The 115,343-nt window shown below is 39.9% G+C and carries 111 protein-coding genes, 2 tRNA genes and 1 pseudogene (2 of these 114 cut by a window edge); 94 read left to right on the top strand and 20 right to left on the bottom strand.

From position 1 onward, the window contains the following. On the top strand, positions 1–6,260 hold the 3' portion of the coding sequence (locus tag QM810_RS03085) for a SpGH101 family endo-alpha-N-acetylgalactosaminidase (protein WP_414253818.1). It extends 367 nt beyond the left edge of the window; only the last 6,260 of its 6,627 coding nucleotides appear in the window; its start codon lies off the left edge, out of view; the stop codon is at positions 6,258–6,260. A 153-nt stretch (positions 6,261–6,413) separates the two neighbouring features. Next, positions 6,414–14,966, top strand: coding sequence for an SIALI-17 repeat-containing surface protein (locus tag QM810_RS03080; protein ID WP_414253817.1), 8,553 nt, complete (start codon positions 6,414–6,416; stop codon positions 14,964–14,966). 140 nt (positions 14,967–15,106) lie between these two features. On the opposite strand, the gene QM810_RS03075 is transcribed toward QM810_RS03080, so the two are convergent. Beyond that, positions 15,107–15,508, bottom strand: coding sequence for a DUF6556 family protein (locus QM810_RS03075; protein WP_049494590.1), 402 nt, complete (start codon positions 15,506–15,508; stop codon positions 15,107–15,109). Positions 15,509–15,644: 136 nt separating this feature from the next. Between QM810_RS03075 and QM810_RS03070 the strand changes: the two genes are divergently transcribed. The 10 genes from QM810_RS03070 to QM810_RS03025 all read left to right on the top strand — a co-directional run bounded on the left by QM810_RS03070 (position 15,645) and on the right by QM810_RS03025 (position 25,797). Next, the gene (locus QM810_RS03070) at positions 15,645–16,787 is read left to right on the top strand and encodes a cysteine desulfurase family protein (RefSeq protein WP_414253816.1); all 1,143 of its coding nucleotides are present in this window, start codon (positions 15,645–15,647) and stop codon (positions 16,785–16,787) included. An 8-nt stretch (positions 16,788–16,795) separates the two neighbouring features. Further along, the gene (gene thiI, locus QM810_RS03065) at positions 16,796–18,010 is read left to right on the top strand and encodes a tRNA uracil 4-sulfurtransferase ThiI (RefSeq protein WP_414253815.1); all 1,215 of its coding nucleotides are present in this window, start codon (positions 16,796–16,798) and stop codon (positions 18,008–18,010) included. A 135-nt stretch (positions 18,011–18,145) separates the two neighbouring features. Next, positions 18,146–18,970, top strand: a complete 825-nt coding sequence (locus QM810_RS03060; protein ID WP_001076728.1) for an alpha/beta hydrolase — start codon at positions 18,146–18,148, stop codon at positions 18,968–18,970. 21 nt (positions 18,971–18,991) lie between these two features. Beyond that, the gene (locus tag QM810_RS03055) at positions 18,992–19,732 is read left to right on the top strand and encodes an esterase family protein (protein ID WP_414253814.1); all 741 of its coding nucleotides are present in this window, start codon (positions 18,992–18,994) and stop codon (positions 19,730–19,732) included. A 12-nt stretch (positions 19,733–19,744) separates the two neighbouring features. Next, positions 19,745–20,911 (top strand): ATP-grasp domain-containing protein, encoded by a 1,167-nt coding sequence (locus tag QM810_RS03050; protein WP_414253813.1) that lies wholly within the window; start codon positions 19,745–19,747, stop codon positions 20,909–20,911. 158 nt (positions 20,912–21,069) lie between these two features. Further along, complete coding sequence (gene gla / locus QM810_RS03045; RefSeq protein ID WP_414253812.1) at positions 21,070–21,975, top strand: aquaglyceroporin Gla; 906 nt, start codon at positions 21,070–21,072, stop codon at positions 21,973–21,975. A gap of 168 nt (positions 21,976–22,143) precedes the next feature. Further along, the gene (locus QM810_RS03040) at positions 22,144–22,677 is read left to right on the top strand and encodes a YutD family protein (protein WP_414253811.1); all 534 of its coding nucleotides are present in this window, start codon (positions 22,144–22,146) and stop codon (positions 22,675–22,677) included. Between the two features lie 16 nt (positions 22,678–22,693). Further along, on the top strand, positions 22,694–23,779 hold the full coding sequence (gene rlmN, locus QM810_RS03035) for a 23S rRNA (adenine(2503)-C(2))-methyltransferase RlmN (protein ID WP_414253810.1): 1,086 nt from the start codon (positions 22,694–22,696) through the stop codon (positions 23,777–23,779). Between the two features lies 1 nt (position 23,780). Continuing rightward, positions 23,781–24,254, top strand: a complete 474-nt coding sequence (locus QM810_RS03030; RefSeq protein WP_414253809.1) for a VanZ family protein — start codon at positions 23,781–23,783, stop codon at positions 24,252–24,254. A gap of 1 nt (position 24,255) precedes the next feature. Next, entirely contained in the window at positions 24,256–25,797 is a 1,542-nt protein-coding gene (locus tag QM810_RS03025) for an ABC-F family ATP-binding cassette domain-containing protein (RefSeq protein ID WP_414253808.1), read from the top strand. A gap of 101 nt (positions 25,798–25,898) precedes the next feature. On the opposite strand, the gene QM810_RS03020 is transcribed toward QM810_RS03025, so the two are convergent. From QM810_RS03020 to QM810_RS02985, 8 genes are all read right to left on the bottom strand, one after another. Then, positions 25,899–27,194, bottom strand: coding sequence for a hypothetical protein (locus QM810_RS03020; protein WP_004253049.1), 1,296 nt, complete (start codon positions 27,192–27,194; stop codon positions 25,899–25,901). A gap of 111 nt (positions 27,195–27,305) precedes the next feature. Beyond that, positions 27,306–27,545, bottom strand: a complete 240-nt coding sequence (locus QM810_RS03015) for a zinc-ribbon domain-containing protein (protein ID WP_004253050.1) — start codon at positions 27,543–27,545, stop codon at positions 27,306–27,308. Positions 27,546–27,571: 26 nt separating this feature from the next. Then, the gene (locus tag QM810_RS03010) at positions 27,572–28,378 is read right to left on the bottom strand and encodes a peptidylprolyl isomerase (protein ID WP_414253807.1); all 807 of its coding nucleotides are present in this window, start codon (positions 28,376–28,378) and stop codon (positions 27,572–27,574) included. Between the two features lie 65 nt (positions 28,379–28,443). Then, on the bottom strand, positions 28,444–29,262 hold the full coding sequence (locus QM810_RS03005; protein ID WP_004253054.1) for a Cof-type HAD-IIB family hydrolase: 819 nt from the start codon (positions 29,260–29,262) through the stop codon (positions 28,444–28,446). Between the two features lie 13 nt (positions 29,263–29,275). Then, the gene (locus QM810_RS03000; RefSeq protein ID WP_004253055.1) at positions 29,276–30,019 is read right to left on the bottom strand and encodes a DeoR/GlpR family DNA-binding transcription regulator; all 744 of its coding nucleotides are present in this window, start codon (positions 30,017–30,019) and stop codon (positions 29,276–29,278) included. 112 nt (positions 30,020–30,131) lie between these two features. Then, positions 30,132–30,341 (bottom strand): hypothetical protein, encoded by a 210-nt coding sequence (locus tag QM810_RS02995; protein ID WP_004253056.1) that lies wholly within the window; start codon positions 30,339–30,341, stop codon positions 30,132–30,134. A 199-nt stretch (positions 30,342–30,540) separates the two neighbouring features. After that, positions 30,541–30,765 (bottom strand): helix-turn-helix transcriptional regulator, encoded by a 225-nt coding sequence (locus tag QM810_RS02990; protein ID WP_049509150.1) that lies wholly within the window; start codon positions 30,763–30,765, stop codon positions 30,541–30,543. Positions 30,766–30,767: 2 nt separating this feature from the next. Further along, complete coding sequence (locus QM810_RS02985; RefSeq protein ID WP_371500728.1) at positions 30,768–31,364, bottom strand: DUF3796 domain-containing protein; 597 nt, start codon at positions 31,362–31,364, stop codon at positions 30,768–30,770. 479 nt (positions 31,365–31,843) lie between these two features. Here QM810_RS02985 and rpsP point away from each other — a divergent pair, with 479 nt between their 5' ends. From rpsP to QM810_RS02955, 6 genes are all read left to right on the top strand, one after another. Further along, a complete protein-coding gene (rpsP, locus tag QM810_RS02980) occupies positions 31,844–32,116 on the top strand; it encodes a 30S ribosomal protein S16 (RefSeq protein ID WP_004253064.1) in 273 nt (90 codons plus the stop codon). Positions 32,117–32,135: 19 nt separating this feature from the next. Then, a complete protein-coding gene (gene kphA / locus QM810_RS02975; protein ID WP_000379617.1) occupies positions 32,136–32,375 on the top strand; it encodes an RNA-binding protein KphA in 240 nt (79 codons plus the stop codon). A 42-nt stretch (positions 32,376–32,417) separates the two neighbouring features. Next, positions 32,418–32,750: a MazG nucleotide pyrophosphohydrolase domain-containing protein gene (locus QM810_RS02970; protein WP_006151253.1), complete on the top strand. Its 333-nt coding sequence runs from the start codon at positions 32,418–32,420 to the stop codon at positions 32,748–32,750. A gap of 74 nt (positions 32,751–32,824) precedes the next feature. After that, complete coding sequence (gene rimM, locus QM810_RS02965) at positions 32,825–33,343, top strand: ribosome maturation factor RimM (RefSeq protein WP_006151226.1); 519 nt, start codon at positions 32,825–32,827, stop codon at positions 33,341–33,343. Next, positions 33,333–34,052, top strand: a complete 720-nt coding sequence (gene trmD, locus QM810_RS02960) for a tRNA (guanosine(37)-N1)-methyltransferase TrmD (protein ID WP_414253806.1) — start codon at positions 33,333–33,335, stop codon at positions 34,050–34,052. The genes rimM and trmD overlap by 11 nt, the downstream gene beginning before the upstream one ends. 12 nt (positions 34,053–34,064) lie before the next feature. After that, complete coding sequence (locus tag QM810_RS02955; RefSeq protein ID WP_004253071.1) at positions 34,065–34,403, top strand: ATP cone domain-containing protein; 339 nt, start codon at positions 34,065–34,067, stop codon at positions 34,401–34,403. Positions 34,404–34,432: 29 nt separating this feature from the next. Here the strand turns inward: QM810_RS02955 and QM810_RS02950 are convergent, their stop codons facing one another. Then, positions 34,433–34,753 carry a hypothetical protein gene (locus QM810_RS02950; RefSeq protein ID WP_049494608.1) on the bottom strand — a complete coding sequence of 107 codons (321 nt, stop codon included), beginning with the start codon at positions 34,751–34,753 and terminating at the stop codon, positions 34,433–34,435. Between the two features lie 92 nt (positions 34,754–34,845). Between QM810_RS02950 and QM810_RS02945 the strand changes: the two genes are divergently transcribed. Then, the gene (locus tag QM810_RS02945; RefSeq protein ID WP_004253080.1) at positions 34,846–35,061 is read left to right on the top strand and encodes a YdbC family protein; all 216 of its coding nucleotides are present in this window, start codon (positions 34,846–34,848) and stop codon (positions 35,059–35,061) included. A 51-nt stretch (positions 35,062–35,112) separates the two neighbouring features. On the opposite strand, the gene QM810_RS02940 is transcribed toward QM810_RS02945, so the two are convergent. Further along, entirely contained in the window at positions 35,113–35,652 is a 540-nt protein-coding gene (locus tag QM810_RS02940; protein WP_004253081.1) for a biotin transporter BioY, read from the bottom strand. 140 nt (positions 35,653–35,792) lie between these two features. Then, positions 35,793–37,139, bottom strand: a complete 1,347-nt coding sequence (gene gor, locus QM810_RS02935) for a glutathione-disulfide reductase (protein WP_414253805.1) — start codon at positions 37,137–37,139, stop codon at positions 35,793–35,795. A gap of 239 nt (positions 37,140–37,378) precedes the next feature. Between gor and QM810_RS02930 the strand changes: the two genes are divergently transcribed. From QM810_RS02930 to QM810_RS02865, 14 genes are all read left to right on the top strand, one after another. After that, the gene (locus tag QM810_RS02930; RefSeq protein WP_414253804.1) at positions 37,379–38,566 is read left to right on the top strand and encodes an efflux RND transporter periplasmic adaptor subunit; all 1,188 of its coding nucleotides are present in this window, start codon (positions 37,379–37,381) and stop codon (positions 38,564–38,566) included. Beyond that, complete coding sequence (locus QM810_RS02925) at positions 38,550–39,251, top strand: ABC transporter ATP-binding protein (RefSeq protein ID WP_414253803.1); 702 nt, start codon at positions 38,550–38,552, stop codon at positions 39,249–39,251. The genes QM810_RS02930 and QM810_RS02925 overlap by 17 nt, the downstream gene beginning before the upstream one ends. 1 nt (position 39,252) lies before the next feature. Continuing rightward, positions 39,253–40,512 carry an ABC transporter permease gene (locus QM810_RS02920; protein ID WP_414253802.1) on the top strand — a complete coding sequence of 420 codons (1,260 nt, stop codon included), beginning with the start codon at positions 39,253–39,255 and terminating at the stop codon, positions 40,510–40,512. A gap of 133 nt (positions 40,513–40,645) precedes the next feature. After that, entirely contained in the window at positions 40,646–42,643 is a 1,998-nt protein-coding gene (metG, locus tag QM810_RS02915; RefSeq protein ID WP_414253801.1) for a methionine--tRNA ligase, read from the top strand. A 101-nt stretch (positions 42,644–42,744) separates the two neighbouring features. After that, complete coding sequence (locus QM810_RS02910) at positions 42,745–43,671, top strand: aldo/keto reductase (RefSeq protein ID WP_414253800.1); 927 nt, start codon at positions 42,745–42,747, stop codon at positions 43,669–43,671. A 92-nt stretch (positions 43,672–43,763) separates the two neighbouring features. Beyond that, the gene (locus QM810_RS02905) at positions 43,764–44,000 is read left to right on the top strand and encodes a DUF2829 domain-containing protein (protein ID WP_000141913.1); all 237 of its coding nucleotides are present in this window, start codon (positions 43,764–43,766) and stop codon (positions 43,998–44,000) included. Next, positions 43,993–44,691, top strand: a complete 699-nt coding sequence (locus QM810_RS02900) for a 3-oxoacyl-ACP reductase (protein ID WP_414253799.1) — start codon at positions 43,993–43,995, stop codon at positions 44,689–44,691. Before QM810_RS02905 ends, QM810_RS02900 begins: the two co-directional genes overlap by 8 nt. A gap of 36 nt (positions 44,692–44,727) precedes the next feature. Beyond that, on the top strand, positions 44,728–45,063 hold the full coding sequence (locus QM810_RS02895; RefSeq protein WP_414253798.1) for a hypothetical protein: 336 nt from the start codon (positions 44,728–44,730) through the stop codon (positions 45,061–45,063). 18 nt (positions 45,064–45,081) lie between these two features. After that, a complete protein-coding gene (locus QM810_RS02890; RefSeq protein WP_414253797.1) occupies positions 45,082–45,501 on the top strand; it encodes an SMI1/KNR4 family protein in 420 nt (139 codons plus the stop codon). An 18-nt stretch (positions 45,502–45,519) separates the two neighbouring features. Beyond that, positions 45,520–45,861 (top strand): hypothetical protein, encoded by a 342-nt coding sequence (locus tag QM810_RS02885; protein ID WP_414253796.1) that lies wholly within the window; start codon positions 45,520–45,522, stop codon positions 45,859–45,861. Between the two features lie 58 nt (positions 45,862–45,919). Beyond that, on the top strand, positions 45,920–46,291 hold the full coding sequence (locus QM810_RS02880; RefSeq protein WP_414253795.1) for an Imm51 family immunity protein: 372 nt from the start codon (positions 45,920–45,922) through the stop codon (positions 46,289–46,291). Positions 46,292–46,341: 50 nt separating this feature from the next. Next, positions 46,342–46,947, top strand: a complete 606-nt coding sequence (locus tag QM810_RS02875; RefSeq protein ID WP_414253794.1) for a DUF6707 family protein — start codon at positions 46,342–46,344, stop codon at positions 46,945–46,947. 39 nt (positions 46,948–46,986) lie between these two features. Beyond that, entirely contained in the window at positions 46,987–47,484 is a 498-nt protein-coding gene (locus QM810_RS02870; RefSeq protein ID WP_414253793.1) for an NUDIX hydrolase, read from the top strand. Further along, complete coding sequence (locus tag QM810_RS02865) at positions 47,481–47,921, top strand: ASCH domain-containing protein (RefSeq protein ID WP_414253792.1); 441 nt, start codon at positions 47,481–47,483, stop codon at positions 47,919–47,921. Before QM810_RS02870 ends, QM810_RS02865 begins: the two co-directional genes overlap by 4 nt. Positions 47,922–48,112: 191 nt before the next feature. Here QM810_RS02865 and QM810_RS02860 read toward each other — a convergent pair whose 3' ends face one another. Then, positions 48,113–49,660, bottom strand: coding sequence for an Ig-like domain-containing protein (locus QM810_RS02860; protein ID WP_414253791.1), 1,548 nt, complete (start codon positions 49,658–49,660; stop codon positions 48,113–48,115). Positions 49,661–49,885: 225 nt separating this feature from the next. On the opposite strand from QM810_RS02860, the gene QM810_RS02855 reads away from it, so the two are divergent. From QM810_RS02855 to QM810_RS02845, 3 genes are all read left to right on the top strand, one after another. Continuing rightward, positions 49,886–52,432 (top strand): M1 family metallopeptidase, encoded by a 2,547-nt coding sequence (locus tag QM810_RS02855; protein ID WP_414253790.1) that lies wholly within the window; start codon positions 49,886–49,888, stop codon positions 52,430–52,432. Positions 52,433–52,547: 115 nt separating this feature from the next. Continuing rightward, entirely contained in the window at positions 52,548–53,219 is a 672-nt protein-coding gene (locus QM810_RS02850) for a response regulator transcription factor (protein WP_263393434.1), read from the top strand. After that, positions 53,212–54,546 carry a sensor histidine kinase gene (locus QM810_RS02845; RefSeq protein WP_414253789.1) on the top strand — a complete coding sequence of 445 codons (1,335 nt, stop codon included), beginning with the start codon at positions 53,212–53,214 and terminating at the stop codon, positions 54,544–54,546. Before QM810_RS02850 ends, QM810_RS02845 begins: the two co-directional genes overlap by 8 nt. Positions 54,547–54,573: 27 nt before the next feature. Here QM810_RS02845 and QM810_RS02840 read toward each other — a convergent pair whose 3' ends face one another. Continuing rightward, positions 54,574–54,849, bottom strand: a complete 276-nt coding sequence (locus tag QM810_RS02840) for a DUF3270 family protein (RefSeq protein WP_414253788.1) — start codon at positions 54,847–54,849, stop codon at positions 54,574–54,576. A gap of 370 nt (positions 54,850–55,219) precedes the next feature. Between QM810_RS02840 and QM810_RS02835 the strand changes: the two genes are divergently transcribed. The 8 genes from QM810_RS02835 to deoD all read left to right on the top strand — a co-directional run bounded on the left by QM810_RS02835 (position 55,220) and on the right by deoD (position 62,376). Continuing rightward, positions 55,220–56,275 (top strand): ABC transporter permease, encoded by a 1,056-nt coding sequence (locus tag QM810_RS02835; RefSeq protein WP_414253979.1) that lies wholly within the window; start codon positions 55,220–55,222, stop codon positions 56,273–56,275. Positions 56,276–56,288: 13 nt separating this feature from the next. After that, positions 56,289–56,969 (top strand): ABC transporter ATP-binding protein, encoded by a 681-nt coding sequence (locus QM810_RS02830; protein WP_414253787.1) that lies wholly within the window; start codon positions 56,289–56,291, stop codon positions 56,967–56,969. 110 nt (positions 56,970–57,079) lie between these two features. Continuing rightward, complete coding sequence (locus QM810_RS02825) at positions 57,080–58,009, top strand: peptidase U32 family protein (protein ID WP_254729764.1); 930 nt, start codon at positions 57,080–57,082, stop codon at positions 58,007–58,009. Between the two features lie 103 nt (positions 58,010–58,112). Beyond that, on the top strand, positions 58,113–58,793 hold the full coding sequence (rpiA, locus tag QM810_RS02820; RefSeq protein WP_414253786.1) for a ribose-5-phosphate isomerase RpiA: 681 nt from the start codon (positions 58,113–58,115) through the stop codon (positions 58,791–58,793). 23 nt (positions 58,794–58,816) lie between these two features. After that, a complete protein-coding gene (locus QM810_RS02815) occupies positions 58,817–60,028 on the top strand; it encodes a phosphopentomutase (RefSeq protein ID WP_414253785.1) in 1,212 nt (403 codons plus the stop codon). Position 60,029: 1 nt separating this feature from the next. Next, positions 60,030–60,572 carry a DUF1697 domain-containing protein gene (locus QM810_RS02810; protein ID WP_414253784.1) on the top strand — a complete coding sequence of 181 codons (543 nt, stop codon included), beginning with the start codon at positions 60,030–60,032 and terminating at the stop codon, positions 60,570–60,572. Positions 60,573–60,586: 14 nt separating this feature from the next. Continuing rightward, positions 60,587–61,396 carry a purine-nucleoside phosphorylase gene (locus QM810_RS02805; protein WP_414253783.1) on the top strand — a complete coding sequence of 270 codons (810 nt, stop codon included), beginning with the start codon at positions 60,587–60,589 and terminating at the stop codon, positions 61,394–61,396. 269 nt (positions 61,397–61,665) lie between these two features. After that, positions 61,666–62,376 carry a purine-nucleoside phosphorylase gene (deoD, locus tag QM810_RS02800; protein ID WP_414253782.1) on the top strand — a complete coding sequence of 237 codons (711 nt, stop codon included), beginning with the start codon at positions 61,666–61,668 and terminating at the stop codon, positions 62,374–62,376. Positions 62,377–62,390: 14 nt separating this feature from the next. On the opposite strand, the gene QM810_RS02795 is transcribed toward deoD, so the two are convergent. The 3 genes from QM810_RS02795 to coaA form a co-directional block, all read right to left on the bottom strand. Continuing rightward, positions 62,391–62,909 (bottom strand): DNA topology modulation protein, encoded by a 519-nt coding sequence (locus QM810_RS02795; protein WP_414253781.1) that lies wholly within the window; start codon positions 62,907–62,909, stop codon positions 62,391–62,393. A gap of 65 nt (positions 62,910–62,974) precedes the next feature. Further along, positions 62,975–63,223: a 30S ribosomal protein S20 gene (gene rpsT, locus QM810_RS02790; protein ID WP_029689886.1), complete on the bottom strand. Its 249-nt coding sequence runs from the start codon at positions 63,221–63,223 to the stop codon at positions 62,975–62,977. 52 nt (positions 63,224–63,275) lie between these two features. Next, the gene (coaA, locus tag QM810_RS02785) at positions 63,276–64,196 is read right to left on the bottom strand and encodes a type I pantothenate kinase (RefSeq protein ID WP_414253780.1); all 921 of its coding nucleotides are present in this window, start codon (positions 64,194–64,196) and stop codon (positions 63,276–63,278) included. 123 nt (positions 64,197–64,319) lie between these two features. Here coaA and QM810_RS02780 point away from each other — a divergent pair, with 123 nt between their 5' ends. The 9 genes from QM810_RS02780 to QM810_RS02740 all read left to right on the top strand — a co-directional run bounded on the left by QM810_RS02780 (position 64,320) and on the right by QM810_RS02740 (position 72,464). Beyond that, positions 64,320–64,598 (top strand): 1,4-dihydroxy-2-naphthoate prenyltransferase, encoded by a 279-nt coding sequence (locus QM810_RS02780; protein WP_178894856.1) that lies wholly within the window; start codon positions 64,320–64,322, stop codon positions 64,596–64,598. Between the two features lie 107 nt (positions 64,599–64,705). Next, a complete protein-coding gene (locus QM810_RS02775) occupies positions 64,706–65,296 on the top strand; it encodes a class I SAM-dependent methyltransferase (protein WP_414253779.1) in 591 nt (196 codons plus the stop codon). Then, the gene (locus QM810_RS02770) at positions 65,293–66,576 is read left to right on the top strand and encodes a pyrimidine-nucleoside phosphorylase (protein WP_414253778.1); all 1,284 of its coding nucleotides are present in this window, start codon (positions 65,293–65,295) and stop codon (positions 66,574–66,576) included. The genes QM810_RS02775 and QM810_RS02770 overlap by 4 nt, the downstream gene beginning before the upstream one ends. Positions 66,577–66,593: 17 nt before the next feature. After that, a complete protein-coding gene (gene deoC / locus QM810_RS02765; protein ID WP_414253777.1) occupies positions 66,594–67,256 on the top strand; it encodes a deoxyribose-phosphate aldolase in 663 nt (220 codons plus the stop codon). Beyond that, positions 67,243–67,632, top strand: coding sequence for a cytidine deaminase (locus tag QM810_RS02760; RefSeq protein WP_414253776.1), 390 nt, complete (start codon positions 67,243–67,245; stop codon positions 67,630–67,632). Before deoC ends, QM810_RS02760 begins: the two co-directional genes overlap by 14 nt. 90 nt (positions 67,633–67,722) lie before the next feature. Next, positions 67,723–68,778 (top strand): BMP family lipoprotein, encoded by a 1,056-nt coding sequence (locus tag QM810_RS02755; RefSeq protein WP_214261754.1) that lies wholly within the window; start codon positions 67,723–67,725, stop codon positions 68,776–68,778. Positions 68,779–68,918: 140 nt separating this feature from the next. After that, positions 68,919–70,454 carry an ABC transporter ATP-binding protein gene (locus tag QM810_RS02750; protein ID WP_414253775.1) on the top strand — a complete coding sequence of 512 codons (1,536 nt, stop codon included), beginning with the start codon at positions 68,919–68,921 and terminating at the stop codon, positions 70,452–70,454. Continuing rightward, on the top strand, positions 70,447–71,505 hold the full coding sequence (locus tag QM810_RS02745) for an ABC transporter permease (RefSeq protein ID WP_214261756.1): 1,059 nt from the start codon (positions 70,447–70,449) through the stop codon (positions 71,503–71,505). Before QM810_RS02750 ends, QM810_RS02745 begins: the two co-directional genes overlap by 8 nt. 2 nt (positions 71,506–71,507) lie before the next feature. Further along, positions 71,508–72,464, top strand: coding sequence for an ABC transporter permease (locus QM810_RS02740; RefSeq protein ID WP_414253774.1), 957 nt, complete (start codon positions 71,508–71,510; stop codon positions 72,462–72,464). 30 nt (positions 72,465–72,494) lie between these two features. Here QM810_RS02740 and plsY read toward each other — a convergent pair whose 3' ends face one another. Next, the gene (plsY, locus tag QM810_RS02735) at positions 72,495–73,136 is read right to left on the bottom strand and encodes a glycerol-3-phosphate 1-O-acyltransferase PlsY (protein WP_414253773.1); all 642 of its coding nucleotides are present in this window, start codon (positions 73,134–73,136) and stop codon (positions 72,495–72,497) included. Between the two features lie 216 nt (positions 73,137–73,352). On the opposite strand from plsY, the gene QM810_RS02730 reads away from it, so the two are divergent. From QM810_RS02730 to QM810_RS02605, 26 genes and pseudogenes are all read left to right on the top strand, one after another. Beyond that, positions 73,353–73,994 (top strand): amino acid ABC transporter permease, encoded by a 642-nt coding sequence (locus QM810_RS02730; RefSeq protein WP_263393450.1) that lies wholly within the window; start codon positions 73,353–73,355, stop codon positions 73,992–73,994. A gap of 10 nt (positions 73,995–74,004) precedes the next feature. After that, positions 74,005–74,634 carry an amino acid ABC transporter ATP-binding protein gene (locus tag QM810_RS02725; protein WP_414253772.1) on the top strand — a complete coding sequence of 210 codons (630 nt, stop codon included), beginning with the start codon at positions 74,005–74,007 and terminating at the stop codon, positions 74,632–74,634. A gap of 9 nt (positions 74,635–74,643) precedes the next feature. Then, positions 74,644–75,486: an amino acid ABC transporter substrate-binding protein gene (locus tag QM810_RS02720; RefSeq protein ID WP_414253771.1), complete on the top strand. Its 843-nt coding sequence runs from the start codon at positions 74,644–74,646 to the stop codon at positions 75,484–75,486. Between the two features lie 147 nt (positions 75,487–75,633). After that, the gene (gene parE, locus QM810_RS02715; protein WP_414253770.1) at positions 75,634–77,577 is read left to right on the top strand and encodes a DNA topoisomerase IV subunit B; all 1,944 of its coding nucleotides are present in this window, start codon (positions 75,634–75,636) and stop codon (positions 77,575–77,577) included. Between the two features lie 273 nt (positions 77,578–77,850). Beyond that, positions 77,851–77,949: pseudogene (locus tag QM810_RS02710) on the top strand (YkvA family protein); the annotation flags it as partial. A 118-nt stretch (positions 77,950–78,067) separates the two neighbouring features. Further along, entirely contained in the window at positions 78,068–78,610 is a 543-nt protein-coding gene (locus QM810_RS02705; RefSeq protein WP_414253769.1) for a hypothetical protein, read from the top strand. After that, on the top strand, positions 78,600–79,418 hold the full coding sequence (locus QM810_RS02700; RefSeq protein ID WP_414253768.1) for an aminoglycoside 6-adenylyltransferase: 819 nt from the start codon (positions 78,600–78,602) through the stop codon (positions 79,416–79,418). The genes QM810_RS02705 and QM810_RS02700 overlap by 11 nt, the downstream gene beginning before the upstream one ends. A 352-nt stretch (positions 79,419–79,770) precedes the next feature. Then, positions 79,771–82,248: a DNA topoisomerase IV subunit A gene (gene parC, locus QM810_RS02695; protein WP_414253767.1), complete on the top strand. Its 2,478-nt coding sequence runs from the start codon at positions 79,771–79,773 to the stop codon at positions 82,246–82,248. A 130-nt stretch (positions 82,249–82,378) separates the two neighbouring features. Next, the gene (locus QM810_RS02690; RefSeq protein ID WP_414253766.1) at positions 82,379–83,401 is read left to right on the top strand and encodes a branched-chain amino acid aminotransferase; all 1,023 of its coding nucleotides are present in this window, start codon (positions 82,379–82,381) and stop codon (positions 83,399–83,401) included. A gap of 21 nt (positions 83,402–83,422) precedes the next feature. Further along, positions 83,423–85,390, top strand: a complete 1,968-nt coding sequence (locus QM810_RS02685; protein WP_414253765.1) for a peptide ABC transporter substrate-binding protein — start codon at positions 83,423–83,425, stop codon at positions 85,388–85,390. Positions 85,391–85,424: 34 nt separating this feature from the next. Beyond that, complete coding sequence (locus tag QM810_RS02680) at positions 85,425–86,114, top strand: 5-oxoproline transporter, DUF969 family subunit (RefSeq protein ID WP_414253764.1); 690 nt, start codon at positions 85,425–85,427, stop codon at positions 86,112–86,114. Beyond that, positions 86,111–87,034, top strand: a complete 924-nt coding sequence (locus QM810_RS02675; protein WP_414253763.1) for a DUF979 domain-containing protein — start codon at positions 86,111–86,113, stop codon at positions 87,032–87,034. The genes QM810_RS02680 and QM810_RS02675 overlap by 4 nt, the downstream gene beginning before the upstream one ends. Before the next feature lie 13 nt (positions 87,035–87,047). Further along, the gene (gene pcp, locus QM810_RS02670; RefSeq protein WP_414253762.1) at positions 87,048–87,692 is read left to right on the top strand and encodes a pyroglutamyl-peptidase I; all 645 of its coding nucleotides are present in this window, start codon (positions 87,048–87,050) and stop codon (positions 87,690–87,692) included. A 134-nt stretch (positions 87,693–87,826) separates the two neighbouring features. Then, positions 87,827–88,057, top strand: coding sequence for a DUF2969 domain-containing protein (locus tag QM810_RS02665; RefSeq protein WP_178894876.1), 231 nt, complete (start codon positions 87,827–87,829; stop codon positions 88,055–88,057). A 49-nt stretch (positions 88,058–88,106) separates the two neighbouring features. Further along, a tRNA-Tyr gene (locus tag QM810_RS02660) sits at positions 88,107–88,187 on the top strand. 9 nt (positions 88,188–88,196) lie between these two features. Beyond that, positions 88,197–88,268 (top strand) — tRNA-Gln (locus QM810_RS02655). Between the two features lie 158 nt (positions 88,269–88,426). Beyond that, positions 88,427–89,629: a 30S ribosomal protein S1 gene (rpsA, locus tag QM810_RS02650; RefSeq protein ID WP_004253232.1), complete on the top strand. Its 1,203-nt coding sequence runs from the start codon at positions 88,427–88,429 to the stop codon at positions 89,627–89,629. A gap of 85 nt (positions 89,630–89,714) precedes the next feature. Continuing rightward, positions 89,715–90,212: a GAF domain-containing protein gene (locus tag QM810_RS02645; RefSeq protein ID WP_414253761.1), complete on the top strand. Its 498-nt coding sequence runs from the start codon at positions 89,715–89,717 to the stop codon at positions 90,210–90,212. Then, a complete protein-coding gene (dnaX, locus tag QM810_RS02640; RefSeq protein ID WP_414253760.1) occupies positions 90,212–91,876 on the top strand; it encodes a DNA polymerase III subunit gamma/tau in 1,665 nt (554 codons plus the stop codon). Before QM810_RS02645 ends, dnaX begins: the two co-directional genes overlap by 1 nt. 22 nt (positions 91,877–91,898) lie before the next feature. Further along, positions 91,899–92,093, top strand: a complete 195-nt coding sequence (locus QM810_RS02635) for a DUF3272 family protein (RefSeq protein ID WP_004253242.1) — start codon at positions 91,899–91,901, stop codon at positions 92,091–92,093. Between the two features lie 154 nt (positions 92,094–92,247). Continuing rightward, positions 92,248–93,018 (top strand): Fe-S cluster assembly ATPase SufC, encoded by a 771-nt coding sequence (gene sufC, locus QM810_RS02630; RefSeq protein WP_000114489.1) that lies wholly within the window; start codon positions 92,248–92,250, stop codon positions 93,016–93,018. A 27-nt stretch (positions 93,019–93,045) separates the two neighbouring features. Continuing rightward, the gene (gene sufD, locus QM810_RS02625; protein WP_414253759.1) at positions 93,046–94,308 is read left to right on the top strand and encodes a Fe-S cluster assembly protein SufD; all 1,263 of its coding nucleotides are present in this window, start codon (positions 93,046–93,048) and stop codon (positions 94,306–94,308) included. Between the two features lie 10 nt (positions 94,309–94,318). Beyond that, positions 94,319–95,545, top strand: coding sequence for a cysteine desulfurase (locus tag QM810_RS02620; RefSeq protein ID WP_414253758.1), 1,227 nt, complete (start codon positions 94,319–94,321; stop codon positions 95,543–95,545). Next, positions 95,532–95,972 (top strand): Fe-S cluster assembly sulfur transfer protein SufU, encoded by a 441-nt coding sequence (gene sufU / locus QM810_RS02615; protein ID WP_414253757.1) that lies wholly within the window; start codon positions 95,532–95,534, stop codon positions 95,970–95,972. Before QM810_RS02620 ends, sufU begins: the two co-directional genes overlap by 14 nt. Before the next feature lie 57 nt (positions 95,973–96,029). Beyond that, positions 96,030–97,442 (top strand): Fe-S cluster assembly protein SufB, encoded by a 1,413-nt coding sequence (gene sufB, locus QM810_RS02610; RefSeq protein WP_414253756.1) that lies wholly within the window; start codon positions 96,030–96,032, stop codon positions 97,440–97,442. Between the two features lie 124 nt (positions 97,443–97,566). Then, on the top strand, positions 97,567–98,964 hold the full coding sequence (locus QM810_RS02605) for an APC family permease (RefSeq protein WP_414253755.1): 1,398 nt from the start codon (positions 97,567–97,569) through the stop codon (positions 98,962–98,964). A 29-nt stretch (positions 98,965–98,993) separates the two neighbouring features. Here the strand turns inward: QM810_RS02605 and pbp3 are convergent, their stop codons facing one another. After that, positions 98,994–100,235, bottom strand: a complete 1,242-nt coding sequence (gene pbp3, locus QM810_RS02600; protein WP_414253754.1) for a D-alanyl-D-alanine carboxypeptidase PBP3 — start codon at positions 100,233–100,235, stop codon at positions 98,994–98,996. 105 nt (positions 100,236–100,340) lie between these two features. Between pbp3 and QM810_RS02595 the strand changes: the two genes are divergently transcribed. From QM810_RS02595 to QM810_RS02540, 12 genes are all read left to right on the top strand, one after another. Then, positions 100,341–101,432, top strand: a complete 1,092-nt coding sequence (locus QM810_RS02595) for an AI-2E family transporter (protein ID WP_195183323.1) — start codon at positions 100,341–100,343, stop codon at positions 101,430–101,432. 207 nt (positions 101,433–101,639) lie between these two features. Then, positions 101,640–102,836, top strand: a complete 1,197-nt coding sequence (gene tuf / locus QM810_RS02590; protein WP_006154249.1) for an elongation factor Tu — start codon at positions 101,640–101,642, stop codon at positions 102,834–102,836. Between the two features lie 270 nt (positions 102,837–103,106). Next, positions 103,107–103,745 carry a dTMP kinase gene (gene tmk, locus QM810_RS02585; RefSeq protein WP_414253753.1) on the top strand — a complete coding sequence of 213 codons (639 nt, stop codon included), beginning with the start codon at positions 103,107–103,109 and terminating at the stop codon, positions 103,743–103,745. Beyond that, the gene (locus tag QM810_RS02580; protein WP_414253752.1) at positions 103,742–104,626 is read left to right on the top strand and encodes a DNA polymerase III subunit delta'; all 885 of its coding nucleotides are present in this window, start codon (positions 103,742–103,744) and stop codon (positions 104,624–104,626) included. Before tmk ends, QM810_RS02580 begins: the two co-directional genes overlap by 4 nt. Before the next feature lie 36 nt (positions 104,627–104,662). Further along, entirely contained in the window at positions 104,663–104,980 is a 318-nt protein-coding gene (yabA, locus tag QM810_RS02575) for a DNA replication initiation control protein YabA (protein WP_223332880.1), read from the top strand. A 2-nt stretch (positions 104,981–104,982) separates the two neighbouring features. Continuing rightward, positions 104,983–105,861 carry a 16S rRNA (cytidine(1402)-2'-O)-methyltransferase gene (gene rsmI / locus QM810_RS02570; RefSeq protein WP_178894891.1) on the top strand — a complete coding sequence of 293 codons (879 nt, stop codon included), beginning with the start codon at positions 104,983–104,985 and terminating at the stop codon, positions 105,859–105,861. A gap of 133 nt (positions 105,862–105,994) precedes the next feature. Continuing rightward, on the top strand, positions 105,995–107,329 hold the full coding sequence (gene trmFO, locus QM810_RS02565; protein ID WP_178894892.1) for a methylenetetrahydrofolate--tRNA-(uracil(54)-C(5))-methyltransferase (FADH(2)-oxidizing) TrmFO: 1,335 nt from the start codon (positions 105,995–105,997) through the stop codon (positions 107,327–107,329). An 83-nt stretch (positions 107,330–107,412) separates the two neighbouring features. After that, a complete protein-coding gene (pyrH, locus tag QM810_RS02560) occupies positions 107,413–108,150 on the top strand; it encodes a UMP kinase (protein ID WP_004253279.1) in 738 nt (245 codons plus the stop codon). 7 nt (positions 108,151–108,157) lie between these two features. After that, positions 108,158–108,715 carry a ribosome recycling factor gene (gene frr / locus QM810_RS02555; protein WP_178894893.1) on the top strand — a complete coding sequence of 186 codons (558 nt, stop codon included), beginning with the start codon at positions 108,158–108,160 and terminating at the stop codon, positions 108,713–108,715. 60 nt (positions 108,716–108,775) lie between these two features. Beyond that, positions 108,776–109,630 (top strand): RNA-binding virulence regulatory protein CvfB, encoded by an 855-nt coding sequence (cvfB, locus tag QM810_RS02550; RefSeq protein ID WP_414253751.1) that lies wholly within the window; start codon positions 108,776–108,778, stop codon positions 109,628–109,630. An 8-nt stretch (positions 109,631–109,638) separates the two neighbouring features. Next, positions 109,639–109,854, top strand: coding sequence for a YozE family protein (locus QM810_RS02545; protein ID WP_001232087.1), 216 nt, complete (start codon positions 109,639–109,641; stop codon positions 109,852–109,854). 84 nt (positions 109,855–109,938) lie between these two features. Further along, positions 109,939–110,925, top strand: coding sequence for a PhoH family protein (locus QM810_RS02540; RefSeq protein ID WP_414253978.1), 987 nt, complete (start codon positions 109,939–109,941; stop codon positions 110,923–110,925). A 47-nt stretch (positions 110,926–110,972) separates the two neighbouring features. Here the strand turns inward: QM810_RS02540 and ald are convergent, their stop codons facing one another. Further along, complete coding sequence (gene ald / locus QM810_RS02535; RefSeq protein WP_414253750.1) at positions 110,973–112,085, bottom strand: alanine dehydrogenase; 1,113 nt, start codon at positions 112,083–112,085, stop codon at positions 110,973–110,975. Between the two features lie 176 nt (positions 112,086–112,261). Here ald and QM810_RS02530 point away from each other — a divergent pair, with 176 nt between their 5' ends. The 3 genes from QM810_RS02530 to QM810_RS02520 form a co-directional block, all read left to right on the top strand. Next, a complete protein-coding gene (locus tag QM810_RS02530; protein ID WP_414253749.1) occupies positions 112,262–112,831 on the top strand; it encodes a GNAT family N-acetyltransferase in 570 nt (189 codons plus the stop codon). Between the two features lie 65 nt (positions 112,832–112,896). Further along, on the top strand, positions 112,897–113,538 hold the full coding sequence (locus QM810_RS02525; protein ID WP_414253748.1) for a helix-hairpin-helix domain-containing protein: 642 nt from the start codon (positions 112,897–112,899) through the stop codon (positions 113,536–113,538). Next, on the top strand, positions 113,522–115,343 hold the 5' portion of the coding sequence (locus QM810_RS02520) for a ComEC/Rec2 family competence protein (protein ID WP_414253747.1). Its footprint extends 386 nt past the window's final position; only the first 1,822 of its 2,208 coding nucleotides appear in the window; the start codon lies at positions 113,522–113,524; its stop codon lies beyond the right edge, outside the window. Before QM810_RS02525 ends, QM810_RS02520 begins: the two co-directional genes overlap by 17 nt.

Genomic DNA, 115,343 nt, shown 5'->3' with positions numbered 1-115,343 from the left:
CTGGCCATACTGCTTCAAAAGAAGATTTAGAAAAAGAAGATAAAAGTTTAGTTCCAGAGGATGTTGCTAAAACAAAAAATGGAATATTGAACTACGGCGCTACTGTTGAAATTAAGAGTGATGCCGGAACTGGTAGTGGGATTGTTATCGGAGAAAATCTTGTTTTATCAGTATCTCATAACTTTATCAAGGATGTTCCGGATGGCAACAATCGTAAGGTAGCAGACAATATCGAAAGCGATAAAGATGTTTATACTGTATCTTATGAAGGTGCACCAGACGTTAAGTTTAGTAAAAATGATGTAAAACACTGGGATCGTGAAGGCTTCCTAAAAGGTTATAAGAATGACTTAGCCATTGTCAAACTTCGCAAACCTCTTGCAAATGCTCCAGTTGAAGTTTTAGATAAACCATCTACCATTAAGGTAGGAGATAAGGTACACGTCTTTGGTTATCCAAAAGGAGAGCTTGATCCAATTCTGAATACAACTGTCGAAGCTATTAACAATCATGGCGAAGGCGTTCGTGGAATTAGCTACCAAGGAAGTGAACCTGGTGCCAGCGGTGGCGGAATCTTTGATGAGAATGGAAAATTAATTGGTATTCACCAAAATGGTGTATCTGGTAAACGTAGTGGTGGTATCCTCTTCTCACCTGCACAGTTAGAATGGATTCAAAACTATATCAAAGGTATTGAAACAACGAAACCAGCTGGTCTAGATGCTTTGGATAAGCAAGTAGAAGATAAAGAAGAAAAACCAAAAGAGGACAAACCTCAGGAAGAAAAACCAGTTGAAAACAAACCAGCTGAGAATAAACCAGCTGAGAACAAACCAGCTGAGAACAAACCAGCTGAGAACAAACCGGCGGAAAACAAACCGGCTGAAACAAAAGAAGTCAAACCAGAATGGAAAACTGTTGATAAGAAGGAACAACAAGGAACAGTAGCAATTCGTGAAGAAAAAGGTGTTCGATACAATCAACTAGCTTCAACAGCTCAAAATGATAACGGCAAAAATCCAGCCTTGTTTGAAAAAGAAGGTTTGACAGTTGACGCTAATGGGAATGCTACAGTTGATTTGACCTTCAAAGAAGAGTCTGAAACAGGCAAGTCTCGCTTTGGTGTCTTCATGAAATTTAAAGACACGGATAACAACGTTTTTGTAGGGTATGACCAAGGCGGATGGTTCTGGGAATACAAGACAAATGGTAGCGGACTTTGGTATCAAGGCGAACGTGTCGCAGCACCAGTAAATGGTTCTGTTAACCATTTGACGATCAGTCTCAAATCGGACGGACAACTTAACGCAACCAACAATGATGTCAAGTTATTCGATACTCTTACCTTACCTTCTGCAGTAAATGACAAATTAAAAGATGAGAAGAAGATTGTTCTTAAAGCTGGAACATACAATAGTAGCGAAAGAACAATTGTAAACATTAAAACAGATGATCAAGAAGGCGTTAAAGCAGACCAAGAAGTTGCTGAAAAAGAAAAAGGCGATGAAGTTGATGATCGTAATGTGAAATACGATACAATTGAGTCTACTGTTTTGAAAGCAGTCATTGACCAAGCCTTCCCTCGTATTAAAGAATATGTCCTTAATGGCAATAAGCTTCCAGGTCAACTTCAACCAATTAATCAAGTTGTTATCAATAAGCATGCCGTAACTCCTGAAGTTACCTATAAAAAAGTAAATGCAACAACTGCTGAGTATGAAATGAAACTCCGTGATGAGGAAAATCTCATTAATGCAGATATGACTGTTCGTTTACAAGTAGTGGGCAATCAACTTCACTTTGATGTGACTAAGATTGTCAACCATAACCAAGTAACACCAGGACAGAAGATTGATGATGAACGTAAATTACTTTCTTCTATCAGCTTCCTAGGCAATGCCTTGGTATCTGTTTCAAGTGACCAACCTGGAGCTAAGTTTGATGGGGCAACCATGTCAAACAATACTCACGTAAGTGGTGACGACCATATCGAAGTAACCAATCCAATGAAAGAATTGGCCAAAGGTTACATGTATGGATTTGTTTCAACAGATAAACTTGCTGCTGGTGTATGGAGCAACTCACAAAACAGTTACGGTGGTGGTTCTTATGACTGGACACGTTTGACAGCCTACAAGAACACTATTGGTAATGCTAACTACGTTGAAATCCATAGTTCTGAATGGCAATGGGAAAAAGCACACAATGGTATTGTCTTCCCAGCATATACTAAGGAACTTCCAAGTGCTAAAGTTGTCATCACAGAAGATGCCAATGCTGATAATAAAGTAGACTGGCAAGATGGTGCGATTGCATACCGTAGCATCATGAACAACCCTCAAGGTTGGGAAAAAGTAAAAAATATCACTGCATACCGTATCGCTATGAACTTTGGTTCACAAGCACAGAACCCATTCCTGATGACTTTGGATGGTATCAAGAAGATTAACCTCCATACAGATGGTCTTGGGCAAGGTGTCCTCCTTAAAGGTTACGGTAGTGAAGGACATGACTCAGGTCATTTAAACTACGCGGATATCGGTAAACGTATCGGTGGTACGGAAGACTTTAAAGCTCTTATTGAAAAAGCTAAGAAATATGGTGCCCACCTAGGTATCCACGTTAACGCTTCAGAAACCTATCCTGAATCAAAATACTTCAATGAAAATATCCTTCGTAAAAATGCTGACGGTAGCTATAGCTACGGTTGGAACTGGCTTGACCAAGGTATCAATATTGATGCAGCCTACGATTTAGCTCATGGACGTTTAGCTCGTTGGGAAGAATTGAAGAAAGAGTTGGGTGAAGGTCTAGACTTCATCTATGTCGACGTTTGGGGTAACGGTCAATCAGGAGACAACGGTGCTTGGGCAACTCACGTTCTTGCAAAAGAAATCAACCAACAGGGTTGGCGTTTTGCAATTGAGTGGGGCCATGGTGGTGAGTATGACTCTACCTTCCATCACTGGGCTGCAGACTTGACTTATGGCGGCTATACCAATAAAGGTATTAACAGTGCCATTACTCGCTTTATCCGTAACCACCAAAAAGATGCTTGGGTTGGTGATTACAGAAGCTATGGAGGTGCGGCTAACTACCCACTTCTAGGTGGATATAGCATGAAAGACTTCGAAGGCTGGCAAGGTCGTAGTGACTACAATGGTTATGTAACCAACTTGTTTGCCCACGATGTTATGACTAAGTACTTCCAACACTTCACTGTTAGCAAATGGGAAAATGGTAAACCAGTAACCATGACTGACAATGGTGGCACTTACAAGTGGACACCTGAGATGAAGGTTGAATTGGTCGATGAGGAAAACAACAAGGTAGTTGTTACTCGTAAATCTAATGATGTCAATAGCCCACAATACCGTGAACGAATTGTTACACTTAATGATCGTGTTATTCAGGATGGTTCAGCCTACTTGACTCCTTGGAACTGGGATGCCAATGGTAACAAGCTTACTGGTGACAAGGAAAAAATGTACTACTTCAATACTGAAAAAGGTGCAACAACTTGGACACTTCCTAGCGACTGGGCAAATGGTAAAGTTTACCTTTACAAACTAACAGACCAAGGTAAGACTGAAGAACAAGAAGTGGCTGTCAAAGATGGTAAAATTACCCTCGACCTTCTAGCAAATCAACCATATGTTCTCTATCGTTCTAAACAAACTAATCCTGAAATGTCATGGAGTGAAGGAATGCACATCTATGACCAAGGATTTAACAGTGAATCTTTAGACCATTGGAAGATTGAAGGTGACGCTTCTAAAGCGACAGTTGTCAAATCTCAAGGTGCAAACCAAATGCTCCGCATCCAAGGCAATACAGAAAAAGTTAGTCTCACTCAAAAATTGACTGGCTTGAAGCCAAATACAAAATATGCAGTTTATGTCGGTGTTGATAATCGTAGTGATGCTAAAGCAAGCATTACTGTTAACACTGGTGAGAAAGAAGTGACTAACTACACGAACAAGTCACTTGCTCTTAACTATGTTAAAGCATACGCTCATAACACTCGTACTGACAATGCAACAGTTGATGATAGAAGTTACTTCCAAAACATGTATGCCTTCTTCACAACAGGTTCAGATGTATCAAATGTAACCTTGACCTTAAGTCGTGAAGCAGGAGATGAAGCAACTTACTTCGATGAAATCCGTACTTTCGAAAATGATTCAAATATGTACGGTGATGGTCATGATACTGCAAAAGGCGTCTTCAAACAAGACTTTGAAAATGTCGGACAAGGTATCTTCCCATTTGTCATTGGTGGAATCGAAGGTGTTGAAGATAACCGTACTCACTTGTCTGAAAAACATGGTCCATACACACAACGTGATTGGAATGGCAAGAAAGTTGACGACGTTATCGAAGGAAATTGGTCACTCAAGACAAACGGTCTCGTTAGCCGTCGTAACTTGGTTTACCAAACAATCCCACAAAACTTCCGCTTTGAAGCAGGTAAGACCTACCGTATCACATTTGACTACGAAGCTGGATCAGATAATACTTACGCATTTGTTGTAGGTAAGGGAGAATTCCAATCTGGTCGTCGTGGTAGCCAAGCAAGTGATCTTGAAATGCATGAATTACCAAACTCATGGACAGATTCTCAAAAAGCGAAACGTGCAACCTTCCTTGTGACAGGTGCTGAAACTGGCGATACTTGGGTAGGTATCTACTCTACAGGTAACGCAAGTAATACTCGTGGAGATTCTGGTGGTAATGCTAACTTCCGTGGTTACAATGATTTCATCATGGATAAACTTCAAATTGAAGAGATTGTCTTGACAGGTAAGATGATGATAGAAAATGCTGTCAAGAATTATCTTCCAACTGTAGCCATGACTAACTACACCAAAGAAAGTATGGATGCTTTAAAAGAAGCAGTCTTCAACCTCAGTCAAGCCGATGATGACATTAGTCTGGAAGAAGCTAAAGCAGAAATCGATAAGGTTAATGCTCTTAAAGATGCTTTAGTAATGAAGAAAACAGCTCTTGTAGCAGATGACTTTGCAAGCCTTTCAGCTCCTGCTCAGGCTGGTGAAGGTCTTGAAAATGCCTTTGATGGCAACTTATCTAGTCTATGGCATACATCATGGGGCGGAGGCGATGTTGGTAAACCAGCAACAATGGTCTTGAAAGAACCAACTGAAATTACTGGCTTCCGTTATGTTCCACGCGGTTCAGGTTCAAATGGTAACTTGAGAGATGTGACTCTTGTTGTTACTGATGAAACAGGTAAGGAGCATACCTTCAATGCAACTAATTGGGCTGATAATAACAAACCAAAAGATATCGACTTTGGTAAGACCATCAAGGCTAAGAAGATTGTCCTAACTGGAACAAGAACTTATGGAGATGGTGGTAATCAATATCAATCAGCTGCAGAATTGATCTTTGCTCGTCCTCAAGTTGCTGAAACAGGTCTTGACACAAGTGCATATGAAGCAGCCTTGGCTAAAGCTCAAAAATTGACTGATAAGAGCAATCAAGAAGAAGTGGCAAGTGTAGTTGCAAGCATGAAGTATGCAACAGATAACCACCTCTTAACAGATCGAATGGTGACATTCTTTGCAGAATATTTGGATCAGTTGAAGGATTCAACACCAACTCCAGATCCAGAACCAACTCCAGATCCGAAACCAACTCCAGATCCAGAGCCAACTCCAGATCCGAAACCAACTCCAGATCCAGAGCCAACTCCAGATCCGAAACCAACTCCAGATCCAGAGCCAACTCCAGATCCAAAACCAACTCCAGAACCTGAAGTACTAACTAGTAAGGGAGATCAAGAACCACCAGTAGTTGAAATTCCTGAATTTACAGGTGGAGTTAATGCTGCAGAAGCGGCTGTTCATGAAATCCCAGAGTTCAAGGGTGGCGTTAATTGGGTTGAAGCGGATAAGAATGATCTCCCAGAATTCAAGGGTGGCGTTAATGCAGTTGAAGCAGATAAGAATGAGCTCCCAGAGTTCAAGGGTGGAGTTAATTGGGTTGAAGCGGCTAAGAATGATGTTCCTGAGTATAAAGAAACATTAGCTGCAGGAGACAATCAGACAAGTCCAGTTGCAGAAAAACTTGATCAGAAACCAGCTCTTACACCAACACCTGCTATGCAAGCAGCACAAAAAGAAGCAGATCAGTCTAAACTTCCTGAAACTGGTGAAGGCACAACTGAACACCTCTTCCTAGCTGGTCTTACATTAGCAATGTCTGCTCTATTTCTTCAAAAAAGAAAAGAAGATTAAAATATAATAGAGTTTTATACTATGAAAACTCAAACTCCTAGCTTATTGTAATGGAGAAAAACAAACACCTAGAGAGGACCTCTTGGTCCTCCCTTTTTAAAAGGGAAATGATAACGCTTACCCAATTTAAGCGTGGGAAAGGAAATAAAGAAAATGGGAAAACATTTTTTTGAGAGACGGTGTCATTACAGTATACGTAAGTTTGCAATGGGCGCTGCTTCTGTCATGATTGGTGCAAGCATTTTTGGTGCTGGTATGGTTCAAGCAGCAGAAACAGAAGGGCCTGCAGAGACAGAAGGCACGGTAACACAGGTTCAGCCCCTAGATAAGTTACCAGCGGATATAGCAGCAGCTATTGAAAAAGCTGAATCAGCAAAACCAACTGATCCTACTGAAACGAATCCGACTGATGCGGAAGCTCAACCTGAAAATACTGGAGAAGTATCTCCAAAACCAGCAGAAACTCCAGTTCCTAAGGAAGAAGCAATACCAAAACCAGCAGAAACTCCAAAAGAAGAAGCAGCACCAGTAGCTAAACCAGCAGAAAAGCCAGTTACTAAAGATTTGGTTGAAACTCCAGATGTCAATCATTTGGAAAAGGCTACTGCGACAGCTTCAAACCATGAAGCCAACACACCATTTACAGCTGAGAAGGCGATTGATGGAAATCCAGATACTCGTTGGGCAACTGACCGTGATGTTGTGAAACCAACAATCGAATTTAAGCTTGAAAAGACAACCTTAATCAAGCATGTGGAAATCGATTGGGATCGTCGTGTTCGTGGAGAGCAAAATGATCCAAACATCAAATCTTGGAATCTCTATTATGCAGGTCAAGACAATGTTAATGGGTCAGGTCCTGGAGAATGGAAGTTGGCTCATCAACGAACAGGAACTCCGGTTCTAGATGAAAAAGTTGACTTAAAAGAAGCAGTTCAAGCTAAGTATCTTAAACTTGAAATTACAGATTATCAAGCCGGTACGATGCAATGGAAAAATGTGGGTATTCAAGAAATTCGTGCCTACTCAAACATTCCAGACACCAGCAAACCAACAGATATTCGTCAAGTTACAGAAATAGCGGTTGCTGAAGACGGAAAATCACTTGTATTACCTAAATTACCTGGTCAAGTTAGCTTGATTGGAAGCAATAAGCAAGGTGTTATCGACCTAAATAATAAAATCTACACACCGCTGACAGAACAACATGTCAAAGTGATGGTTCAACAAACGAATGATAACCATACCTTCACAAAAGAATTTGAAGTTGTCATTAAAGGCTTGCATGCGGATGAAGGTGTTGGAACCAAACCTGCAGTTGCCCCAGCAGTTCAACAATGGTACGGCACTGAAGGTAAAACTTCTATTACTTCTGAAACTGTCATTTCAGTTGGAGATTCTGGATTTGACAAGGAAGCTAAGTTCTACCAAACTGACCTTGAAAATCGTGGTTTGGAAGTCGCAACCGGTAGTCAAGAAGCGCAAAACCGTATTGAGTTTAAAAAGGTTGAAGACAAGGGTTATGGCAAAGAAGGCTACGGTATCACCATTAAAGATGGAGTTATTACTGTAGAAGCAGCGACTAATACAGGTGCTTTCTATGCAACTCGTACCCTCCTTCAATTGGGAGAAAATGACCTACAGAACGGTGAAATCCGTGACTTCCCAAGCTTCAGCCACCGTGGTTTTATGCTAGACACAGGTCGTAAGTTTATTCCTTATGACACGCTTGTAGATATCATGCTAAATATGGCTTACTACAAGATGAATGACTTGCAGTTGCACCTTAATGATAACTATATCTTCCTAGAAAAACACTTGGAAGGAAAACATCTTAGTCAACAAGAGGAACTGGATTATGTTCTAAAAAATGCCAAGACAGGTTTCCGTGTGGAAACTGATGTTGTCGGAGAAAATGGTGAAAAATTAACATCAGACGAGCATTATACTAAGGAAGAAATGCAACAGATCATCAAATTGGCTAAAGCTTTGCATATCAACCTTGTTCCTGAGATTGACACACCAGGTCACGCTTTGTCCTTTGTTAAAGTTCGTCCAGACCTTATGTATAAAGGTAGTCTGAGCGATTATAGAGGTAAGCACAATGTAGAACGTGTTGCTATGTTGGACTTGGATAATAAGTACGAAGAAACTCTTGCTTTTGTTAAATCAGTCTATGATAAATTGCTCGATGGAGAAAATGCACCACTTCATGGTGTCTCAACAGTTCATATCGGAACTGATGAGTACTACGGCAGTAGAGAAAGCTATCGTCGCTACGTCAACGATATGATTCAGTACATCAAAGGAAAAGGTTATACACCTCGTATTTGGGGCTCACTTAGTGCTAAGCCTGGTACAACGCCAGTTGATTGGAATGGAGTAGAAGTTGATATCTGGAGTATTGGTTGGCAACGTCCAGCGGCTGCAATTGCTCAGGGTGCCAAGATTATCAATATCACAGATATTCCAACCTATAGTGTCCCAAGCGGAAGCAACAGTCAAGGTGGTTATGGCGATTATGCTAACTACGAAACTCAATACAATCGCTGGACACCAAATGACTTCTCAACAGGTGGAGGACCACGCTTAGAAGCATCTAATCCAAATATCATCGGTGGTGGTCATGCAGTTTGGAATGACAACATTGACCTCCATGAAACTGGTTTAACTTCATATGATATTTTTAAACGTTTCTTCAAGAGCATGCAATCAACTGCAGAACGCACTTGGGGTTCAGATCGTGCAGCTAAGACCTATGCAGACCGTATCCAACCAACAAGTGTTTATGCGCCACGTTCAAATCCAGAAAAGACAATAGAAGATAGCGACCTCTTCACCATTAAACCAGAGACTATCAAGAAATATCTTGCTAAGAATGTGAAGAAAACAGAAGCAGGATTGAATTTTGAAAAAGATTCTAGCATCGAAGGCTTAGTAGGTGATGTTGGTCCTAGTCACGTTTTGAAATTGGATGTAACTGTTACAGGAGATGGAGAACAAGTCTTCTCTACAAGTGGGGACAACCAACTTTATCTTGCGGACAAGGATGGCTACTTAGCTTATAAATTTGAACAATTCCATATTCAATTCAACAAGAAACTTGAGAAAAATAAACGTTATCAAATCTCTGTTGTTACGAAACCACAAAAAACAGAAGTTTATGTAGATGGTGAAAAAGTTGAGCGTATTGCAAATCCAGCTCACCCTCGCTTGGCTCACAATAGCTTGGTACTTCCACTTGAAACAATCGGTGGCTTCCAAGGAATCTTGCATAGTGCAGAGTTGTCAAATGAAGCATTTGTAAACCCACGTTTGATTCCAACAGATCACTTCACAGTTTCTGCAACCAGTCAAGAAACTCCAGGAACGGATACAGAAGGCCCAGTTGAAAAAGCTTTCGATAATGATCCAAATACCTTCTGGCATTCAAAATGGACTGGACATCAGGCTCCATATACCGTTGCTATGAATTTGAATGCTCCTGAAAAAGTCAATGGTTTGACTTATCTTCCACGTCCAGGTGGTGGTAACGGAGTCGTGACCTCTTATGAAATCTATGCTCAAAAAGATGGTCAAATGGTTAAGGTTGCTTCAGGAACTTGGGAAAATAATACTAAAGAAAAAACTGTTAATTTTGCAGCAGTTGAAACTAATAAGGTAGAATTTAAAGTTCTGTCAGGTGTCGCAGGATTTGGTAGTGCCGCAGAAATTCAACTACTCAAGCCACTTTCTGATAGTGAATCAGAAGAGCCAGTTGCTCCAGAAAAACCAGTTACACCTGAGAAACCAGTTACACCTGAGAAACCAGTGACTCCAGAACAACCAAGAGTTGAAGAGGTGAGTGATGGTACAACTGAACTTGCGGATAGCTTTGTAGCTACAAAACCAGCCAGTGATGATGCGATCGCTGCCGCAGCACAAAGTCAAGACTATCTCAAGAAAGAATACAAGGTATTCCCAACACCACAAAAAGTTACTTACGGTGAAGGTGTCACTAAACTTCAAAAACAAGTCAATCTTGTTATGGGAGACCATCTAGATATTTACACTCGCAACCGCTTGAAGAGTGTACTACAAGATCATCAAATCTCTTATACAAGTAGTCAAGCTGCAGTAGCAGGTGCTACAAATATCTATCTTGGTGTTCATGGTCAACATTCACAGGCTGAAAAAGAAATATCTGGTATTTCTCAAGGACTCTTTGATAAGATTGATGCTTATGCTTTATCAATCAAGAACAATACAATCTCAATCGTCGGTAAAGATACAGATGCTGTCTTCTATGGATTGACGACTCTTAAACACATGCTTAATGAAAGTGAAGCTCCAGTTTTACGTAATGTAACTGTTGAAGACTACGCTGAAATTAAGAATCGTGGTTTTATCGAAGGTTACTATGGAAATCCATGGAGCAATGCTGATCGTGCTGAATTGATGCGCTATGGTGGTGACTTGAAGTTGACTCAATACTTCTTTGCTCCAAAAGACGATCCATACCACAACAAGAAATGGCGTGAACTTTATCCAGAAGAAAAATTAGCTGAAATCCGTGAATTGGCGCGTGTCGGAAACCAAAACAAGACTCGTTATGTTTGGACTATCCACCCATTCATGAACAACCGTATCCGTTTTGGCAACGATGCTGACTACCAAAAAGATCTTGAAACCATTAAGGCTAAATTCACTCAGTTGATGGATGTCGGTGTCCGTGAATTCGGTATTTTGGCCGATGATGCTCCAAGCCCAGTTGGTGGCTACAATAGCTACAACCGCTTGATGAAGGACATGACAGACTGGTTGACTGAAAAACAAGCAACTTATGTTGGCCTTCGTAAGGAAATGATCTTCGTTCCTGGTCAGTATTGGGGTAATGGTCGTGAAGATGAGTTGAAATCTCTAAATGAAAATCTTCCAACTTCAACTTCTATGACCCTTACTGGTGGTAAGATTTGGGGTGAAGTATCAGAAAACTTCCTATCTAACCTTAAGAACAATCTGACTGCAGGTGGCAAGACCTACCGTCCAGTATCCCTATGGATTAACTGGCCATGTACAGATAACTCTAAACAACACTTAATCTTGGGTGGCGGTGAAAAATTCCTTCATCCAAATGTAGATCCAAGTCTCCTTTCAGGTATCATGTTGAATCCAATGCAACAATCTGAGCCTTCGAAGATTGCCCTCTTCTCAGCAGCTCAATACGCATGGAAACAATGGAAATCTGAAGACGAAGCTAAGAAAGTAAATGATATCGCCTTCAACTTTGTTGAAACAGGTAAATTTACTGATAGTGAAACATCTGTTGCCTTCCGTGAACTTGGTAAACACATGATTAACCAAAACATGGATGGTCGTGTTGTGAAGTTAGAAGAGTCTGTTGAACTTGCACCGAAATTGGATGCCTTTATGGCTAAGCTAAAAGCAGGTCAAGATGTTAGCGCAGAGCGTGCAGAATTGCGTGCAGAATTTGCAAAACTGAAAGCAGCAGCTCAACTTTATAAAGCGTCTGGTGACGAAAAGATGCGTTCTCAAATCCATTACTGGTTGGATAACACTATTGACCAAATGGATGCTTTGAGTGCTTTCCTAGATGGATCAGAAGCTATTGAAAACAATGATTCTGCTAGACTTTGGGATAGCTACTACAAGGGCTTGAAGCTTTATGAACAGTCTCAAACTTATACTTTCCATTATGTAGACCATGATGAAAAAGCTGAGTTGGGTGTACAACATATCCGACCATTCTTGCTTGGCCTTCGTGAAGTATTGGCAACTGAAGTTCAAAAAGCCCTACACCCAGACCAAGTAATCAGCACCTTTATCACAAACCGTACAGGTGTAGAAGGTGGACTTGCTGAAGTCACTGATGGAGATTTAGGAACACATGCCCTTATCAAATCACCAAACAGTATCCAAACTGGTGATTACATTGGTTTGAAATTTAACAAGGCTGTTCCAATCCAAAACTTAACATTTGCAATGGGAACTCAAGCAAATCCACGCGATACCTTTAACAATGCTAAGGTTGAGTATCTCAATGAAAATGATGAGTGGGTAACAATTTCAGAACCAAGCTACACTGGTAATGAGCCTCTTCTTAAATTTGAAAATCTCAATATCAATGCTAAAGCTGTTCGAATGATTGCTACTTCAGATCGTGATAATACTTGGTTTGCTGTACGAGAAATCGCTGTGAACCGTCCTGTGGAAGTAAGTCGTCCTAAACAGGTAGCCACAGTGACCATCAGTCCAAATCTTATGTACAAGTACAATACGACAGTTGCTCAGATTACAGATGGTCGTGACAATACTGAAGCTATGCTCGCAAATGCTGATCGAACAGATACAACTCCAGTCGATGGTTGGGTTCAACTAGACTTGGGTGGAGTCAAACCTGTAACTAAGGTCCGCCTCGTTCAAGGATCAGGAGATAAATTGGCAGAAGGTGTTCTTGAGTATTCTACAGATGGTACTTCATGGAAAGAATTGGATCGTTTGACTGGTGAACAAACCAAAGAAATTGAAACTCCAATTTCAGCTCGCTACATCCGTGTTCGTAACACCAAGAATATCAATCTATGGTGGCGTATCGCTGACTTCTCAGTTGAGACACGTGCTGGTAATAGCGAGATGACAGACACCAATGTTGAAAGTTTGAAATCAACTCCAGTATATGACAGTCTCGGTCGTTATGACATGCAAATTCCAAGTGGCACTAAGCTTCCAGCTCATAGCTACTTGGGTATGAAGCTAGACCGCCTACACCAAGCTGAAAGCATTCAGGCTATTGGTATTGGAAATCCAGCCCTTGACTTGGAATACTCTCCAAATGCACAAGAATGGTATCCAGCTAGCCAAGTAACTGATAAGTCCTTGGTACGTTATGCTCGTTTGGTCAATAAGACCGACCAAGAACAAGCAGTGACAGCAACATCTCTATTGGTTAAGACAAAAGAAGTCCAACCAACTAAACTGGATTCTACATCTATGGGAATCGATGCCCATTATGGTGCAAATGATGTTCGCAAGATCAAGAATTTGGATCAGTTGTTTGATGGTGTTTACAATAATTTTGTAGAGTTCTCTGACTATGCACGTAAAGATGGTCACATTACCTTGAAACTTGGTAGTGAACGTGAAATCAAGAAGATTAGAGCCTACATCCAAGACGGTACGAAGAACTATCTTCGTGATGGTAAGATTCAAGTCAGCCAAGACGGTAAGACTTGGACAGACGTTGTGACAGTAGGTGATGGTGTCGCTAATGAAATGCGTGATGATTCATTGACAGATGGATGGACACATGATTCTAAGATGCCTGGAAATCGCTACATTGAGGGTGAACTTGCAAGCCCAGTTAAAGCTAATTATCTCCGTGTTCTCTTCACTGCTAATTACGATGCTCGTTTTGTTGGATTTACTGAGTTGGTTATCAATGATGGCGAATTTGTGAAACCAATTAACGACCCAACTGTTCAAGGAAATAGTGGAGAAAGTCGAGGAAATCTTTACACCAATCTTGTAGATGGCAAAGTCTTGACAAGCTATAAGGCTGAGAAAGACCAAGGTGAGCTGGTTTACCACTTGTCAGAACCAACAGATGCTAACCACATCCGACTTGTTTCTAGTCTGCCTCAAGGAGTAGCAGCGCGTCTACTTGCTCGCACTCTGAAAACAGACAGAGACGGTGCTTGGACAGATTTGGGTGCAATTACTTCAAGCTTCCAAACATTTGCAGTGAGAGATAAGGCTCCGTTACTTGACGTCAAACTCATTTGGGAAGGTGGCAAACCAGAGTTCTATGAAATGACGACATATTATCAAGAACTTTCAGAAGAACCTGAGCAACCAACTCCAAATCCAGAACCAACTCCAGATCCAGAGCCAACTCCAGATCCAGAGCCAACTCCAAATCCAGAACCAACTCCAGATCCGAAACCAACTCCAGATCCGAAACCAACTCCAGATCCAGAGCCAACTCCAGAACCAGAGCCAACTCCAGAACCAGAGCCAACTCCAGATCCAAAGCCAACCCCAGATCCAGAGCCAACTCCAGAACCAGAGCCAACTCCAGAACCAGAGCCAACTCCAGATCCAAAGCCAACCCCAGATCCAGAGCCAACTCCAAATCCAGAGCCAACTCCAAATCCAGAGCCAACTCCAGATCCAGAGCCAACTCCAGAACCAGAGCCAACTCCAAATCCAGAGCCAACTCCGAACCCAGAGCCAACTCCAAATCCAGAGCCAACTCCAACTCCAACCCCAACTCCAGAACCTGAAGTACTAACAAGTAAGGGAGATCAAGAACCACCAGTAGTTGAAATTCCTGAATTTACAGGTGGCGTTAATGCTGCAGAAGCGGCTGTTCATGAAATCCCAGAGTTCAAGGGTGGCGTTAATTGGGTTGAAGCGGACAAGAATGAGCTCCCAGAATTCAAGGGTGGCGTTAACGCAGTTGAAGCTGCTAAGAATGAGGTTCCAGAATACAAAGAGTCTGTTTCAAATCCAGCTACACCACTTGCGGATCACAAGTCAACTCAAAGTTTAACAAACCAAAAACAAGAACAACCACATGCACCAGCAACTGAAGCCAAAGCTCAACTTCCAGCAACTGGTGAGCAAGATTCAGTAGGTTTAGCTTTCCTAGCTAGTCTTGGATTGGTTCTTTCTGCAACCTTTATCAAAAAGGGGAAAGAAGACTAAGTACGAATCTTAATTCGATGCAGAATAACTTGTTTTAAAAAGAAAAACCAGGGACACTAGTTCCTGGTTTTTTGTGATTCGAAAGCACAGAAAACTGCAAATAAAAAACCAACGAAGTAACCGTTGGTATTGAAAAATGCTTAAGATGCTCCGTTATTAGCGCTAACTCCTGCTTCAGTAGTTGGAGTGTTTGAAGAAGAATCAGATTGCTCATTTTTCTGAGAATTGTTATCTGATTTTGTATCCTCCTTCTTGCTAGGAGTTTGAACCTCTTCTTTTTGAGTTGTTTCTTGATTGTTAGATTGGCTTTGTGCAGGTGCATTGGATTCAGCTGGAGCTTCCTTTTGAACTTCCTTGATAATAGTTGTCTGCGGATTTGTATCTTTTTTATCCTTTTCTTTATCAAAGGCATTCATAATCGTTATGCTAGCCGTTATCAAACCTAGAATACTAGCAATCGTTGCGATTGTTTTTTGAAAAACAGTGAAGCCTTTTTTGATGTGTTCGGTCTTGGGTTTTGAACTTCTACGATAGTTAGACATAATTTCTCTCCTTTGTCATGATTCATTATACTCAAAATCTTTAAAAAAAACTTAAATGAACCTGAATTGCCTTTCTTGTCGCCTGAACTGTTTCGTGTTACAATAGAAGCAGTGATTTTAGAAAGCGTGAGAAACCATGATTTACTTTGACAATTCGGCTACGACCAAACCCTATCCAGAAGCACTTGAAACCTATATGCAGGTGTCTACAAAAATTATTGGAAATCCTTCTAGTCTTCATCGTTTAGGAGACCAGTCTACCAGAATTTTAGATGCTTCTCGTCAACAGATTGCAGATTTGATTGGCAAAAATAGTGAGGAAATCTTCTTTACCTCTGGAGGGACTGAAGGAGACAACTGGGTTATCAAAGGGGTGGCATTTGAAAAAGTGCAATTTGGGAAACACATTATTGTATCTGACATTGAGCATCCAGCAGTCAAGGAGTCAGCCCTCTGGCTTAAGACTCAAGGTTTTGAAGTGGAATTTGCACCTGTAGATGAAAAGGGATTTGTAGATGTAGCCGCTTTGGCAAATCTACTTCGTCCTGATACGACCTTGGTTTCCGTCATGGCAGTTAACAATGAAATAGGCTCTATCCAGCCTATTCAAGCTATCTCAGAACTATTAGCGGATAAGCCAACTGTCTCTTTCCACGTTGATGCGGTTCAGGCCTTGGCTAAGATTCCGACAGAAAAGTATTTGACAGATCGAGTTGATTTTGCAACCTTCTCCAGTCATAAGTTCCATGGAGTTCGTGGTGTTGGATTTGTCTATATCAAGTCTGGCAAGAAAATCACCCCCCTATTAACTGGCGGTGGCCAAGAGCGTGACTATCGTTCAACGACTGAGAATTTAGCTGGAATTGCAGCGACAGCCAAGGCTCTGCGTCTAGCTATGGAAAGATTGGAATTGTTTGCTAGCAAAACGAGTCAGATGAAGGAAGTTATCCGTCAAGCTCTTCTTGAATATCCAGATATTTTTGTTTTCTCAGGTGAGGAAGACTTTGCCCCTCATATTCTGACCTTTGGGATTAAGGGTGTTCGTGGTGAAGTCATTGTGCACGCCTTTGAAGACTATGATATTTTCATCTCGACAACCTCTGCTTGCTCGTCCAAGGCTGGAAAACCTGCTGGAACCCTGATTGCTATGGGCATTGAAAAGGATAAGGCCCAGTCAGCAGTTCGTCTCAGTCTAGACCTAGAAAATGATATGAGTCAAGTTGAGCAATTTTTGACTAAACTAAAATTAATCTACAATCAAACTAAAAAAGTAAGATAGGAGTATTCATGCAGTATTCAGAAATTATGATTCGCTATGGTGAGCTTTCAACCAAAGGCAAAAACCGTATGCGTTTCATCAATAAACTACGTAATAATATCTCAGACGTTTTATCCATTTATCCTCAAGTCAAAGTCATTGCTGATCGCGATCGTGCCCATGCTTATCTGAATGGAGCAGATTATGAACCGGTGGCAGAGTCTCTCAAGCAAGTTTTCGGGATTCAAAACTTTTCTCCAGTATATAAGGTTGAAAAATCCGTAGAAGTTCTTAAGTCTGCTGTTCAAGAGATTATGAAGGACATCTATAAGGAAGGCATGACCTTTAAAATCTCAAGTAAGCGTAGCGACCACAACTTTGAACTAGATAGTCGGGAACTCAACCAGACACTTGGTGGAGCAGTATTTGAAGCTATTCCAAATGTCCAAGCACAAATGAAAAATCCTGACATTAATCTTCAGGTGGAGATTCGTGAGGAAGCGGCCTACCTCTCTTATGAAACTATTCGTGGTGCGGGTGGTTTGCCAGTTGGAACTTCTGGGAAAGGCATGCTTATGTTGTCAGGGGGAATTGACTCTCCAGTAGCTGGTTACCTAGCCCTGAAACGTGGGGTGGATATCGAGGCTGTTCACTTTGCGAGCCCACCTTACACCAGTCCAGGTGCCCTCAAGAAAGCGCAAGATTTGACCCGTAAATTGACTAAATTTGGTGGGAATATCCAGTTTATCGAAGTGCCATTCACTGAGATTCAAGAAGAGATCAAGGCTAAGGCTCCAGAAGCCTACCTCATGACTCTGACTCGTCGCTTTATGATGCGGATTACCGACCGTATCCGTGAAGTGCGCAATGGTTTGGTCATCATCAATGGGGAAAGTCTTGGTCAGGTGGCAAGCCAAACCCTAGAAAGTATGCAGGCTATCAATGCTGTGACCAATACACCGATCATCCGTCCAGTTGTGACCATGGATAAACTAGAAATCATTGATATTGCACAAGAAATTGATACCTTTGAAATCTCTATCCAGCCATTTGAGGACTGCTGTACTATTTTTGCGCCAGATCGTCCAAAAACAAATCCTAAGATTAAGAATGCGGAGCAGTATGAAGCACGTATGGATGTCGAAGGCTTGGTTGAGAGAGCAGTAGCGGGAATTATGATTACTGAAATTACACCTCAGGCTGAGAAGGATGCAGTCGATGAGTTGATCGATGATCTCCTTTAATCAGAAAAACCAGAGGAAAAGATAGAATAAGTAAAAAAAGTTAGTTTATTGTCCTAAATTTGGACGGGAACTGACTTTTTTTCTATTTTTATGATATAATTAGGTAAAATTTTGAATATAGAGAGTTTTCTGACAATGAATCAATCTTATTTTTATTTAAAAATGCGAGAGCATAAATTGGTGGTTCCCTACACAGGTAAGGAGCGCCGCGTACGTGTTCTCCTCCCGAAAAACTATGAGAAAGATACGGATAGAAGTTATCCAGTTGTGTATTTCCATGATGGACAAAACGTCTTTTATAGTAAGGAATCCTACGTCGGCCATTCCTGGAAGATTATCCCAGCCATCAAGCGAAATCCGGATATCAGTCGCATGATTATCGTGGCCATTGACAATGATGGACTTGGACGGATGAATGAGTATGCAGCATGGAAATTCCAAGAGTCTAACATCCCTGGTCAACAATTTGGTGGTAAAGGTGTCGAGTACGCAGAGTTTGTCATGGAAGTGGTTAAGCCCTTTATCGATGAAAACTATCGGACAAAATCAGACAGAAAACACACTGCCATGATAGGATCTTCTCTGGGTGGAAATATTACGCAGTTTATCGGTTTGGAGTATCAAGATCAGATTGGTTGCTTAGGAGTTTTCTCCTCAGCCAACTGGCTTCACCAAGAAGCCTTTGATCGCTATATCGAGCGTAAAAAACTCTTACCTGACCAACGAATCTTTATCTATGTTGGAACGGAAGAAGCAGATGATACAGATAAGACCCTAATGGCTGGCAATATTAAGCAAGCCTACATTGATTCTTCCCTTCGCTATTATCATGACTTGATAGCAGGAGGGGTACAGTTGGAAAATCTCTCTCTTAAGGTTCAGGCTGGAGCTATTCACCATGAAGTACCATGGTCAGAAAATCTACCAGCTTGTCTACGTTTTTTTGCAGAAAATTGGTAAATAGTAAAAAGGAGACAGGATATGAATATTGAACATCTTAGCCACTGGAGTGGACATCTAAATCGTGAAATGTACGTCAATCGTTATGGACACGCAGGTATCCCAGTTGTTGTCTTTGCTTCCTCAGGAGGAAGCCACAATGAATACTATGATTTTGGCATGATTGATGCTTGTGCATCCTTTATTGAAGAAGGCCGCGTGCAGTTCTTTACCCTTTCAAGTGTAGACAATGAGAGCTGGCTTGCGACTTGGAAAAATGGGCATGACCAAGCTGAAATGCACCGTGCCTATGAACGTTATGTCATTGAAGAGGCTATTCCTTTTATCAAGCATAAGACAGGATGGTTTGATGGTATGATGGCGACAGGTTGCTCCATGGGAGCTTACCATGCACTCAACTTCTTCCTGCAACACCCGGATGTCTTCACGAAAGTGATTGCATTAAGTGGTGTCTACGATGCTCGTTTCTTTGTAGGTGATTACTACAATGACGATGCCATCTATCAAAATTCACCAGTAGACTATATCTGGAATCAAAATGATGGCTGGTTTATCGATCGTTATCGTCAAGCTGAAATTGTGATCTGTACGGGACTAGGAGCCTGGGAACATGATGGCTTACCTTCTTACTACAAGCTTAAAGAAGCCTTTGATCAAAAACAAATTCCTGCCTGGTTTGCAGAATGGGGACACGATGTTGCCCATGACTGGGAATGGTGGCGCAAACAAATGCCTTATTTCCTTGGTCACATGAGTCTATAAAAGGAGTCGCTTATGAATTATCTTGTAATTTCACCCTATTACCCACAAAATTTCCAACAATTTAGTATTGAACTAGCCAATAAAGGAATTACCGTTCTAGGGATTGGGCAAGAACCCTATGAACAACTAGATGAACCATTGCGCAATAGCTTAACGGAGTACTTCCGAGTTGATAATCTTGAAAATATTGATGAAGTCAAGCGTGCTGTTGCCTTTCTTTTCTATAAACATGGTCCAATTGACCGCATTGAATCACACAATGAATACTGGCTAGAGTTGGACGCTGCTCTTCGTGAACAATTCAATGTTTTTGGTGCCAAACCAGAAGACCTTAAGAAGACCAAGTTCAAGTCTGAGATGAAAAAACTCTTCAAAAAAGCTGGGGTTCCAGTTGTGCCAGGTGCTGTCATTCAAACAGAAGCAGATGTTGACAAAGCTGTGAAAGAAATTGGACTTCCAATGATTGCAAAACCTGATAATGGAGTAGGAGCAGCCGCAACCTTCAAACTTGAAACAGAAGATGATATCAATCACTTTAAGGCTGAATGGGATCACTCAACCGTTTATTTCTTTGAAAAATTTGTCACCTCTAGTGAGATCTGCACCTTCGATGGTTTGGTAGATAGAGATGGAAATATCGTCTTTTCTACGACCTTTGACTATGCCCATACACCTCTCGATCTTATGATTTACAAGATGGACAATTCTTATTACGTTCTCAAAGAGATAGATCCAAAATTGCGTAAATATGGTGAGGCAATCGTCAAAGAATTTGGCATGAAGGAACGTTTCTTCCATATTGAGTTCTTCCGTGAGGGTGATGATTATATCGCCATTGAGTACAATAACCGTCCAGCGGGTGGTTTCACTATTGATGTCTATAACTATGCCCATTCTTTTGATTTGTACAAGGGATATGCAGCTATCGTTGCAGGTGAACCATTCCCAGCTTCTCAATTCGATCCCCTATACTGTTTGGCGACATCACGCCGTGTTAATGCTAACTATGTTTATTCAGAAGAAGATTTGCTGGCTAAATATAGAAACCAGTTCAAGGTCAAGAAAATCATGCCAGCAGCCTTTGCTGAGTTGCAAGGAGATTATCTCTATATGCTAACGACACCAAGTCGTGAAGAAATGGAACAAATGATTAAGGACTTTGGTCAGCGTCAAGAATAATTAAAATTTGGACTTAACAAACGATGTTTGTTAGGTCTTTTTTGTAGAATTTTAATAAAAGCGTTTTCTCACAGGATTCTTTTAGAAAATCTGTTGCTAAAAGGTTTAAAAATTGATAGAATAGGGTTTGTCTAAAAAATATTAAGGAGAATCTATCAATGGATTTCACATGGGCAGTCAAATATGCCACTGAATTTTTGGGAACAGCCATCTTGATTATCTTGGGTAATGGTGCTGTTGCTAACGTTGAACTTAAAGGTACGAAAGGTCACCAAAGTGGCTGGCTCGTTATCGCTGTTGGTTACGGTATGGGGGTTATGATCCCTGCCTTGATGTTTGGTAACGTTTCTGGTAACCACATCAACCCAGCCTTCACTCTTGGACTTGCAGTTAGCGGTCTCTTCCCTTGGTCACAAGTAGCACAATACATCATCGCACAAGTCTTGGGAGCAATCTTCGGACAAGCCTTGGTTGTTGCAACTCACCGTCCATACTACTTGAAGACAGAAAACCCAAACAACATCTTAGGAACTTTCTCAACAATTTCAAGTATCGACCACGGAACAAAAGAATCACGCTTTGCAGCTTCTGTTAACGGTTTTATCAACGAGTTTGTTGGTTCATTCGTACTTTTCTTTGCAGCGCTCGGTATGACAAAGAACTTCTTTGGTGCTGAATTGCTTTCTAAAGCTCAAGGATTGATTAACGATCAAGTGGCACAAGCGACTGCCCAAGGTCAAACAATTCCTCAAGAACAAGTTACTGCAGCTCTTGAACAAGCAAAAACTCAAGTAGCTCCATTCTTGTCACCAGGTCTTGCTATTGCGCACTTGGCACTTGGTTTCTTGGTAATGGCCTTGGTAACATCTCTTGGTGGACCAACAGGGCCAGGTTTGAACCCAGCTCGTGACTTTGGGCCACGTCTCCTTCACGCAGTACTTCCAAAATCAATCCTTGGTGAACACAAGGGTGATTCAAAATGGTGGTATGCTTGGGTACCAGTAGTTGCACCGATTGCAGCTGCTATTGCAGCAGTAGCACTTTTCAAATTACTTTACATGTAATCATTAAAAAACTGGGAAGACCCAGTTTTTTTCTTTTTCAAAACTAGAAAAGTTCTTCAACTCCTAAATGCTTAAATCGTCAGATTTTTTTCATTTTAAATCAAAAGATGTAAATATGGCAAAAATATGGTAAAATAGAGTATTAAGTAAACGTTAAAAAGGAATATTATGCGTAAAGAAATTGCACCTGAATTATACAATTACAATAAATTCCCTGGTCCTGAATTTCATCTAGCTGGAGATAAAGTTGAGGCTGAAGGTTTTTCCTTTAATTTGGTTGAAAATAGTAAGGACGCTTTTGATGCAACAGCTTTTACTCAACGCTTTTCGGAAGTTTTAAATAAGTATGATTATATTGTAGGAGACTGGAGCAATGAGCAGTTGCGCTTGCGAGGATTCTACAAGAATGAGCGAGCTGAAGAATCTTTGGAGAAAATCAGTCGTTTACAAGATTACCTACTTGAGTATTGTAGCTATGGATGTGCCTACTTTGTCTTAGAAAATGAGGCTCCTAAACGAGCACCATTTGACCAAAAAATGCGCAAAAAAGAGGAAGAAAAAGATACTCGAAAAGGCAAGAAAACTTCTCAGAATAAGAAAAGAAATAATGCAGACAAGAGAAATAGACGTCGCCGTAAAGAACAGAAACCTCATAATGAAGAAAAGGGACAACGTCATTTCGTCATCCGTAAGAAAGACTAGAAAATAAGGAGAAAAGATGAAACCGTCGATTTATAGTTTAACTCGTCAAGGAATGCAAGAATGGGTCTTAGAGCAAGGAGAAAAAAAATTCCGTGCGGATCAAATCTGGGAGTGGCTCTACCGTAAACGTGTTCAGACATTTGAAGAAATGACCAACTTGTCTAAGGATTTGATTGCCAAGCTCAACGAGCAGTTTGTTGTCAATCCCTTGAAACAACGTATCGTTCAAGAGTCAGCCGATGGAACAGTCAAGTACCTCTTTGAGTTACCAGATGGTATGCTGATTGAGACGGTGCTGATGCGTCAGCACTACGGTTTGTCAGTCTGTGTAACCACGCAGGTAGGATGCAATATTGGTTGTACCTTCTGTGCATCAGGTTTGATTAAGAAGCAACGTGACCTCAATAACGGAGAAATTGTTGCACAGATTATGTTGGTTCAAAAATATTTTGACGAACGTGGACAAGATGAACGTGTAAGCCATATCGTTGTTATGGGGATTGGAGAACCGTTTGACAACTACAATAACGTTTTGAACTTTATCCGTACCATTAATGACGATAAGGGAATGGCAATCGGAGCTCGCCATATCACTGTTTCAACCTCAGGTTTGGCCCACAAGATTCGTGAATTTGCTAATGAAGGTGTGCAGGTCAACCTTGCTGTCTCACTTCATGCGCCAAACAATGAACTTCGTTCAAGCATCATGAAGATTAACCGTGCCTTCCCGATTGAAAAACTCTTTGCAGCTATTGAGTATTACATCGTGACAACTAACCGCCGTGTTACTTTTGAGTACATCATGCTCAATGAAGTTAATGATGGAGTCGAACAAGCGCTTGAGTTGGCAGAATTGCTGAAAAATATCAAGAAATTGTCCTATGTCAACTTGATTCCTTACAACCCAGTTAGTGAACATGACCAGTACAGCCGTAGTCCTAAAGAGCGCGTGATGGCCTTCTATGATACGCTCAAGAAGAAAGGCATCAACTGTGTTGTTCGTCAGGAACATGGTACTGATATCGATGCAGCATGTGGACAATTGCGTTCAAATACCATGAAACGTGATCGCCAAAAAGCAGTAGCTGAAGTAAATCCATAAGATGAAACGAAAAAAATTACTAAGCTTGGGAGTCGTGCTATACAGTCTTTGTATCGTCTGTTTTTGCTTTACTCCCCAGCCTCAACTTCCTACAGGAGTGGAAACTCCAGGTATTCAAACTTTTGGACGCCTGGTTTTTCTTTTGACCCCTTTTAACTCCCTTTGGAATCTGGGAGAAGTAACCAGCCTTTTACAGCTGTTTTGGATTTTTTTGCAAAACGCCTTAAATATCCTCTTGCTCTTCCCATTGATTTTCCAGCTTCTCTATCTTATACCTGCTCTAAGAAAAACGAAGAAAGTGATTTTGTTTAGCTTTTTATTGAGCTTGAGCATCGAGTGTACGCAACTAATTTTAGATTTTTTCTTTGATTTTAACAGGGTATTTGAGATTGATGATTTATGGACCAATACTTTGGGTGGCTACCTGGCTTGGGTCCTTTATAAACTACTACATAGAAACAAGATAAGGAATTAGAATGAGTATCTTAGAAGTAAAAAATTTAAGTCACGGTTTTGGAGACCGTGCGATTTTTGAAGATGTATCCTTCCGTCTTTTAAAAGGTGAACATATCGGTCTGGTCGGTGCCAATGGTGAAGGGAAATCAACCTTTATGAGCATCGTGACTGGTAAAATGTTACCTGATGAAGGTAAGGTGGAATGGTCTAAATATGTGACAGCTGGCTACCTAGATCAGCATGCGGTGCTCAAAGAAGGCCAAACTGTTCGTGACGTTCTTCGTACAGCCTTTGATGAATTATTCAAAGCAGAAGCACGTATCAATGATCTTTACATGGAAATGGCAGAAGAGGGTGCTGATATTGATTCCTTAATGGAAGAAGTTGGAGAACTCCAAGATCGTTTAGAGAGTCGTGATTTCTATACATTGGATGCTAAGATTGACGAAGTCGCGCGTGCTCTTGGTGTCATGGATTATGGTATGGATACGGACGTAACCGCCTTGTCAGGTGGACAAAGAACCAAGGTTCTCTTAGCCAAACTCCTTCTTGAAAAGCCAGATATCTTGCTGCTTGACGAGCCTACTAACTATCTCGATGCCGAACATATTGACTGGCTCAAGCGCTATCTTCAAAACTATGAGAATGCCTTTGTTCTTATTTCGCATGATATTCCTTTCCTCAATGATGTTATCAATATCGTATATCACGTTGAAAATCAACAGTTGACTCGTTATTCTGGAGATTACTACCAGTTCCAAGAAGTCTATGCCATGAAGAAATCGCAACTGGAAGCAGCCTATGAGCGTCAACAGAAAGAAATTGCGGATCTCAAGGATTTCGTGGCCCGTAATAAAGCTCGTGTCGCAACTCGAAATATGGCTATGTCTCGCCAGAAGAAATTGGACAAGATGGACATTATCGAGCTTCAAAGTGAGAAACCAAAGCCATCATTTGATTTCAAAACAGCTCGTACACCTGGTCGCTTTATTTTCCAAGCCAAGGACTTGCAGATTGGATACGATCGTCCCCTTACCAAACCCTTAAATCTTACCTTTGAGCGCAATCAAAAGGTTGCCATTATCGGTGCCAATGGTATCGGGAAAACAACCCTCTTGAAGAGTCTTTTGGGGATTATTCCTCCAATCGCTGGGGAGGTTGAACGTGGGGACTATCTAGAACTCGGCTACTTTGAGCAAGAAGTGGAAGGTGGCAATCGTCAGACGCCACTGGAAGCAGTTTGGAATGCCTTTCCGGCGCTCAATCAAGCAGAAGTCCGTGCTGCCCTTGCCCGCTGTGGTTTGACTACTAAACACATTGAAAGTCAGATTCAAGTCTTGTCAGGTGGAGAGCAAGCCAAAGTGCGTTTCTGTCTCTTGATGAACCGTGAGAACAATGTCCTTGTTCTAGATGAACCTACTAACCACTTGGATGTGGATGCTAAGGACGAACTCAAACGTGCTCTGAAAGAATACAAGGGTTCTATCCTCATGGTTTGCCATGAACCAGACTTCTATGAAGGATGGATGGATCAAATCTGGGATTTCAATGAGTTAACATAAATAGTCATAAAAAAGCCAAGTCTATTTGACTTGGCTTTTTTACGAGGATTGCAACTAGTAGAAGTCATACTGCTATCTCCTAGTTTTTGTATCAAAAATAACTAATTGGTTTGATTTCCCACGATTTCATCCTCTTCAAAGTGTCCCACACCATCTTCAACAACAAATGGGCAAGTAACTTTCTTTTTTATTCCATTTTCATCATAGGAACTAGTGATGTTATAGATTCCATCGGAAAATGAATTTTTTGGTAAAGATAAGATTCTTTCCTTAAAGGCGTCCACAGGACTACCATTTTCTGCCTTTATAATCGAAAGGTCACAATCAAAATCGAGAGTAAGGCCTTTGTTTTTCATGAGATCTTTTGTTGTAATATTATAAAAGCCAGCTGCGTCAGAATCTCCTTTTTCTCGATTGCTGACAGCCTGCGCCATAATTGCCACATAGTAGTTTTCTATTGGATATTTTCCAAATTTAAAACTAGAAGCTATTGGTGTATCAAAAAGCTTATTTATTTTGTCAGCAGTAGTATTTTTGATACTATCTTCTTCTTGTTGTAGATTCGGTCTTTCTTTGTATACATCTAGTAAGAAACTGAATTCATCTTGTTTGACAGTGTGAAACAGTGCCTTTTCTTTGTCGTTAAGAAGTGTTTCAAGATCTGTTCCTGAAAGAAGAAAGAAATTTGATAAATGTTCTCCACTTCTTCCTTGAATTTGTGCAGTAGTAGTTTCTTTTAAAATAGTTCCATCGGATAATTTTTCTGTATATGTTAGCTTGTAGGCTGTTCCATAAAATGCTTCAATCTCTCTGTGTTTATCAACTACTTCAACCTTTCCTTTAAGCCCAAGTGATTGAAATTCTTCAGCGAAAGAAGGAGTAGTGTGTTTAGTAGTGTGTTTAATTGATGGAGAAGTGATTATAACTAGTGCTATGATAGTGAGAAAAATGATCATCCCCCCAAAGATAAAGCCAGCTATGGTAGCATTATCTTTTTCTTGCCCTAGCTTTATTGTCTGATAAATAGCAATCATGATAATGATAGAGTATACAATACTTGCGCAAACCAGTACGGGATAATTATCAATGTAATTAAGTGGAGCTCCCTTGAAACCTATTATTTGCATAAAAAATCCAATTGTAGCTAGGACTAACTGTATTGTAGAAGATTTTTGAATAAACGCATTATCTTCAAAGGAGGCTTTTAATTTTGAAATATCTCTAAACATAAAAATATTTCCTAGCACAATTGCCCCATATGAAAAGATAAGTTCTTTCCCCATGGATATAAAAGCAAAACCTCCGGAATCATAAGTAATCGAATAAGCATAATTAAAGATAAAGTATCCTATCATGATAAGACTGAGCCGAGCTACACTAATTTTGTATGGTTTCATAGGAGAACCTCCTCGTTACTATTGACTAAATTATATCATATTTGAAGTGGAAAAGAGAGCGTTTACATAAAAGTGTAAATAAAAAAGATAGGCCGAATGACCTGTCTTTTTTTAATAGTTTAAATATTGTTCAATCTCAGATTTTTGGATTTCTTTACCGTAGTGACAAATCGGACAAGAAACGAAATAAGTTTTTCCGTAAGGAAAGAGTGGAATCCAATAAAGAGTGAACTTGCGTCCATATTCCGTAATTTCCCAAGTATCAACATTGTTACAATGGCCACATTCGATAGTAGTCTGTGTATGTCCCAACACTTTTTGGTAACCTTTTGACCCCCAAAATAGAATCATTTTACATCTCCTTATAACTAATGATGTTATTGTTTACTGAAATCGTAGTCTTTAACAATTTCGATACTATCGATAGTGATAGCAGTAGTCGGCTTGTCTTTTTCATCTTTTTCAGCCTTAGCAATTTTATCTACAACGTCCATCCCATCGATTACTTGACCAAAGACTGGGTGTTTTCCATCAAGAGTTGGATTACCGCCTTCTTTGTAGGCTTCGATAATTTTCTTAGGATAGCTACTTGTAGGAAGTTTAGATGAATAGTCTGTTGTACTTTGGTTAATGAAGAATTGGCTACCATTTGAATTTGGCTGACCAGTATTGGCCATAGATAGAGAACCACGGATATTATAGAGATATGGAGAAATTTCGTTTTTGAAACCTGTTCCCTTGTCCTTGGTTTTATCCTTATCATGCCAGATAGATTCACCACCTGTTCCATCTCCCTTAGGATCCCCAGTTTGTACCATAAAGCCGTCAATTACACGGTGGAAAGTCACACCATTGTAGTAACCTTCTTTAGCATGAGTAAGGAAGTTTTCAACCGCAAGTGGAGCTAACTTAGGAAAGAGTTTGATACGAATATCACCTTGACTTGTGTGAAGGATAGCTTCAGCCTCATCTTCAGCTACTTCCTTAGAAAGTTGAGGGAAGTTAGCATTTTCGTTTTTTAAGGCGTCTTTCAAATCTTTTTCTGCTTGGGCAGCAGCTTTCGAACTCTCTTCAGCAGCAATTTTAGAATCCACGTAATCATCACCACGAAGTGCACGTTGGATGCTTGTGCATCCACCAAGAGCAAAAGTTGAAATGAGTAGTAGTGTAGCTAATTTTTTCATATTAGTCCTTTCAAAAATCATTTTTACTATTGTACCGTAAAAGAAAGGGGATTTCAAATTTTCAATTAAGAATATTTATCTAACACATGTAACTTTATAGCTTTACTTACTCCATTTTGTTCATTAGAGTCAGTAACTGCTTTTGCACAAGTTTTGACATCTCTAGGAGCATTCCCCATGGCTATACCTAGCCCTGCGGTTTCAATCATGGGAATATCATTATAATTGTCACCGAGAGTCATAATTGAGGTAAGGGGAAGTTGATAGTAATTTGCTAATTCTAACAGAGCTTGTTTTTTGGATACTTGATTATGTGTAACTTCTAGATAGTTATCTTTAGAGAGATAGAAGTCGGTTTGAGGGAAATCTATTGAGGATAAGGTTTTTTGAAGTTTCTGTATGGTATCCGTATTATCTATCAGCAAAAGTTTATGAACAAGAGTTTTCTCGTCTCTTATAAAATCTGCTAAAGATGTAACTTTTGGACTTTCTCCAGTAATAGTTGCTTCGATTTCTACCCATTCATCAATAGTATTCACAAGCCAATCTTTTCCAGAATAAACATTTATAGAAACTGTCGGGAATTCTTTTTTCAAAAAGTCATGAAGTAAGAGCAATTCGCTTTTATCAATAGAATACTGACTTAGGATTTTATCTCCTAAACTGATGAGTGCTCCATTATAGCAGGCAATAGGACAGTCGGTGATGCCAAGTTCTTTAGAAATTGGAGCTATACCGAGAGGAGATCTAGCAGAAGCTAGAACAAAAGGAATATTACATTGTTTTAAAAGTGGCATCAGTTCTATCAAATAAGAATCTAATTGGTGATTTTTATCCAAAATAGTGCCGTCAATATCACTCATAATTAATTTAATTCTTGACATATTTTGCTCCTTTTTAAAATAGTATTGTTGTTCTACCATCTAAAGATTCTTGTATTTCTACATCAGGCTCTTTATCTGTAATCCAGTAATCAAAATCAGCTAGTTCAGAAAGTATAAAATGAGAGTGTTTGTTTATCTTTCCTGTTTCAGCTAACAAGACGCGAATTTTACTAGTTTTAAATGCTCTTTTTTTCATGAGAACATCTTCTTGATCCTCAAAACTAACTTGTCCGTCTGAAAGACTAGCAGCGCCAAAAAATGCTACATCAAATCTAATTCCCTCTAAAGTATTGGATTCTTCTAGTGAATAATAAAAACGATTCTGTCTATGAAATTTTCCACCGAGAATATGAAAATCGACATTTTCATTATTTCCTAAGATAAGTGCGTTATCTAATGAATGACTGAAAATAGTAACTTTTTTATCTATAATTTTTGCTAACTCAAGTATAGTGGTTGAAACATCAAAGAATATCAGTTGTGAATCAGAAATGAGTTGGGTAGCTAAATGAGCAATTTTCTCTTTTTCTTTAGAAGATTGTTCTGCTCTACCTTGAAAATCAAGAATCCTTTGCTTTTGAATTGGCAATAAACCTCCATGAGTTCTTCTTGCTCGTTTTTCCTTTGCGAGAATTGAAAAATCTCTACGGATGGTATCTTTGGAAACATGGAAATGGTCAACCATTTCTTTTGCTGACAGACTTCCTCTATCCTCTAAAAGTTTTATGATTTCTTCTAATCGTTGTTCTTGGTACATAGGAATTCCTCCTTTTTTTAATACTATACTCTTTTTATAAGCATTTGTCAATAATTGTAATGATTTGTAAGTGTTTTAAAAAATTACAAAAAAATCAACCAGCTTTGGTTGATTAAAGATTCTTTTTAGGATGGAGGTCAATGATTACTTGATGGTCTTTGAGAGCTTGTTCACCTTTTGGAGTTAGTTTATAGCCACGAATCGAAAAGCGGTTAGCTAATTCTTCTTCTGAAAAATGATCATGAAGTGCTTGATTCAATTCGGTGGCCTTCATCTTGGAGAGTCCAGTAACACCCTTCTTTTTAAGGATACTCTTTTTCATAGTAGCATTTAGATGGTAAAGCGAGTCAAAGGCGGTTTCGATAATAGCATATCCTTTTTCAACAAGCGTATCTAAATGTTTTGGGATATCAATGCCATAAGAATTACTATATTTTAAAAGAGCACATTTTCAAAGGATTTTTTCTTTTGGCTTCAATTCCTAATTAATCAATGAACTTAATGCTAGGTCTCGAAAAGAATTATGCTTCCTCTTTCTGTCTGAGTTCAAAGAGGTCTTCTACTTTCAAATCAAAAACTTGAGCAATTTTAAGAGCCATTTCCAGCGAAGGATTGTAACGATTATTTTCCAAGTGCAGAATTGTCTCGCGTCGCATGCCGATAAGGTCGGCTAACTCCTGCTGGGTCATGCCTGTGGACTCACGAATTGATTTGAGATTAGTAATAATCTTGCTTTCTTTGGCCATGCTTATCCTCTCCGTTCCAAGATAAAATAGACAACCGCAAAGATGAAAATCAAGGCAGCTATGCTAATAAAGATCTGGCCCATGTGAAGAGTGAGATACCCTATATACCCAATGATAACTGCTAGGATTATCAGTGCGCCTAGTATAAAAACAAACATCAAGCTAGCTGCCTTGGCTAAATTAGCATAAAAGCGTTCGTCTGGAGTTTCCTTGACATTTTTCAAACAGAAAAAACCAAATACAATCACTTCAATAACGAGGCCAATTCCCAAAATCCATTCTTTAATACCAGAACTTTCGCTTGGGGTCGCAACCCAAATCCCTACTGTATAAAAAATGCTTGCTGCAAATAAAAGTACCGTGTAAAGCTTAGCAGACAAGTCAAAAATAGTCTTCCCCATACCTTTCTGAATCTTATGAGGCCGTGGTTTCATATGTAGCCAGCTCCAAATAGCTATAATTTGACCTAACACTGAAATACCAACAATAACTAACTTGGGTCCCCAACTAAGGTTAGAACCAAATAAAACAATAAAATCAATAAAGAGAGCTACGGCAATCATTGCAATGAGGCCACGCATTTTTTGACTTTTTTTCATGATAGACTCCTTTTTGTGTTATAAATATATAACACTTAAATTTATGTTATAAATATATCACACTTAAATTTAGAAAGCAAGAATTTATGTGTCAATGTGGCAATTATTTGAAAAATTTTTTTAATAAATACCTCGCTAGTCAAACAACTAAAAAATTCTTTGAAGCAATGCATCGAATTTGGTTTGGATAGTTTCGTTAATAGTATTTGATGATAAAGAATTTTTGGAAAATCTAGATACTGTATGAATCTTTACTTTTTTCTTAGACAGTTATAAAGTCGATCAGAGTAAGCTTTGTAGGTGTAGAAGTTAATTTTTTCTTTCTAATTTATCCCTATTAGTCTAAAAAATTTAAAAATATTTAAACTCTGTCAAGTTTTTTTCTTGACACCATCCAGAAATCTGCTATAATAGAACATGTGCTAAATAGCTTAGCTATTTCACCGAAATAAAAAATAAAAAGAAAAGAGATATTAAAAATGGCAGTTAAAATCCGTTTGACTCGTATGGGTTCTAAGAAAAAACCTTTCTACCGTATTAACGTTGCAGATTCACGTTCACCACGTGACGGACGTTTCATCGAAACAGTTGGGACTTACAACCCACTTGTTGAAGAAAACCAAGTAACTTTGAAAGAAGACCGTATTCTTGCATGGTTGGCTGATGGAGCTCAACCTTCAGATACAGTTCGCAACATCCTTTCAAAAGAAGGTGTATTGAAGAAATTCCACGATTCTAAATTCTCAAAATAAGTTTAAAGTAGGTTGACAGATGGATACGATTGAAAATCTCATTATTGCAATTGTGAAACCTTTGATTTCACAACCAGATGCCTTAACTATCAAGATTGAAGATACACCAGAATTTTTGGAGTATCATTTGGATCTTGACCAAAGCGATGTGGGTCGTGTAATCGGTCGTAAGGGTCGCACTATTTCTGCGATAAGAACGATTGTCTACTCTGTCCCAACTGAAGACAAAAAAGTAAGAATCGTTATTGACGAAAAATAAGAAAAGCGAGACAAGGTCTCGCTTTTTTTGCAAGGAGAAGGAATGAGAGATTTAACAGTTAGACAACTAGAGGAATACTTACTTGACCACTACCAACAATCTAGAACAGAAGAAGGACTTTTTATTAAGCTAGTAGAAGAAGTTGGAGAAGTTGCTGAGGTTTTAAATGGACGCTCTGGTCGAAAAGAAGGAGTTCAAGATTCAAACGAGGAATTGGCAAAAGAGTTGGCAGATATCATTCACTACACAGTTGCTATTGCAGCTATAAATAATATTGATTTAACGAAGACCATTTTTGAGAAAGACAAAAAAGCAGCTATCAAGTATCAGCATGCACAAGATTTGGAAGGATTTTTAGAAAGAAATCATCCATAGTAGCCGTTTTCTCCAACTTGAGAAAATCCCTATAACATGATAAAATAAAGGGAGAAATAGATACAGGAGATCAGATGAACTACTTTAACGTTGGGAAAATTGTCAACACTCAGGGTTTGCAAGGTGAGATGCGAGTCTTGTCAGTGACAGATTTTACTGAAGAACGCTTTAAAAAAGGGGCAGAACTCGCCTTATTTGATGATAAAGATCAATTTGTTCGAACAGTGGTCATCGCGAGCCACCGGAAGCATAAGAATTTCGATATTATCAAGTTTAAAGATATGTACCATATCAATGATATCGAAAAATACAAGGGTTATAGTCTAAAGGTTGCAGAGGAGAATCTCAATGACCTAGATGACGGTGAGTTTTACTACCACGAAATTATCGGACTAGAGGTTTATGAGGGAGATAACTTGATTGGGACTATCAAGGAAATCCTTCAACCAGGTGCCAATGATGTCTGGGTAGTTAAACGAAAGGGTAAACGTGACCTACTCTTGCCTTATATCCCACCGGTTGTGCTGAATGTGGATATTCCAAATAATCGTGTGGATGTAGAACTCTTAGAAGGGTTAGACGATGAAGATTGATATTTTAACCCTCTTTCCTGAAATGTTCTCACCCTTAGAGCATTCCATCGTTGGAAAGGCACGTGAAAAAGGACTCTTAGATATCCAATATCATAATTTTCGTGAATATGCGGAGAAGGCGCGTCATGTAGATGATGAACCCTATGGTGGTGGTCAAGGAATGTTGCTCCGAGCACAACCCATCTTTGATGCCTTCGATGCTATTGAAAAAAAGAATCCGCGCGTGATTCTCCTAGATCCAGCGGGAAAACAGTTTGACCAAGCTTATGCGGAAGATTTGGCTAAGGAGGAAGAACTCATTTTTATCTGTGGTCACTACGAAGGGTATGACGAACGAATTAAGACTCTGGTGACGGATGAGATTTCGTTAGGAGATTATGTCTTGACTGGTGGAGAACTAGCAGCAATGACCATGATTGATGCGACGGTTCGCTTGATTCCAGAAGTTATTGGGAAGGAAGCAAGTCACCAAGATGATAGCTTTTCATCAGGACTCTTGGAATATCCTCAGTACACAAGACCTTACGATTATCGTGGAATGCTAGTTCCAGATGTTCTTATGAGTGGACACCATGAAAACATACGTCAGTGGCGACTCTATGAGAGCCTCAAGAAAACCTACCAACGTAGACCTGATTTGCTGGACAACTATGAATTGACAGCAGAAGAAGAAAAAATGTTAGCAGAAATTAAAGAAAATAACAATTAAAAGGAGAAAACTATGCAAGTAATCAAACGTGATGGACAAGTCGCTGATTTTGATCCAGATAAAATCTACCAAGCTATCCTTAAGGCAGCTCAAACAGTCTATGTATTGACTGACGATTTGCGCCAAAACCTAGCCCAAGTCACTAAAAAGGTTGTATTGGATTTGGAAGAAGCAAAAGTAGAACGTGCAACTATCAGTATGATTCAATCAATGGTTGAGCATCGCTTACTAGGTGCAGGGTATATCACTATTGCAGAACACTATATCTCTTACCGTTTGCAACGTGATTTGGAGAGAAGTGGTTACGGCGACCACATTGCTGTTCACCTTCATTTTGAACAAATTCGCTAAGATAAAAAGAGTGAGATGATAGAAGCATCTCACTCTTTCTTAAATCTTCTTTTTTGAGCAGTTTGGATAGTAGAGGGAACGAAAGTTACCCTTCGAATATCCGACACTCGAATAATACGGCTGACGTTTTTAGCGAAATTTTTAACGATAATTTGTTGGCGGTCAGTATCATACTTGATAATATCACCTGTAAAACTCGTTTCCGCAAAGATGATATGTACAGCCTTTTTTTGGGCTAGGGCTTCTTCAAGTCTAGCAATTAGGGGATCGCTTTTTTCAGGAATGGAATCTTCATGTCCATTGACAAAATCATGGACTTTTTGCAAAGCCTGTTTTAATAAATCTTTCATTCCGGCCTCCCTTCTTTACATCATTATATAAAAATTTTATGAAATCTACAAGATTTTTCGAATAATCAATTGAGAACAAAAAGGAGAAAAACATGGCAGAATTTACATTTGAAATTGAAGAACACTTGCTTACTCTATCTGAAAATGAAAAAGGATGGACCAAAGAAATCAATCGTGTCAGCTTTAATGGTGCACCAGCGAAGTTTGACATTCGTAGCTGGAGTCCTGACCACACCAAGATGGGGAAAGGAATTACCCTCTCAAATGAAGAATTTCAAATCATGGTGGATGCTTTTAAGAATCAATAAACGTTCATCTAAGATTAATTAAAAAGAGGCTAGGGAAAATCCCGGCCTCTTTTATTTGCTTGAAAAATAAGCTTGTGTACGGAGACGTTGGAGTAGTGGTCGGCTGATGAAGCTAATGGCTACAATTTTGGCAAGATCAGGTATGATAAAGGGAATAACTCCGACAGCCAGTGCTTTATCAAAAGGCATTCCAGCTAAGAAGTGGAGACTGAGAATACCACCGACAAAAACAAGTGAATCTCCCAAGAGATTTGCAAAGAAAATACGTAGGACACCACTATTGGTGTGAATGAGATAGGAAGCAAGCCCTGCATAGACAAGGTCGAACCAAAGATAACCAGCGCTTGGTCCAACTAAAACATGAAAACCAGCTCCACCGTTAGCAAATACCGGAAGACCAATAGCTCCAAGTAAGAGATAGAGTCCGACAGAGAGAACAGCTTCCCTTGGTCTAAAAACAGTAGCGATGAGTCCAATAGCAAAGTTTTGCAGAGTGAAAGGAACTGGACCAATTGGCATACTAATTTGGGCTAATACAGCAATCAGTGCAGCCCCGATAGCTGGGATAGCGTAAATGTGTGCTTTTTTCAAAATAGTTAACCTCTTCTATAAATTATAGTAACTATTATACTGGATGAGACAAATTTGTCAACCTATTTTAAAATAAAAGGTTACAAATTTGTAACGGCCGATTGAGATAAAAAAAGAGACCAAGGGGTCTCTCTTTTCTTTTAACGCATGGTCACAAATTCTTCTGATCCAGTTGGGTGGATAGCGACAGTAGCATCAAAGTCTGCTTTTGTAGCTCCCATCTTGATAGCAACTGCGAAACCTTGAATCATTTCATCGACACCATAGCCGATACCATGAAGTCCAACTACCTTTTCGTCTGCACCAGCTGTAACGAGCTTGAAGCGAGCTTCTTGACGGTGACTAGTAACGGCAGAATACATAGATGCAAATTTTGAAGTATAGACTTTGACGTTTTCTTGACCGTACTCTTTGATTGCTTCTTCCTCAGTCAGACCGACTGTTCCGATTGCTGGGTGTGAAAAGACTACAGTTGGAATAGTAGTGTAGTCCATTTTGGCATTGGTTTTACCGTTGAAAAGTCTCTCGGATAGGGTACGACCAGCCTTGATTGCTACAGGCGTTAGTTCCTTTTCACCTGTAACATCCCCAAGAGCGTAGATTCCGTCAACGACTGTGTTCTGGTATTCATCAACCTGGATAAAGCCACGTTCATTGAGGGTAACACCAGCTTTTTCGAGTTGAAGTCCTTCAACGTTTGGACGGCGACCAGTTGCCCAGATAACTTGACTGGCAGTATGAGTGCTGCCATCTTCGAAATGAATGGTAATACCTTGTTCAGTTTCTTCAAGTTTTGCTGGAACCTTATGGGTGTGGAGGTTTAATCCAGTATTTTCCATTTCTTGAACTAGACTCTCAACGATATAGCTATCAAATCCACGTAGTGGACGTTCACGACGTACAAAAAGGTCAGTCTTTACTCCAAGTGTATGGAGTACACCAGCTAGTTCGACGGCAATGTAACCAGCACCTAGAATAGCTACCGATTCAGGTAACTCTTCCCAGGCGAAGACATCATCTGAGCTACCACCTAGTTCAGCACCAGGAATAGCAGGGATATGAGGATGAGCTCCAGTCGCAATCACAATATGCTTAGCGCTGATCAATTCGCCATTAACACTGACAGTATGAGGATCAACGAACTCGGCACGTCCTTCAATCAAATCAACTCCGTTGCGCTTGAAGCTTCCATCATAAGAAGAACGAGCACGGTCAATATAGGCTTCACGATTCTTACGAAGAGTTGCATAATCAAATTCGTTACTAGTATTTGTGAATCCATAGTCAGGTCCATATTTGTGGATACTCTCTGCAATTTGGGCTCCATACCACATGATTTTTTTAGGGACACAGCCGAGGTTGACGCAAGTTCCACCTAATTTCTTTTCCTCAATAACTGCCGCCTTAGCACCATGTTCACCAGCACGATTCATGGTAGCAATTCCCCCGCTACCTCCTCCGATGGCGATAATATCATATTCTCTCATAAGAAAGCTCCTTTAGTTGTTTTCTAGTCATATTCTATCTTTTTTTGAAAGTCAATGCAAAAATCTGCTACGCTTAAATTTCTTAAGAAAATGCTTGCAAAAATAAAAAAGAAGTTGTATTATATAACTAACACAACGATAAAAGATTTGGCAATTATTTTTGGATGGTCGGAAAGCAATTGTCCATTTTTAGGACTTGTGCTATAATTTTAATATATGTTTATAAAAGAGGTATGGATATGAAAAAGAAGTCAAAAGCCAAGAAATGGCCTTTATTTACAGCTATCGGTGTTGCATCAGTTCTGGTAGTGGGAGCAGCTGCTGTTCTTCTATTGAGACAACCTAATCAAGCTGCAACACAAGACGAAACTGCAAAAGTCGTTCTTGCCAAAGAGGGATCAGTGGCTTCATCAGTTCTCTTATCTGGTACCGTAACAGCTCAAAAAGAACAATATGTTTATTATGATGCTAGTAAAGGTGACTTGGATGAGGTTTCGGTCTCTGTCGGAGATAAGGTAAGTGAAGGCCAAGCCCTTGTTAAGTATAGTAGTACAGAAGCTCAGGCTGCCTATGATGCTGCCAGTCGCGCAGTTGCGAAAGCTGATCGTCATATCAATGAATTGAATGAGGCACGAAATACTGCTGCAGCAACACCTGTACTCCCTCAAGCAGGGATTGAAGGCGCTACGGACCAAACCCAAGCGCAATCATCTACATCAGCTACAGCTTCTATTGATTCACAAATCAGTGATGCCCGTGATGTTCGTGCAGACGCAGTGGCACAACTTGAAAAAGCCCAGGCTCAGTTGGATGCCGCTACAGTTTTGAGCACAGTAGAAGGTACAGTTGTTGAAGTCAATCGCAATGTTTCAAAATCTCCAACAGGAAATAGCCAAGTTTTGGTGCATATCGTTAGTAACGACAATTTGCAGGTCAAGGGAGAGCTTTCTGAGTACAACCTTGCCAATCTATCTGTCGGCCAAGAAGTCACCTTCACATCTAAGGTTTACCCAGATAAGACATGGAATGGTAAGATTAGCTATATTTCAAATTATCCAAAAAATAATAGTGAAGCAAGCAGTAGCTTAGCTGGTTCAAACACAGGTTCTAAATATCCATATACGGTCGATGTAACTAGTGAAATTGGTGATCTGAAACAAGGTTTTACTGTCAGTGTCGAAGTCAAAAGCATGAGTAAAGCATTGCTTGTACCGATTACTAGCATTGTGATGGAAGAAGATAAAAACTATGTTTGGATTCTTGATGAAAATCAAAAGGCCAAAAAAGTTGAAGTTGGATTGGGCAATGCAGATGCAGAAAACCAAGAAATTACATCTGGTCTGACAGATGGAGCAAAAGTCATCAGTAATCCGACAGCTTCCTTGCAAGAAGGAAAAGAGGTGAAGACTGATGAAGCAACTAATTAGCCTCAAAAATATCTGCCGTAGCTATCGTAATGGTGACCAAGAACTTCAAGTTCTCAAAAACATTAACCTTGAAGTTCACGAGGGAGAATTCGTGGCTATCATGGGACCATCTGGTTCTGGTAAGTCTACCCTCATGAATACCATTGGTATGTTAGATACCCCTACAAGTGGTCAGTATTTTCTAGACGGAAAAGAAGTAGCTGGTTTGGGTGAAAAACAATTAGCCAAGGTGCGAAATCAAGAGATTGGCTTTGTCTTTCAGCAATTCTTTCTCTTGTCCAAAATGAATGCTCTCCAGAATGTCGAACTTCCCTTGATTTATGCGGGAGTTTCAGCTTCAAAACGGCGTAAACTAGCTGAGGAATATCTAGAGAAAGTAGAATTAACTGATAGAAGCCATCACTTACCATCAGAATTATCAGGTGGTCAGAAGCAGAGAGTAGCCATAGCGCGTGCACTCGTTAACAATCCATCTATTATCTTGGCTGATGAGCCAACTGGAGCTCTGGATACCAAAACGGGTAATCAGATCATGCAACTCTTAGTTGAATTAAACAAAGAAGGAAAAACCATCATTATGGTAACGCATGAGCCTGAAATTGCCGCTTATGCGAAGCGTCAAATCGTCATCCGCGATGGAGTCATTTCGTCTGATAGCGCCCAAGTAGAAAAGGAGGAAAACTAAGATGCAGAATCTGAAATTTGCCTTTTCATCTATCATGGCCCATAAGATGCGTTCTTTCTTGACCATGATCGGTATTATAATAGGTGTTTCCTCAGTTGTCGTGATCATGGCCTTAGGGGACTCCATGTCTCGTCAGGTCAATAAAAACATGACCAAGTCTCAAAAAGACATCCATGTCTTCTTCTCACCTACCAAGAGTAAGGACGGTTCCTTTACACAAAGACAATCTGCCCTAACTCTGTCTGGCGGTCAAGAAGAAGATTTTGTTGAACCACCAAAACCTCAAGAAGCTTGGGTTAAGGAAGCTGCAAAGCTCAAGGGAGTAGATAGTTATTATGTAACCAACTCAGCCAATGTGACCTTGACTTATAAGGATAAAAAGGTCGAACACGCTAACATGACGGGTGGAAATGTCACTTATATGGATGCGGTCGAAAATGAAATCATTGCAGGTCGTGGACTTAAAGCACAAGATTATAAGGATTTCGCAAGTGTTATCATCCTAGATGAAGAACTAGCCAATAGCCTTTTTGGTTCAGCAAAAGAAGCCCTCAATCAAATTATTGAAGTAAATGAGATTAGTTACCGTGTTATTGGTGTTTATGCAAGTAAAGAAGCTAAGGCAGCCAAAGCATTTGGTGTTGGAGGACTTCCAATTACGACCAATATTTCCTTGGCAGCTAATTTTAACACAGACGAGATTTCAAACATTGTCTTCCGTGTTAACGATACGAGCTTGACTCAGACTTTGGGGCCAGAGTTGGCAAGAAGAATGACGGAGATTGCAGGTCTCCAACAAGGGGAGTATCAAGTTGCAGATGCGTCTGCCGCCTTCCAAGAAGTACAACAACTCTTCGGCTTTATAACTACGATTATTAGTGCCATTGCGGGAATTTCTCTCTTTGTTGGTGGTACTGGTGTTATGAACATTATGCTTGTTTCGGTGACAGAGCGTACCCGTGAGATTGGTCTACGTAAAGCACTAGGAGCAACACGGGCAAATATTCTGGTTCAATTTTTGATTGAATCCATGATTTTAACCTTATTAGGTGGATTCATTGGTCTACTGCTTGCTACAGGGGTGACTATGCTTGCAGGTGTTCTTCTTCAAAACATGATTGCAGGAATCGAAGTTGGTGTATCCATCCCAATCGCTCTCTTTAGTTTAGCTGTCTCAGCTAGTATCGGTATGATATTCGGTGTTCTACCAGCCAACAAAGCCTCTAAGCTTGATCCAATCGAAGCTCTTCGCTATGAATAATTTAAAAGATAAAAAACGAGATAGACATCAGTCTGTCTTGTTTTTGTATGGATTTCTCTATCGAAAATCACTAAAAATGTGGTATAATGAAGTGTTAGAAAAACAGGTTTCATTAGCCTGGAAAGGAAATATTATGTCTGAAAAGAATTTTTATATTACAACACCGATTTACTATCCATCTGGTAAACTTCATATCGGTTCTGCCTACACAACTATCGCTTGTGATGTCCTAGCTCGTTACAAACGCCTCATGGGCTACGATGTCTTTTATCTGACTGGTCTTGATGAGCATGGTCAAAAGATCCAGCAGAAAGCTGAAGAAGCTGGTACCACACCTCAGGCCTATGTTGATGGGATGGCAGTTGGAGTCAAAGAACTCTGGAAATTACTAGATATCTCCTACGATAAATTTATCCGCACAACTGATGACTACCATGAAAAAGTAGTGGCTCAAGTCTTTGAGCGCTTGCTTGCTCAAGATGACATCTACTTGGGTGAATACTCGGGCTGGTATTCAGTATCAGATGAGGAATTCTTTACAGAAAGCCAGCTTGCAGAAGTTTTCCGTGACGAAGCCGGAAATGTGACTGGTGGTATTGCTCCATCAGGTCACGAGGTTGAATGGGTTTCAGAAGAGTCTTACTTCCTTCGCCTCAGCAAATACCAAGACCGTTTGGTCGAATTTTTCAAATCTCATCCTGATTTCATCACTCCAGATGGTCGTCTCAATGAAATGTTGAAAAACTTTATCGAGCCAGGATTGGAAGACTTGGCAGTATCACGTACAACCTTTACATGGGGTGTGCCAGTTCCATCAAATCCAAAACACGTTGTTTACGTTTGGTTTGATGCCCTTCTAAATTATGTGACAGCTCTTGGCTACGATCAAGAAGAACATGGCAACTTTGACAAGTTCTGGAATGGAACAGTCTTCCACATGGTAGGGAAAGACATCCTTCGTTTCCACTCAATTTACTGGCCAATCCTTCTCATGATGTTGGATATCAAATTGCCAGAACGTTTGATTGGGCATGGCTGGTTTGTCATGAAAGACGGCAAGATGTCTAAGTCTAAAGGGAACGTTGTCTATCCTGAAATGTTGATAGAGCGTTTTGGTCTCGATCCACTTCGTTACTACCTCATGCGTAGCCTTCCAGTCGGTTCAGACGGAACCTTCACTCCGGAAGACTATGTAGGACGTATCAACTATGAACTAGCCAATGACCTCGGAAACCTCCTCAACCGTACGGTTTCCATGATTAACAAGTACTTTGATGGTCAAATCCCTGCATATGTTGAGGGTGTAACAGACTTTGATAATGCACTTGCTCAAGTGGCAGAACAATCAATCGCTGACTACCACACCTATATGGAAGCAGTTGACTACCCACGTGCACTTGAAGCAGTCTGGACTCTTATCTCACGTACGAATAAATACATCGATGAGACAGCACCTTGGGTTTTAGCTAAGGATGAAGCGCACCGTGACCAATTGGCGAGTGTTATGAGTCACTTAGCAGCTAGTCTTCGTGTCGTAGCTCACTTGATTGAGCCATTTATGATGGAAACTAGTCGTGCAGTTTTGACTCAACTTGGTCTAGCAGAAGTTTCTAGCCTTGAAAACTTGAGCTTGGCTGATTTCCCTACTGGTGTCACTGTAGTTGCTAAAGGAACACCAATCTTCCCACGTCTCGATATGGAAGAAGAAATCGCCTATATCAAGGAACAAATGGAAGGTAACAAGCCAGCAGTCGAAAAAGAATGGAACCCAGATGAAGTTGAACTCAAACTAAACAAGGAAGAAATCAAGTTTGAAGACTTTGACAAGGTTGAAATCCGTGTTGCTGAAGTCAAAGAAGTTTCTAAAGTAGAAGGTTCTGATAAGTTGCTTCAATTCCGCCTAGATGCTGGTGATGGTGAAGACCGTCAAATCCTCTCAGGAATTGCTAAGTACTATCCAAACGAACAAGAATTGGTCGGCAAGAAAGTACAAATCGTTGCCAACCTCAAACCACGTAAAATGATGAAAAAATATGTCAGCCAAGGGATGATTCTCTCAGCTGAACATGATGGCAAATTAACCCTTCTAACAGTTGATCCAGCTGTACCAAACGGAAGTGTGATTGGCTAAGATTAGAAGAACCAGTTTGAGCTGGTTCTTTTCTTTTGTGAGGTGTCAGTTGATAAAAGAGACATTCTGCTTTATAATGAAGAAAAGCGGAGGAAATTGCCATGAAATACATTCCATTTGGTCATGAGAAAAGAGAACTATCAGAAATTGTCCTCGGCATGATGCGAATCAGTGACAAATCGGTTAAAGAAGTGGAGGAACTGGTTGAAACAGCCCTATCTGTCGGAATCAATGCCTTTGACCTGGCAGATATCTACGGTGGAGGTCGTTGCGAAGAATTACTAGGTCACGTGTTAAACAATCGTCCTGACCTGCGAGAAAAGATGTGGATACAATCCAAGTGTGGCATTCGCATAGAAGAATTTACCTATTTTGATTTTTCAAAAGACCATATTTTAGAGTCAGTTGATTGGATTCTACAACGATTGCAGGTCGATTATTTAGATAGCTTGCTTCTCCATCGTCCAGATGCCTTGATGGAAGCTGACCAAGTGGCTCAAGCCTTTGATATTCTACAAAAATCAGGTAAGGTTCGAGACTTTGGTGTGTCCAATCAAAATCCCATGATGATGGAATTACTGAAGAAAGAAGTCAAACAGCCCCTAGCGATCAATCAGTTACAACTAAGTGCAACTTTCACGCCTGGTTTTGACGCTGGTTTCCATGTCAATATGGAAGGTGACAAGGCAGCTGTGCGTGATGGTAGCGTCTTTGAATACTGCAAACTAAATGACATGGTCATTCAGGCTTGGTCAGTCTTGCAGTTTGGTTATTTCAAAGGTAATTTTGTTGGCAATAAACAATTCCAACAACTAAATCAAGTTCTAAATCGACTAGCCCTAAAATATGGAGTAAGCCCATCAGCTATTGCCATCGCTTGGGTGTTGCGTTACCCAGCTAGGATGCAAGCAGTAGTAGGAACTACAAACCCCAAACATCTATTAGAGGCAAGCAAAGCAAGTAACTTGACTCTAACACGAAAAGAATGGTATGAAATTTACCTAGCAGCAGGAAATGATTTACCGTAAGTGGAATTTGCAATTCAGAAATCACAGTCAAAAAGCCGTTGGAAAGCGGTTTTTTGTTATAATAAAACAAGAGAACTATTAAGGAGAAAAACATGACATTTGAAGAAATTTTGCCTGGACTAAAGGCTAAGAAAAAATATGTGCGTACTGGCTGGGGTGGAGCTGAAAACTATGTCCAACTTTTTGACACTATCGAGCAAAACGGGGTCGCTCTTGAAGTGACACCCTATTTCCTCATCAACGTATCTGGAGAAGGGGAAGGTTTTTCCATGTGGAGTCCGACTCCTTGTGATGTCCTAGCGACGGATTGGGTGGAAGTCCATGACTAAACGTGTACTCATTACGGGTGTTAGCTCAGGGATTGGCCTAGCACAGGCTCGACTCTTTTTAGAAAAAGGTTATCAGGTTTTCGGAGTGGATCAGGGTGAAAATCCTGATTTACAAGGCGACTTTCACTTTTTACAACGTGATTTAACACTTGACTTAGAACCTATTTTTGATTGGTGCCCTCGAGTCGATATTCTTTGTAATACGGCAGGTGTTTTGGATGACTACAAACCTTTACTAGAACAATCAGCCCAAGAAATTCAAGAGATTTTTGAAATCAACTATGTGACTCCAGTTGAGCTGACTCGACATTATTTGACACAAATGCTGGAGAATAAGAAGGGAATCATCATTAATATGTGTTCCATTGCTTCAAGTTTAGCTGGTGGAGGAGGCCACGCCTATACCTCGTCCAAACATGCCTTGGCAGGCTTTACCAAGCAGTTGGCTTTAGACTATGCTGAAGCTGGTATTCAAGTCTTTGGCATCGCGCCGGGAGCTGTCAAAACAGGCATGGCCGCAGCGGACTTTGAACCAGGTGGCTTAGCAGACTGGGTAGCTAGTGAGACGCCCATCAAGCGCTGGATAGAACCAGAGGAAGTGGCAGAAGTCAGCCTCTTTTTAGCAAGCGGAAAGGCAATCGCCATGCAGGGACAGATTCTGACGATTGATGGTGGTTGGTCTTTGAAGTAATATAGTTGATACTCAATGAATATGTGGAGGTGAACTATGAAAAGAGATGAGTTTGGATTTGTCTTGCCCAATCTCTACTATCAGTTTTTAACGGAGTGGAAAGAGATTGACCCCTATGAAATTGGAGATTCAGGCATCTGTTTGTATGCCAAGGAGGATCTACAGGAGCGTAATGAGACTTATCAGATTGAGGAAGTAGAGCCAGATTACTTTATGATTGGACAGGAAGGAGATTTGGCTTACTTTATTAAGAAAAATTCTGATGATTGCATTTATGAAAATGACTTGGGAGCTTTAGGTTCCTTAGAAATGCAAAAAGTTGCTAAAAACATCAATGACTTTATTGATAAGGTATTGGAAGAAGAATTGTAGAAAACTGAGGGAGTAATCATGTTTAGGATGCTTGATGAAGATTCACCGATTTCAAAAGAAGAATTTTTACAATTTGAGGAGATTCTTGGAAAGAAATTGCCAAAAACTATGTTGGACTTTTATCTCAAGTACAACGGTGGCCAGCCCCAAGTAAGGGGGGTCCACGATGAACATCACGTCTTTCCTTTCAATTCCTTTAATTCACTTGAGGAGATGAGGAAGTCTCTTACATGGTATGACGATGAGGCTATGCCTGCAGGATTTAGGGCTACAGACCGTCTCCATTTCGCCTATGATCCTGGTTCTGGCAATTACGCTCTTTCTCTAAGGGAAGAAGATTATGGTAAGGTGTATTTCTATGTCTTAGAAGAAAAAGCTGAGATCTATGGTCAATGGGCTTCTTTTGAGGAATTTTTGAACTCTTTTGTTGAAGAGTGAGATTAAAAAGGAGACGGGATGCGAAAACACCAAGAACTTTCACTAGAGCAGATAATTGAGCAGGTGCGCGTAGATCAATTGGTATCAGATGATTTTTGCCTCTATGGCAAGGAGGATGGAGAACTGGCACTGGAAAAGCTCTATTGGGTATCAGATTATCCAGATGTTGTGGAAGATCGTGATGTCTACCCAGCTGATGCAACGGATCAACATCTCCAGCTAGTCTACTATGGAGATCAGTTGATTGATGTTCTCACCGTAGCGATTGAAGAAAAGCCAGATGCAAGTCTCCAAGACTTGGTTGATGCTTTGAATTATTATAATCAGCATGATAGCTTTATGCCTTTTGATGCTGAGTAGATCTACTAGATTTATGAAGTCCTGTTACCAATAAACGCGTTCCATAAGGAGTTTAAAAATGATGGATTACGAAAAAATAAATGAAAAAATTGCCCCTTTTAGCCTGCTTGTATATGATGAGGATCCTAAAAATGTTCGAGGGTCGCTCATTTATTACCCTGATGGAGAATACAGACAGGAAGTGTTTGACACTCGAGAAGAGGAGGGATTTGAAGGAAATGGCTACGATTGGGCATCCCTAGCTTGGGTATTTTTGGAGGAAAAAATGCCTGAATTAAGCGATGCTATCGACTTTGATCCTGAAGGAAGTATGTTTTGCGCCTATTCTTCCAAGGTGGACGCCTTGGCTAAATTCGCTTTAGAATTTAAAGAATTTTGCGATGATATCGAAGCTATGAAAGACTTGTTCAGTCGAGCAGAGTTGGATTAGTTGACTAAAATCTCTTTAAATTTTTTTAAAAAGAATAGAAAGGATTTCAAATGAAGCTACCAGAAGTAGTTGAACAACTGGAAAAACATCCAGACCTACATCTCTATTTAGATAAAATTTTAAAAAAGAATAAGAAAACTCAAGCTAGCTATCTCGAATCGCTGAATCATCTGGCCTATTTACTTTATCTGGATGGTCAAGAGGAAATGACTAAACAATTATTAGATAGGATCATACAAGTTCCATTTGAAGGGAATTATAACATTTGGACCTTTGTTGATAGCTCTCTGGTTTTATTGGCCTATCTGGAAAGAGAAAAAGAAAATCAGGTACTCGTCTATAAAAAACTCCTTTTGTCTCCGTTAGAACAAGGGGAGGAATCCACTCAAAACATAAGAAGGAGAGTTCATCAGAGATTTTTGAATGGTGATAGCTTGGAGCAAAAGCTTGCAAAAATCGAGCAAGCTTCAAGTCCTGAATCGGAAATGGAACGCCGTCTACTATACTTGACAGATCTATTGAAGATTCATCTTTTTATTGTTGAGTCAACTTGTGAAGAGACTGATATCCAGGCAAAAATCGAAGAGAATATGAAGATACTGAAGAAGTATATCAAAGAGTATGAAATCTATAGCCTCTTTCCTTTTAAGGGATAAGGTGAGATAACAATCTTGGAGATTAAGAAAGAATAGAATATGGAAATCAAAAATCACTTTGGTGTATATGGAATCTGTCTTCAAGACGGGAAATTGCTTTGCATTGAGAAAACGAGAGGACCTTATCAGCATCGTTTTGATTTACCGGGTGGTAGTCAAGAACCAGGTGAGGGGCTGACAGAAACCCTCAAGAGGGAGGTTCTGGAGGAGACAGGCTATACGCTTAGCCGTTATTCAAATCCTAGGATGTATGATGTGCTGGTTCAAGAAGAAGGGCAAGACTTCGCAGTACATCATATCATGGCCTTTTATGATATCGTACTCGATTTCGAACGTCCTCAAAAATCCCTTCCTCATGAAGTTCTTGATGGAAGCAATGATTCAGCAAAGGCAATTTGGGTCCCTATTGAGCAGATGACCCAAGAAAATGCCTCGCCTTTAGTATTAAAAGTGAGGGCAGAGTTACGAGGATTTGCAGAATTGGATATGACAAGCTATAAGAATTGGAAGATGAAAGAAAAGAAGGAGAAGAAATGACACCTCAAGAAATGTGGAATGCCTACAAGCAGATCAATCCCTCTATCGGAGATGAGATAGATGCTTGGGCTTTTGGAGTGGATCCAGACCTTTTAGCGGAACTGGTCTTTAAAGGCGAAAAAACAGCAACAGCCTCAGCCTACGACCTCTACGCATTAGAGGACGAACCCCTTCCCCAAGAGGGGACCTTTGACGTCATTTTAGACAGTCAAGATCAGGCTGTCTGCATTGTCGAAATTACAAAGGTTTCCGTTCAGCCTTTCCATCAGGTTTCAGCCGACCATGCCTACAAGGAAGGCGAAGGAGATAAATCTCTGACCTACTGGCGTCAGGTTCATGAGGACTTTTTCACCGAGTGGATGAGGGAGGGTAGGCTGACTTTTACACCTGACAGCAAGGTTGTTTTAGAAGAATTTCGCAAGGTCTACCCTCTGTAGACTACCAGAAGGAAGAAAGTTTTGGAAATCACCGTCCAAAGCTTTTTTCTGACTTTAAATGATAAAACGAGCAAACAAAAAGCGGGCAATCATGTCCGCTTTTTTTGAATCTATCAAGTGAAGTTGTGGATAAAGTATTTCAAAGATGTTTATCTTTTGAATCCCTATTCAGTCACTTCTACATTAGTTGATTATTTTTTACGATAATGTAAAACTGTTCCTACAGCTACGATAAGCATTGCAACACCAGCAACAGAAACAATTAAGCTATTACGTTCACCAGTATTTGGAAGTCCTCGTTTGCCTCCAGTTGTTGAAACTGTTGTAGGTTCTCCATGAGTTGTAGTTGTTGAACTATTTGATCCAGGAACTGTTGTCTCTGAAGTTGATTTCTCTGTAGTTGTAGAGCTTGATTTTTCTTCACTACTATTCTGGCTAGTTGGCTCTTCTGGAGTTGTAGAAGAAGTTGTAGACTCAGGAGTCGTAGTTGTAGTAGTTGAAGTCTTAGGCTCTTCAGTCGTAGTTGTAGTGGATGAAGTCGTAGACTCAGTAGTTGTAGTAGTAGATGTCGTAGTCGTTGTTGAAGTTGTTGAAGTTGTTGTGGTAGTAGATGTAGTCGTTGTTGAAGTTGTTGTAGTTGTTACATCACTATTGTAGACTTGTGCATCTGCTGAAGCAGCTTTGTTAACCCAAGTGTTTTCTTTGGTTACAGTTGTTTTGTGTTGATCACTTGTAAGAGAAGCAACGTTTGTTACGCTCTTGATTTGATCAGCATGTTGTAGAAGTGTTTGATATGATAGGGTAATTTCGTCTGTAGATGCAACTTTAAATTGGTCGCTGACCTTAGTCAAATCAAGTTTAAATCCATGTTCTGTCCACTCAATGTATGGTTCTAATGCAAGACCAGACATTGATACTCCGTTGACAACTAGAGTCTTACCATTGACTTTCAGGTCAAATGATGCTGGAAGGTAAGTTCCACCTTTGAAGTATTGAGACACATCTTGACCTTTAGCAGATTTAATACGGCTATAATCAAGTGCAGGAAGGTTAGGCATTTGGTCAGTAAAGACGATGCTTGAAGCGGCTTCTTTCTTGTCAACAGCATTGTTTACTGAGATGTGCCAGAACAAGAAACCATCAGTAGTCTTATCAGTTACTTCTAGGGTATCTCTCCAGTCTGGAATTCCTGTAGGTCCCCAAATTTTTTGAGCGTGTTGCAAGTTAGTGTTATCTGTACCACCAGAATTATACTTCTTAATCGGAAGTAGGACTGGTACTGGACCTTGTCCAGAACGTCTCACGATTGCGGATTCTGAACCGATTTTTATGGAGCGTTCATGGTCTTGACCAGTGGTATTATCTCCATCCCATTTATACCAGAATGATACGTTTCCTTCGGCCCCTTTATTTCCTCCTTTTACAAAGGTGATAGTCAGAGTCTTACCATCATCTGATACTTTTCCTGTTGCAATTTCTTCGCCACTAGCGTTTTTCATTGAGCTAAAAGCAGAAGAAGCAAACTTAACGTCCTCTGGCATAGAAATCTTGAATGTATCTCCGACTTCCACACCTGAATCAATTTCCCAGTGATATGAAATCTTTTCGCCTTCAGTTTTCACTTGAGAAATCTTCACTTGGCTTGTTAATTCTTTTGCTTGGGTACTATATGCACCAATAGAAATTAGAAGTGCTAGGGCCGCAAACGCAGAAATAACAGCAAAAAATAACTTTTTCATTGTTCCTCCTTTTTATAGTTGATTTACCAAACAAGACAATTTTAGCACTAACATATTAAGCGGTCAAATAATACGACTTAACAATTTTTATAAAATATCTATAGGGTTATGTGAGATGAAAATATTGTAAAAATCATTTCAATCCTTCTTTCTATTTAAAAATATGATAAAATAGGTATGTTTGAACTAGAGCATTCGCTCAGAAATTTAGAATAGGAGAATATGATGCAAGCAGTAGAACATTATATTGAAACATTTGTTCCTGAACATTATGATTTGTTTTTAGACTTGAGTCGTGAGACCAAGACGTTTTCAGGGAAAGTAACCATTACTGGTCAAGCTAAAAGTGACCGTATTTCCCTTCACCAAAAAGATCTGGAGATTTCTTCAGTTGAAGTAGCAGGACAAGCTCGTCCATTTACAGTCGATAACGAAAACGAAGCTCTTCATATCGAACTTGCAGAAGCAGGTTCAGTTGAATTGGTTATTGCTTTTTCAGGTAAAATCACAGACAACATGACAGGAATCTATCCATCATACTACACAGTTGATGGAGTTAAGAAGGAAGTTTTGTCGACTCAGTTTGAGAGCCACTTTGCCCGTGAAGCCTTCCCATGTGTGGATGAGCCAGAAGCTAAAGCAACCTTTGACCTAGCACTTCGCTTTGACCAAGCAGAAGGCGAACTTGCCTTGTCAAACATGCCCGAAATTGACGTTGAAAATCGCAAGGAAACTGGCATCTGGAAGTTTGAAACTACACCTCGAATGTCCTCATACTTGCTAGCTTTCGTAGCTGGTGATTTGCAAGGGGTAACTGCTACAACTAAAAACGGTACTCTCGTTGGTGTTTACTCAACAAAGGCACACCCACTTTCAAACCTTGAGTTTTCATTAGATATCGCTGTTCGCTCAATCGAGTTCTACGAAGATTACTACGGTGTAAAATACCCTATTCCTCAATCTCTTCACATCGCCCTTCCTGACTTCTCAGCTGGTGCTATGGAAAACTGGGGTCTCGTAACCTACCGTGAAGTCTACTTGGTTGTAGATGAGAACTCTACCTTTGCCAGCCGTCAACAAGTAGCTCTTGTCATTGCCCACGAACTTGCTCACCAATGGTTCGGTAACCTAGTAACTATGAAATGGTGGGATGACCTCTGGCTCAACGAAAGCTTCGCCAATATGATGGAATACGTCTGTGTGGATGCGATTGAGCCAAGCTGGAATATCTTTGAAGACTTCCAAACAAGTGGAGTGCCAGCCGCACTTAAACGTGATGCGACTGATGGTGTTCAGTCTGTTCACGTTGAAGTTAAACATCCAGATGAAATTAATACTCTCTTTGACTCTGCTATCGTTTATGCCAAAGGAAGCCGTCTCATGCACATGCTTCGTCGTTGGCTAGGAGATGCTGATTTTGCTAAAGGTTTGCGTGCTTACTTTGAAAAACACCAATACGGAAACACTATTGGTCGTGACCTTTGGAATGCCCTTGGTCAAGCATCAGGCCGTGATGTAGCAGCCTTTATGGATTCTTGGTTGGAGCAACCTGGTTATCCAGTTTTGACTGCTACAGTTGAAAATGATGTTTTGAAAATCTCACAAAAACAATTCTTCATCGGTGAACACGAAGATAAGAACCGTCTTTGGGTAGTGCCACTTAACAGTAACTGGAAAGGACTACCAGATACTCTCGAAACTGAAAGCATCGAAATTCCAGGTTATGCTGCGCTTCTTGCTGAAAACAAAACAGCTCTTCGTCTTAACACTGAAAACACTGCTCACTATATTACGGACTATCAAGGTGAATTACTGGATGCTATCCTTTCAGAATTAGTTGAACTTGATAATACAAGCAAACTTCAAATCGTCCAAGAACGTCGCTTGCTTGCTGAGGCAGGACACATTTCATATGCAGACTTACTTCCAGTCCTTGATAAACTTGCCAAGGAAGAATCTTACCTGGTTGTTGCTGCAGTTTCTCAAGTTATTAGTGCCCTTGAGCGCTTTATTGATGAAGGAACAGAAGTTGAGAAAGACTTTAATAACCTCATTGCTAAATTGGCTCGTCACAACTATGAACGACTTGGTTTTGAAGCAAAAGAGGGTGAATCTGATGAAGATGAATTGGTTCGTCAATTAACCATTTCTATGATGATTCGTTCAAATGATGAAGAAGCTAGTCAAGTTGCTAGTCAAATCTTTGCAGCTCATAAAGAAAATCTTGCAGGACTTCCAGCAGCTATTCGTGCTCAAGTCCTCATCAATGAAATGAAACATCATGAGACAAAAGAATTGGTAGCTCTTTACCTCGACCTATACACTCATGCCACAGATGCAGTCTTCAAACGTCAATTAGCAGCTGCGCTTGCATATTCTACAGATGCAGAAAACATTCAAACCCTTCTTGCAACTTGGAAGGACAAATTTGTTGTGAAACCACAGGACCTTTCAGCATGGTACCTCCAATTCCTTGGACATCAAGCTACCCAAGAAACTGTTTGGGTTTGGGCGCGTGAAAACTGGGATTGGATCAAGGCAGCCCTTGGTGGAGATATGAGCTTTGATAGCTTTGTCATTTTCCCATCACACATCTTTAAAACAGAACAACGTTTGGCAGAGTATAAGGCCTTCTTTGAACCACAACTTTCTGACCTAGCTCTTAGCCGTAATATCAGCATGGGTATCAAAGATATCGCAGCACGCGTTGAATTGATTAAACGTGAGAAAGCAGCAGTTGAAGCAGTTGTTGCACAATATGGCAAGGCTTAAAAACTTCTTGACTAAATAGAATATAAAAACTCAACTTTCTCTTAGAAAAACAAGGAAAGTTGAGTTTTTTTTAAGATATTTTTGCTATAATGGATATAATAAGGAGGAATTTTTGATGATTAAAATTCTATTAGTGGAAGATGACCTAGGCCTGTCAAATTCAGTCTTTGATTTTTTGGATGATTTTGCAGATGTTATGCAGGTATTTGATGGCGAAGAAGGTCTCTACGAGGCTGAAAGTGGCGTCTATGACCTGATTCTATTGGACTTGATGTTACCAGAAAAAAATGGTTTTCAAGTCTTAAAAGAACTACGTGAAAAAGGTGTTTCGACTCCTGTTCTCATCATGACAGCCAAGGAAAGTCTTGATGACAAAGGACATGGGTTTGAGCTGGGAGCAGATGATTATCTAACCAAACCTTTCTACCTTGAAGAACTCAAGATGCGTATTCAGGCCCTTCTCAAACGTTCTGGGAAATTTAACGAAAATACCTTAACGTACGGTGATTTGACAGTCAATCTGTCTACCAATGAAGTTAAGGTACATGATGCTGTTGTGGAGTTGCTTGGTAAAGAATTTGAACTCTTGGTTTATTTCCTCCAAAACCAAAATGTCATCTTACCTAAAACTCAAATCTTTGATCGATTATGGGGATTTGATAGTGACACAACTATTTCCGTTGTAGAAGTCTATGTATCAAAAGTTCGTAAGAAATTGAAAGGTTCAGTCTTTGCTGAGAACCTTCAAACCTTGCGTAGTGTTGGGTATATTTTAAAACATGTTTAATAAACTAAAAAAGAATTGGTATGCAGAAGATTTCAGCTACTTTATCCGTAATTTTGGAGTATTCACGCTGATTTTCTCTGCCATGACCTTGATTATCCTGCAGGTTATGCACTCCAGTCTCTATACGTCAGTGGATGAAAAACTCTTATCACTGAGCAAAAATCCCCAGGACATTATTCAATTAGCGGTAAATCGTGCGACTGAAGACGTAAAGGATTTAGATGGTGGGAATGTAGCTCCAGCTTCTGATAAAAAACCAAATGTGAGTTCCAATACTGAAGTGATTTTGCTGGATTCGAATCTCAATCAATTGGTGACTGGCAATCGCTTTTTGGGATTAGATAGAATCACCTTCAATAAAAAGGATTTAAACCATATTCGCCAACTTCATGTTGTCAATAGCTACGGTCAGGATGAGATTTACCGTGTTGTCTTGACGGAAATAAATATTGATTCGGTTTCGACCAATATTAAGTATGCTGCTGTCCTGATTAACACGAGCCAACTAGAGCAGATCAGTCAAAATCACGAGCAGTTAATTGTGGTGGTCATGGCAAGTTTTTGGATTCTATCGATCATAGCCAGTCTCTATCTTGCTCGTGTCAGTGTTAAACCCTTGCTTGAAAGTATGCAAAAGCAGAAGAGCTTTGTGGAAAATGCCAGTCATGAATTGCGTACTCCCTTAGCAGTTCTTCAGAATCGCCTGGAAACTCTTTTTAGAAAACCAGAAGCGACCATTATGGAATCAAGTGAGAGCATCGCTTCGAGTTTGGAAGAAGTTCGAAATATGAAGTTTCTAACGACAAATCTTCTCAATCTAGCACGTAGAGATGATGGTATTAAGCCTGAGTTTGGAGAGGTAGAGCCAGACTTCTTTAATACAACCTTTACTAACTATGAAATGATTGCATCCGAAAACGATCGTGTCTTTCGTTTCTCGAATCGTGTTCATCGCACTATCATCACAGATAAACTCCTCCTCAAGCAATTGATGACCATTCTGTTTGACAATGCAGTCAAATATACAGAAGAAGAGGGAGATATTTATTTTGAGATTTCAACGACAGAACGTAGTCTTTATCTAAAGGTAGCAGATAATGGAATTGGTATTTCTGCAGCAGATAAAAAGAAAATCTTTGATCGATTTTATCGTGTTGATAAGGCTCGGACACGTCAAAAGGGTGGTTTCGGTTTAGGTTTGTCTTTAGCTAAGCAAATCGTAGATGCCCTTAAAGGAAGCATCAGTGTAAAAGATAACAAACCTAACGGAACAATTTTTGAAGTTAAGATAGCTATCTCAACACCATCAAGACGAAAGAATAAATAAAAAAAACCTTCGATTCATCGAAGGTTTTTATTTGAATTTTTTCTTGATAAAAGTACGCTGAAATTGCAATGCTACAAGACTAAGACCGATAGCCAAAGCAAATGATAAGACAGTGTTTACTTTTAGTGATAAGAACAAAAAGCTAAAAATCGCTAAAAAGACGCAGAAGCAAGCGATGTTTACAAAAAATAGGACTTCCTTTACACTAGCGACAGAAGCACTTTCTGGAACATATTCTTGGAATTGAGCGGTTTTTACACTTTCTTGTTCAAACTCATACGGGTGTAATTTTCTAGCGGGCATATTTCTCTCCTTAACAATACATTACTATTTTATCACTTTTTAAAGAGAGAATTATTACAGGATGGTTACAAATTGCATAAAATCTGTTATCAAGGACAAAGTCGGTTTTCTTGACATGCCTTAGGGAAAATGATAGGATGAGTGAACCGTTTAAACTTTATTATTTTTCTCTTATTTCAAATGAGGGGAAGTTTGATAGTTGAAACGAATAAAAATCATACACAGATGCAAATAAATTCAATTTCGAAGTAAGGACAGGATTCTTTTAAATTGATTCTAGTTGTTCATGACAAGATGGTTTTCTATCTTTAGTGCTATGGTAGAGGGAAGATGTATTTTCCCGACAACAGAATACTTAAAGGAGATTGGCATGTATCTTGCTATCAAAGAAATTTTACAGAATAAACTGCGTTACAGTTTAATTCTAACTACCATTTTTCTCATTGCTTTTATGGTCTTTTTTATGACCAGTTTGGCTTTAGGACTTGTTCGAAATAATAGGGCTGCTATCGATAATTGGCATGCAACAGGAGTTGTTCTATCCGATTATGCAAATGACAATTTGACTGCATCCTTTATACCTGAAAAAGACTACAAGGATAAGGTTTCTGAGGATGCTGTTCCCCTAAGCTATATGTTTGCTGTAACAAACTTAGTCAATAGTAGTGATAAGATTAATGTCTCTATTTTCGGTCAAGAGTGGGACAGTTTTATCTCTCCGTCCTTGATTGAAGGGAATTACCCAGAAAATGACCAAGAAGTTGTAGTGGATCAGTCTTTTGAAAATTATGGCATCAAACTTGGGGACGCAATTCAACTCAACGGAAGTGAGACAAGTTTTAAGATTGTAGGTTTGACAAAAGAAAATAAATTTTTCACAGAACCTGTTGTCTTTACGAGCTTAACAACGTATTGGAATTTACAAGGAACAACAAAATCCAATCGCTCTATCTCTGCATTGGTATTGCAAAATGATGTAGAAGTGACTGGCGATGGCTTGAAGCAGATTTCTATTCAGAAAATGATTTCAAAAATTCCTGGTTATACCCCTCAGGTCAATGTATTTTCAGGAATGATTCTGGCTATGATTGTCATTACAGGTCTGATTGTTGGGATTTTTATTTATATCATTACCATTCAAAAATTAGGTCTCTATGGCATTATGCGAGCACAAGGAATTCAGATAAAATTCATCGTATGGTCCCTTTTCTGTCAAATCTTTCTCTTATCTGGTTTGGGAATAAGCATGGCTTTATTAGCCATTGGGGCTGTTATTTTAGTCTTACCTGCAACCTTCTTTTTCTACCCTAGTTGGCTGGCATACTTTGTCTTAAGCCTGGTCATCTGCTTGATGGCTCTTCTAGGAGGCGTCATTTCGCTTCCTCGTCTGCTAAAAGTAGATCCAATTACGGCCATTGCAGAATGATAAGGAGAATGACATGACTAGATTAATTGAAATGATTCAAGTGACAAAAACTTATGGCGAAGGTAATATGAAAGTGACAGCTCTTCATGAGACCAATTTTCAGCTGAATGCTGGTGAGTTTGTAGCGATTGTGGGGCCTTCTGGGTCGGGCAAAACAACCTTTTTAACGACTCTAGGCCAACTACAGGAAGCTTCAAGTGGCAATATTCTGGTAAAGGGAAAAGAGACTGGGCATTTAACTGAAAAGGAAAAAACGGATTTGCGCTTTAGTGAATTTGGCTTTATTCTCCAGGCTTCAAATCTGATTCCCTTTCTAACTGTTAAGGAGCAATTAGATTTAATTGACCGTTTGGATAAAAAGAAATCTATAAAAAGTAACCGACAAGAGTTGTTCAGTTTGTTGGACTTGGAAAAGGTTCAAAATCACTATCCCAAAGCTCTCTCTGGTGGAGAACGCCAACGAGCTGCAATTGCTAGAGCCCTATACAATAATCCGAGCATCGTGCTTGCAGATGAGCCGACAGCTAGCTTAGATACGCAACGTGCTTATCAGGTTACAGATATGTTGGCTTCAATTGCCCATGAGCAAGGCAGGGGAGTTGTCATGATTACACATGATACTCGCTTGCTAGATAAGGTTGACCGTATTTATGTTATGAATGACGGACGACTAGTTGAAAAGACACAAGCATAAAACGAAAAAGTGAACTGCCATTGATACGGTTCACTTTTTTTGAAATTTCGCATCATAAGACACACTTTTCTATATAGCTGATTTTTTGGAAATGTGGTATAATTTTCTCTATGGAAAAGATTATCATTACAGCAACTGCTGAAAGTATTGAACAAGTAAAACAGCTACTCGAGGCTGGTGTCGACCGCATTTATGTCGGTGAGAAAGATTTTGGTCTTCGTTTGCCAACTACCTTTAGTCATGAAGAATTGCGCGAAATCGCAAAAATCGTTCATGATGCAGGTAAGGAATTAATCGTTGCGGTTAATGCTCTTATGCACCAAGACATGATGGACCGTATCAAGCCATTCTTGGATTTTCTAGAGGAAATTAAAGCTGACTATATCACTGTTGGAGATGCAGGTGTCTTTTATGTGGTCAAGCGTGACGGCTATTCTTTCAAAACCATTTATGATGCGTCAACCATGGTCACTAGCAGTCGTCAGATTAATTTCTGGGGACAAAAAGCAGGAGCGTCAGAAGCTGTTTTGGCGCGTGAAATCCCATCTGCAGAACTTTTCAAAATGCCTGAAATTTTAGAAATTCCTGCTGAAGTCTTGGTATACGGTGCTAGTGTTATCCACCATTCGAAGCGTCCGCTCTTGCAAAACTACTACAATTTCACACAAATTGATGATGAAAAATCTCGTCAACGTGATTTGTTCTTGGCCGAGCCTAGTGATCCAGAGAGTCATTACTCTATTTTTGAAGACAATCATGGAACTCATATCTTTGCGAATAATGACCTTGATTTGATGACCAAGTTGACTGAGTTGGTAGAACATGGCTTCACTCATTGGAAGCTTGAAGGCCTCTACACTCCAGGACAAAACTTTGTGGAAATTGCCAAACTCTTTGTCCAAGCACGTAGTTTAATTCAAGAAGGGAACTTTACACATGACCAAGCCTTCTTGCTCGATGAAGAAGTTCGTAAGCTACATCCTAAAAATCGTTTCTTGGATACTGGATTTTACGACTATGACCCTGATATGGTTAAATAAGAATCAAAAACCCGAAATAAAATGTTCGGGTTTTTCTGATATTTGGATGAATTTGAAGCGTATTCATGCTATAATAGAAGTAGCTCTATTTGGAGGTGTATAAGTGGAAAATCTGAAAAAAATGGCAGGAATTAAGGCTGCTGAGTTCGTCAAAGATGGTATGGTTGTCGGACTTGGAACAGGCTCAACTGCCTACTATTTCGTAGAAGAGATAGGTCGTCGCATCAAGGAAGAAGGCTTGAAGATAACAGCTGTAACGACTTCTAGTGTGACCAGCAAGCAGGCAGAAGGACTCAATATTCCTCTTAAGTCTATTGACCAAGTGGACTTTGTTGACCTGACAGTCGATGGTGCGGATGAAGTAGATAGTCAGTTTAATGGCATCAAAGGTGGTGGAGGTGCCCTTCTCATGGAGAAGGTCGTCGCAACTCCATCTAAAGAATATATCTGGGTCGTTGATGAAAGTAAATTAGTCGATAAACTGGGAGCTTTTAAATTACCTGTAGAGGTTGTTCAGTACGGTGCCGAACAAGTCTTTCGTCGATTTGAGCGTGCTGGCTATAAACCTAGCTTCCGTGAAAAGGATGGCCAACGTTTTGTGACGGATATGCAGAACTTTATCATTGACCTCGCCTTGGAAGTGATTGAAGATCCAATTGCTCTGGGACAAGAATTAGATCACGTCGTTGGTGTTGTTGAGCACGGCTTATTTAACAAAATGGTCGATAAGGTCATCGTTGCTGGACAAAATGGCCTTCAGATTTTAACTTCAACAAAAAAATAAAATAGATTATAAGGAGACACACAATGCCAAAATTTAATCGTATTCACTTGGTGGTACTAGATTCTGTGGGAATCGGTGCAGCACCAGATGCTAATGACTTTGTAAATGCGGGTGTTCCTGATGGTGCATCAGACACACTTGGGCACATTTCAAAAGCTGTAGGTTTGGATGTACCAAACATGGCAAAACTTGGTCTTGGAAACATCCCTCGCGAAACACCATTGAAGACTGTTCCAGCTGAAAGCAACCCTACTGGTTACGCGACTAAGTTAGAAGAAGTTTCTCTCGGGAAAGATACCATGACCGGTCACTGGGAAATCATGGGACTTAATATCACTGAACCATTTGATACTTTCTGGAATGGATTCCCTGAAGAAATTATTACAAAGATTGAAGAATTTTCAGGCCGTAAGGTTATTCGTGAAGCTAACAAACCTTATTCTGGTACAGCTGTTATCGATGATTTCGGACCACGTCAAATGGAGACTGGTGAGTTGATTATCTATACGTCAGCTGACCCAGTTCTTCAAATTGCAGCCCACGAAGACATCATTCCTTTGGAAGAACTCTACCGTATCTGTGAATACGCTCGTTCCATTACGTTGGAACGTCCAGCTCTTCTAGGACGTATCATTGCCCGCCCTTATGTTGGAGAACCAGGAAACTTCACACGTACTGCAAATCGTCGCGACTTGGCTGTTTCACCATTTGCACCAACTGTTTTGGATAAATTGAATGAAGCCGGCATTGATACTTATGCGGTTGGTAAAATTAACGATATCTTTAACGGTGCTGGTATCAACAATGACATGGGCCATAATAAATCAAACAGCCATGGTATTGATAATTTGATTAAAGCAATGAAATCTGAAGATTTCAAAGAAGGCTTCTCATTCACAAACTTGGTAGATTTCGATGCCCTTTATGGTCACCGTCGTGACCCACATGGTTACCGTGATTGCTTGCATGAGTTTGATGAGCGATTACCAGAAATTATGGCAGCCATGAGAGAAGATGATCTTCTTTTGATTACTGCTGACCATGGGAACGATCCAACCTATGCGGGTACTGACCATACTCGTGAATATATCCCACTCTTGGCATACAGCCCATCCTTTAAAGGAAATGGTCTAATTCCAGTTGGAAACTTCGCTGACATCTCAGCAACAATTGCGGATAACTTTGGCGTTGAAACTGCCATGATTGGTAAGAGCTTCCTAGATCAATTAGTTTAAGATGACTCGCTACGCTCTTCTCGTTAGAGGCATTAATGTCGGTGGTAAGAATAAGGTAGTCATGGCTCAGTTGCGTCAAGAATTGACGGAGTTGGGATTAGAGAGTGTTGAAAGCTACATCAATAGTGGCAATATTTTCTTTGATAGCAGTAAGGCTAGAACTCTCTTAGTTGAGAGTCTGCAGGGCTTCTTTGGAGTGCATTATCCATTTATCCAAAATTTTTCCTTATTGTCTCAAAAAGACTATGAAGAGGAATTTAGAAATCTTCCTGATTGGTGGTTCCAAGAAATGGCTCGAAAGGATGTACTCTTTTACACTGAGGGCTTGGATAGGAAATTTGTAGAAGAGAAGTTGCTCGAGTTGAAGCTAGGAGAAGAAGTTCTCCATTTTGGGAAACTAGGAATCTTTTGGGGCAAATTGTCAGAAGAAACCTACGCTAAAACAGCCTATCACAAACAACTACTGAAGTTGCCTTTCTATGGCAATATTACCATTCGTAACGCTAATACCTTTGACAAAATTGGTCATTTTTTAAAACAATAAGAAGGAGATAGATAATGACATTATTAGCAAAAATCAATGAAACAGCTGCTTTCTTGAAAGAAAAGGGAGTTGAAGCACCTGAGTTTGGTTTAATCCTTGGATCAGGACTTGGAGAACTGGCAGAAGAAATAGAAAATCCAGTTGTTGTAGACTACGCTGAAATTCCAAACTGGGGTCGTTCAACAGTTGTTGGACACGCTGGAAAATTGGTGTACGGTGAACTTGCTGGACGTAAGGTTTTGGCTCTTCAAGGACGTTTCCACTTCTACGAAGGAAATCCTCTTGAGGTCGTTACCTTCCCAGTTCGTGTTATGAAAGTCTTGGGATGTGAAGGTGTGATTGTAACCAACGCTGCCGGTGGTATCGGATTTGGTCCAGGTACTTTGATGGCTATCACTGACCACATCAACATGACTGGTCAAAACCCATTGATTGGTGAAAACTTGGATGACTTCGGTCCACGTTTCCCTGATATGTCAAAAGCTTATACCCCAGAATATCGTGCTACAGCACATGCAGTTGCTGAAAAACTTGGTGTTCAACTTGACGATGGTGTTTATATCGGTGTAACAGGTCCAACTTACGAAACTCCAGCTGAAATTCGTGCGTATAAGACACTTGGTGCAGATGCTGTCGGAATGTCAACAGTTCCTGAAGTCATCGTTGCAGCACATTCTGGTTTGAAGGTTCTTGGTATTTCATGTATTACTAACTTTGCTGCAGGTTTCCAAGAAGAACTCAACCACGAAGAAGTCGTAGAAGTGACCGAACGAGTCAAGGGCGACTTCAAAGGCTTGCTTAAAGCTATTCTTGCTGAATTGTAATCAACATTAATAAAAGAAAGGTAGGGCGTGTGTTCAGATTTGAACACGAGCGGAAAGCTTTTCTACAAACAAAAAATGAAAGGATGGGTAAGCCGTATTCGCTGAACTGAATACTGTTTACTCTCCTCTAAATCATAAAATTTAAGAAAGAAAGGAATTGAACCCACCCTAAAAGTAGTGGGAAAAAGATAGTTGGTCTAGCGAGCATCGCTCACTGCGCCCAACTCCTATTCTCCCTTCGCTTTTTGACGGGTTTGGTATCTTATATTATGTCTATCCATATTGCTGCTAAGCAGGGTGAAATTGCTGATAAAATTCTTCTTCCAGGAGATCCTCTTCGTGCCAAGTTTATTGCTGAGAATTTTCTTGAAGATGCTGTTTGCTTTAACGAAGTTCGTAACATGTTTGGATACACAGGCACTTATAAAGGTCATCGTGTATCTGTTATGGGAACAGGAATGGGGATGCCATCTATCTCGATCTATGCGCGTGAGTTGATTGTCGACTACGGAGTAAAGAAATTGATCCGTGTGGGAACGGCTGGATCTTTGAATGAGGGTGTTCACGTCCGTGAATTGGTCTTGGCTCAAGCAGCTGCAACTAACTCAAACATCATTCGCAACGATTGGCCTCAATACGATTTCCCACAAATAGCAAGTTTTGACTTGCTAGATAAGGCTTACCATATTGCTAAAGACCTTGGCATGACTACACACGTCGGAAATGTCTTGTCATCAGATGTTTTCTACTCAAACTACTTTGAAAAAAATATCGAACTTGGTAAATGGGGTGTCAAGGCTGTGGAAATGGAAGCAGCAGCTCTTTACTATTTGGCAGCTCAACACCATGTTGATGCTCTTGCCATTATGACCATCTCGGATAGTTTGGTCAATCCAGATGAGGATACAACAGCTGAAGAACGTCAAAACACCTTCACTGATATGATGAAGGTTGGTCTAGAGACTTTAATTGCAGAATAAGAAAAAAGGTTTCCTTAACAGGAAACCTTTTTTTTATGAAGAAAGCCATCTAGTTCTTTTTGATTAGTGATTATGGTTACCTTGTCAGCGTAGTCTGAACAGATTTTTTGATAATGGTCTTTGTGAGAAGAAGTACGACCATCCCAAAGAATCCAGCGGATAAATTCCCAGTTAAACTGTTCAGGACAACCGTCTGCCATACTTTCTCTAACTTTTCCTCTGTATTTTAGATAGCGTTTTAAGGCTCTTGCTAAACAATTCCATGCTGAGAAGTTTAGAAAGATAATTTGGTCAGCTTGCTTCATCCTTTCCTCATAGCAACACCAGCTATAGTTGCCGTCAATAACCCAATCCTCATGTTCAGTAAGGAAAGTCGCCATCTCCTTTAACATCCAATCGCGATCGCTATCTTGCCAACCAGGCTGAAATTGCAATCGGTCAATATGGAGCTTTGGAATTGAGTAGTAGCTGGAAAGCTTCTCTGCCAAAGTAGATTTACCTGATCCTGAATATCCTATAATAGCAATTTTCATGATAACCTCCAGAAAAATGTGCACAAAAAAAGCTCCGAAGAGCTCATTTTGTATGCGGTTCTTGATTAACCAAGTTTAGCTGCAAGACGTGCTTTATCACGGTTAGCTTTATTCTTGTGGATCAAACCTTTAGTTTCTGCTTTATCGATGGCTGAGCTAGCAGCACGGTAAAGTTCTTCAGATGGGTTTGCTTCAAAAGCTTTGATAGCAGTACGCATAGCTGATTTTTGAGCTGAGTTCTTTTCGTTTTGTTTAACGTTCAATTCAGCGCGTTTGATAGCTGATTTAATGTTTGCCAATGTTCTTACCTCCATATTTACTAACTATACCATTATATCTGAAAACTATTATTTTGACAAGGGGAAATCACTTTTTTAAATAAATTTCATCAATTTCATGATTTTTAGATTTATGAAGAATGACTTCAGCCCGATTTCTAGTCGGTTCAATATAGTTTTGTAAATTGATCAAATTAATACTAGTCCAAACCTGATGAGCAAAATCTTTGACTTCACTGATTGGTTGTTGGGTGAAGCGATAGTAATAGTTGCTTGGATCATCTTGTGCAAAACTGAGAAGTTTTAAGAAACGGTCCAAATACCAACTCTCGATATCCTCAACTGCAGCGTCAACGTAGATTGAAAAATCAAAGAAGTCTGTAATGTAAAGACGGCTGTTATGAGGGGTTTGAAAGACGTTGATACCCTCTACGATGACAAAATCCGCTGCTTGAACTCTTTGTGTTTTATCAGGTACGATATCATAGATTTCGTGAGAATAAACAGGAATGTCAACATCTTGCCCGTTTTTAAGTTGGTCAAGAAAATTGAGTAGAGCTTCCATATCATAGCTCTCAGGGAAACCTTTTCTATTTAGAATGTTGAGCTCGTTTAAGATGCTATTAGGATACAAAAAACCATCAGTCGTAACTAATTCAACACTTGCTTCTGGAAAAATACGAGAAAGCAGAATTTGTAAGAGTCGACTAGTAGTTGACTTTCCGACTGCTACACTACCTGAAATCCCGATAATAAAAGGCTGATTTTTACTCTCTCTTTGGAGAAAAATTCCTTTTGAAAAGGCTAGATCTTCCTTGGAACGTTTGTAGATTTGAATCAGATGAGCTAGCGGTAGATAAATATCTGTTACATCTTGGAGACTGATCTGGTCATTGAAACTCTTAATCGAATCTAATTCCTCCTCGGTTAAAGGAGGTGTTGTCTTACGATGTAATGATTGCCAAGTTCCTCGGCTGATTTTTTCATAATGTAAAAATTCGTTGGTCATAAAATTTCCTCGTTTGATATCTCAGTATACCATAATTTACAGAGAAAGACATCTGAATCATTTGAGAAAAAGCGCTTTCTTTGTTAAAATATAAGTAGTATAGCAATCAAAAGAGGTGATGTTATGAGACTAGTAGTGAGTGATAAATTTATAAAACTGACTAGCTTACTGGTTGTGATTCTGTGGTTATCTCCGACTTTGATTGAGTTTACTGTGAGTTTAGGAAGTCAAACCTATAGTTGGTCTGCCTTTGTCTTGTTATTCTTGCTACCAATTATTGGTTTTATTTACTTGATTCTCGCCATTTTAACAAGAAAATGGTGGCTTTTCTTGTTTGGTCTAGCCTGTATTTTTTCCTTTGCTATCACTATGGCATTGGGTTCTTACTTGCTTGGCCCCTAAGGGATTAGGTAACTTATACTATTTTTTAACAAATCGATGCCAAAGAAAAGCCTTTGTTGTCATGTAGACGATTTACAATTAACTTATTTATGTGGTAAAATGAAACTATGAGTAAAATGTATTATGCAGAAAATCCAGATGCGGCCCATGATGTTCATGAACTTAGAGTTGAGCTACTTGGGCAAAAGATGACATTTTTGACAGATGCTGGTGTCTTTAGTAAAAAAATGATTGATTTCGGAAGTCAGTTGTTGTTAAGATGTCTCGATGTCGAAAAAGGTGAAAAAATTCTGGATGTTGGTTGTGGCTATGGTCCTATTGGCTTGTCTTTAGTCAAGGCATATGGTGTTCAAGCGACTATGGTGGATATCAACAATCGTGCCCTGGATTTAGCCCAGCAAAATGCAGTAAAAAACAAAGTTCAAGCGACTATTTTCCAGTCAAATATTTATGAGCGAGTTGAAGGTCAATTTGATCATGTTATTTCGAATCCGCCTATTCGTGCAGGTAAGCAGGTCGTTCATGAAATTATCGAGAAAAGTGTTGATTATCTTGTTGATGGCGGAGATTTGACCATTGTCATCCAGAAAAAACAAGGAGCTCCTAGTGCCAAAAACAAGATGGAAGAAGTCTTTGGTAATTGTGAGGTCGTGAAGAAAGATAAGGGATATTATATCCTTAGAAGTGTGAAAGAATGAGAGCAGTAGATCTAATCCAGAAAAAAAGAGACGGCCAAGAACTCAGCTCTAGTGAAATCCAATGGCTGATTGAAGGATATGTTGTAGGAACAGTTCCTGACTACCAGATGTCTGCCTTTGCTATGGCTGTTTATTTTAAAGGCATGACCACTAGAGAGATTTCCGATTTGACTATGAACATGGTCAAGACAGGTCAGGAGTTTGATTTGTCTGCTATAAATGGTGTGAAGGTTGATAAACACTCTACGGGTGGTGTTGGTGACAAGGTAACTTTAATCCTAGCACCCTTGGTAGCTAGTTTTGATGTTCCAGTTGCCAAAATGAGTGGTAGAGGTCTAGGACATACTGGCGGAACAATCGATAAATTAGAATCTATCAAAGGTTTTCAAGTCGAACGCGGTCAAGAAGACTTTATCAAACAGGTTCAGGATATCGGGGTTTCAGTTATTGGTCAATCTGACCAACTAGTCAAAGCGGATAAACTTCTCTATGCACTACGTGATGTCACTGCGACAGTTGATACGATTCCCTTGATTGCTAGTTCTGTCATGAGTAAAAAAATTGCAGCTGGAGCCGATGCTATTTTGCTGGATGTAACAGTCGGTGAAGGTGCCTTTATGAAGACAGTTGATGAGGCGCGTGAATTAGCTCAAACTATGGTAAATCTTGGTAAGGCTGTAGGTAGAAAAACTGTAGCAGTTATTACTGATATGAGTCAACCTTTGGGACGCGCGATCGGTAACCGATTAGAAATCCTGGAAGCGTTGGATATTCTTCAAGGAAAAGGGCGTCAAGATATTAGCCACTTTATCTGTGAGTTAGCCCAGATTATGTTATCTTTGGCAAATGTTGAAAAAACTGTCGAGGAAGTAAGGCAACATCTTGAAAATGGTCAGGCACTTAAGAAGTTTGAAGAGATGGTCCTCGCTCAAGGTGGAGATTTAGAAGATCTCTATCGTCCAGTAAAAGTTGACCATATAGTTGATATTCCTGCTCAGGAAGATGGTGTCATTGAGGCGCTGCCAGCCATGGAGTTTGGTCTTTTCGCCATGAGATTAGGTGCTGGTCGTGCAGTTAAAACAGACGCTCTTGACTATGAGACAGGGATTGTTTTTGAGAAGAAAGTTGGAGAATCAGTCAAAAAAGGTGAAATTGTTGCAAAAGTATATGCAAATGGCAAAATTTCTCCGGAACTAGTTACAGATTTCCAAAAATATGTTAAAATTAAAATAAGTGATGAAGCGATAAAAACGCGTGAAATCATTGAAATTATCTCCTGATTTAAGGAAAATCCGAAATGAAATTAAATAAATACATTGACCATACGCTTTTGAAGCAAGATGCGACCGAAAAACAAATCAATCGTTTGCTATCTGAAGCAATAGAGTACGATTTTGCCAGTGTTTGTGTGAATCCATGCTGGGTTTCTCATGCAAAAGCTGGTCTAGAAAATACTGATGTCAAGGTTTGTACAGTTGTAGGTTTTCCTCTTGGTGCTACAACTTCAGCTGTTAAAGTCTACGAAACCAAAGAAGCCATCCAAAATGGTGCTGACGAAATTGATATGGTTATCAATGTTGGCGCACTCAAATCAGGAAATGCTGCATTAGTTGAGTCAGATATTCGTGCTGTTGTTGAAGCAAGCGGAGACAAACTTGTTAAGGTTATTATTGAAGCTTGTTTGTTAACGGATGAAGAAAAAGTTCTGGCTTGTCAGCTAGCCCAGAAAGCTGGAGCAGACTTTGTCAAAACTTCTACAGGTTTCTCAACAGGTGGCGCTACGTTGCCAGATGTTCAATTAATGCGTCAGACAGTTGGACCTGATATGGGTGTTAAGGCTGCTGGAGGAGCTCGTTCTTATACAGATGCAGTTGCCTTTGTTGAAGCGGGGGCTACACGTATTGGAACATCTTCTGGTGTTGCAATCTTAAAAGGAGAGTTAGCTGATGGCGACTACTGAGTTGATTGATTTAGCGATTGAAACTAGTAAAAACGCCTATGTACCCTATTCACACTTTCCAATTGGTGCCGTATTGGTAGCTAAGGACGGAAGTATCTATACAGGGGTTAACATTGAAAATGCTAGCTATCCCTTGACCAACTGTGGCGAAAGGACGGCAATCTTTAAGGCGGTTTCTGAAGGACAACGAGACTTTTCAGAATTGATTGTCTATGGTCAAACTGAAAAACCAATTTCGCCTTGCGGTGCTTGTCGCCAAGTCATGGTCGAATTTTTTAAACCAGATCTAAAGGTGACTCTAGTCGCCAAAGATAAAACGACGGTCGAGATGACGGTCGGGGAATTACTTCCATATTCTTTTACAGACTTGCAATAGTCTGTGTCACTCACTGAGTGGCAAGGGTCCTTGTGGCCAATCAATCCATACTTGCAACTTTGTTGCGCATCTTATTTAGGAGGTTCAGTAATGAACAAAAAACAATGGCTAGGCCTTGGTCTAGTTGCAGTAGCAGCATTTGGACTTGCTGCATGTGGTAATCGCTCTTCTCGTAACGCAGCTTCATCTTCTTCTGATGTGAAGACTAAAGCAGCTATCGTTACAGATACTGGTGGTGTTGATGATAAATCCTTTAACCAATCAGCTTGGGAAGGTCTTCAAGCTTGGGGTAAAGAACACAACCTTGAAAAAGATAAAGGTTACACTTACTTCCAATCAACAAGTGAAGCTGACTACGCAAACAACTTGCAACAAGCAGCTGGAAACTACAACTTGATCTATGGAATTGGTTTTGCACTTAAAAATGCAGTTGCTGATGCTGCCAAAGAACATACAGATATAAACTATGTTTTGATTGACGATGTGATCAAAGATCAAAAAAATGTTGTAAGTGCTACTTTTGCTGATAACGAAGCAGCATACCTTGCAGGTGTCGCTGCAGCTAAAACTACTAAAACAAAACAAGTTGGTTTTGTAGGTGGTATGGAATCTGAAGTTATTTCTCGCTTCGCAGCTGGTTTCAAAGCTGGTGTTGAGTCAGTTGACCCATCAATCAAAGTTCAAGTAGACTACGCTGGTTCATTTGGTGATGCTGCTAAAGGTAAAACAATTGCTGCAGCTCAATACGCTGCAGGTGCAGACGTTATCTACCAAGCAGCTGGTGGTACTGGAGCAGGTGTCTTCTCTGAAGCTAAATCTTTGAACGAAAGCAAAAATGAAGACGAAAAAGTTTGGGTTATCGGTGTAGACCGTGACCAAGTAGATGAAGGTAAATATACTTCTAAAGATGGTAAAGAAGCTAACTTCGTACTTGCTTCTACTTTGAAACAAGTTGGTACAGCTGTAAAAGACCTTGCTAACAAAGCTGAAAAAGGTGAATTCCCTGGTGGTCAAGTTATCGTTTACTCATTGAAGGATAAAGGTGTTGATTTGGCAATGACAAACCTTTCTGAAGAAGGTAAAAAAGCTGTTGAAGATGCAAAAGCTAAAATCCTTGATGGTAGCATCAAAGTTCCTGAAAAATAATTGATGGAAGTCATTTCTTAGGAAGCGGTCTGGGGCCGCTTCTTTAAGAATTGAGACAAATAGTTTTGTCTCAATAGAGCTTGCTAAGTTTCTTTAGCAGGTTTTATTGAAACAAAATATAATTCTGAAAGGAAGAGCACATGGCACACGAAAATGTCATTGAAATGCGTGAAATTACCAAAGTTTTTGGTGAATTTGTCGCTAACGACAAGATTAACCTTGAACTTCGTAAAGGTGAAATTCATGCACTTTTAGGAGAAAATGGAGCTGGTAAGTCCACTCTTATGAACATGCTAGCGGGGCTTCTAGAACCAACTAGTGGTGAAATTGTTGTTAATGGTCAAGTTGTGAAACTTGACTCACCATCAAAAGCTGCTAGCCTAGGAATTGGGATGGTTCACCAACACTTTATGTTGGTAGAAGCTTTCACTGTTGCTGAAAATATCATTTTGGGGAGTGAATTGACCAAAAATGGTGTGCTAGATATTGCTCGTGCTACTCGAGAAATCAATGAGTTGTCTGAACGCTATGGTCTTGCTGTGGATCCTTCTGCCAAAGTGGCAGACATCTCTGTCGGTGCTCAACAACGTGTCGAAATTCTAAAGACACTATATCGCGGAGCTGATATTCTTATATTTGACGAACCAACTGCCGTTTTAACGCCATCAGAAATTGATGAGTTGATGGCTATTATGAAGAATTTGGTCAAAGAAGGTAAATCCATTATCTTGATTACCCACAAATTGGATGAGATTCGTGCTGTATCTGACCGTGTTACAGTTATCCGTCGTGGTAAATCTATCGAAACAGTTGAGATTGCTGGTGCAACTAATGCTGACTTAGCTGAGATGATGGTAGGACGTTCTGTTTCCTTTAAAACTGAGAAACAGGAAGCTCAACCTAAAGAAGTGATTCTATCGATTAAAGACTTGGTTGTCAACGAAAATCGTGGCGTTCCAGCGGTTAAAAATCTATCACTCGATGTTCGAGCTGGTGAGATTGTCGGAATTGCCGGGATTGATGGAAATGGTCAGTCAGAATTGATCCAAGCTATCACTGGACTTCGTAAGATTGAGTCAGGTAGCGTGGAGTTGAAAGGCCAGTCCATCGTAGGATTACATCCGCGCCAAATTACAGAAATGAGTGTGGGTCACGTTCCAGAAGACCGTCACCGTGATGGTTTGGTCTTGGAAATGATGATTTCTGAAAACATTGCTCTTCAAACCTACTACAAAGAGCCTCTTAGCAAGAAGGGGATTTTAAATTACAGCAATATCATCGGATATGCTAAGCAATTAATGCAAGAATTCGATGTGCGTGCTGCTAGTGAGATTGTTCCAGCCTCAGCTCTTTCTGGAGGAAATCAACAAAAAGCTATCATCGCTCGAGAAGTTGATCGAAATCCTGATCTCCTCATCGTCAGCCAACCAACTCGTGGTTTGGACGTCGGTGCCATTGAGTACATTCACAAACGCTTGATTCAAGAACGTGATAATGGGAAAGCTGTCCTTGTAGTCAGCTTTGAACTAGATGAGATTCTAAATGTCTCTGATAGAATTGCTGTTATCCACGATGGTAAGATTCAAGGGATTGTAACACCAGAAACAACCAACAAGCAAGAGCTTGGTGTCTTGATGGCTGGTGGTGAATTGGAAAAGGAGAAGAGTGATGTCTAAAAAATTACAACAAATTTCGGTTCCTTTGATTTCTGTTATTTTAGGAATTCTACTCGGAGCCATCGTCATGTGGATTTTTGGTTACGATGCTATCTGGGGATATGAAGAACTATTCTACACAGCTTTTGGTAGTGTTCGTGGAATCGGTGAAATCTTCCGTGCCATGGGACCTTTGGTCTTGATTGCTCTAGGATTTGCAGTAGCAAGCCGTGCTGGTTTCTTTAACGTTGGTCTTCCAGGACAAGCCCTCGCAGGTTGGGTTATGAGTGGTTGGTTCGCTCTTTCTTTCCCAGATTTGCCACGTCCTTTGATGATTCTTGCGACAATTGTTATTGCCTTAGTTGCGGGAGGAATCGTTGGAGCAATTCCTGGTATCTTAAGAGCCTACCTTGGGACATCTGAGGTTATCGTAACCATTATGATGAACTACATTGTTCTTTATGTGGGGAATGCCTTTATCCACAGCTTCCCTAAAGAAATTATGCAAAGTACGGATTCGTCTATTCGTGTTAGTGCAAATGCAACTTATCAAACACCTTGGCTTGCTGAGCTAACAGGAAATTCTCGTATGAACATTGGGATTTTCTTTGCGATCATAGCTGTTGCGGTTATCTGGTTCATGCTTAAGAAGACAACTCTCGGTTTTGAGATCCGTGCAGTTGGTCTAAATCCAAATGCTTCTGAATATGCAGGTATTTCTGCAAAACGCACCATTATTCTATCCATGATTATTTCGGGTGCCCTCGCAGGACTTGGTGGCGCAGTAGAAGGACTTGGTACCTTCCAAAACGTCTACGTTCAAGGTTCATCATTGGCAGTCGGATTTAACGGTATGGCAGTAAGTCTACTTGCGTCAAACTCCCCAGTTGGAATTCTATTTGCAGCCTTCTTATTCAGTGTCCTACAGGTTGGAGCACCGGGTATGAATGCTGCACAAGTACCATCTGAGCTTGTAAGTATCGTTACAGCCTCAATTATCTTCTTTGTCAGCGTTCACTACATCATCGAACGCTTTGTCAAACCAAGAAAACAACTTAAAGGAGGTAAATAAGGATGTCGATTACAACAATGTTAACCCTTATGGTTTCGTCCATGTTGATTTACTCAGCACCACTTATTTTCACAAGTATCGGAGGAGTTTTCTCTGAACGTGGAGGAGTTGTTAACGTTGGTCTTGAAGGAATCATGGTCATGGGTGCCTTTTCTGGAGTTGTTTTTAACCTTGAATTTGCTCAAGATTTGGGAGCATTAACTCCTTGGTTAGCTCTTCTAGTTGGTGGATTAGTCGGAGCTATCTTCTCGATCATTCATGCAGTAGCTACAGTTCATTTCCGTGCAGACCATGTTGTCAGTGGTACTGTACTTAACTTGATGGCGCCAGCCTTGGCAGTTTTCTTGGTGAAGGTACTTTATAATAAGGGACAAACGGATAACTTAACACAAACTTTTGGTCGTTTTGACTTCCCGGTATTAGCTAATATCCCTGTTATCGGAGATATCTTCTTCAAGTCAACTAGTCTACTAGGTTACCTAGCAATTGCTTTCTCATTCCTAGCTTGGTTTATCCTCTTTAAGACTCGCTTTGGACTTCGCCTTCGTTCAGTTGGTGAACACCCACAAGCAGCAGATACTTTGGGTATCAATGTCTACAAGATGAGATATCTTGGAGTTGTGATTTCAGGCTTCCTTGGAGGAATCGGTGGAGCTATTTACGCTCAGTCAATCTCCGTCAACTTCTCAGTTACAACGATCGTCGGACCTGGATTTATCGCTCTTGCAGCCATGATCTTTGGTAAATGGAATCCTGTTGGTGCTATGCTTTCAAGTCTTTTCTTTGGGCTATCACAAAGTTTGGCAGTTATCGGTTCTCAGCTTCCTTTCTTGCAAGGAGTTCCAGCAGTTTACTTGCAAATCGCACCATATCTCTTGACCATTGTCGTTCTAGCGGCCTTCTTTGGTAAAGCTGTTGCGCCGAAGGCAGATGGTATCAACTATATCAAGTCTAAATAACATAAAAAAACGTCAGCTTCAACTGACGTTTTATTTTTTTGGTTCTTGGTGCGTTAGGTTAAGTCCCCAAGGAATGAGATTTTCTGTTTTATTTTGGATACGTTTGATATTGTCCTTGTGGCGTACAATTACTAGGCTTGCAAGACCAATAATAATCACAGTAAAAAGTAGGTCATAACTAGTTAAAATAAATCCAAAGGGAGGAAACAGAAGGACTCCAATAATAGCAGCAATAGCAGCTGAAATACTAGAGAGGGAGATCATACTTCCCAGATATAGGATTCCAAAGAAAATGACTGCAAGGTAAAGGCAAAAGAGAGGAGCAAAACCAAAAATAACTCCAGCACTGGTTGCAACAGCCTTACCACCCTTGAATTTTGCAAAGATAGGGAAGGTGTGGCCAATGACTGCTAAAAGCCCAAAGACGATTGGTGAAACTCCCTGCGCATGGAAGATTAGTGGGAGTAAAGTGGCCAAAGTACCTTTAAAGAAATCAATTACAAAGGTTGCCATTCCAGCTTTTTTGCCTAAGATTCGGAAGGTATTGGTCGTTCCAGTATTCCCAGATCCATGTTCTCTTAGATTGATGTTAAAGAATATTTGTCCAATCCACAAGCCAGAAGGAATTGAACCCAATAAATAAGCTAAAATTAATAATACTATTGTCATCATGTTTCTATTATACCATGAAATAGGAGAGAATCGAAACTGAATCTGTTTACTAGCTGTGACATCTGATACTTTATCAAAGTTGATAAGTTTATCATTAGTACCATTTTTATTCAAAAATAAAGGCTAAAGTTTTAAAAATTCATGAAAGTTTCTGAAAAACTTGATTTTGTGTTTATTTATGCTATAATAGGAACAATTATTTTTAGGAGGTGGAATATGTCTTACTTATTTGAGATATTACCAAGTTTACTGAGTGGTGCGACAATGACTCTACAAGTTTTTGCACTGGTCTTACTTTTTTCAATCCCTTTAGGCATTTTGGTTGCTTTTTGCTTACAGGTCCATTGGAAACCCCTCCATTACATGATTGACATCTATATCTGGGTGATGCGTGGAACACCCTTGCTCTTGCAGTTAATCTTTATCTACTATGTTCTGCCAAGTATCGGAATTCGACTAGATCGTGTGCCAGCAGCAATTATTGCCTTCACGCTTAATTATGCAGCCTACTTTGCAGAAATATTCCGTGGAGGAATTGCAACGATTCCTCAGGGGCAATATGAAGCAGCTAAGGTTTTGAAATTCAAACCTATCGATACTGTCCGCTATATCATCTTGCCACAGGTGACCAAGATTGTCTTACCAAGTGTATTTAACGAAGTAATGAGTTTGGTTAAGGATACTTCTTTGGTTTATGCACTCGGTATTTCAGATTTAATCCTAGCCAGTCGTACTGCGGCCAATCGTGATGCTAGTTTGATTCCAATGTTTTTAGCAGGAGCTATTTATCTGCTTATGATTGGTATTGTTACAATCCTAGCTAAGAAACTTGAGAAGAAGTTCAGCTACTATAGATAGGAGGTTAACCATGTTAGAGTTAAGAAATATCAGCAAGAAATTTGGAAAAAAAGAAATTTTATCCAATTTCAGTTTAACAATTCCTGAAAAGCAGATTTTGGCCATTGTTGGTCCTTCTGGTGGTGGAAAGACAACCTTGCTTAGAATGCTAGCTGGACTAGAGACCATTGATTCAGGTGAGATTTTTTATAATGGAGAATCTCTACCTTTGGATGAACTTGAAAAGCGTCACTTGTTAGGCTTTGTTTTTCAAGATTTTCAACTTTTTCCTCACTTATCCGTTATGGAAAACTTGATTTTGTCCCCTATCAAGACTATGGGGATGTCTGAAGCAGATGCTAAGAATAAGGCGGAGGAATTACTTGCACGTCTTGGTCTTGAAGCACATGCAGCTGCTTATCCATACTCATTGTCTGGTGGTCAGAAGCAACGTGTTGCCCTAGCGCGTGCTATGATGATTGATCCTGAAGTGATTGGGTATGATGAACCGACTTCAGCCCTTGATCCAGAGTTGCGTCTCGAAGTTGAAAAGCTGATTTTACAAAATAGAGAATTAGGCATGACTCAAATTGTCGTAACCCACGATCTCCAGTTTGCAGAGAATATCGCTGACCAGATTCTCAAAGTAGAGCCTAAGTAGGAGGTGTCTATGAATCAAAAGAAAATCAGCCTTGTTTTGGTATTCTTTCTGGCTTTTTTCCTGGTAGGATGCACGCAAAAGGCTAGTAATCCTAAAGTAGATAATTGGGAAAAATACCAACAACAGGGAACAATTACCATCGGATTTGACAATACCTTTGTTCCCATGGGTTTTGAAGAAAAGAATGGGCAATATGCTGGATTTGATATTGATTTAGCCCAAGCCGTTTCTGAAAAACTTGGGTTCAAGGTACAGTTTCAACCCATCGATTGGGATATGAAGGAAACCGAACTTCAAAATGGTACCATTGATGCTATCTGGAATGGATATTCAGCGACGGATGAACGACGTGAGAAGGTTGCTTTCACCATTCCTTACATGGAAAATCAGCAAGTTCTCGTCTCTAAAAAATCGCAAAATATCCAATCAGTGTCTGATATGGCAGGTAAGATTTTGGGTGCTCAGGCAGGTTCTTCGGGTTATCTGGACTTTGAAGCGCAACCTGCCCTTTTGAAAAATATCGTAAAAGATCAAAAAGCCAACCAATATCAAAGTTTTAATGAAGCCTTGATTGACCTACAAAATGACCGGATTGATGCCCTTCTAATTGACCGTGTTTATGCCAATTATTATCTTAAAACTGAAGGAATTTTAGACCAATATGAGATTTTCCCAGCTGGTTTTGAGAGCGAGTCTTTTGCAGTTGGAGTGAGACCAGCTGATAAGACCTTGTTAGCAAATTTGAATAAAGCTTTTGAAGAACTATATCAAGAAGGTAAATTTCAAGAAATAAGCAAGAAATGGTTTGGTGAAGATGTGGCTACAAACCAGGTTAAAGGAAAAGAAAACTAAGATGTATATCTTGGTTTCTTTTTTTGGTGGAGACAGATGATGTTTTTGCTAAAAAAGACTTGGGAATAGGCTTTTTAACTAGAAAAACTTTGCAAAATCCTTAGAAAACCTGTAAAATAGAAAAGATGAACAAATAGGAGGTTCCTTGTGTCAAAAAAGGAAATCAATATTAACAATTATAATGATGACGCCATCCAGGTGCTAGAAGGGTTGGATGCGGTCCGTAAACGTCCAGGGATGTATATCGGATCGACAGACGGTGCTGGACTCCATCACCTAGTCTGGGAAATCGTGGATAATGCGGTTGACGAAGCCTTGTCTGGATTTGGTGATCGCATTGATGTAACCATTAATAAGGATGGGAGTTTAACGGTTCAAGACCACGGACGTGGGATGCCAACGGGAATGCACGCTATGGGGATTCCAACAGTAGAGGTGATTTTTACCATCCTTCATGCCGGAGGAAAATTCGGTCAGGGTGGTTATAAGACTTCTGGTGGTCTTCACGGAGTTGGTTCTTCTGTTGTCAATGCCCTCTCTAGCTGGCTTGAAGTAGAAATTACGCGAGATGGTGCTGTTTATAAACAACGCTTTGAAAATGGTGGGAAGCCCGTAACAACTCTTGAAAAGGTTGGGACAGCACCAAAATCTAAGACAGGTACCAAAGTGACCTTTATGCCGGATGATAGTATCTTTTCTACGACTGACTTTAAATACAATACCATTTCAGAGCGTCTCAATGAGTCAGCCTTTCTCTTAAAAAATGTAACCTTGTCATTAACAGACAAGCGAACAGACGAAGCGATCGAGTTCCATTATGAGAATGGAGTTCAGGACTTTGTTTCCTACCTCAACGAGGACAAGGAAACCTTGACGCCAGTTCTTTACTTTGAAGGAGAAGACAATGGTTTCCAAGTGGAAGTAGCCCTCCAGTATAACGATGGATTTTCAGATAACATCCTGTCCTTTGTCAATAATGTTCGCACTAAGGACGGTGGAACGCATGAGACAGGGCTTAAGTCTGCCATTACCAAAGTCATGAACGACTATGCGCGAAAAACTGGCCTTCTCAAAGAAAAAGATAAAAATCTTGAAGGATCCGATTACCGTGAAGGTTTATCAGCTGTTCTTTCTATCCTAGTTCCTGAAGAACATTTGCAATTTGAAGGACAGACTAAGGACAAACTAGGAAGTCCACTTGCTCGTCCCGTTGTAGATGGGATTGTAGCTGATAAGTTGACCTTCTTCCTCATGGAAAATGGAGAATTAGCTTCAAATCTGATTCGTAAAGCTATCAAGGCCCGTGATGCTCGTGAAGCAGCACGAAAAGCGCGTGATGAGAGTCGTAATGGCAAGAAAAATAAGAAAGATAAGGGCTTGCTGTCTGGGAAATTGACCCCAGCCCAGTCAAAAAATCCAGCTAAGAACGAACTCTATCTGGTCGAGGGGGACTCTGCCGGTGGTTCTGCCAAACAAGGTCGTGACCGCAAGTTCCAGGCTATCTTGCCTCTTCGTGGTAAGGTGATCAATACAGCAAAGGCCAAGATGGCAGATATCCTCAAAAATGAAGAAATCAACACCATGATTTATACCATTGGTGCTGGTGTGGGGGCAGACTTCTCTCTTGAAGATGCCAACTATGATAAGATCATTATCATGACCGATGCGGATACCGACGGTGCCCACATTCAAACTCTTCTCTTAACCTTCTTTTATCGCTATATGCGTCCACTAGTCGAAGCTGGACATGTCTATATCGCCCTCCCTCCTCTTTACAAGATGTCCAAAGGTAAAGGAAAGAAAGAAGAAGTGGCCTACGCTTGGACAGATGGTGAGCTAGAAGAACTACGTAAGCAGTTTGGAAAAGGTGCTACCCTCCAACGCTACAAGGGACTTGGTGAGATGAATGCGGACCAACTATGGGAAACAACCATGAACCCAGAAACTCGTACCCTTATCCGTGTTACGATTGAAGACCTAGCCCGCGCAGAACGTCGCGTCAATGTCCTCATGGGTGACAAGGTTGAACCACGCCGTAAGTGGATCGAAGACAATGTCAAGTTTACACTGGAAGAAGCGACTGTGTTTTAAAATTAGGATATAAATACAAATGGAGGACAAGATATGTCTGAAAATCTAAGTGAAGAGCAAGTTAAAGAAGCTCTTGAAAGTGGCTATGCGCAATCTGAGGCCTTATTAAACGATAAAGATGAATTAGATGATTTTTTGTACCGTTTGGAGCAAAAAATAAAAGAGATGCCATTGGTTGGTAAGAAATTTACAATGATCCCAGTCATGATTTCTTTAGTGAAAAATTATGTTCAAGGAAAATATACCACGGTTCCTTATGGGACTATTTTAGCTGTTTTAAGCGCACTTATTTATTTCCTTTCCCCAATTGACATTATTCCAGATTTTATTCCGTTAGCAGGCTACTTGGATGATATGGCTGTTGTAGGACTTTGTATGAATATGGTCAAAATAGACATTGAAACCTATGATAAATGGCGTCAGTCTCAAGGATTGATCTGAAAAATCGTCTATATTTCTTAATTTTAGCTCTCTAAAAGAGGTATACATCATGATAAGTTTATTGTATCATACTCCTTTTCTTGCAATAGTTTTAGCTATAGGTGCAGTTATGTTTATAACAGCTAAACAAGGAAAAACTGAGAAAATTCGCTTTCTTGAATTCTTACTATTAGCTATAGTAACTGCCTGTGTCTTTTTATTTGATAATCCTTTTAGATCCAATCCTTATGCAGGTTTGCTATTCTATACTTTTGACATTTTTATTTTCACACCAGCTAGCTTAGCTTTTGGATTCACAGCTATTTATAAGAGCAATAAACATCTCAAACATTATCCTAGTAGTTACTCAAAACTTCTTAGGCTAAATGCCTGGTTTTTAGAAATATTTTCAGTTATTAATTTCCTATTTTTAATGCTGACGGAAGAAATGGGAATTATGTTGCTGCTACCTTTTTTTGGAATTAGTTCTATCATTCAATTTATAGTTGGAGAGCTTGAAAGAAAAAGAGTTCAGAAGCTTCTTCAGCAAAGAAATGAAGATGCTGTTATTCAGAACCTAGAGACCACTGAGGAAGAACCACATGAGAACTGACCAGGAAATACTTGAACTAATTTTAGAAACAGCTAAAAAGTTACAGGTTGATGCTGTGGCGCTATCTGGTTCACGAACAAACCAAAAGGTTCAAACAGATGAATTTCAAGACTATGATCTTGTCTATGTCGTAGATGATATAGACAATCTAACGAGTGACCTTGCTTGGTTGGACCAGTTTGGCACACGTATCATTGAGCAACATAATATCCTAGGCAACCGTCGTCTCTATCTCATGCTATTTGAAGATGGCAATCGGATTGATCTAACCCTCTGTCCTAAAGATCACATCAACGAGTGGGTGGATAGTGAGGCAGGATTCACAGTTTTAGTAGATGAGAAGGGTTCGTTTGAGTCTTATTCTCCCAGTCCTCAGCGTTTCTGGATAAGTCCAGCTAGTAAGACGGATTTTGAAAAAACTTGCAATGAATTTTGGTGGGTGTCAGCTTACGTGGTCAAAGGAATTTGTCGTAAGCAAGTAATCTATGCGACGGATCATCTCTACGGTATTTGTCAGCAAGAATTGTTAAAAGTATTGGCCTGGCAGGTTGCAAGTGACAGGGGAACAGTCGATATTGGCAAAAACTACAAGTATCTCTTTAACTACTTGACTGCTGAGAAGGAGAAGGAATTCTCAAATCTACTTGATTTCTCAAGTTCAGACAAAATCACTCATTCTTTATTGGCTACGATGCAAATTTTCCACCAAGAAGCTCAAATCCTTGCCCAAAAGATGGGCTTTGAATACGATAGGGAAGTAGCTGAGAAGATGATTGAGTATGCTAAGGAAAAACTTCTAAATCACTAAGAAAATAAAGAACACAATTCAAAACTTTAAACTATAGAAAGGATAATTTGGTTACTAGAGGTAACTGAACACGGGACTAATTTCTGTAATATATCCTTTTTCTACATAAAACTACTCTACATTTTTTGAAAGGAGTTGAACACGCCCTAAATACTGTGTGAAAACTCCTGACGCATCTTTTAAAACGTATTTTAAACTACAGAAAGGATAGTTTGGTTACTAGAGGTAACTGAACACGGGACTAATTTCTTGGGAAAAAAGATAAATCGCCTTGGGTTCATCGAACCCTGCATCGATTTCCTATTTTTCTACAGAAATTTTCGGCAGGCCGAAACGTCCCTTTGTATCTTATATGAGTAATATCCAAAATATGTCCTTGGAGGACATCATGGGAGAGCGCTTTGGTCGCTACTCCAAGTACATCATTCAAGACCGGGCTTTGCCAGACATTAGGGATGGATTGAAGCCGGTTCAACGCCGTATTCTTTATTCTATGAATAAGGATGGCAATACTTTTGATAAGAGCTACCGTAAGTCGGCCAAGTCTGTCGGGAACATCATGGGTAATTTCCACCCACATGGAGATAGTTCTATTTATGATGCTATGGTTCGTATGTCTCAGGACTGGAAGAACCGTGAGATTCTGGTTGAAATGCACGGTAACAATGGTTCTATGGACGGAGATCCGCCTGCAGCTATGCGTTATACCGAGGCCCGTTTGTCAGAGATTGCAGGTTACCTTCTTCAAGATATCGAGAAAAAGACAGTTCCCTTTGCTTGGAACTTTGACGATACCGAGAAAGAACCAACTGTCTTACCAGCAGCCTTTCCAAACCTTTTAGTCAATGGTTCGACAGGTATTTCAGCTGGTTATGCGACAGATATTCCACCGCATAATTTGGCTGAAGTTATCGATGCGACAGTCTACATGATTGATCACCCAACTGCTAAGGTTGATAAGCTCATGGAATTCTTACCTGGGCCAGACTTTCCTACAGGAGCTATCATCCAAGGTCGTGACGAAATCAAAAAGGCCTATGAAACTGGTAAGGGGCGCGTGGTTGTTCGTTCCAAGACTGAAATTGAGAAACTGAAAGGTGGTAAGGAACAAATCGTTATCACTGAGATTCCCTATGAGATTAATAAGGCTAACTTGGTCAAGAAAATCGATGAAGTTCGTGTCAATAACAAGGTAGCAGGTATCGCTGAGGTTCGTGATGAGTCTGACCGTGACGGTCTTCGCATTGCTATCGAACTCAAGAAAGATGCGAACACCGAGCTTGTTCTCAACTACCTTTTCAAGTATACTGACTTACAAATCAACTACAACTTCAACATGGTTGCGATTGACAATTTCACCCCTCGTCAGGTTGGAATTGTGCCAATCTTGTCTAGTTATATTGCCCACCGTCGTGAGGTCATCTTGGCACGTTCTCGCTTTGACAAGGAAAAGGCTGAAAAACGTCTCCATATCGTGGAAGGTTTGATTCGTGTCATCTCTATTTTAGATGAAGTCATTGCTCTTATCCGTGCTTCTGAGAACAAGGCTGATGCCAAGGAAAACCTCAAGGTCAGTTATGATTTTACTGAAGAACAGGCTGAGGCCATCGTTACCTTGCAACTGTACCGTTTGACCAATACAGACGTGGTTGTCTTGCAAGAAGAAGAAGCAGAACTTCGTGAGAAGATTGCTATGCTAGCGGCTATCATTGGTGACGAACGGACTATGTACAATCTCATGAAAAAAGAACTTCGTGAGGTCAAGAGACAGTTTGCGACACCTCGTTTGAGTTCTTTAGAAGATACAGCAAAAGTGATCGAGATTGATACAGCTAGCCTTATCGCAGAGGAAGATACCTATGTCAGCGTGACGAAGGCTGGCTATATCAAGCGTACTAGCCCTCGTTCTTTCTCAGCTTCAACGTTAGAGGAAATTGGTAAACGGGATGACGATCGATTGCTATTCGTTCAATCTGTCAAAACTACTCAGCATCTCTTAATTTTTACAACGCTTGGGAATGTCATTTACCGCCCTGTCCATGAATTAGCAGATATTCGTTGGAAGGATATCGGGGAGCACTTGAGCCAAACGATTACAAACTTTGAAACCACTGAAGAAGTACTTTACGTCGAAGTAGTGAATCAGTTTGACGATGCGACGACCTACTTTGCAGCGACTCGCCTTGGACAAATCAAACGTGTAGAACGTAAAGAATTCTCTCCATGGAGAACCTATCGTTCTAAATCGGTCAAATATGCCAAGTTGAAAGATGAGACTGACCAGATTGTAGCAGTAGCTCCGATTAAATTGGATGATGTTTTGTTGATTAGTAAAAATGGATATGCCCTTCGCTTTAATATCGAAGAGGTTCCAGTTGTTGGAGCCAAGGCTGCAGGTGTTAAAGCTATGAATCTGAAAGCAGATGATGAGCTTCAAGCTGCCTTTATCTGCAATACTTCATCCTTCTATCTGTTAACCCAACGTGGAAGCTTGAAACGTGTTTCAACAGAGGAAATTCCAGCAACCAGTCGTGCTAAGCGTGGCCTTCAGGTTCTGAGAGAATTGAAGAGCAAACCACATCGCGTATTTGTGGCTGGTGCAGTTTCTGAACAAGGATTTGTTGGAGATCTCTTTAGTACAGAAGTAGAAGATGGAGAGCAAACTCTTGTTATCCAATCAAATAATGGAACGATTTACGAAGCAATTCTGCAAGATTTGAATCTATCAGAGCGCACAAGTAATGGGAGCTTTATCTCAGATACTATTTCAGACGAGGAAATTTTCGATGCCTACCTCAAAGAAGTCTTTAAAGAAGAAAAAGATAATTAATAAGAAAGTCAGTCCTAGTGACTGATTTTTTATAAGTAAAATTTTCAGAAAATTACAAATAATACTTGAATTTTTAGGAGAATAGTGTAGAATAGAACACATAGTTTTGATTAGAATAAAGGAGATTGTCATGACCGTTACGATTGATTGGGAAAATCTCGGTTTTTCCTATATGAAACTACCTTATCGTTATATCGCTTATTTTAAAAATGGACAATGGACTCAAGGAGAATTAACAGAAGATGCAACCTTGCATATTTCAGAATCATCTCCAAGCCTTCACTATGGACAGCAAGCGTTTGAAGGATTGAAAGCCTATCGTACAAAGGATGGCAGTATTCAACTCTTTCGTCCAGATGAAAATGCCAAACGTCTGCAACGCACCTGTGATCGTCTATTGATGCCACAAGTGCCAACAGAAATGTTTGTAGAAGCATGTAAAGCAGTTGTTCGTGCTAATGAGGACTACGTACCACCTTATGGGACTGGTGGAACCCTCTACCTCCGTCCACTCTTGATTGGTGTCGGAGATATCATCGGGGTAAAACCAGCCGAGGAGTATATTTTCACTATCTTTGCTATGCCAGTTGGAAATTACTTTAAGGGTGGATTGGTTCCAACAAACTTCTTGATTCAAGATGAGTATGACCGTGCTGCACCGAATGGAACAGGAGCTGCCAAGGTCGGTGGTAACTATGCCGCTAGTCTTTTGCCAGGAAAAATGGCTAAATCCCGTCATTTCTCAGATGTTATTTATCTAGACCCATCAACCCACACTAAGATTGAAGAAGTTGGTTCAGCAAACTTCTTTGGGATTACAGCTGACAACGAGTTCGTAACGCCACTGAGTCCGTCAATCTTACCATCGATTACCAAGTACTCTTTGCTTTACTTAGCAGAACATCGTTTAGGATTGAAGCCTGTCGAGGGGGATGTACCAATTGATAGTCTGGCTCGATTTGTAGAAGCAGGTGCCTGTGGAACAGCAGCAGTAATCTCACCTATTGGGGGAATCCAACACGGTGATGATTTCCATGTTTTCTACAGTGAAACAGAGGTTGGTCCAGTAACTCGTAAACTATACGATGAATTGACAGGTATCCAATTTGGTGACATTGAAGCGCCAGAAGGTTGGATTGTAAAAGTAGATTAAAAATTATTAAAGGAGATCTTTATGAAAACGAAAAAGTGGATGTTAACAGCAGGAGTTGTCCTGAGTACAGCAGTTCTTCTTGTGGCTTGTGGTAAAGCTGATAAAGAAGCAGATGCACCTACAACCTTCTCTTATGTCTATGGAGTAGACCCATCATCTTTGGACTACAGTATTGCAACTCGTACTTCAACAACGGATATTATTGGTAACGTTGTTGATGGATTGTTGGAAAACGACGAATATGGGAATTTGATTCCTTCCCTCGCTGAGGATTGGAGTGTCTCACAAGACGGTTTGACTTATACTTATAAACTTCGTAAAGGAGTTAAATGGTATACATCAGAGGGTGAAGAATATGCTGAAGTAACTGCGCATGACTTTGTTACTGGACTAAAACACGTAGCAGATGGTAAATCAGACGGTGTTACTCTTATTCAAAACTCCATTAAGGGCTTAAATGAATATATGACTGGTGAGACTAATGACTTCTCTACAGTTGGAGTTAAGGCATTAGATGACTACACAGTCCAGTATACTCTTAATGCACCTGAAAGTTTCTGGAATTCGAAAGTAACTTCAGCAACCATGTTGCCGGTAAACGAGGAATTCCTCAAAGCTTCAGGTAAGAACTACGGAGCAGTAAGTCCATCTGGTATTCTTTATAACGGTCCGTATATCCTGAAGACATTAACTTCAAAATCTTTAATCGAATACGAAAAGAACCCAAATTATTGGGATAAAGAAAAGGTTAAAATTGAGAAAGTAAAATTGACCTACTATGATGGTTCAGACCAAGAATCATTAATCCGTAGCTTCTCTTCAGGTGTTTATACAACAGCTCGTATCTTCCCAAGTAGCTCAAACTTTGCTTCTACATTGGAACAATACGGAGATAAAATCACATACAGTCCACAGGATTCAACTAGTTATTACTTTACCTTTAACGTAAACCGTCAATCTTACAATAAGACTGCGAAAACAAGTGAAGAACAGAAAACTTCTACAAAAGAAGCGATGTTGAACAAGGACTTCCGTCAAGCAATCAACTTTGCCTTCAACCGTCATTCATATGCTGCACAGCTCAATGGTGAAGATGGTGCGGACAAGATTATTCGTAACAGTCTAGTTCCAGATAACTTTGTACAATCTGGAGGTAAAAACTTTGGTGATATCGCTCAAGCAGAATTGGTAAACTATGGAGAACAATGGAAAGGCGTTGAGCTTGTAGACGGAAAAGATACCATCTACAATCCTGACAAAGCTAAGGCTTCATTTGAGAAAGCTAAGAAAGAATTGGAAGCAAAAGGTGTAACCTTCCCAATTCACTTGGATGTTCCAGTTGAACAGACAGATACAATCGCCGTTCAACAAAGCAATTCCTTTAAACAATCAATCGAGTCAACTCTTGGTTCTGAAAATGTCGTGATCGATGTTCTTCAGATGACTGATAACGAGAAGGAAAGTATTACATCTCAAGCACGTGTTCCTGCTCAAAAAGACTATGACTTGAACAGTACTGGTTGGGCTCCAAGCTATCAAGACCCAGCAAGTTATCTAAATATCATGGATCCTAAAACTGGTTCTGCTATGAAACACCTTGGTATTACGAAAGGTAAAGACAAGGAAGTAGTAGCTCAACTTGGTCTGGACGAATACAAGAAACTCTTGGATGATGCAGTTTCTGAGACAAATGACTTGGACAAGAGATATGAAAAATATGCCAAAGCGCAAGCATGGCTCACTGATAGTTCTCTCTTGATGCCAACAGCTTCATCAGGTGGTTCACCAGTAGTCAGCAACATCGTTCCGTTCTCTAAACCTTACTCACAAGTAGGTATTAAGGGTGATCCATATATCTTCAAGGGAATGAAATTGCAAAAAGAGATTGTAACGGCTAAAGAATACCAAGAAGCTCTTGAAAAATGGCAAAAAGAGAAATTGGAATCAAACAATAAATACCAAAAAGAACTAGAAAGTCATGTCAAATAAACCAGACTAGAATTTTTGGAATAAAGGGGCCTATATGGAATGGATTAAACTAATAGGAATAGTTATCATTGTGATTGGTTTTATCTATAAGTTAGATACCATTGCAACGGTAGTCTTAGCTAGTTTAGTTACAGCTCTAGTTTCTGGAGTTTCTCTTGTTGAGTTCTTGGAAATTTTAGGAAGAGAATTTAGCAATCAACGAGTTCTGACGATTTTTATGGTAACCTTACCCCTGGTAGGATTATCTGAAACTTTTGGCCTCAAGCAACGGTCGATTGACTTGATCCAAAGGATAAAGGGGCTGACCGTAGGAAGTTTTTATACCGTTTATTTCTTTTTTCGGGAACTTGACAGCTTCTTTGCCATTCGTATCGGAGGACATCCGCAGTTTGTAAGACCCTTGGTTCAACCCATGGGACAGGCAGCAGCAGAGTCACAATTAGGTAGAAAATTAACAGAGCAGGAAAGCGAAGCGCTAAAAGCGCGTGCAGCAGCAAATGATAATTTTGCAAATTTCTTTGCTCAGAATACTTTCGTTGGTGCAGGTGGTGTCCTCTTAGTTGGGGGCACTCTGGACCAATTAGGTTACGAAAGTAATTATGCAGGTATCGCTTCGGCTTCTCTTATTGTTGCAGGAGTTGCCTTGCTTGTGGTAGGGTTGTACAATTACCTGTTTGATAAAAGACTGCTAGCAAAAAAGGTTAGTAAAGGAAAAGAAGAATGACCAATCTAGCAAGACAGTTATTAGAGTTGACCTATATTGTGATTGGTTGTCAATTCCTTCATACGGCTTATTGTAGCTATAAAGATAAAACAAACCCAGTTCGCTTTGGAACAGCTGGGTTTTGGGCTTTATTGGGTATCAGTTTTATCGGTGGTTCCTATTTACCATCGATATTGCTTGGTGTTATTGTAGTGTTGTTGGCCCTACTGACGCTCTTTAAACAGGTTCGTATCGGAACCTTACCGACTCTGGATGAAGTCAAGGCAAATATTGAAGCCAAACGATTAAAGAATAAAATTTTTATTCCGGTCATGCTGATGGCTTTGATCGCTTTGGTATTAGCAAAAGTGATTCCCGATTTTAGTAAGATTGCTATCAGCCTTGCAGCATTTTTCGCAACCCTGTCTCTCCTTTTGATTACTAAGAGTTCTCCTAAGAGCTTGTTAGTAGAAAACAATCGTATGGTTCAGCAAGTCTCAACTAGTGGGATTGTTCCTCAACTTTTAGGAGCTTTAGGGGCTATTTTTACTGTAGCTGGAGTTGGAGACTTGATTTCTCACTTGATAAGTGGTCTAGTACCTTCGGGTAGTCGTTTTATGGGAGTAGTAGCTTATGTCATTGGGATGGTTCTATTCTCCATGATAATGGGTAATGTCTTTGCTGCTTTCACTGTTATTACTGTCGGGATTGGTGTTCCCTTTGTATTTTCCTTGGGAGCTGATCCAATTGTAGCAGCTGCTCTAGCAATGACGGCAGGGTGCTGTGGGACATTACTAACTCCAATGGCTGCTAACTTTAATGCATTACCGGCAGCACTTTTGGAGATGAAAGATCCAAATGGTGTCATCAAAGCGCAAGTAGGAGTTGCTATTATCATGATTTTCATCCACGTATTTTTGATGTACTATTTGGCGTTTTAGCAAAGGAAATAAAATGAAAATATTAGTTACAGGTTTTGATCCTTTCGGTGGTGAAAAGGTCAATCCAGCTCTGGAAGCAGTTAAATCATTACCGTCTGTAATTCATGGAGCGGAGATACGCTGGGTAGAGATTCCAACAGTCTTTTATAAATCAGCAGAGGTTTTAGAAGCAGAAATTGTCCGTTATCAACCAGATGTGGTACTCTGCATCGGACAAGCAGGAGGTAGAGCTAGTTTAACTCCTGAACGAGTTGCCATCAATCAAGATGATGCAAGGATTCCAGATAACCAAGGAAATCAACCGATTGATACACCTATTCGCCTAGATGGAGAAGCTGCTTATTTTAGTACACTCCCTATCAAAGCAATGGTACAAGCCATAAAAGAGGAAGGACTACCAGCTACAGTATCCAATACAGCTGGAACCTTTGTTTGCAACCATTTGATGTATCAGCTTCTCTATTTAGCGGATAAGAAATTTCCAAATATGAGAGCAGGCTTTATGCATATTCCCTATATGGCCGAACAAGTGGTAAATAAGCCTAATACTGCATCCATGTGCTTAAGAGATATTGTCCGAGGTATCGAAGCTGCGATTGGTGCTATCGTAGACTACAAAGATAAGGACTTGAAAATAGTTGGTGGAGCAACCCATTAATGGACTAAAATTCAAGGAAAAAAATTCTCTAGACGATTCAAGGAACTCTTTATCAAGATAAGCTTGATAGAGAGTTTTTTCTTGCTAGATTAGGGAATTTCTTGTAAAATAGAAAAAGTGAAAAGAGGTATGGTATGAGCAAAAAAGATAAAAAAATTGAGATTCAATTATCAGATGCTAAAGTAGCAGTTGGAAAAGATAACTACGATGGTTATACCTTAATGATTGGTAAAAAGTTAATCGGTGAAATTGCCGAACTAGACAACCAATTTGCAATCATAAAGAATGGAAATGTCGATAGTTTTTACAAGAATCTTGAAAAAGCTGTGGAAATATTGATTGAAAACTATAATTTAGCAAAATAGTGCTTGTTTTTTGCATTTTTTCATGATATAATAGTTTTCGTTGATTGTCGGAGAGATAGCGAAGAGGCTAAACGCGGCGGACTGTAAATCCGCTCCTTCGGGTTCGGGGGTTCGAATCCCTCTCTCTCCATTTCACTTTTGGGGTATAGCCAAGCGGTAAGGCAAGGGACTTTGACTCCCTCATGCGTTGGTTCGAATCCAGCTACCCCAGTTCTTAGGTAATAAATTCAAGATAAAAAGAAAAATATCTTAGGGTATTTTATTTTTATAATTGAAGGACGTTCGAGATGTTCATGTCGTTGCGGGTGCTTAGGAAAAAAATTATAAGTATGTCAAGTTAAAAAACTTGATTGTTGGAGGATTTTTTAGATGAATGAATTTGAAGATTTGCTAAATAGCGTTAGCCAAGTTGAACCTGGTGATGTTGTTAGTGCTGAAGTATTGACAGTTGATGCTAATCAAGCTAACGTTGCAATCTCAGGAACTGGTGTTGAAGGTGTCTTGACTCTTCGCGAATTGACAAACGATCGCGATGCAGATATCAATGACTTTGTAAAAGTAGGTGAAGTATTTGACGTTCTTGTACTTCGTCAAGTAGTTGGTAAAGATACTGATACAGTAACATACCTTGTATCTAAAAAACGCCTTGAAGCTCGCAAAGCATGGGACAAACTTGTAGGACGCGAAGAAGAAGTTGTTACAGTCAAAGGAACTCGCGCTGTTAAAGGTGGACTTTCAGTAGAATTTGAAGGTTTACGTGGATTTATCCCAGCTTCAATGTTGGATACTCGTTTCGTACGTAACACTGAGCGTTTTGTAGGTCAAGAATTTGAAGCTAAAATCAAAGAAGTTGACCCTAAAGAAAACCGCTTCATCCTTTCACGTCGTGAAGTTGTAGAAGCAGCTACTGCAGCAGCTCGTGCAGAAGTTTTCGGTAAATTGGCTGCTGGTGATGTAGTAACTGGTAAAGTTGCTCGTATCACAAGCTTCGGTGCTTTCATCGACCTTGGTGGTGTTGATGGATTGGTTCACTTGACTGAATTGTCACACGAACGTAACGTTTCACCAAAATCAGTTGTAACTGTTGGTGAAGAAGTTGAAGTGAAAATCCTTGATCTTAACGAAGAAGAAGGACGTGTATCACTTTCACTTAAAGCAACAACACCTGGACCATGGGATGGCGTTGAGCAAAAATTGGCTAAAGGTGACGTTGTAGAAGGAACAGTTAAACGTTTGACTGACTTCGGTGCATTTGTTGAAGTATTGCCAGGTATCGATGGACTTGTTCACGTATCACAAATTTCACACAAACGTATTGAAAATCCAAAAGAAGCTCTTACAGTTGGTCAAGAAGTTACTGTTAAAGTTCTTGATGTTAACGCTGATGCAGAACGCGTTTCACTTTCTATCAAGGCTCTTGAAGAACGTCCAGCTCAAGAAGAAGGACAAAACGAAGAAAAACGTGCTCCACGTCCACGTCGTCCAAAACGTCAGGAAAAACGTGACTTTGAACTTCCAGAAACTCAGACTGGATTCTCAATGGCTGACTTGTTCGGAGACATCGAACTTTAATCAATCAGATTTAATTACAAATCCTTTGTTGTTAAAACAAGGGATTTTTCTTTTTTCAACTAGTATTTTTTGATATAATGGTTTTATGTTATATTCCGAAAAAGAATCAATTTATCAAATGGTCAATGCTCAGCTCACTGGACTTTTAGAAGGTGAGACCAATGTGTTGGCTAATCTATCAAATGCCAGTGCTCTCTTAAAAATGAACTTTCCTCGTACTGTCTTTGCAGGTTTCTATTTATATGACGGAAATGAGCTTATTTTAGGGCCTTTTCAAGGTGGAGTTTCATGTGTTAGAATCCCACTTGGAAAAGGCGTTTGTGGAGAGTCTGCGGCTAGCCGTCAAACGGTCATTGTTGGAGATGTAAAGACCTATCCCAACTATATTTCTTGCGATAGTAGTGCTCGTAGTGAGATTGTTCTTCCAATGGTAAAAGATGGACAGCTTCTCGGAGTGTTAGATTTGGATTCATCTTATGTAGATGATTATGATCACATTGATCAACAGTATTTAGAAGAGTTTGTTGCCATTTTGTTGGAAAAAACAGAATGGATATTTTCAATGTTTGAGGAGAAAGCATAATGTATCAGGCGCTTTATCGAAAATACAGAAGTCAAAAATTTTCACAGTTAGTGGGCCAGGATGTTATTGCTCGAACACTTAAACAGGCTGTGGAGCAGGATAAGATTAGTCACGCCTACCTATTTTCAGGGCCTCGTGGAACTGGTAAAACCAGTGTAGCCAAAATATTTGCCAAGGCTATGAACTGCCCTAATCAAGTAGGGGGAGAACCTTGTAATAACTGTTATATCTGTCAAGCGGTAACGGAAGGAAGTTTAGAAGACGTTATCGAAATGGATGCTGCTTCTAATAATGGGGTTGATGAAATTCGTGATATCCGTGATAAATCAACCTATGCTCCAAGTATAGCTCAGTATAAGGTCTATATCATTGACGAGGTCCATATGCTTTCAACAGGTGCCTTTAATGCTCTTTTGAAAACACTGGAAGAACCTACTCCAAATGTCGTTTTTATTCTGGCAACGACAGAGTTGCATAAAATTCCTGCAACTATCTTGTCTCGTGTTCAACGCTTCGAGTTTAAATCTATTAGAACTCAGGATATTCGAGATCATATCTTCCATATTTTAGAGAGGGAAGGGATTGCTTATGAAACTGAAGCTGTTGAGATTATCGCTCGTAGAGCAGAAGGTGGTATGCGGGATGCTTTGTCCATTTTAGACCAAGCATTGAGCTTGACTCAAGATGCTAGATTAACAACAGCTGTTTCTGAGGAAATTACGGGGACTATTAGTCTAAGTGCTTTGGATAATTATGTGGCTGCCTTGGCACAAAAAGATGTGACTCGTGCTTTGGAAAATCTTAATTTGATTTTTGATAACGGAAAAAGCATGACACGATTTGTAACGGATTTGTTGCAGTATCTACGGGATATTTTGATTGTCCAAACTGGTGGGGAGAATACTCACCATAGTGATCTCTTTAAGGATAACCTAGGTCTTTCACAGGCTGTTTTGTTTGAAATGATTGGAATTGCGACTAGTAGTTTAGCTGATATCAAGGCTAGCTTACAGCCTAAGATTTATGCTGAAATGATGACTATTCGTTTGGCAGAGATAGATTCAAAACCAACATTATCAGATGATACAAGTGGAGAATTAGCCTCACTTAGAGAAGAAGTTACGCGATTGAAACAGGCCCTAGCAAATGTTAATACGAGTCCTAAGCAGACTACACCAACACCGAGTCGTCCAGTTAACAGCAAGTCAATTTATCGCGTAGATCGCAATAAGGTTCAGTCTATTCTTCAAGAAGCTGTTGAAAATCCTGATTTAGCCCGTCAAAATCTAATTCGTCTACAAAATGCTTGGGGTGAAGTTATTGAAAGTTTGTCAGGTCCTGATAAGGCACTTTTAGTCGGTTCTCAACCTGTTGCGGCTAATGAGCACCATGCGATTCTTGCATTTGAATCTAACTTCAATGCTGGTCAGACCATGAAACGTGATAATCTCAACACCATGTTTGGTAATATCCTTAGTCAAGCAGCGGGATTTTCACCAGAGATTCTTGCTATATCTATGGACGAGTGGAAAGAAGTCAGAGCTGATTTCTCAGCGAAGGCTAAATCGTCTCAAGGTCAACCGGTTAAGGAAGAAGTTGAAGAATCTGTCCTTCCTCAAGGATTTGAATTTCTAGCGGATAAAGTGACCATAGCAGAAGATTAAAAGGATTTTGTAACATAATACGATGAACAGACAACAATTTATAATTATGGCCTTATTTACTGCTGCCGAGACTTATTTCTTTAATGAATCCATCATGGAGCAACGGTATATCGTGGCCTTGCTTTGGGCTATTTTGATCCTAAGAAATTTTCGCGTGAGCTATATCATGGGTAAAATTGTGAGCGCTATAGATGATCATTTTCAAGGGAAGAAGTAGCTCCTAGCTTCTAGACAAAATCAAAGCCTTTTAGGCTTTTTTTTGTTATACTATTAAGGTATATTTATTGACATTTTACCGTGTTTTTATAGGGATTTAAAAAGGTTAAGTTTCAGGTAAATACAGTAAAAAGGATGAAAAGAAAGGAACTATCATGTCAGTATTAGAGATCAAAGATCTTCACGTTGAAATTGAAGGAAAAGAAATTTTAAAAGGGGTCAACCTGACTCTTAAAACAGGGGAAATTGCAGCTATCATGGGACCAAATGGTACAGGTAAGTCGACTCTTTCAGCTGCTATTATGGGGAACCCAAACTATGAAGTCACTAAAGGGGAAGTCTTGTTTGACGGTGTAAACATCCTTGAATTGGAAGTGGATGAGCGTGCGCGTATGGGACTTTTCCTTGCCATGCAATATCCATCAGAAATTCCTGGGATTACAAATGCTGAGTTTCTTCGTGCAGCTATGAATGCTGGTAAAGAAGATGATGAGAAGATTTCAGTTCGTGAATTTATCACTAAGTTAGACGAAAAAATGGAATTGCTCAACATGAAAGAAGAAATGGCAGAGCGTTACCTCAACGAAGGTTTCTCAGGTGGTGAGAAAAAACGTAACGAAATTCTTCAACTTTTGATGTTGGAACCAACTTTTGCCCTCTTGGATGAGATTGACTCAGGTCTTGATATTGATGCTCTTAAAGTTGTCTCTAAAGGTGTCAATGCTATGCGTGGTGAAGGTTTTGGTGCTATGATCATTACTCACTACCAACGTCTCTTGAACTATATCACACCAGATGTGGTACACGTTATGATGGAAGGTCGTGTAGTACTTTCTGGTGGTCCTGAATTGGCAGCACGTTTGGAACGTGAAGGATACGCGAAACTAGCTGAAGAACTTGGCTATGACTACAAGGAAGAATTGTAATTCCCTCGTATCTTTTAGGAGAAGTAAATGACTAAAGAAACTATTAAACTTTTTTCAGAAATGCACGCTGAACCAAGCTGGTTGTCAGACCTCCGTCAAAAAGCCTTTGATAAGATTGAGAGTTTGGAATTGCCAGTCATTGAGCGTGTAAAATTTCACCGTTGGAATCTTGGTGATGGAATTATTACAGAAAGTGAACCGTCAGCAAATGTCCCTGATTTCACTGCTTTAGATAATCACTTGAAATTGGTGCAGGTTGGAACTCAAACTGTTTTCGAACAAATTCCAGTTGAGTTGGCTGAACAAGGAGTGGTCTTCACAGACTTCCATTCAGCTTTAGAAGAAATTCCAGAACTCGTAGAAGAATTTTTCATGTCATCTGTTAAATACGACGATGACAAGTTGGCAGCTTATCACACTGCTTACTTTAACAGTGGTGCTGTTCTCTACATTCCAGATAACGTAGAAATCACAGAACCAATTGAAGGTATTTTCTACCAAGACAGCGATAGCGATGTGCCATTTAACAAGCATATTCTAATCATTGCAGGTAAAAACTCTAAAATCAGCTACCTCGAACGTTTAGAATCACGCGGTGAAGGTAGTGCTAAGGCAACTGCCAATATCACAGTAGAAGTGATTGCTCGTTCAGGCGCGCAAGTGAAGTTTGCTGCGATTGACCGTATAGGTGAGAACGTCACAGCCTACATTAGCCGTCGAGGTAAATTGGGCAACGATGCAAGTATTGACTGGGCTATCGGTGTCATGAACGAAGGAAATGTTGTTGCAGACTTTGATAGTGATTTGATTGGAAATGGTAGCCATGCAGACCTTAAGGTTGTTGCTCTTTCAAGTGGCCGTCAGGTTCAAGGGATTGATACTCGAGTGACTAACTATGGTTGCAACTCTATCGGTAATATCCTTCAACATGGAGTTATCCTTGAAAAAGCAACCTTGACATTTAACGGTATCGGACACATCATCAAGGGTGCTAAGGGAGCAGATGCTCAACAAGAAAGTCGTGTTCTCATGCTTTCTGACCAAGCTCGTTCAGATGCTAACCCAATTCTTTTGATTGATGAAAATGATGTTACTGCAGGACACGCAGCTTCTATCGGTCAAGTAGACCCTGAAGACATGTACTACCTCATGAGTCGTGGTTTGGATAAAGCGACTGCGGAACGCTTGGTTGTACGTGGTTTCCTTGGATCCGTTATCGTTGAGATCCCTGTCAAGGAAGTTCGTGATGAAATGATTGCGACGATCGAAGAAAAATTGTCAAAACGCTAAGGGGAAGCCTATGTTAGATGCAGAAGTGATTCGCAAGGATTTTCCGATTTTAGACCAGATTGTCAATGACGAACCTCTGGTTTATTTGGACAATGCTGCGACGACACAAAAACCACTAGCTGTTCTAGAAGCCATTAATCGCTACTATAAGCAGGATAATGCCAATGTCCACCGCGGTGTTCATACCTTGGCGGAGCGAGCGACAGCATCTTATGAAGCTGCTCGTGAAACCATTCGTAAGTTCATCAACGCAGGTTCGACAAAGGAAGTACTCTTCACAAGAGGAACTACGACTAGTCTCAACTGGGTGGCACGTTTCGCTGAGGAAATTTTGACTGAAGATGACCAGGTCTTGATTTCAGTCATGGAACACCATTCCAATATTATTCCATGGCAGGAAGCTTGCCGAAAGACTGGGGCAGAGCTTGTTTATGTCTATCTCAAAGATGGAGCTCTGGATATGGATGACTTGCGTTCTAAATTGACTGACAAAGTTAAATTTGTTTCACTAGCTCACGCATCAAACGTTCTTGGTGTGGTCAATCCTATCAAGGAAATCACGCAAATGGCTCATGAAGTTGGAGCTATTATGGTGGTAGATGGTGCTCAGTCTACACCACATATGAAGATTGATGTCCAGGACTTGGATGTAGACTTCTTTGCCTTTTCAGGTCACAAGATGGCTGGTCCGACTGGTATTGGTGTCCTTTATGGGAAAGAAAAGTATTTGGAGCAAATGTCACCAGTTGAATTTGGTGGGGAGATGATTGATTTCGTTTATGAACAATCTGCAAGTTGGAAGGAATTGCCTTGGAAATTCGAGGCTGGAACTCCTAACATGGCAGGTGCGATTGGACTTGCTGCTGCAGTAGATTATCTTGAAAATCTTGGGATGGATGTGATTGAAACTCATGAACAGGAATTGATCGCATATGTCTTTCCAAAATTGCAGGCAATTGAGGGATTGACCATTTACGGTTCGCAAGATTTAGCTCAACGTTCAGGTGTTATTGCCTTTAATCTAGGAGACCTTCATCCTCACGACCTTGCGACAGCTCTGGATTATGAAGGAGTAGCGGTTCGTGCCGGTCACCATTGTGCTCAACCTTTGCTCCAGTATTTAGAAGTTCCAGCAACAGCTCGTGCAAGTTTTTATATCTACAATACCAAGGCAGATTGCGACAAGCTGGTCGATGCCTTACAAAAGACAAAGGAGTTTTTCAATGGCACTTTCTAAACTAGATAGTCTTTATATGGCAGTGGTAGCGGACCATTCGAAAAATCCCCATCACCAAGGGAAATTAGATGATGCTGAGCAAATCAGTCTCAACAATCCAACCTGTGGTGATGTGATTAATCTCTCTGTTAAGTTTAATGCAGATAATCGTTTGGAAGATATTGCTTTTCTAAACTCTGGTTGTACGATTTCAACTGCTTCCGCTAGTATGATGACAGATGCAGTCTTAGGAAAGACCAAGCAAGAAATCCTAGAGCTTGCAACCATCTTTTCTGAAATGGTTCAAGGTCAAAAGGATGAGCGTCAAGATCAACTTGGAGATGCAGCTTTCTTATCAGGAGTTGCCAAGTTTCCTCAACGAATCAAATGCGCAACCCTAGCTTGGAACGCCCTTAAAAAAACAATTGAAGACCAAGAAAACAAATAAGACAAGCTTTCTTTGTCTTATAAATCACTAGAAATGAAGAATGAAAGAAAGGATAATATGGCTGAAGAAAGAGTAGAACCAAAACCAATCGATCTTGGTGAATATAAATTTGGTTTCCATGATGATGTGCAACCAATCTTATCAACAGGTAAAGGATTGAACGAAGAGGTTATTCATGAATTGTCCGCTGCTAAGGGTGAGCCTGAGTGGATGTTAGAATTCCGTTTGAAATCTTATGAAACCTTCAAAAAAATGCCCATGCAAACATGGGGAGCAGACTTGTCAGAGATTGATTTTGATGACTTGATTTACTACCAAAAACCATCTGATAAACCAGCTCGTTCTTGGGATGAAGTTCCTGAAAAAATCAAAGAAACCTTTGAACGTATTGGGATTCCTGAAGCTGAGCGTGCTTATCTTGCTGGAGCTTCTGCCCAGTATGAGTCAGAAGTGGTTTACCACAACATGAAGGAAGAATTTGAGAAGTTAGGAATTATCTTTACAGATACAGATTCTGCCCTCAAAGAGTACCCAGACTTGTTTAAACAATACTTTGCGAAGTTAGTACCTCCGACTGATAACAAGTTGGCTGCACTCAACTCAGCAGTATGGTCAGGTGGAACCTTTATTTATGTTCCTAAAGGTGTGAAAGTTGATATTCCCCTACAAACCTACTTCCGTATCAACAATGAAAATACAGGACAGTTTGAACGTACCTTAATCATCGTTGATGAGGGAGCAAGTGTCCACTATGTTGAAGGATGTACAGCACCTACTTATTCAAGCAATAGCTTACATGCTGCCATTGTAGAAATCTTTGCCTTGGACGGAGCTTACATGCGTTATACAACCATCCAAAACTGGTCTGATAATGTCTATAACTTGGTAACAAAACGTGCAAAAGCCTTGAAAGATGCGACTGTTGAGTGGATTGATGGAAACTTAGGTGCCAAAACAACCATGAAATACCCATCTGTTTACCTTGATGGAGAAGGTGCGCGTGGAACTATGCTTTCGATTGCCTTTGCCAATGCAGGGCAACACCAAGATACTGGTGCTAAGATGATTCACAGTGCACCACATACAAGCTCGTCAATCGTGTCTAAATCCATCGCTAAAGGTGGAGGAAAGGTTGACTATCGTGGACAAGTAACCTTTAACAAGAACTCTAAGAAATCTGTTTCTCACATTGAGTGTGATACCATTATCATGGATGACTTGTCAGCATCAGATACCATTCCATTTAATGAAATCCACAACTCACAAGTAGCTTTGGAACACGAAGCTAAGGTTTCTAAGATTTCAGAAGAACAACTCTATTATCTCATGAGTCGTGGCTTGTCAGAATCTGAGGCAACCGAGATGATTGTCATGGGATTTGTAGAGCCCTTCACCAAAGAACTACCAATGGAATATGCAGTTGAGCTTAACCGCTTGATTAGCTATGAAATGGAAGGATCTGTCGGATAAACATTATAAATAAAAACTGAACAAATATGAATTTGTTCAGTTTTTTTATATACAATTTTATAAATATTCACAAATTCCATTTTTTATGGTAAAATAAAACAATTATTGTTAGTGGAGATGAATTATGAATATTTTTAGAACCAAAGACGTAAGTCTAGGTAAAACAGAGATGCATCGTCATCTGAAATTATGGGATTTAATTCTCTTGGGAATTGGGGCCATGGTGGGAACAGGTATTTTTACCATTACAGGAACAGCTGCAGCTACATTAGCAGGTCCAGCCCTTGTTGTATCTATCGTTATCTCAGCTATCTGTGTTTCCTTATCTGCTCTCTTTTTTGCAGAGTTTGCATCCCGTGTTCCAGCAACTGGTGGTGCTTATAGTTATTTATATGCAATTTTAGGAGAATTTCCTGCTTGGATAGCTGGCTGGTTAACCATTATGGAATTTATGACAGCTGTTTCTGGTGTGGCTTCAGGTTGGGCTGCTTACTTTAAAGGTTTGCTTAGTCATTATGGAATTTCTCTGCCTCAAGCTCTAAATGGGACATTTAACCAAGCACAAGGTAGCTATATTGATCTCCTGCCAATTTTAGTCATTCTTCTTGTTACTGGTCTTGTCTTATTAAATTCAAAAACAGCTTTGCGCTTTAATTCCATTCTAGTAGTCTTGAAATTTTCTGCTCTTGCTTTATTCATCTTAGTTGGAGTCTGGTACATTAAACCTGAAAATTGGTTAGACTTTGCTCCATTTGGTTTTGGGCAGATTTATGGTGGAAGCACTGGGATTATGGCAGGTGCTTCGCTCATGTTCTTTGGATTCTTAGGTTTTGAGTCCATTTCTATGGCAGTTGATGAAATTCAAAATCCTCAGAAAAATATTCCACGTGGAATTGTTTTATCCTTGATGATTGTAACCATTCTCTATGCTTTGGTTACCCTAGTATTGACTGGTGTTGTTCACTATAGCAAGCTCAATGTTGATGATGCTGTGGCTTTTGCTCTTAGAAGCATTGGTATTGGTTGGGCGGCTAATTATGTTTCTCTGGTTGCTATTTTTACTTTGATTACAGTATGTATTTCAATGACATACGCCTTGTCTCGAATGATTTATAGTTTGGCTCGTGATGGGTTGTTGCCTAAGACTTTTAAAGAAGTGACTAAGACAAGTCGTGTTCCAAAGAATGCGACCATTTTAACAGGTCTTGTTTCAGCAATTGCAGCTGGGATCTTCCCTCTATCAAGTATCGCAGCCTTTCTAAACATCTGTACTTTAGCTTATCTCATTCTCCTAGCTTATGGAATTATCAAATTAAGAAAAGACAAGGGAGAACCTAAAGAGGGAGAATTTAAAACTCCTCTGGTACCTTTTTTACCAATCTTGTCTATTCTGATTTGTCTGTCCTTCATGCTTCAATATACTCTTGAAACTTGGATAGCATTTGTATTAGCCTTAGCAGTAGGAGTTATTATTTACTTTACTTATGGCTATAAAAACTCTACACTATCAAAAAATCAATAAAGAAAAAATCGCGATTTCTCGCGATTTTTTTATAATTTTTCATTTACAAATCGAACAAAACGATTCCACCATACTTTTAAGAAAAAGGCTTTTTCAACATTTTTTTCAGCAACCATATCAAAGGTTGGATTATCAGTAGTAATATAACCTTGACCAACTAAGTCTTTGTCTTCATAAGTCAGATGACCAACCACTGTACCTGCCTCAAGTGGTGCAGTATGCTCAGTACTATCAGGTGTATAAGTAACAGATGACTGTGCTCTACTGCCGAGACGTTGAACGATTTTTATATCTTCTTTAGCGACTGCTGTAACAGTATCTTGCTTCCCGTCATAAACTGGAGATTTGCTATCTTGATAGCTTTCCCCTTGATTGACGATTGTTTGAAGAGCGAAATTTGATGAGATATAATCTAGAAGAGCTGAAGTTGCAGTGAAACGAGCATAAGGATTACTATCTTGGTTGTCAGCATTCAGAACGACTGTGATGATACGCATTCCTTTTTCTACAGTCGTACCGACAAAAGAAGCTCCTGCTTTATCAGTTGTTCCAGTCTTAAGACCATCTATACCACCACGATAGGCAGGCATTCCATCTAACATATAGTTTGTAGAATGAATGGTCACCCCAGCGAAAGTAGAAGAAGGTTTCTTAGTGATTTCTAGAACCTGAGGATACTTGAGGATAAGATTACGTGCAACGACAGCCACATCATAGGCACTCATCTTGTTTTCGTCATCTTTCTTAGAACCAGGATAGATATTATTCCCAAGAGTTTCATTATTTAGACCAGTTGTATTGACTAGGGTCGCATCTTGGATTCCCCATTCAAGCAGTTTAGCCTTCATCATGTCAACAAAGTCTTTTTCGGATCCAGCAATCTTTTCTGATAAAGCGATAGCTGCACTATTGGCACTAGATACCAATGTTGCTTCAAGCAATTCTTCAACAGTATAGTTACGAGCTTCCATAGGAACGTTACTTGCTTCGGAGTTAGTCGTGAGCTGGTAAGGATAATCAGATATTTCTACCGGAGTGGAAAGAGTGATTTTACCTTGTTCTAGGGCCTCATATACCAAGTAAACAGTTAGCAACTTACTGATAGAGGCAATCTCTACAGGTTGAGTAGCATCTTTTTCATATAAAATCTTACCAGTATTAGCTTCAACAGCGATGGCGTGTTTTGCAGCAACATCAAAATCCTGAGCAAATACAGTTGTAGTCGAACCAAATGAAATAAGTGTTAGTATTGTTAAAAATATTTTCTTCATAGTAATTGTATTCTATCATAAAGACAAAAAATATTCTTGTTTTTATAATGTAGGTTATCAATCTTTTTCGAAATATGGTAAAATAGGAAAAAGAGGAGGTGGCTTATGTTTCGGAGAAATAAATTATTCTTCTGGACCACTGAGATATTATTAATAACCTTAATCTTCTACTTATGGAGAGAAATGGGTGCTATTATTACACCATTTGTAAGTGTCGTAAATACAATCATGATTCCCTTTTTATTAGGAGGATTTCTCTACTACTTAACAAATCCAATCGTTATCTTTTTAGAGAAAGAGTGTAAAATCAACCGAATTATTGGGATTTTGTTAACACTTTGTGCTCTCTTCGGGTCCATAGTGATAGCTGTCGTATATCTCTTACCGATTTTAATCAATCAGTTGAGTAGTTTGATCAATTCCAGCCAAGGCATCTATGGTCGACTCCAAGATTTGGTGATAGAATTATCAAAATACCCTGCTTTCCAAGAACTTGATATTCAACAAACAATTCAACAATTAAATCTTTCTTACGTTGATATTTTACAAAATATCTTAAATAGTGTGACAAATAGTGTAGGAAGTGTTCTTTCAGCTCTAGTAAGCACTGTTTTAATTATTATTATGACACCAGTTTTCTTGATTTACTTCCTTCTAGATGGGCATAAATTTTTGCCGATGCTAGAAAGAACTATTTTAAAACGAGACAAACTTAATATATCTGGTTTAATAACAAACTTGAATGCGACGATTTCCCGTTACATAAGTGGAGTATCAATCGATGCATTCATTATCGGGTGTTTGGCTTTTATCGGTTATAGTGTGATTGGCTTAAAATATGCATTAGTTTTTGCTATTTTCTCAGGTTTAGCGAATCTGATTCCTTATGTTGGACCGAGTATTGGATTAATCCCGATGATTATTTCAAATCTGTTTACGGATCCTCAAAAGATGATAATAGCAGTTATCTATATGCTGATTATCCAACAAGTAGATGGGAATATCCTATACCCTCGTATTGTTGGTGGAGTCATGAAGGTTCATCCGATTACAATTCTCGTCCTATTATTGTTGTCAAGTAATATCTACGGTGTCGTTGGTATGATTGTTGCCGTTCCTACCTACTCGATTCTCAAAGAAATATCCAAATTCCTAGTTCGACTTTATGAAAAACATAAAGAAGTACAAGAAAAATAAAGATTTTCAAAAAGAAACAGATTCATCTGTTTCTTTTTTTATCTTTTATCAATAAATCGAGTACCGAGAAGAAGAATAAGAATAATTCACAAAATCTTTGTAAAACACTTGCAATTTAGCTAAAATTTGATAAAATAGTAAGGAAAGTTAGACTGTATTGCCTACTGTCTATCTATAAAATATATTTTATTGGAGGCTTTTACTCAAATGGCAAAAGAAAAATACGATCGTAGTAAACCACACGTTAACATTGGTACTATCGGACACGTTGACCACGGTAAAACTACCCTAACTGCAGCTATCACAACTGTTTTGGCACGTCGCTTGCCTTCAGCAGTTAACCAACCTAAAGACTATGCGTCTATCGATGCTGCTCCAGAAGAACGCGAACGCGGTATCACAATCAACACTGCGCACGTTGAGTACGAAACTGAAAAACGTCACTATGCTCACATCGACGCTCCAGGACACGCGGACTACGTTAAAAACATGATCACTGGTGCCGCTCAAATGGACGGAGCTATCCTTGTAGTAGCTTCAACTGACGGACCAATGCCACAAACTCGTGAGCACATCCTTCTTTCACGTCAGGTTGGTGTTAAACACCTTATCGTCTTCATGAACAAGATCGACTTGGTTGACGACGAAGAATTGCTTGAATTGGTTGAAATGGAAATCCGTGACCTTCTTTCAGAATACGACTTCCCAGGTGACGATCTTCCAGTTATCCAAGGTTCAGCTCTTAAAGCTCTTGAAGGTGACTCTAAATACGAAGATATCATCATGGAATTGATGAACACTGTTGATGAGTACATTCCAGAACCAGAACGTGACACTGACAAACCATTGCTTCTTCCAGTCGAGGACGTATTCTCAATCACTGGACGTGGTACAGTTGCTTCAGGACGTATCGACCGTGGTACTGTTCGTGTCAACGACGAAATCGAAATCGTTGGTATCAAAGAAGAAACTTCAAAAGCAGTTGTTACTGGTGTTGAAATGTTCCGTAAACAACTTGACGAAGGTCTTGCAGGAGATAACGTAGGTGTCCTTCTTCGTGGTGTTCAACGTGACGAAATCGAACGTGGACAAGTTATCGCTAAACCAGGTTCAATCAACCCACACAGAAAATTCAAAGGTGAAGTTTACATCCTTACTAAAGAAGAAGGTGGACGTCACACTCCATTCTTCAACAACTACCGCCCACAATTCTACTTCCGTACTACTGACGTTACAGGTTCAATCGAACTTCCAGCAGGTACTGAAATGGTAATGCCAGGTGATAACGTGACAATCGACGTTGAGTTGATCCACCCAATCGCCGTAGAACAAGGTACTACATTCTCTATCCGTGAGGGTGGACGTACTGTTGGTTCAGGTATGGTTACAGAAATCGAAGCTTAATTCGATTTAGTTCCCAGAAGAACAATTATTTAAGTCAGACATTAAAAGAATCTTGCTATGCAAGGTTCTTTTTTTCTAGCTATACAAAGACAAAATAAGACAGTATGGTAGTTGATTACGAATATAGAAACTTAATTAAATAATTATCTACTTTATTAACGAATGTATATCCTAGTTTTTCAGAATAAATTTTTATTAGGTTAAAAAGCTTTTCACAAATGCCTCTTTTTTTGATAAAATAGAAGGAAGAAAAAAAGAAATGAGTTCGTCATGTCAAAAGGATTTTTAGTCTCTCTAGAGGGGCCAGAGGGAGCTGGGAAAACGAGTGTGCTTGAAGCTATCCTTCCTGTGTTAGAAGAAAAAAATATAGAGGTCTTAACAACACGTGAACCAGGTGGAGTATTGATTGGTGAGAAGATTCGAGAAGTTATTTTAGATCCTAGTCATACTCAAATGGATGCCAAGACAGAGCTTCTACTCTATATAGCTAGTCGTAGACAACACCTAGTGGAAAAGGTTTTACCAGCACTTGCAGCAGGGAAACTGGTCATCATGGATCGTTTTATTGATAGTTCCATTGCTTATCAAGGTTTTGGTCGTGGTTTAGATATTGAAGCTATTGATTGGCTCAATCAATTTGCTACTGATGGCCTTAAACCAGATTTGACACTTTATTTTGATATTGAAGTGGAGAAGGGGCTTGAACGAATCGCGGCAAACAGTGATCGCGAAGTCAACCGTTTGGACTTGGAAGGCTTAGACTTGCACAGAAAAGTTCGTCAAGGATATCTTTCCCTTCTTGAAAAAGAAGGTGAACGCATTGCAAAAATCGATGCCAGTTTACCACTAGATCAAGTGATTGAAAATACTAAGCAAGTCTTGTTTGACAGAATGGGGCTGACAGAATGAATCAAGAGCAATTAAAAGCTTGTCAACCTCAGCAATTTGATCGTTTTGTACACATCTTAGAACAAAGACAGTTGAATCATGCCTATCTCTTTTCAGGGTATTTCGGAAGCATGGATATGGCCTTATTTCTGTCTAAGAGTTTGTTCTGTACAGAAAAACAAGGTGTCTTGCCTTGCGAGTCTTGTCGAAACTGTAAGTTGATTAATCAAGAAGAATTTCCAGATGTAACCATTATTCGTCCGATGAATCAAATTATAAAAACGGAGAGAATTAGAGAATTAGTTGGGCAGTTTTCTCAGTCAGGGATTGAAAATCAACGGCAGGTTTTTATCATTGAACAGGCAGAAAAAATGCATGTTAACGCCGCCAACTCACTACTTAAAGTTATTGAGGAACCTCAGAGTGAAATCTATATTTTCTTTTTAACCAATGATCAAGAGCAGATTTTACCAACTATCCGAAGTCGGACACAAATTTTCCAATTTAGGAAACAAGTCGAAAGCCTAAGGAATCAACTTGAACAAGCAGGATTAGTCAAAAACAAAGCAAGGCTTTTAGCTGAATATAGTCAATCGCAAGCAGAAGCCGAAAAACTGACAAATCAAACAAGTTTTTGGACTCTAGTTGAAGAAAGTGAACGATTCTATTCTTGGTTAGATGCTGGGGAAAAGGAATCTTATTTGCAGGTCGCAAAATTAGCTAGTTTAGCAGATGACAAAGAAAAACAAGACCAAGTCTTTAGAATTCTAGAAGTATTAGCAGGTCAAGAGATTCAAAAAAATGTAGCACGTACAATCTTGCAAAACCTTCTCGAAGCCAGAAAAATGTGGAAAGCAAATGTGTCTTTCCAGAATTCTTTGGAATACCTAGTTTTACAATAAAATGAACATGAAAACAGAAAAAAGAAAGGGCTGTTCATGAACAAGAAAGAATTATTTGATGCCTTAGATGATTTTTCTCAACAGTTGTTGGCAACCTTGGCAGATGTCGAAGCTATCAAAAAAAATCTCAAGAGTGTTGTAGAAGAGAATACAGCTCTTCGTTTAGAGAACGATAAATTGAGAGAGCGCTTGAATGAGGAAGAAGAAACAGCTCCAACTAAGACCAAGCATGTTAGAGAAAACGTGAGCCGAATCTATGACGACGGTTTTCATGTGTGTCGCGATTTTTACGGTCAACGTCGTGAACAAGATGCAGAATGTATGTTTTGTGATGAATTGTTGTTTAGGGAGTAAGCATGCAGATTCAAAAAAGTTTTAAAGGTCAGTCACCTTATGGTAAGTTATATCTTGTCGCAACTCCAATTGGAAATTTAGAGGATATGACCTTTCGTGCTATTCAAACTTTAAAAGAAGTGGACTGGATTGCTGCTGAGGATACTCGTAATACTGGTCTATTGCTTAAGCATTTCGATATTTCAACCAAACAAATCAGTTTTCATGAGCACAATGCCAAGGAAAAGATTCCTGATTTGATTGATTTGTTGAAACAAGGACAAAATATCGCTCAGGTATCGGATGCAGGTCTACCTAGCATTTCTGACCCAGGTCATGATTTGGTCAAGGCGGCAATTGAAGAGGATATTGCGGTTGTCACAGTTCCAGGTGCTAGCGCAGGAATTTCTGCCTTGATTGCCAGTGGTTTAGCACCCCAACCTCATATTTTTTATGGATTTTTACCTCGAAAATCGGGACAACAAAAGCAATTTTTCGAATCAAAAAAAGATTATCCAGAAACCCAGATTTTCTATGAATCGCCTCACCGTGTGTCTGATACGTTGGAAAATTTGTTAGCAGTTTATGGTAATCGTTCAGTGGTTCTAGTTCGAGAATTGACTAAGATTTATGAAGAATACCAACGGGGGAAAATCACTGAGTTGCTTGAAAGTATCTCTGAAACACCGCTCAAGGGTGAGTGCCTTCTCATCGTAGAAGGTGCTAGTCAAGAAGTAGAAGATAAGGATGAAGAAGATTTATTCTCTGAAATACAAAATCGTATCCAACAAGGTGTTAAGAAAAATCAAGCCATTAAGGAAGTCGCTAAAATTTATCAGTGGAATAAAAGCCAGCTCTACGCAGCATATCATGAATGGGAAGAGAATCAATCGGATGACTAAACAGGGAAGTTTGCCTTCTTCCCTTTTTTTGTTATACTAGTAAAAGAAAAATTAGAAAGATTTGTGGGTGTCAAACAGTCAAGTAGCTTGTTTTGATATGAACTTAGGTTCCACCCAAAGAGGTATTAGTGTCATGTCTCAATCTTATATCAATGTTATCGGTGCTGGTTTAGCAGGTTCTGAAGCAGCTTACCAAATCGCAGAGCGTGGTATTCCGGTTAAACTCTATGAAATGCGTGGTGTCAAATCAACACCTCAGCATAAAACAGATAATTTTGCAGAATTAGTGTGTTCCAACTCATTACGAGGGGATGCTCTTACAAATGCTGTTGGGCTCCTCAAGGAAGAAATGCGTCGCCTAGGTTCTATTATCTTGGAATCAGCAGAAGCAACCCGTGTTCCTGCAGGTGGAGCGCTTGCGGTTGATCGTGATGGTTTCTCTCAAATGGTCACTGAAAAAATTGCTAATCATCCATTGATTGAAGTGGTACGCGATGAAATTACAGAATTGCCAACAGATGCTATTACAGTTGTAGCAACTGGTCCCTTGACTAGTGATGCCCTTGCTGAGAAAATTCATGCACTCAATGGAGGAGATGGTTTTTATTTCTACGATGCTGCAGCGCCCATTGTGGATGTCAATACAATCGATATGAACAAGGTTTATCTCAAATCTCGATATGATAAGGGAGAAGCGGCCTACCTTAATGCTCCAATGACCAAACAAGAGTTTATGGATTTCCATGAAGCCTTAGTTAATGCAGAAGAAGCTCCGTTGAATTCTTTTGAAAAAGAAAAATATTTTGAAGGGTGTATGCCCATTGAAGTCATGGCCAAACGTGGCATCAAAACTATGCTCTATGGTCCTATGAAACCAGTTGGTCTAGAATATCCAGAAGATTACAAGGGACCTCGTGATGGAGACTTTAAAACTCCTTATGCAGTCGTTCAGCTTCGTCAGGATAATGCGGCTGGAAGTCTCTACAATATCGTGGGATTCCAGACTCACCTCAAATGGGGAGAGCAGAAGCGTGTCTTCCAAATGATTCCAGGTCTTGAAAACGCCGAGTTTGTCCGTTATGGCGTTATGCACCGCAATTCCTACATGGACTCTCCAAATCTCCTTGAGCAGACTTATCGTTCTAAGAAACAGCCAAATCTTTTCTTCGCTGGGCAAATGACAGGTGTGGAAGGATATGTTGAATCAGCAGCTTCAGGGTTAGTAGCAGGTATTAACGCAGCTCGTCTTTTCAAGGGAGAAAGCGAAGCTATTTTCCCAGAGACAACTGCAATCGGAAGTTTAGCTCATTATATCACCCATGCTGATAGCAAACACTTCCAACCTATGAATGTCAACTTCGGTATTATCAAGGAATTAGAAGGTGAACGAATCCGTGATAAAAAGACTCGTTATGAGAAAATCGCGGAACGTGCCTTGTCTGATTTAGAGAAATTTTTATCTGTCTAATTTTTTTGAAAGAATCGCTCATGATACTATAAAAATCTTTCAAATTGTGATAAAATAGGTAGGATGAAAAAAGGAGAGAGAAAATGGTAGAACCTAAGTATAAACGTATCTTAATCAAGCTATCTGGTGAAGCCCTTGCTGGCGAACGTGGTGTCGGTATTGATATCAAAACCGTCCAAAGTATGGCCCAAGAAATCAAGGAAGTTCACGAGCTAGGAATTGAAATCGCCTTGGTTATCGGTGGTGGAAACCTTTGGCGTGGAGAACCTGCAGCAGAAGCTGGTATGGATCGTGTTCAAGCGGATTACACTGGAATGCTTGGGACAGTCATGAATGCTCTTGTGATGGCAGATTCATTGCAACAAGCTGGTGTTGATACTCGTGTACAAACAGCTATTGCCATGCAACAAGTAGCAGAGCCTTATATTCGTGGACGTGCCCTTCGCCACCTTGAAAAAGGACGTATCGTTATCTTTGGCGCGGGAATTGGTTCACCTTACTTCTCTACAGATACAACAGCGGCTCTTCGTGCAGCCGAGATTGAAGCGGACGCTATTTTGATGGCTAAGAATGGTGTAGACGGTGTCTACAATGCGGATCCTAAGAAAGATAAAACGGCTGTTAAATTTGAAGAATTGACTCACCGTGATGTTATTAATAAAGGACTCCGTATCATGGATTCAACAGCTTCAACTCTATCTATGGATAACGATATTGACTTGGTCGTCTTTAATATGAACCAACCTGGCAATATCAAACGTGTTGTATTTGGTGAAAATATCGGAACAACTGTTTCAAACAATATCGAAGAAAAGGAATAAAAAAATTATGGCTAACGCAATTGTAGAAAAAGCTAAAGAGAGAATGACTCAATCTCACCACTCACTTGCTCGTGAATTTGGTGGTATCCGTGCAGGTCGTGCTAACGCTAGCTTGCTTGACCGTATTACTGTTGAATACTATGGTGTTGAAACACCTCTTAACCAAATCGCTTCTATTACAATTCCTGAAGCGCGTGTCTTGTTGGTAACACCATTTGATAAATCTTCATTGAAGGATATCGAGCGTGCTTTGAACGCTTCTGATCTTGGTATTACACCAGCTAATGATGGTTCTGTGATCCGCTTGGTTATCCCAGCTCTTACAGAAGAAACTCGTCGCGATCTCGCTAAAGAAGTGAAAAAAGTTGGTGAAAATGCTAAAGTAGCGATCCGTAATATCCGTCGTGATGCTATGGATGAAGCTAAGAAACAAGAAAAAGCTAAAGAAATCACTGAAGATGAATTGAAGACTCTTGAAAAAGATATTCAAAAAGCGACAGACGATGCTGTTAAACACATCGACGAGATGACTGCCAATAAAGAAAAAGAAATCTTGGAAGTCTAAGAAATAAACAGAAAAACTCAGTTGGCATTGCTGGCTGAGTTTTATTCGAAAGAAGGAAACATGAATACAAATCTTGCAAGTTTTATCGTTGGACTTATCATCGATGAAAATGACCGTTTTTACTTTGTTCAAAAGGATGGTCAAACATACGCTCTTGCTAAGGAAGAAGGTCAGCATGCGGTTGGTGATACTGTTAAAGGTTTTGCCTACACAGACATGAAGCAAAAACTTCGCTTGACAACTCAAGAAGTGACTGCAACTCAGGATCAATTTGGTTGGGGAACGGTAACAGAGGTTCGTAAGGATTTGGGTGTTTTTGTTGATACAGGGCTTCCTGACAAGGAAATCGTTGTGTCACTTGATATCCTGCCTGAACTGAAAGAGCTCTGGCCTAAGAAGGGCGATAAACTTTATGTTCGGCTAGAAGTAGACAAGAAAGACCGTATCTGGGGAATCTTGGCTTATCAGGAAGACTTCCAACGTTTGGCACGTCCAGCATACAACAACATGCAAAATCAGAACTGGCCTGCAATCGTTTATCGTCTTAAGCTATCAGGAACTTTTGTCTATCTACCAGAGAACAACATGCTTGGATTTATCCATCCAAGTGAGCGCTATGCAGAGCCACGTTTGGGACAAGTGTTAGATGCGCGAGTTATTGGTTTCCGTGAGGTTGACCGAACGCTTAATCTCTCTTTAAAACCACGATCTTTTGAGATGTTAGAAAATGATGCACAAATGATTCTGACTTACTTGGAAAGTAATGGTGGCTTCATGACCTTAAATGACAAATCATCACCAGATGATATCAAGGCTACTTTTGGTATCTCAAAAGGTCAGTTTAAAAAAGCACTTGGTGGTTTGATGAAGGCTGGTAAAATCAAGCAAGACCAGTTTGGTACAGAATTAATTTAGGGAGGCTTATGAGAAAATCATTTTATACTTGGCTCATGACAGAACGAAATCCTAAAAGTAATAGTCCCAAAGCCATTTTAGCGGATCTTGCCTTTGAGGAGTCAGCCTTCCCAAAACATACGGATGATTTCGATCAGGTGAGTCGATTTTTAGAAGAACATGCCAGTTTTTCTTTTAATATGGGAGACTTCGATCGCATCTGGCAGGAATATTTAGAACATTAAAAAGGGCATAGGTGTTAAGGATAGCAATTTCTAAATGCCTTTGCTATAATAAAAAGAAATTAAAGTATGAGAGAGGTTCTTTATTTGAAGGAACATTCAATAGATATTCAGCTGAGTCATCCAGATGACTTGTTTCACCTTTTTGGTTCAAATGAACGCCATCTTCGCTTGATGGAGGATGAGTTAGATGTCATCATCCATGCCCGTACAGAGATTGTTCAAGTCTTGGGAGAGGAGTCTGCTTGTGAGGAAGCACGGCAAGTTATTCAAGCCTTGATGGTCTTGGTCAATCGTGGGATGACTGTCGGAACTCCTGACGTGGTGACAGCTATCAATATGGTTCGAAATCATGAAATTGATAAATTTGTCGCCCTTTACGAAGAAGAAATTATCAAGGATAATACAGGTAAACCAATTCGTGTAAAGACTTTGGGGCAAAAACTATATGTCGATAGTGTGAAGCACCATGATGTAACCTTTGGGATTGGGCCAGCGGGGACAGGAAAAACTTTCCTAGCAGTGACCTTGGCTGTTACAGCTCTCAAACGTGGCCAAGTCAAGCGTATTATCCTGACTCGTCCAGCAGTAGAAGCTGGAGAAAGCCTAGGATTTCTACCTGGTGATTTGAAAGAAAAGGTAGATCCTTATCTTCGACCAGTCTATGATGCTTTATATCAGATCTTAGGGAAAGACCAAACAACTCGTCTCATGGAGCGAGAAATTATTGAGATTGCGCCTTTGGCCTATATGCGTGGACGTACCTTAGATGATGCATTTGTGATCTTGGATGAAGCACAAAATACAACCATCATGCAGATGAAGATGTTCTTGACACGTTTAGGATTCAATTCTAAAATGATTGTCAATGGGGATATTAGCCAGATTGATCTGCCGCGTAATGTTAAATCAGGTTTGATTGATGCCCAAGAAAAACTTAAGAACATTCACCAGATTGACTTCGTTCATTTCTCAGCCAAGGATGTGGTTCGCCATCCAGTCGTTGCTCAGATTATTAGAGCTTATGAACATCGACCTGTCAAAGCTGAAGAAAATCAAGAAGAAACAGAATAAAGAAAAAGAGCAGTTGAAAAACTGCTCTTATTTTTTTGAATTTCTTATTAAACAAGCTCACTAATAGGTGTATAGTCACGTTCTAAACCTTCAGCAACTGGTTGACTAGTCAATTGACCTTGGTAAGTTGTAACCCCTTCACGCAAACCAGCATCTTCAAGGATTGCTTTCTTAAATCCTTTTCCTGCCAAGGCTTCGATATATGGAAGAGTCACATTTGTAAGGGCGATAGTAGAAGTACGAGCAACTGCTCCAGGAATGTTGGCAACCGCATAGTGAAGGACACCGTGTTTCTCATATACAGGCTCATCATGGGTTGTCACACGGTCAGCTGTTGCAATAACACCACCTTGGTCTACAGCAACGTCTACGATGACAGAACCAGGACGCATTTGTCTAACCATGTCATCTGTCACTAATTTTGGAGCTTTAGCACCAGGAATCAATACTGCACCGATAACAACATCTGCTTCACGCACACTTGCTTCAATATTAAATGGGTTAGACATCAAAGTTTGGATTTGGTGACCAAAGACATCTTCAAGTACAGAGAGACGTTTAGCACTGATATCAAGAATAGTTACTTGAGCTCCCAAACCAAGAGCGATACGAGCTGCGTGTGTACCAACGACACCACCACCGATAATGGTTACTTTTCCTTTTGGTACACCTGGGACACCACCTAAAAGAACTCCAGAACCACCAGCTTGTTTCGTCAAGAAGTGAGCTCCGATTTGGACAGCCATTCGACCTGCAACCTCACTCATTGGAACCAATAGAGGAAGTTGACCTTCAGTATCGCGTACAGTTTCATAAGCAACACCAGTTGTTTTAGCTGCAAGCATAGCATCAGCTAATTCTGGAGCAGCTGCCATATGCAAGTAAGTGAATAGAAGTAAGTCTTCACGCAAAAATTGATATTCACTAGCAAGTGGCTCTTTTACTTTAACAACTAACTCTGCAGCCCAAGCTTCAGCGGCTGTAGCTACAATCTCAGCTCCTTGCTTTTCATAGTCAGCATCAGCAAAACCAGATCCAAGTCCAGCATTTGTTTCAATGAGGACACGGTGACCACGACCAACAAGACTCTGTACACCAGCAGGTGTCAAAGCAACACGATTTTCATTATTTTTAATTTCCTTTGGAATTCCAATTAACATAGAGGTTTGCTCCTTATTTAACATCTAGGTTCTAATACTAAATCATCACAGGAAGAACCCAACCTTTTCTTGTGATGTTTTTATTTTATATGAAACCGCTATAAATTGCAAGAAAAACTTGTAAACCTATTTCTTTTATGTTATTCTTTTACCAACCTATTTTAGGAGGTACAATCATGGAATCACTATTTATCAAACTAGCCAAGCATCCAATCATCGAAACTGAACGCTTAGTACTTAGACCAGTAACGCTCGATGATGCAGAAGCCATGTTTGAGTATGCTTCAAATAAAGAAAATACGCGCTACACTTTTCCAACCAATCAAAGTCTAGAGGAAACTAAGAACAATATTGCCCAGTTTTATCTAGCCAATCCATTGGGCCGATGGGGAATTGAACTAAAAAGTACTGGAGAGTTTATCGGAACTATTGACCTGCACAAGATGGATGCTGTTCTTAAGAAGGCGGCCATTGGTTACATTATCAATCAAAAATATTGGAATCAAGGTTTGGCAACGGAAGCCAATCGAGCCGTGATTGAACTAGCTTTTGAAAAGATTGGAATGAATAAGTTGGATGCCTTTCATGATAAGGATAATCCTGCATCAGGAAAGGTCATGGAGAAATCAGGAATGCGCTTCTCTCACGAAGAACCATATGCTAGAATGGATAAAAATGAATCTGGAAGATTCGTAACAGATGTCCATTATGTCTTAACCAAGGAAGATTATTTTGCAAATAAGTAAGCAGTTGAAAAGATTTTCAGCTGTTTTTTTCTTTCTCCTACGAATAAGCTAAGAGAGGAGAAAATATGGAAGTATTTATCGAGAAAATAAAAGAATATAAAATCATCGTCATCTGTGTTGGTTTGGGTTTAATCTTGGGTGGATTTTTCCTCTTAAAACCAGTCGCTCAAACACCTGCTAAGGAAACAAAGTTACAGACTGAAGTTACAACTGTTTCAAAGGATTCGACGGATGAAAAGGAAGATAAAAATCAGAAGGAAGAAGTGGTAGAACAAGATATGATTACTGTTGATGTCAAAGGTGCTGTTAAATCACCTGGAATCTATGATTTGCCAGTTGGAAGTCGGATTAATGATGCTGTCCAGAAAGCGGGTGGCTTGACAGATAATGCAGACAGTAAGTCTATCAATCTTGCCCAGAGAATTAGTGACGAAACACTGGTCTATGTTCCGACTAAGGAAGAAGCTACTAGTCAAGAGGCGCAGTCAAATGCTTCCAACACCAAAGAAAAAAAGAAAGTCAATCTCAATAAAGCCAGTTTAGATGAGCTGAAACAAGTCAAAGGATTGGGAGCTAAACGTGCTCAGGATATCATTGACCATCGTGAGTCCAACGGTAAGTTCAAGTCAGTTGATGAACTCAAAAAGGTTTCTGGTATTGGTGCAAAAACAATAGAAAAGTTAAAAGAGTATGTTACAGTGGATTAGTCGCTTTCCTTTCTCGAAAATCTATCTCAGTTTTCTTTTACTATGGCTCTACTATGCAATCTTTTCAGCAAATGTATTAGCACTTTTGGGCTTTGTCTTTTTACTCCTCTGCCTCTTTTTACAATTTCCATGGAAAACTGTGACCAAGGTCCTCTTGATTTGTGGACTTTTTGGTAGCTGGTTTTTATTTCAAAAATGGCAACAAGAAGAAGCGAATCAACATCTTATTGACTCAGTTGATACGGTACGAATCTTGCCTGATACTATCAAGGTCAATGGTGATAGTTTATCCTTTCGTGGTAAGGCAGATGGTAGGCTCTTTCAGGTCTATTATAAACTTCAGTCTGAAGCTGAAAAAGAAAAATTTCAGCACTTATCTGAACTGCATGAGATGGTGGTAAAAGGAAAGCTAACTAGTCCTCAAGGAGTAAGTAATTTTGCCGGATTTGATTATCGAAACTACCTTAAAACTCAAGGAATATATCAGACCTTGACCATATCGGAAATTGTCGAATTAAAGAAAACATCCAGCTGGGATATAGGAGAAAATCTATCCAGCTTGCGAAGAAAAGCAGTTGTCTGGATAAAAATGAATTTTCCTGACCCCATGCGCAATTATATGACGGGACTCTTATTGGGTCATTTGGACACAGATTTTGAGGAAATGAATGAACTCTACTCGAGTCTAGGAATTATTCATCTTTTTGCTTTATCAGGAATGCAGGTTGGATTTTTCATGGATGCTTTCAAGAAGTTACTTCTGCGTTTGGGTTTGACGCAAGAGAAGTTCAAATGGTTAGCCTATCCATTGTCATTGGTCTATGCAGGTTTGACAGGATTTTCAGCCTCTGTTATTCGTAGTCTCCTCCAAAAGCTATTGGCTCAGCATGGCTTTAAGTCACTAGATAATTTTGCTTTGACGATTCTTATTCTATTTCTTATCATGCCGAACTTTTTCTTAACAGCTGGAGGGGTTCTATCCTGTGCCTATGCTTTTATACTGACCATGACAGGTGAAGAAATAGAAGGAATAAGAGGGTTGGTTAGAGAGAGTTGCATTATTTCCTTGGGAATTCTGCCAATTTTATCATTTTATTTTTCAGAATTTCAACCGTGGTCCATTCTCTTGACATTTGTCTTTTCACTCTTATTTGATATGGTCCTGTTACCGCTCTTATCGATTCTCTTCTGTCTGTCATTTATATATCCCATCACCCAGTTCAACTTTCTCTTTGAATGGCTTGAAAACATCATTCGCTATATTTCTCAGCTATCTACGAGGCCTCTTGTTTTCGGTCAGCCGAGTCTTTGGATTTTAATCCTTCTTTTGATTACTTTAGCTCTCATCTACGATTATCGAAAGAATTTGAAAAAAATATCTATGCTTGTCATAGTTGCTATCTCACTCTTTTTAGTAACCAAACATCCACTGGAGAATGAAATCACAGTCCTAGATATGGAACAGGGGCGGAGCATTTTCCTAAGAGACATGACAGGAAAGACCATACTACTGGATGTCGGAGAAAAATCTGAACGTGACAAGAAAGAAGCTTGGCAGGAGAAAGTCACTACGAGTAATGCTAAGCGTAGTTTAATTCCTTATCTAAAAAGTAGAGGAGTCGCAAAGATTGATCAGCTTGTGCTAACGAACAGTGAAACTAAGCAATTAGACCATGTGTTAGAAATCAGTAAAACCTTCGTGATAGGAGAAATTCTAGTAACTGAAGAAACTCTATCTAAGCAAGAATTTATGGATGAGATCAAGCAAAGCAAAGTCAACGTACGTGCTGTACAAAGAGGAGAGA

This window comes from Streptococcus infantis (assembly GCF_047464155.1).
Taxonomy (GTDB): domain Bacteria; phylum Bacillota; class Bacilli; order Lactobacillales; family Streptococcaceae; genus Streptococcus; species Streptococcus infantis_U.
The sequence above is the reverse complement of the archived record's forward strand: the minus strand, read 5'-3'. Positions and strand labels throughout refer to the sequence as shown.

Coding starts and splice junctions, on each gene's coding strand:
- QM810_RS03080 (WP_414253817.1), top strand. CDS start 6,414: ATGGGAAAACATTTTTTTGAGAGACGGTGTCATTACAGTATACGTAAG.
- QM810_RS03075 (WP_049494590.1), bottom strand. CDS start 15,508: ATGTCTAACTATCGTAGAAGTTCAAAACCCAAGACCGAACACATCAAA.
- QM810_RS03070 (WP_414253816.1), top strand. CDS start 15,645: ATGATTTACTTTGACAATTCGGCTACGACCAAACCCTATCCAGAAGCA.
- thiI (WP_414253815.1), top strand. CDS start 16,796: ATGCAGTATTCAGAAATTATGATTCGCTATGGTGAGCTTTCAACCAAA.
- QM810_RS03060 (WP_001076728.1), top strand. CDS start 18,146: ATGAATCAATCTTATTTTTATTTAAAAATGCGAGAGCATAAATTGGTG.
- QM810_RS03055 (WP_414253814.1), top strand. CDS start 18,992: ATGAATATTGAACATCTTAGCCACTGGAGTGGACATCTAAATCGTGAA.
- QM810_RS03050 (WP_414253813.1), top strand. CDS start 19,745: ATGAATTATCTTGTAATTTCACCCTATTACCCACAAAATTTCCAACAA.
- gla (WP_414253812.1), top strand. CDS start 21,070: ATGGATTTCACATGGGCAGTCAAATATGCCACTGAATTTTTGGGAACA.
- QM810_RS03040 (WP_414253811.1), top strand. CDS start 22,144: ATGCGTAAAGAAATTGCACCTGAATTATACAATTACAATAAATTCCCT.
- rlmN (WP_414253810.1), top strand. CDS start 22,694: ATGAAACCGTCGATTTATAGTTTAACTCGTCAAGGAATGCAAGAATGG.
- QM810_RS03030 (WP_414253809.1), top strand. CDS start 23,781: ATGAAACGAAAAAAATTACTAAGCTTGGGAGTCGTGCTATACAGTCTT.
- QM810_RS03025 (WP_414253808.1), top strand. CDS start 24,256: ATGAGTATCTTAGAAGTAAAAAATTTAAGTCACGGTTTTGGAGACCGT.
- QM810_RS03020 (WP_004253049.1), bottom strand. CDS start 27,194: ATGAAACCATACAAAATTAGTGTAGCTCGGCTCAGTCTTATCATGATA.
- QM810_RS03015 (WP_004253050.1), bottom strand. CDS start 27,545: ATGATTCTATTTTGGGGGTCAAAAGGTTACCAAAAAGTGTTGGGACAT.
- QM810_RS03010 (WP_414253807.1), bottom strand. CDS start 28,378: ATGAAAAAATTAGCTACACTACTACTCATTTCAACTTTTGCTCTTGGT.
- QM810_RS03005 (WP_004253054.1), bottom strand. CDS start 29,262: ATGTCAAGAATTAAATTAATTATGAGTGATATTGACGGCACTATTTTG.
- QM810_RS03000 (WP_004253055.1), bottom strand. CDS start 30,019: ATGTACCAAGAACAACGATTAGAAGAAATCATAAAACTTTTAGAGGAT.
- QM810_RS02995 (WP_004253056.1), bottom strand. CDS start 30,341: ATGAAAAAGAGTATCCTTAAAAAGAAGGGTGTTACTGGACTCTCCAAG.
- QM810_RS02990 (WP_049509150.1), bottom strand. CDS start 30,765: ATGGCCAAAGAAAGCAAGATTATTACTAATCTCAAATCAATTCGTGAG.
- QM810_RS02985 (WP_371500728.1), bottom strand. CDS start 31,364: ATGAAAAAAAGTCAAAAAATGCGTGGCCTCATTGCAATGATTGCCGTA.
- rpsP (WP_004253064.1), top strand. CDS start 31,844: ATGGCAGTTAAAATCCGTTTGACTCGTATGGGTTCTAAGAAAAAACCT.
- kphA (WP_000379617.1), top strand. CDS start 32,136: ATGGATACGATTGAAAATCTCATTATTGCAATTGTGAAACCTTTGATT.
- QM810_RS02970 (WP_006151253.1), top strand. CDS start 32,418: ATGAGAGATTTAACAGTTAGACAACTAGAGGAATACTTACTTGACCAC.
- rimM (WP_006151226.1), top strand. CDS start 32,825: ATGAACTACTTTAACGTTGGGAAAATTGTCAACACTCAGGGTTTGCAA.
- trmD (WP_414253806.1), top strand. CDS start 33,333: ATGAAGATTGATATTTTAACCCTCTTTCCTGAAATGTTCTCACCCTTA.
- QM810_RS02955 (WP_004253071.1), top strand. CDS start 34,065: ATGCAAGTAATCAAACGTGATGGACAAGTCGCTGATTTTGATCCAGAT.
- QM810_RS02950 (WP_049494608.1), bottom strand. CDS start 34,753: ATGAAAGATTTATTAAAACAGGCTTTGCAAAAAGTCCATGATTTTGTC.
- QM810_RS02945 (WP_004253080.1), top strand. CDS start 34,846: ATGGCAGAATTTACATTTGAAATTGAAGAACACTTGCTTACTCTATCT.
- gor (WP_414253805.1), bottom strand. CDS start 37,139: ATGAGAGAATATGATATTATCGCCATCGGAGGAGGTAGCGGGGGAATT.
- QM810_RS02930 (WP_414253804.1), top strand. CDS start 37,379: ATGAAAAAGAAGTCAAAAGCCAAGAAATGGCCTTTATTTACAGCTATC.
- QM810_RS02925 (WP_414253803.1), top strand. CDS start 38,550: ATGAAGCAACTAATTAGCCTCAAAAATATCTGCCGTAGCTATCGTAAT.
- QM810_RS02920 (WP_414253802.1), top strand. CDS start 39,253: ATGCAGAATCTGAAATTTGCCTTTTCATCTATCATGGCCCATAAGATG.
- metG (WP_414253801.1), top strand. CDS start 40,646: ATGTCTGAAAAGAATTTTTATATTACAACACCGATTTACTATCCATCT.
- QM810_RS02910 (WP_414253800.1), top strand. CDS start 42,745: ATGAAATACATTCCATTTGGTCATGAGAAAAGAGAACTATCAGAAATT.
- QM810_RS02905 (WP_000141913.1), top strand. CDS start 43,764: ATGACATTTGAAGAAATTTTGCCTGGACTAAAGGCTAAGAAAAAATAT.
- QM810_RS02900 (WP_414253799.1), top strand. CDS start 43,993: ATGACTAAACGTGTACTCATTACGGGTGTTAGCTCAGGGATTGGCCTA.
- QM810_RS02895 (WP_414253798.1), top strand. CDS start 44,728: ATGAAAAGAGATGAGTTTGGATTTGTCTTGCCCAATCTCTACTATCAG.
- QM810_RS02890 (WP_414253797.1), top strand. CDS start 45,082: ATGTTTAGGATGCTTGATGAAGATTCACCGATTTCAAAAGAAGAATTT.
- QM810_RS02885 (WP_414253796.1), top strand. CDS start 45,520: ATGCGAAAACACCAAGAACTTTCACTAGAGCAGATAATTGAGCAGGTG.
- QM810_RS02880 (WP_414253795.1), top strand. CDS start 45,920: ATGATGGATTACGAAAAAATAAATGAAAAAATTGCCCCTTTTAGCCTG.
- QM810_RS02875 (WP_414253794.1), top strand. CDS start 46,342: ATGAAGCTACCAGAAGTAGTTGAACAACTGGAAAAACATCCAGACCTA.
- QM810_RS02870 (WP_414253793.1), top strand. CDS start 46,987: ATGGAAATCAAAAATCACTTTGGTGTATATGGAATCTGTCTTCAAGAC.
- QM810_RS02865 (WP_414253792.1), top strand. CDS start 47,481: ATGACACCTCAAGAAATGTGGAATGCCTACAAGCAGATCAATCCCTCT.
- QM810_RS02860 (WP_414253791.1), bottom strand. CDS start 49,660: ATGAAAAAGTTATTTTTTGCTGTTATTTCTGCGTTTGCGGCCCTAGCA.
- QM810_RS02855 (WP_414253790.1), top strand. CDS start 49,886: ATGCAAGCAGTAGAACATTATATTGAAACATTTGTTCCTGAACATTAT.
- QM810_RS02850 (WP_263393434.1), top strand. CDS start 52,548: ATGATTAAAATTCTATTAGTGGAAGATGACCTAGGCCTGTCAAATTCA.
- QM810_RS02845 (WP_414253789.1), top strand. CDS start 53,212: ATGTTTAATAAACTAAAAAAGAATTGGTATGCAGAAGATTTCAGCTAC.
- QM810_RS02840 (WP_414253788.1), bottom strand. CDS start 54,849: ATGCCCGCTAGAAAATTACACCCGTATGAGTTTGAACAAGAAAGTGTA.
- QM810_RS02835 (WP_414253979.1), top strand. CDS start 55,220: ATGTATCTTGCTATCAAAGAAATTTTACAGAATAAACTGCGTTACAGT.
- QM810_RS02830 (WP_414253787.1), top strand. CDS start 56,289: ATGACTAGATTAATTGAAATGATTCAAGTGACAAAAACTTATGGCGAA.
- QM810_RS02825 (WP_254729764.1), top strand. CDS start 57,080: ATGGAAAAGATTATCATTACAGCAACTGCTGAAAGTATTGAACAAGTA.
- QM810_RS02815 (WP_414253785.1), top strand. CDS start 58,817: ATGCCAAAATTTAATCGTATTCACTTGGTGGTACTAGATTCTGTGGGA.
- QM810_RS02810 (WP_414253784.1), top strand. CDS start 60,030: ATGACTCGCTACGCTCTTCTCGTTAGAGGCATTAATGTCGGTGGTAAG.
- QM810_RS02805 (WP_414253783.1), top strand. CDS start 60,587: ATGACATTATTAGCAAAAATCAATGAAACAGCTGCTTTCTTGAAAGAA.
- deoD (WP_414253782.1), top strand. CDS start 61,666: ATGTCTATCCATATTGCTGCTAAGCAGGGTGAAATTGCTGATAAAATT.
- QM810_RS02795 (WP_414253781.1), bottom strand. CDS start 62,909: ATGAAAATTGCTATTATAGGATATTCAGGATCAGGTAAATCTACTTTG.
- rpsT (WP_029689886.1), bottom strand. CDS start 63,223: ATGGAGGTAAGAACATTGGCAAACATTAAATCAGCTATCAAACGCGCT.
- coaA (WP_414253780.1), bottom strand. CDS start 64,196: ATGACCAACGAATTTTTACATTATGAAAAAATCAGCCGAGGAACTTGG.
- QM810_RS02780 (WP_178894856.1), top strand. CDS start 64,320: ATGAGACTAGTAGTGAGTGATAAATTTATAAAACTGACTAGCTTACTG.
- QM810_RS02775 (WP_414253779.1), top strand. CDS start 64,706: ATGAGTAAAATGTATTATGCAGAAAATCCAGATGCGGCCCATGATGTT.
- QM810_RS02770 (WP_414253778.1), top strand. CDS start 65,293: ATGAGAGCAGTAGATCTAATCCAGAAAAAAAGAGACGGCCAAGAACTC.
- deoC (WP_414253777.1), top strand. CDS start 66,594: ATGAAATTAAATAAATACATTGACCATACGCTTTTGAAGCAAGATGCG.
- QM810_RS02760 (WP_414253776.1), top strand. CDS start 67,243: ATGGCGACTACTGAGTTGATTGATTTAGCGATTGAAACTAGTAAAAAC.
- QM810_RS02755 (WP_214261754.1), top strand. CDS start 67,723: ATGAACAAAAAACAATGGCTAGGCCTTGGTCTAGTTGCAGTAGCAGCA.
- QM810_RS02750 (WP_414253775.1), top strand. CDS start 68,919: ATGGCACACGAAAATGTCATTGAAATGCGTGAAATTACCAAAGTTTTT.
- QM810_RS02745 (WP_214261756.1), top strand. CDS start 70,447: ATGTCTAAAAAATTACAACAAATTTCGGTTCCTTTGATTTCTGTTATT.
- QM810_RS02740 (WP_414253774.1), top strand. CDS start 71,508: ATGTCGATTACAACAATGTTAACCCTTATGGTTTCGTCCATGTTGATT.
- plsY (WP_414253773.1), bottom strand. CDS start 73,136: ATGATGACAATAGTATTATTAATTTTAGCTTATTTATTGGGTTCAATT.
- QM810_RS02730 (WP_263393450.1), top strand. CDS start 73,353: ATGTCTTACTTATTTGAGATATTACCAAGTTTACTGAGTGGTGCGACA.
- QM810_RS02725 (WP_414253772.1), top strand. CDS start 74,005: ATGTTAGAGTTAAGAAATATCAGCAAGAAATTTGGAAAAAAAGAAATT.
- QM810_RS02720 (WP_414253771.1), top strand. CDS start 74,644: ATGAATCAAAAGAAAATCAGCCTTGTTTTGGTATTCTTTCTGGCTTTT.
- QM810_RS02705 (WP_414253769.1), top strand. CDS start 78,068: ATGATAAGTTTATTGTATCATACTCCTTTTCTTGCAATAGTTTTAGCT.
- QM810_RS02700 (WP_414253768.1), top strand. CDS start 78,600: ATGAGAACTGACCAGGAAATACTTGAACTAATTTTAGAAACAGCTAAA.
- parC (WP_414253767.1), top strand. CDS start 79,771: ATGAGTAATATCCAAAATATGTCCTTGGAGGACATCATGGGAGAGCGC.
- QM810_RS02690 (WP_414253766.1), top strand. CDS start 82,379: ATGACCGTTACGATTGATTGGGAAAATCTCGGTTTTTCCTATATGAAA.
- QM810_RS02685 (WP_414253765.1), top strand. CDS start 83,423: ATGAAAACGAAAAAGTGGATGTTAACAGCAGGAGTTGTCCTGAGTACA.
- QM810_RS02680 (WP_414253764.1), top strand. CDS start 85,425: ATGGAATGGATTAAACTAATAGGAATAGTTATCATTGTGATTGGTTTT.
- QM810_RS02675 (WP_414253763.1), top strand. CDS start 86,111: ATGACCAATCTAGCAAGACAGTTATTAGAGTTGACCTATATTGTGATT.
- pcp (WP_414253762.1), top strand. CDS start 87,048: ATGAAAATATTAGTTACAGGTTTTGATCCTTTCGGTGGTGAAAAGGTC.
- QM810_RS02665 (WP_178894876.1), top strand. CDS start 87,827: ATGAGCAAAAAAGATAAAAAAATTGAGATTCAATTATCAGATGCTAAA.
- rpsA (WP_004253232.1), top strand. CDS start 88,427: ATGAATGAATTTGAAGATTTGCTAAATAGCGTTAGCCAAGTTGAACCT.
- QM810_RS02645 (WP_414253761.1), top strand. CDS start 89,715: ATGTTATATTCCGAAAAAGAATCAATTTATCAAATGGTCAATGCTCAG.
- dnaX (WP_414253760.1), top strand. CDS start 90,212: ATGTATCAGGCGCTTTATCGAAAATACAGAAGTCAAAAATTTTCACAG.
- QM810_RS02635 (WP_004253242.1), top strand. CDS start 91,899: ATGAACAGACAACAATTTATAATTATGGCCTTATTTACTGCTGCCGAG.
- sufC (WP_000114489.1), top strand. CDS start 92,248: ATGTCAGTATTAGAGATCAAAGATCTTCACGTTGAAATTGAAGGAAAA.
- sufD (WP_414253759.1), top strand. CDS start 93,046: ATGACTAAAGAAACTATTAAACTTTTTTCAGAAATGCACGCTGAACCA.
- QM810_RS02620 (WP_414253758.1), top strand. CDS start 94,319: ATGTTAGATGCAGAAGTGATTCGCAAGGATTTTCCGATTTTAGACCAG.
- sufU (WP_414253757.1), top strand. CDS start 95,532: ATGGCACTTTCTAAACTAGATAGTCTTTATATGGCAGTGGTAGCGGAC.
- sufB (WP_414253756.1), top strand. CDS start 96,030: ATGGCTGAAGAAAGAGTAGAACCAAAACCAATCGATCTTGGTGAATAT.
- QM810_RS02605 (WP_414253755.1), top strand. CDS start 97,567: ATGAATATTTTTAGAACCAAAGACGTAAGTCTAGGTAAAACAGAGATG.
- pbp3 (WP_414253754.1), bottom strand. CDS start 100,235: ATGAAGAAAATATTTTTAACAATACTAACACTTATTTCATTTGGTTCG.
- QM810_RS02595 (WP_195183323.1), top strand. CDS start 100,341: ATGTTTCGGAGAAATAAATTATTCTTCTGGACCACTGAGATATTATTA.
- tuf (WP_006154249.1), top strand. CDS start 101,640: ATGGCAAAAGAAAAATACGATCGTAGTAAACCACACGTTAACATTGGT.
- tmk (WP_414253753.1), top strand. CDS start 103,107: ATGTCAAAAGGATTTTTAGTCTCTCTAGAGGGGCCAGAGGGAGCTGGG.
- QM810_RS02580 (WP_414253752.1), top strand. CDS start 103,742: ATGAATCAAGAGCAATTAAAAGCTTGTCAACCTCAGCAATTTGATCGT.
- yabA (WP_223332880.1), top strand. CDS start 104,663: ATGAACAAGAAAGAATTATTTGATGCCTTAGATGATTTTTCTCAACAG.
- rsmI (WP_178894891.1), top strand. CDS start 104,983: ATGCAGATTCAAAAAAGTTTTAAAGGTCAGTCACCTTATGGTAAGTTA.
- trmFO (WP_178894892.1), top strand. CDS start 105,995: ATGTCTCAATCTTATATCAATGTTATCGGTGCTGGTTTAGCAGGTTCT.
- pyrH (WP_004253279.1), top strand. CDS start 107,413: ATGGTAGAACCTAAGTATAAACGTATCTTAATCAAGCTATCTGGTGAA.
- frr (WP_178894893.1), top strand. CDS start 108,158: ATGGCTAACGCAATTGTAGAAAAAGCTAAAGAGAGAATGACTCAATCT.
- cvfB (WP_414253751.1), top strand. CDS start 108,776: ATGAATACAAATCTTGCAAGTTTTATCGTTGGACTTATCATCGATGAA.
- QM810_RS02545 (WP_001232087.1), top strand. CDS start 109,639: ATGAGAAAATCATTTTATACTTGGCTCATGACAGAACGAAATCCTAAA.
- ald (WP_414253750.1), bottom strand. CDS start 112,085: ATGTTAATTGGAATTCCAAAGGAAATTAAAAATAATGAAAATCGTGTT.
- QM810_RS02530 (WP_414253749.1), top strand. CDS start 112,262: ATGGAATCACTATTTATCAAACTAGCCAAGCATCCAATCATCGAAACT.
- QM810_RS02525 (WP_414253748.1), top strand. CDS start 112,897: ATGGAAGTATTTATCGAGAAAATAAAAGAATATAAAATCATCGTCATC.